71 protein-coding genes (1 of these 71 running past the window's edge) are annotated in these 82,347 nt (G+C 51.2%); 36 read left to right on the top strand and 35 right to left on the bottom strand.

Annotated features, from left to right (window positions below):
• Positions 1-273 precede the first annotated feature (273 nt).
• From ACO0K3_RS11855 to ACO0K3_RS11835, 5 genes are all read left to right on the top strand, one after another.
• Positions 274-882: a tetratricopeptide repeat protein gene (locus ACO0K3_RS11855; RefSeq protein WP_422984819.1), complete on the top strand. Its 609-nt coding sequence runs from the start codon at positions 274-276 to the stop codon at positions 880-882.
• A 105-nt stretch (positions 883-987) separates the two neighbouring features.
• Positions 988-1,212: a DUF4287 domain-containing protein gene (locus ACO0K3_RS11850; protein ID WP_422984817.1), complete on the top strand. Its 225-nt coding sequence runs from the start codon at positions 988-990 to the stop codon at positions 1,210-1,212.
• 909 nt (positions 1,213-2,121) lie between these two features.
• Entirely contained in the window at positions 2,122-2,592 is a 471-nt protein-coding gene (locus ACO0K3_RS11845; RefSeq protein WP_422984815.1) for a RidA family protein, read from the top strand.
• A 139-nt stretch (positions 2,593-2,731) separates the two neighbouring features.
• Positions 2,732-3,184, top strand: coding sequence for a GFA family protein (locus ACO0K3_RS11840; RefSeq protein WP_422984813.1), 453 nt, complete (start codon positions 2,732-2,734; stop codon positions 3,182-3,184).
• Between the two features lie 245 nt (positions 3,185-3,429).
• Positions 3,430-3,870, top strand: coding sequence for a DUF3592 domain-containing protein (locus ACO0K3_RS11835; protein WP_422984811.1), 441 nt, complete (start codon positions 3,430-3,432; stop codon positions 3,868-3,870).
• A gap of 192 nt (positions 3,871-4,062) precedes the next feature.
• Here ACO0K3_RS11835 and ACO0K3_RS11830 read toward each other — a convergent pair whose 3' ends face one another.
• The 3 genes from ACO0K3_RS11830 to ACO0K3_RS11820 form a co-directional block, all read right to left on the bottom strand.
• Positions 4,063-5,448, bottom strand: coding sequence for a M20/M25/M40 family metallo-hydrolase (locus ACO0K3_RS11830; protein ID WP_422984809.1), 1,386 nt, complete (start codon positions 5,446-5,448; stop codon positions 4,063-4,065).
• Positions 5,449-5,566: 118 nt separating this feature from the next.
• A complete protein-coding gene (locus tag ACO0K3_RS11825; protein ID WP_422984807.1) occupies positions 5,567-6,379 on the bottom strand; it encodes a substrate-binding periplasmic protein in 813 nt (270 codons plus the stop codon).
• 172 nt (positions 6,380-6,551) lie between these two features.
• Positions 6,552-7,328 (bottom strand): L-asparaginase, encoded by a 777-nt coding sequence (locus ACO0K3_RS11820; protein ID WP_422984805.1) that lies wholly within the window; start codon positions 7,326-7,328, stop codon positions 6,552-6,554.
• 223 nt (positions 7,329-7,551) lie between these two features.
• Between ACO0K3_RS11820 and ACO0K3_RS11815 the strand changes: the two genes are divergently transcribed.
• The 4 genes from ACO0K3_RS11815 (at position 7,552) to ACO0K3_RS11800 (ending at position 10,123) form a co-directional block, all read left to right on the top strand.
• Positions 7,552-8,043: an asparaginase domain-containing protein gene (locus tag ACO0K3_RS11815; protein ID WP_422984859.1), complete on the top strand. Its 492-nt coding sequence runs from the start codon at positions 7,552-7,554 to the stop codon at positions 8,041-8,043.
• Between the two features lie 81 nt (positions 8,044-8,124).
• The gene (locus ACO0K3_RS11810; RefSeq protein ID WP_422984803.1) at positions 8,125-8,658 is read left to right on the top strand and encodes a hypothetical protein; all 534 of its coding nucleotides are present in this window, start codon (positions 8,125-8,127) and stop codon (positions 8,656-8,658) included.
• A gap of 4 nt (positions 8,659-8,662) precedes the next feature.
• Positions 8,663-9,118: a GNAT family N-acetyltransferase gene (locus ACO0K3_RS11805; protein ID WP_422984801.1), complete on the top strand. Its 456-nt coding sequence runs from the start codon at positions 8,663-8,665 to the stop codon at positions 9,116-9,118.
• 120 nt (positions 9,119-9,238) lie between these two features.
• Positions 9,239-10,123, top strand: a complete 885-nt coding sequence (locus tag ACO0K3_RS11800; RefSeq protein ID WP_422984800.1) for a Dyp-type peroxidase — start codon at positions 9,239-9,241, stop codon at positions 10,121-10,123.
• Here ACO0K3_RS11800 and ACO0K3_RS11795 read toward each other — a convergent pair.
• The 7 genes from ACO0K3_RS11795 to ACO0K3_RS11765 form a co-directional block, all read right to left on the bottom strand.
• Positions 10,120-11,199, bottom strand: coding sequence for an HDOD domain-containing protein (locus tag ACO0K3_RS11795; RefSeq protein WP_422984798.1), 1,080 nt, complete (start codon positions 11,197-11,199; stop codon positions 10,120-10,122). The genes ACO0K3_RS11800 and ACO0K3_RS11795 overlap by 4 nt on opposite strands.
• A gap of 14 nt (positions 11,200-11,213) precedes the next feature.
• On the bottom strand, positions 11,214-14,183 hold the full coding sequence (locus tag ACO0K3_RS11790; RefSeq protein WP_422984796.1) for a bifunctional diguanylate cyclase/phosphodiesterase: 2,970 nt from the start codon (positions 14,181-14,183) through the stop codon (positions 11,214-11,216).
• Between the two features lie 84 nt (positions 14,184-14,267).
• Positions 14,268-15,308, bottom strand: coding sequence for an AbrB family transcriptional regulator (locus ACO0K3_RS11785; RefSeq protein WP_422984794.1), 1,041 nt, complete (start codon positions 15,306-15,308; stop codon positions 14,268-14,270).
• A gap of 231 nt (positions 15,309-15,539) precedes the next feature.
• Positions 15,540-16,610, bottom strand: coding sequence for an ABC transporter ATP-binding protein (locus ACO0K3_RS11780; RefSeq protein WP_422984792.1), 1,071 nt, complete (start codon positions 16,608-16,610; stop codon positions 15,540-15,542).
• A gap of 78 nt (positions 16,611-16,688) precedes the next feature.
• On the bottom strand, positions 16,689-18,467 hold the full coding sequence (locus ACO0K3_RS11775) for an ABC transporter permease (protein ID WP_422984790.1): 1,779 nt from the start codon (positions 18,465-18,467) through the stop codon (positions 16,689-16,691).
• A gap of 210 nt (positions 18,468-18,677) precedes the next feature.
• On the bottom strand, positions 18,678-19,778 hold the full coding sequence (locus ACO0K3_RS11770; protein WP_422959338.1) for an ABC transporter substrate-binding protein: 1,101 nt from the start codon (positions 19,776-19,778) through the stop codon (positions 18,678-18,680).
• A gap of 119 nt (positions 19,779-19,897) precedes the next feature.
• Positions 19,898-20,869 carry a Bug family tripartite tricarboxylate transporter substrate binding protein gene (locus tag ACO0K3_RS11765; RefSeq protein ID WP_422984788.1) on the bottom strand — a complete coding sequence of 324 codons (972 nt, stop codon included), beginning with the start codon at positions 20,867-20,869 and terminating at the stop codon, positions 19,898-19,900.
• A 314-nt stretch (positions 20,870-21,183) separates the two neighbouring features.
• Between ACO0K3_RS11765 and ACO0K3_RS11760 the strand changes: the two genes are divergently transcribed.
• From ACO0K3_RS11760 to ACO0K3_RS11740, 5 genes are all read left to right on the top strand, one after another.
• Entirely contained in the window at positions 21,184-21,858 is a 675-nt protein-coding gene (locus ACO0K3_RS11760) for a response regulator (protein ID WP_422955177.1), read from the top strand.
• Between the two features lie 33 nt (positions 21,859-21,891).
• A complete protein-coding gene (locus tag ACO0K3_RS11755; protein WP_422984786.1) occupies positions 21,892-22,968 on the top strand; it encodes a GNAT family N-acetyltransferase in 1,077 nt (358 codons plus the stop codon).
• A 19-nt stretch (positions 22,969-22,987) separates the two neighbouring features.
• Positions 22,988-24,445 (top strand): sensor histidine kinase, encoded by a 1,458-nt coding sequence (locus tag ACO0K3_RS11750; protein ID WP_422984784.1) that lies wholly within the window; start codon positions 22,988-22,990, stop codon positions 24,443-24,445.
• Between the two features lie 102 nt (positions 24,446-24,547).
• On the top strand, positions 24,548-24,862 hold the full coding sequence (locus tag ACO0K3_RS11745) for a metal-sensitive transcriptional regulator (protein ID WP_422984782.1): 315 nt from the start codon (positions 24,548-24,550) through the stop codon (positions 24,860-24,862).
• A gap of 298 nt (positions 24,863-25,160) precedes the next feature.
• On the top strand, positions 25,161-26,822 hold the full coding sequence (locus ACO0K3_RS11740; protein WP_422984780.1) for a M28 family peptidase: 1,662 nt from the start codon (positions 25,161-25,163) through the stop codon (positions 26,820-26,822).
• 28 nt (positions 26,823-26,850) lie between these two features.
• On the opposite strand, the gene ACO0K3_RS11735 is transcribed toward ACO0K3_RS11740, so the two are convergent.
• A complete protein-coding gene (locus ACO0K3_RS11735) occupies positions 26,851-28,413 on the bottom strand; it encodes a DUF4080 domain-containing protein (RefSeq protein ID WP_422984778.1) in 1,563 nt (520 codons plus the stop codon).
• A 260-nt stretch (positions 28,414-28,673) separates the two neighbouring features.
• Here ACO0K3_RS11735 and ACO0K3_RS11730 point away from each other — a divergent pair, with 260 nt between their 5' ends.
• Entirely contained in the window at positions 28,674-28,991 is a 318-nt protein-coding gene (locus tag ACO0K3_RS11730) for a hypothetical protein (RefSeq protein ID WP_422959329.1), read from the top strand.
• 223 nt (positions 28,992-29,214) lie between these two features.
• On the opposite strand, the gene ACO0K3_RS11725 is transcribed toward ACO0K3_RS11730, so the two are convergent.
• The gene (locus ACO0K3_RS11725) at positions 29,215-30,411 is read right to left on the bottom strand and encodes an HDOD domain-containing protein (RefSeq protein WP_422984776.1); all 1,197 of its coding nucleotides are present in this window, start codon (positions 30,409-30,411) and stop codon (positions 29,215-29,217) included.
• A gap of 151 nt (positions 30,412-30,562) precedes the next feature.
• Between ACO0K3_RS11725 and ACO0K3_RS11720 the strand changes: the two genes are divergently transcribed.
• Positions 30,563-31,546, top strand: a complete 984-nt coding sequence (locus tag ACO0K3_RS11720; protein WP_422984774.1) for an alpha/beta hydrolase — start codon at positions 30,563-30,565, stop codon at positions 31,544-31,546.
• Positions 31,547-31,561: 15 nt separating this feature from the next.
• Here the strand turns inward: ACO0K3_RS11720 and ACO0K3_RS11715 are convergent, their stop codons facing one another.
• Positions 31,562-32,863, bottom strand: a complete 1,302-nt coding sequence (locus ACO0K3_RS11715) for a GGDEF domain-containing protein (protein WP_422984772.1) — start codon at positions 32,861-32,863, stop codon at positions 31,562-31,564.
• Between the two features lie 139 nt (positions 32,864-33,002).
• Complete coding sequence (locus ACO0K3_RS11710) at positions 33,003-34,379, bottom strand: glycoside hydrolase family 18 protein (protein WP_422984770.1); 1,377 nt, start codon at positions 34,377-34,379, stop codon at positions 33,003-33,005.
• Between the two features lie 297 nt (positions 34,380-34,676).
• Between ACO0K3_RS11710 and ACO0K3_RS11705 the strand changes: the two genes are divergently transcribed.
• Positions 34,677-34,895 (top strand): SlyX family protein, encoded by a 219-nt coding sequence (locus ACO0K3_RS11705; protein WP_422984768.1) that lies wholly within the window; start codon positions 34,677-34,679, stop codon positions 34,893-34,895.
• Between the two features lie 97 nt (positions 34,896-34,992).
• On the opposite strand, the gene ACO0K3_RS11700 is transcribed toward ACO0K3_RS11705, so the two are convergent.
• The 3 genes from ACO0K3_RS11700 to ACO0K3_RS11690 form a co-directional block, all read right to left on the bottom strand.
• A complete protein-coding gene (locus tag ACO0K3_RS11700; RefSeq protein ID WP_422984857.1) occupies positions 34,993-35,868 on the bottom strand; it encodes an MBL fold metallo-hydrolase in 876 nt (291 codons plus the stop codon).
• A gap of 229 nt (positions 35,869-36,097) precedes the next feature.
• Positions 36,098-36,955 carry an HDOD domain-containing protein gene (locus ACO0K3_RS11695; RefSeq protein ID WP_422984766.1) on the bottom strand — a complete coding sequence of 286 codons (858 nt, stop codon included), beginning with the start codon at positions 36,953-36,955 and terminating at the stop codon, positions 36,098-36,100.
• 67 nt (positions 36,956-37,022) lie between these two features.
• Positions 37,023-38,708, bottom strand: coding sequence for a methyl-accepting chemotaxis protein (locus tag ACO0K3_RS11690; protein ID WP_422984764.1), 1,686 nt, complete (start codon positions 38,706-38,708; stop codon positions 37,023-37,025).
• 386 nt (positions 38,709-39,094) lie between these two features.
• On the opposite strand from ACO0K3_RS11690, the gene ACO0K3_RS11685 reads away from it, so the two are divergent.
• Complete coding sequence (locus tag ACO0K3_RS11685; protein ID WP_422984762.1) at positions 39,095-39,823, top strand: glycine-rich domain-containing protein; 729 nt, start codon at positions 39,095-39,097, stop codon at positions 39,821-39,823.
• On the opposite strand, the gene ACO0K3_RS11680 is transcribed toward ACO0K3_RS11685, so the two are convergent.
• Entirely contained in the window at positions 39,779-40,861 is a 1,083-nt protein-coding gene (locus tag ACO0K3_RS11680; protein ID WP_422984760.1) for a GlxA family transcriptional regulator, read from the bottom strand. The genes ACO0K3_RS11685 and ACO0K3_RS11680 overlap by 45 nt on opposite strands.
• Positions 40,862-41,338: 477 nt before the next feature.
• Between ACO0K3_RS11680 and ACO0K3_RS11675 the strand changes: the two genes are divergently transcribed.
• The gene (locus ACO0K3_RS11675) at positions 41,339-41,776 is read left to right on the top strand and encodes a PaaI family thioesterase (protein ID WP_422984758.1); all 438 of its coding nucleotides are present in this window, start codon (positions 41,339-41,341) and stop codon (positions 41,774-41,776) included.
• Positions 41,773-42,306: a PaaI family thioesterase gene (locus ACO0K3_RS11670; RefSeq protein WP_422984756.1), complete on the top strand. Its 534-nt coding sequence runs from the start codon at positions 41,773-41,775 to the stop codon at positions 42,304-42,306. Before ACO0K3_RS11675 ends, ACO0K3_RS11670 begins: the two co-directional genes overlap by 4 nt.
• On the opposite strand, the gene ACO0K3_RS11665 is transcribed toward ACO0K3_RS11670, so the two are convergent.
• From ACO0K3_RS11665 to ACO0K3_RS11635, 7 genes are all read right to left on the bottom strand, one after another.
• Positions 42,307-42,897 (bottom strand): hypothetical protein, encoded by a 591-nt coding sequence (locus ACO0K3_RS11665; RefSeq protein ID WP_422984754.1) that lies wholly within the window; start codon positions 42,895-42,897, stop codon positions 42,307-42,309.
• Positions 42,898-43,019: 122 nt separating this feature from the next.
• Complete coding sequence (locus tag ACO0K3_RS11660) at positions 43,020-43,586, bottom strand: DUF2867 domain-containing protein (protein ID WP_422984752.1); 567 nt, start codon at positions 43,584-43,586, stop codon at positions 43,020-43,022.
• A gap of 34 nt (positions 43,587-43,620) precedes the next feature.
• On the bottom strand, positions 43,621-44,952 hold the full coding sequence (locus tag ACO0K3_RS11655; RefSeq protein WP_422984750.1) for an ABC1 kinase family protein: 1,332 nt from the start codon (positions 44,950-44,952) through the stop codon (positions 43,621-43,623).
• A gap of 4 nt (positions 44,953-44,956) precedes the next feature.
• Positions 44,957-45,706 carry a TetR family transcriptional regulator gene (locus ACO0K3_RS11650; RefSeq protein ID WP_422984748.1) on the bottom strand — a complete coding sequence of 250 codons (750 nt, stop codon included), beginning with the start codon at positions 45,704-45,706 and terminating at the stop codon, positions 44,957-44,959.
• 818 nt (positions 45,707-46,524) lie between these two features.
• Positions 46,525-47,298 carry a ferredoxin--NADP reductase gene (locus ACO0K3_RS11645; RefSeq protein ID WP_422984746.1) on the bottom strand — a complete coding sequence of 258 codons (774 nt, stop codon included), beginning with the start codon at positions 47,296-47,298 and terminating at the stop codon, positions 46,525-46,527.
• A gap of 41 nt (positions 47,299-47,339) precedes the next feature.
• On the bottom strand, positions 47,340-47,669 hold the full coding sequence (gene fdxA, locus ACO0K3_RS11640; protein WP_422984744.1) for a ferredoxin FdxA: 330 nt from the start codon (positions 47,667-47,669) through the stop codon (positions 47,340-47,342).
• An 18-nt stretch (positions 47,670-47,687) separates the two neighbouring features.
• Entirely contained in the window at positions 47,688-50,015 is a 2,328-nt protein-coding gene (locus ACO0K3_RS11635) for a molybdopterin-dependent oxidoreductase (RefSeq protein WP_422984742.1), read from the bottom strand.
• Positions 50,016-50,109: 94 nt separating this feature from the next.
• Between ACO0K3_RS11635 and ACO0K3_RS11630 the strand changes: the two genes are divergently transcribed.
• The 11 genes from ACO0K3_RS11630 (at position 50,110) to ACO0K3_RS11580 (ending at position 60,458) form a co-directional block, all read left to right on the top strand.
• Positions 50,110-50,679: a TetR/AcrR family transcriptional regulator gene (locus ACO0K3_RS11630; RefSeq protein ID WP_422984740.1), complete on the top strand. Its 570-nt coding sequence runs from the start codon at positions 50,110-50,112 to the stop codon at positions 50,677-50,679.
• A gap of 19 nt (positions 50,680-50,698) precedes the next feature.
• Positions 50,699-51,214, top strand: coding sequence for a molybdopterin-guanine dinucleotide biosynthesis protein B (mobB, locus tag ACO0K3_RS11625; protein WP_422984738.1), 516 nt, complete (start codon positions 50,699-50,701; stop codon positions 51,212-51,214).
• Positions 51,215-51,722: 508 nt separating this feature from the next.
• Positions 51,723-52,136, top strand: coding sequence for a hypothetical protein (locus ACO0K3_RS11620; protein WP_422984736.1), 414 nt, complete (start codon positions 51,723-51,725; stop codon positions 52,134-52,136).
• Positions 52,114-53,268, top strand: a complete 1,155-nt coding sequence (locus ACO0K3_RS11615; protein WP_422984734.1) for a radical SAM protein — start codon at positions 52,114-52,116, stop codon at positions 53,266-53,268. Before ACO0K3_RS11620 ends, ACO0K3_RS11615 begins: the two co-directional genes overlap by 23 nt.
• A 420-nt stretch (positions 53,269-53,688) precedes the next feature.
• Complete coding sequence (locus tag ACO0K3_RS11610) at positions 53,689-54,765, top strand: type II secretion system F family protein (RefSeq protein WP_422984732.1); 1,077 nt, start codon at positions 53,689-53,691, stop codon at positions 54,763-54,765.
• Positions 54,766-54,771: 6 nt separating this feature from the next.
• Positions 54,772-55,473 carry a two-component system response regulator CreB gene (gene creB, locus ACO0K3_RS11605; protein WP_422984730.1) on the top strand — a complete coding sequence of 234 codons (702 nt, stop codon included), beginning with the start codon at positions 54,772-54,774 and terminating at the stop codon, positions 55,471-55,473.
• Positions 55,470-56,894: a two-component system sensor histidine kinase CreC gene (gene creC, locus ACO0K3_RS11600; protein ID WP_422984728.1), complete on the top strand. Its 1,425-nt coding sequence runs from the start codon at positions 55,470-55,472 to the stop codon at positions 56,892-56,894. The genes creB and creC overlap by 4 nt, the downstream gene beginning before the upstream one ends.
• 629 nt (positions 56,895-57,523) lie before the next feature.
• Positions 57,524-58,915, top strand: coding sequence for a cell envelope integrity protein CreD (creD, locus tag ACO0K3_RS11595; RefSeq protein WP_422984726.1), 1,392 nt, complete (start codon positions 57,524-57,526; stop codon positions 58,913-58,915).
• Between the two features lie 161 nt (positions 58,916-59,076).
• A complete protein-coding gene (locus ACO0K3_RS11590) occupies positions 59,077-59,514 on the top strand; it encodes a hypothetical protein (RefSeq protein WP_422984724.1) in 438 nt (145 codons plus the stop codon).
• Between the two features lie 4 nt (positions 59,515-59,518).
• Positions 59,519-60,070 (top strand): metal-dependent hydrolase, encoded by a 552-nt coding sequence (locus ACO0K3_RS11585; RefSeq protein WP_422984722.1) that lies wholly within the window; start codon positions 59,519-59,521, stop codon positions 60,068-60,070.
• A gap of 175 nt (positions 60,071-60,245) precedes the next feature.
• Positions 60,246-60,458: a cold-shock protein gene (locus ACO0K3_RS11580; RefSeq protein ID WP_262837176.1), complete on the top strand. Its 213-nt coding sequence runs from the start codon at positions 60,246-60,248 to the stop codon at positions 60,456-60,458.
• A 684-nt stretch (positions 60,459-61,142) separates the two neighbouring features.
• On the opposite strand, the gene ACO0K3_RS11575 is transcribed toward ACO0K3_RS11580, so the two are convergent.
• Positions 61,143-62,813: a long-chain fatty acid--CoA ligase gene (locus tag ACO0K3_RS11575; RefSeq protein WP_422984720.1), complete on the bottom strand. Its 1,671-nt coding sequence runs from the start codon at positions 62,811-62,813 to the stop codon at positions 61,143-61,145.
• A 218-nt stretch (positions 62,814-63,031) separates the two neighbouring features.
• Between ACO0K3_RS11575 and ACO0K3_RS11570 the strand changes: the two genes are divergently transcribed.
• Positions 63,032-64,402, top strand: coding sequence for a PKD domain-containing protein (locus ACO0K3_RS11570; protein ID WP_422984718.1), 1,371 nt, complete (start codon positions 63,032-63,034; stop codon positions 64,400-64,402).
• A 105-nt stretch (positions 64,403-64,507) separates the two neighbouring features.
• Here the strand turns inward: ACO0K3_RS11570 and ACO0K3_RS11565 are convergent, their stop codons facing one another.
• Positions 64,508-64,984, bottom strand: coding sequence for a DUF2721 domain-containing protein (locus tag ACO0K3_RS11565; RefSeq protein ID WP_422955428.1), 477 nt, complete (start codon positions 64,982-64,984; stop codon positions 64,508-64,510).
• A gap of 325 nt (positions 64,985-65,309) precedes the next feature.
• On the opposite strand from ACO0K3_RS11565, the gene ACO0K3_RS11560 reads away from it, so the two are divergent.
• Both ACO0K3_RS11560 and ygiD read left to right on the top strand, forming a co-directional pair.
• On the top strand, positions 65,310-67,283 hold the full coding sequence (locus ACO0K3_RS11560) for a phosphatase PAP2 family protein (RefSeq protein ID WP_422984715.1): 1,974 nt from the start codon (positions 65,310-65,312) through the stop codon (positions 67,281-67,283).
• A gap of 173 nt (positions 67,284-67,456) precedes the next feature.
• The gene (gene ygiD, locus ACO0K3_RS11555) at positions 67,457-68,233 is read left to right on the top strand and encodes a 4,5-DOPA dioxygenase extradiol (protein WP_422984713.1); all 777 of its coding nucleotides are present in this window, start codon (positions 67,457-67,459) and stop codon (positions 68,231-68,233) included.
• A gap of 175 nt (positions 68,234-68,408) precedes the next feature.
• On the opposite strand, the gene ACO0K3_RS11550 is transcribed toward ygiD, so the two are convergent.
• Positions 68,409-69,758, bottom strand: a complete 1,350-nt coding sequence (locus ACO0K3_RS11550) for an ATP-binding protein (protein ID WP_422984711.1) — start codon at positions 69,756-69,758, stop codon at positions 68,409-68,411.
• Positions 69,755-70,483 (bottom strand): response regulator, encoded by a 729-nt coding sequence (locus ACO0K3_RS11545; RefSeq protein ID WP_422984709.1) that lies wholly within the window; start codon positions 70,481-70,483, stop codon positions 69,755-69,757. Before ACO0K3_RS11545 ends, ACO0K3_RS11550 begins: the two co-directional genes overlap by 4 nt.
• A gap of 315 nt (positions 70,484-70,798) precedes the next feature.
• Between ACO0K3_RS11545 and ACO0K3_RS11540 the strand changes: the two genes are divergently transcribed.
• Positions 70,799-71,347 (top strand): Spy/CpxP family protein refolding chaperone, encoded by a 549-nt coding sequence (locus ACO0K3_RS11540; RefSeq protein ID WP_422984707.1) that lies wholly within the window; start codon positions 70,799-70,801, stop codon positions 71,345-71,347.
• 277 nt (positions 71,348-71,624) lie between these two features.
• Here ACO0K3_RS11540 and katG read toward each other — a convergent pair whose 3' ends face one another.
• The 4 genes from katG to ACO0K3_RS11520 all read right to left on the bottom strand — a co-directional run bounded on the left by katG (position 71,625) and on the right by ACO0K3_RS11520 (position 79,078).
• Complete coding sequence (gene katG, locus ACO0K3_RS11535; RefSeq protein ID WP_422984705.1) at positions 71,625-73,835, bottom strand: catalase/peroxidase HPI; 2,211 nt, start codon at positions 73,833-73,835, stop codon at positions 71,625-71,627.
• 237 nt (positions 73,836-74,072) lie between these two features.
• On the bottom strand, positions 74,073-76,301 hold the full coding sequence (locus ACO0K3_RS11530; RefSeq protein ID WP_422984703.1) for a bifunctional diguanylate cyclase/phosphodiesterase: 2,229 nt from the start codon (positions 76,299-76,301) through the stop codon (positions 74,073-74,075).
• Between the two features lie 118 nt (positions 76,302-76,419).
• Positions 76,420-77,709, bottom strand: coding sequence for an Hsp70 family protein (locus ACO0K3_RS11525; protein WP_422984701.1), 1,290 nt, complete (start codon positions 77,707-77,709; stop codon positions 76,420-76,422).
• A 58-nt stretch (positions 77,710-77,767) separates the two neighbouring features.
• Positions 77,768-79,078, bottom strand: coding sequence for a hemolysin family protein (locus ACO0K3_RS11520; RefSeq protein ID WP_422984699.1), 1,311 nt, complete (start codon positions 79,076-79,078; stop codon positions 77,768-77,770).
• A gap of 76 nt (positions 79,079-79,154) precedes the next feature.
• Between ACO0K3_RS11520 and ACO0K3_RS11515 the strand changes: the two genes are divergently transcribed.
• Positions 79,155-80,411 (top strand): TCR/Tet family MFS transporter, encoded by a 1,257-nt coding sequence (locus tag ACO0K3_RS11515; protein ID WP_422984697.1) that lies wholly within the window; start codon positions 79,155-79,157, stop codon positions 80,409-80,411.
• A 130-nt stretch (positions 80,412-80,541) separates the two neighbouring features.
• On the opposite strand, the gene ACO0K3_RS11510 is transcribed toward ACO0K3_RS11515, so the two are convergent.
• Both ACO0K3_RS11510 and ACO0K3_RS11505 read right to left on the bottom strand, forming a co-directional pair.
• Positions 80,542-81,516 carry a PEP-CTERM sorting domain-containing protein gene (locus ACO0K3_RS11510; protein WP_422984695.1) on the bottom strand — a complete coding sequence of 325 codons (975 nt, stop codon included), beginning with the start codon at positions 81,514-81,516 and terminating at the stop codon, positions 80,542-80,544.
• A gap of 465 nt (positions 81,517-81,981) precedes the next feature.
• Positions 81,982-82,347, bottom strand: the end of a protein-coding gene (locus ACO0K3_RS11505) for a dicarboxylate/amino acid:cation symporter (protein WP_422984693.1). The gene runs 945 nt beyond the window's last position; the window shows 366 of its 1,311 coding nt (coding positions 946-1,311); its start codon lies off the right edge, out of view; it ends in the stop codon at positions 81,982-81,984.

Genomic DNA, 82,347 nt, shown 5'->3' with positions numbered 1-82,347 from the left:
AATGATGTTGTTCGATTACACGCCATTGCGTATCGGCAACAGCAAGTTGAAACACAGATTTGGCCAAATCAACGGCCACGGTAGTAGCATTCATAGTGGACTCCTCGCGTTGAAATCTGATCCCCATCCCCAATGTGAACCAGTGCGCTTAATATCGCGCAAAAAGGCGGGGGAGTCCATTCCATCAATCGAGAGGACGTCACCCGGCAAGCCGGGTGCCGCCTCTCATCTCAAACGTTAGTGCTAGGTTCTAGTATCTCCGAAAACGATCAAATGAAACTTATTCAAGCCTTTGTCGAATGTCCTGAAACGAGTATTTTTCGCGTGATCGGATCTGAAGATAGCGATTACTCGAACTGGGAAGTCGAACCACTCACTCTCGATATTTTGATGGAGGAGGAAGGGTTCTATATCGTAAAAGCTAAAAATATACTTCCTGATGGTAAAGTCCAAGACTGTTACTTGGACATATCACTATTAGAACGAATCAACGATTTGGTATATTTTTTTGATGGGGCAAACCTTAGAGTTGATTATTCGTTTAATTTTAACGGTGACGTCATCTGTGCAGTACCAATCGATTGTTTTGGCGTTTATGAGTTGTTTTACTCTAAGATAAATCCCTCTGTTGGGATTGATATTCTCAAAGTTGGATTGACTAATTCCACCAGAAAGAGCGCGATTGCGGAAGATCTAGGATATATTTTCCGTGACGAAAAACAGTATGGTGACGCGGCCAAAATGTTTCAAATCTCTGTCGATGAAGGCCCATCGTCTTACTTTTTATACGGTGAACTTGCGGCCTGTTATATGGAATCGGGGCAAACGGAAAAAGGGAAAGAGTATGAACGTCTCTTCGCACAAAACAATGAGATGCACTAACATGACATTCGAGTTCGCTCCACTTCGTTCCGCCGGACGCGCAAGCGCGTGCCGCTCAATTTTGCGTTAGGCCTCAGCGGGCTTCGCCACCAATACGGAGTGACTATGGCAACTAAGAATACTGCAAACAATCCTGTGAAGGGTCCTGCGTCTTATTTCCCGTCTATCGAAGAGAAGTACGGAAAGCCGGTCGATCATTGGTTCAAGGTGCTCGATAAGATTAAGGATCAGAAACATATGGAGCAGGTTGAGCATCTCAAGACCAAGCATGAGATTGGTCACGGCCATGCCAATGCATTGGTCGCCTACCACCGTGCAAAATCGGCCTAACCCGTCGTATATGGACTCCCCCCAAAGTACAAGAAATTAATCAATAGTTCTGGCACGTGGAATAAGCCTGCAGTCGACTATCCGGCAAATGATGTGGAATCTATGTGTTCCGTGCCGACATGGAATCTGCTTGATCATTGCGCCACTCCTTACGAGCGGCAGGCATAAAGCTGCTGGAAGCGCAGTTTTAATACCTTCACATGTAGCAAGGATGTTGATCAAGATTTTATGTCTGGAATCACGACTTTTGTAATCAATGCCAAATGGACTGATGGACAGTAATTTTTTCTGCGGTGCCTGACTTCCCACGCTACTGGATCTGCGCGAAAATCCTCGCAGGTCGCTGAACTTCAAGCTTAATCGTCAAATACCTATGTCATCCGTTTTCGTTCAAATTACAAGGTTTGTTGATGAGTATCAACCGGGCCTTGTAGAGTGCATGTTGGTGGACGCGTTCGGTGAAATTCACTTGTTCATAGAAAAAACGCCGATTGTTACCGACGAAGATTTGTGGAGGACATGTATCTACCCATGTGCAGGAATGATCGGTTGCGAAATCGAAGATGAATGTACAGACGATGACGGTCGTTCATTGGTCAGATCAATATTGAGCTGCCATGACATGTGGAGTCGGTTACTGTCGAAAATAGATTGACAGTTTTGCCGTCGTAAGTGGCACAGGTGCGATTCGACGATTAACATTACGGTCGAGAGGAAATCGCCAATGACGATTTTGTTTTCTAGTCATTTGCTGTCGTCATATTTCTCGTTTTCACAGATCGCCTTCCAGGTGCAAAGAAACGCGAAACTGGTGTTGATGCATAACTTAGCAATCGACTCGGATGTAACGCGCCAATCATTTCACGGTCAGGCGTCAGGATCCGTGCTCACAAATCTCATGGAGCAATAATGTCCCGCGATACAAAATTTGTGGAGGCAGCAGCCGCACTCGGATACAGCTTCGACGGCGAAATCAAGATAGGGGGCAACTATGCTCCCTTGGTGCAAGACGGTGACCGCATCTATATCAGCGGTCAAATTCCGCGAGTTGGAAGTGATGTTATTGTCACAGGCGCTGTCGGCGCCGAGACTTCACTGACGCACGCTCAGCTCGGTGCCAAAGTCTGTGCGATGAGAGCGCTTGCGCTACTCAAGCAGTCGCTGGGCACATTGGAACGTGTGAAAGGCATTCAGCGTATTACTGTGTTCGTACAGTCAGATAAACAGTTCACTCAGCAGAGTGAAGTCGCAGACGGTGCATCTGAAGTGCTATTCAATGTTCTTGGTCCTGCTGGCGCACATACACGTACCTCAGTCGGCGTATATCAGCTACCGAAGAACGCCTCGGTCGAAATTGATTTCATTGCGACCGTTGAGTAAGCTATGTTGGCGCCGTCGCCCAAGTCATCATTCCACCGGGTCTGTCACATAAAGCCCGTGTAGGTACGACTAGCGTCGCATCATCGTACAGATGTAAAACAAGAGTGCGTTTCACGCATCTTTCACTTAGAGAAAAATCATGACAGAAAAGTTTGTCGGCCAATGTCAGTGTGCTGCAGTCAATTATCTTGTTACCGGAACATCTGCAACGCTGTTTGCCTGCCATTGCACGGATTGCCAGCGCCAGTCGGCAAGTGCATTCGGCATGGCACTCTGGGTGAAGGATGCCAAAGTTGAGGTTATAAGCGGTGAGCTAAAAGAATGGGTGAGGCAGATGCCCTCTGGCCGCAAAATGTCTTGTCGTTTTTGCGGGGTATGCGGTACACGAGTATTTCATCAGGTTCTAGGGTCTGACATTCTCAGTATTAAGCCCGGCACACTACACAATACGAAAGACTTAGTACCGTGCGGGCACATTTGGACTGACAGCAAGCAGGAATGGATTCATATTGATGACAAGGCGCTCCGGTATGAGGGAAATCCGGAAAATTTTGATGCCCTTATTGCTGCATGGCATAGCGACCATGCGTGAGCTTACTATATGGTTCAAACCGCTCGCGTCGATACGATTAGCCTCATCGTATCGGCTTGCTTGACCAATCAACGAGGCGCTTAGGTTCAATATGATCTTCCTCCAGCTACGCAAGCATGTGCACGCCACATAACAAGTAAGAACGTATATCCATATGCCTTCTACCCTCATGGAAACAATGTGGCTATTTTGCATAAATATGTTAGCGTCGGTTGTTTTCAATTTAAAACAAGTTAGGCGATCCCGTGAAAAATCCTATCTTTTGGCTGAGCCTTTTTTGTGCAATGGCATTCCTTTGGCAGCTCTTCAAGCTTTCTCGTGGGCTTAAGAGTCAGTCTTGGCCTGCTACGGTAGCTGTAATTAAAAGTGTTTCTATCGAGGGGCGCGATCAGGGGGACGGTGATATTGCCTACAACGCCAATGTCGAATATGACTATCATGTTAATGGTAAGAACTACACATCAAATCGCTTTACCTACGCCGAGTCAACGCAGCTGAGCCATGAAGAAGCATTAGCCCTTACAAGCGGCTTGGCGTCGGGGACCGAGACCAATGCTTTCTATAATCCTTCACAGCCAGCCGTAGCCGTTCTTCACAAGGGAATTAATCGTTCTAACTTAATTAAAACAGTGATTGTCGGTGCTCTGACAGTGGCTTGTTTGATGGCGAGCATCCGGTTTGTCTAGTAAGCCGCTGGATAAAGACAAATAAATAGGCGATAAATAGACTGATAAAAATAGGCGGATAAACAGGCTAATCAACCTAATAAAAAATCCATCCAGAAGCCTTGCGTAAAATAAAAAAGAGAGTTGCAAATTACTCATGCAACTCCCTCTCTAACAACAGATTTCAACAGATTCCGACAAATCCCAACAACCTCAACGCAAGGGCAGCGGATAACTGGCAACGCTGGCGTTCCCCTTTTTATCCACAGCTTGCACCGCAAAAAACACATTGTCCTTCGACACATTTTTCATTGTGTAACTGGTGACGTTGCCGACGTCTACGCTGTGTTGCCAGTTCGCTGCGGTGGTTTCGCGCCAGAGGATGCGGTAGCCTGCCAGGTCTGGTTCGGGATTGGCTTGCCAGACCAAGCTGGTGCTGTTTTCTAGTTGGGTGGTTTGTATTTTTACCTGTGCCGGTGCTGCTGGTCCGGTTGCCAGCGATGCTAAGGCGGCGGCGTTGACTCTGGCGACTTGGGCGGTGTAATTGACGTCGACATACTCGGGCAGATCGCCGATTTTGACGCCGCTTTCTACCCTTACATTTTGGTGCTGGTGATTGAAGTCTTCGTTCGGTTCTGTAAAGCGCAATGCGGCATAGCCTTGTTCGAGAAACGGAATATGATCGCCGCCGCGCAGGTAGCGGTCACGGCGGTTGATGATAGTGACTTTAAAGCCGGGTACGTAGGCTTCGCCGATGGCTTTGACGTGGCGTGCCAGCTGGCGTGACGGCGAGTCGTTCTCGCCACCGGTGCTGATCAGGGTGCGCAGGGCTTCGGGCATGTCTGCCAGCGCGGGGATGCCTTCGGCGAACAGGCGTACCTGGGTGTTATCGAGATGGCCGTCGTCCGCGCGTGAGCTGCCGATGATGTCGTTGGTGAACATGCCGGCGATATTCATCTTGCTGGCGCGGGCGGTCTTGGCGAAATGTGCCGCGCCGAATAGACCTTGTTCTTCGCCCGCAACAGCCATAAAGATCAGATTGGCGTTAAGCGGATAATTTGCCTGCGCCATGACACAGGCCATTTCCATCACGGCTGCCGTGCCGGAGGCATCATCATTAGCGCCCGGTGCAAACGAGCTGGCGTCCATGACGTCTGTGGCCCGTGAATCGTAGTGGCCGCTGACCACATAGTAGCGGTCGCTTGGTACGGCGCTTTTTAATTCGGCGACGACGTTCACGATCTCAGTTGGCTGGGTCAGGCGGCGGCCTGCGGGTTCGATATAACTGTCAAAACGGACCGCCAGTTCGGGGCGGCCTTTTACCGTGCCACAGCGCTCCAGTTCGGCTTTGATCCAGCGCCGTGCTGCGCCAATACCGCGAGTCTCAGATACGGTGTCAGACATGGTGTGGCGGGTTTCAAAACTAACGAGCTTGTTGATGTACGCATTAATCCGCGCCGGAGAAATTTCTTTGACGATCTGTTCAATTGCTGGCTGACGAGCAACGGGTGCTGGCGCATTGGTGTCAGCTTGGGCGGGCAATAAAGGGAAGGCTAGAAGGCTGGCGATAACGGTAGGACGTAAGGCAAAACGCAACATGGAAGCTCCGGAGTGAGGGACAGTAATAGACAAGGATAAAGCAGGCATACGATTGCGTGGACATGGCGTGACGATCAGGTTCACTACCGTTTAAACCAGAACCAAGGCGGCGCCTGCATTAAGGCAAATCCGATGTGCCTAAACGGATCACGTCCATTGGCGGCGTATCGTTCGGCAACCATTTTTGGTGAATTTTGGCATAGGTGCCTTCTTTTTTCAGCCAGCGCAACGCGTCTTCCCAGGCCTTGATTATGCTGGACGGTGTTTTTTTGGAGAAGGCTAAATACAATTCGAGACTATCGAGTACCAGCACTTGTTCGACCTCGTCGGGCGCATGACCGATTTCTTTCAAAATCGACGGCACCACCAAGCTTCCCTCTACCCAAAGATCAAAGCGCTTGGCTAACAGCATATTGGCGATGACATGCGGCGTGGCTGCCTGATCGATATTCAGATAACCCTTTTTTCTGGCGGTATCGGCAAAAATACTCGAGCGATACGCGCCCACCGTGTATTTGCGTAAATCGTTGCCGAGCAATCTGCGCAGTGTCGCGGCATTGCCCTTGCGGGTGTACAGCGCGGTATTGGAGATCGCGATCGGCCCTAGCATGACGACCAGTTTTTCACGTTCCTCAGAGCGGCCCATGGTGAACAGCATGACATTCGGTTCTTCGAGCACGGCTTTGTAGCCTCTTGCCCATGGCACCACCTGAATCGGCTGGTTGCTGCCTAGACGCGCCTGCAAGGCTTGCACCACATCGACGGCCATCCCCTCGGCCTTGCCCGCATTGGCATAGCTGACCGGTGGCCAGTCTTCGGTATAAATATCCAGGGTTTGTGCGTGAATGCTGGCGGACAAGCTTAGTGTGATTGCCAGCCAGCACAGCGGTAAAGTACAGGGGCGGTGTAGCGAAATGAGCGTCGTCGTCATGGTCTGGCTTACCCGATTTTTCTAAGAAAAAACGAAGACAGATCCTGATGATCTGCTCCGGCGCTGAAGGGGGTTAATATACTGCCCCTGGGTATATTTTCAATATCCTTATAAAACCTGCGGAGTAAGCCTTATTTTAATGATAAATAGGGGGAGTATATGTCAGCAGCCGCTAAGGCAATAAAGACAGATTCATTCCCGCAGGCAGCACATCGTGCCGCACGACCGGGTAGCGCGAGGTCTGGCCGGACAAAGCATTCGGCCCCCAGATGCGCTCCCATCCCGGGGGCCAGGTCAGTGGCTCACCCGCATAATCCGGTGTGCGCTGACGCACGGCAAACACCGGCAAGTGCACGGGCAAAGGCGCATCCGGCGTATCGGCGCCCAGACTGTAGGCATAATTCGGCAGCAAGGCATCACAGACTTGGGCGAACCACTGCGTATGATCTTCATCCCGTCCCAGAGCTTGTGCCAGACCAGCAGGATCGAACTTTGCCAGCGCAGCGATCAGCTCTGCGGTACTGGCACCTGGCGCATCACCCCAGCCCATCACCGGATTAAAATTGTAATCAGCTCCTGAGCCATACCAGCCCTCGCGCCACGGTCTTTGCATCCAGTGCCGCGGTCCGGTAAATAATTGCCAGCGCCAGTGCAGCCCCGACGGTTTTGGCCAGCTATACAGATACAGTTTTTGATAACCGGCGCCGTGCAGTTCGCGCACCATCGCCATCAGACGCGCATGCGGCATGCGCTCCGGCGGCTGCCGGCGGAACAGAATCGCCTCGCCATCGGCATGCTGAATCTCATCCGTCGACAAATTCAGGTCGAGGGTACGCGATTCATTACCAAAGCGCGCCGCTACCCAGCCCGTCAACAAATTGACAGCAGTCAGCACGCCGTAGCCACGATGACGATGAAAAATAACAGTACCTGGAGCGATCGGTTTCATGAGACGGCGAAGGATGAAAATTAAACGGTCAAACAAAGAATAAGGTCTTAGTCTAATCCAAATCCAAGTCGCCGACAGCAAACTTCAGAGCTACAATATGACCAATGTTTGCTGGCAGTGTTGAATGACGCAGCTGATTGTTACAACTGATCGACACCAGGCAGCGCACGAACTTTTTATCGACGTATTCTTTATTTATTCTTCATTCTTTTTAACTACCATCATGACATTACGCATCATTGCCACCGGCGGAACCTTCGACAAACATTATGATGAACTGGCCGGCAAACTCGGGTTTGCCGAAAGCCATTTGCCCGACGTGCTCAAGCGCGCACGGATCACCGTACCCGTGGCTCTGGAAGCCGACCATCTCATGGATTCGCTCGACATGGTCGACGCGGACCGCCAGCGTATTCTGAGCTCTTGCCAACAAGCGGCTGAACGCGCCATCGTGATCATTCACGGTACCGACACCATGCGCGAAACCGCTGAAGTATTAGGCGCAGCCAATCTCGACAAAGCGATTGTATTCACCGGCGCAATGATCCCTTACGAGATCGCCAATTCTGATGCCTTGTTCAATCTCGGCTTCGCCTGCGGCGTCGCACAGTTGTTGCCGGCAGGCGTGTATGTCGCCATGAACGGACAGGTATTTAACTGGAACAACGTACAGAAAAATCGCACTGCCGGTGTGTTCGTCACCAATCCTGCTTAGTCACTTACTAGTCACTGATAAATCAATGACTAAGCATTGACCAAGCATTTATCAAAATTGCCAAAGCCCGTCTGAACCGCTATGAAACTACTCCTCGCCTCTGTATTGCTGACCTGTGCTGCGCTGGCGCAGGCGGCAGAAGTACGTTTTGGTCAGCTTTATTTTTTTCAACCAGAAGACGTGCTGCAGGCCAAACAAATCAAGAACGACGAAATCGCCCGCTACTCGAACAAGGTTCAGTCTTTCATCTGGAAGGCATTAAAAAAAGCCAATCTCGACACCGCCAGCGGCTACCTCGTGATGGCAGTCCGTGACGATGGCAAAACCGCTGCCTGGCTTGATATGGAGCCAGTGCTAAGCGAGTCGGTCGAGAGCGACATATTGACCGCCGCGAAAAAAATCCAGGCCTTCTCTGTTGCCCGTGGCACCGTCGTATTCGCGATCAAGATGACGCTTGAGTCACCGAAATGGTACGACCTGCAATTTAATAAAGTCCCGCCGCAACAAACCACGCGCCAAAAGCCAGCACCGCAGGCTTGGGATGACGTAATCAAAAAAATCGGCAACACCGACAACATTGAAGACATCGTCAACGCAGCCTGGCCAGAAGAATAAATCCATGTCCAGCATTGTGAAATTGGTCGCCGCCTGCGAAGCGGATTTTGAAGACCTGCTCGCCCTGCGTATCCGCGCCATGCAGCCGAGTCTGGAACGTCTGGGTCGCTTTGACCCGCAACGTGCGCGCGAGCGCCTGCGCGCTAGCTATAGTCCGGCAGCGACCCGGCATATCATCCACGATGAGCAACGCGTCGGCTTTGTCGCATTAAAGTCCTGTGAAGGTGGGATCTTGCTCGACCATCTCTACATCGATCCCGCATTTCACGGACGCGGAATCGGCAGTCAGGTGCTACAGCAAATTTTTAGCGACATCGACCAGCAAGAGGCAATCTTGCATGTCGGTGCTTTGCGCGATAGCGAGGCAAACCAGTTCTATTGCAAGCACGGTTTTATCTTCAGTCACGAGACCGAATGGGACCTGTATTACCAGCGGCCTCCCCAATCACTTCGTACATAAATTTACGCTTGCCGTTGTCAACGCTAAATACCAGTCGCTAACTACCAATCGCCAATTACTAATCGCTAACCGCCAGCCGCTCACACCAGAAAACCACATCTATTTTTACGGAATATTTTTATGCAAAAAGGCATACTACAAGCGCTACCAGCCCATGCGTCCTACCTCACATTTCACGTCAAAGCGAACGTCGATGCCGCCGCGATACGTGAGGCATTAGCCGCTTTGACAAAACTCGTTGACGGTGAACAGATCGTTCTGGGTATCGGCGCCAATCTGGCCGATAAACTCGGTGTCGTGATCAATGGATTACGTAACTTCGATGGCGTAGAGGGTAGCCGTGTCCGACTGCCGTCGACCCCCGCCGACCTCTGGTGCTGGCTGCGCGCCCCTGAACGCGGTGCGCTGGTCCACCATGCTCGCCACATTCAGACCGCATTGCAAGACGCCTTTGAGTTACAGCATCAATTAGATGCTTTCAAATACGACACCGGACGCGATCTGACCGGCTACGAAGACGGCACAGAAAACCCCCATGACGACGCCGCTTTCGCCGCCGCCATCGTGCAAGAGCAAGGCGCAGGGCTAGACGGCAGCAGCATGGTCGCTGTGCAGCAATGGGTGCACCAGTTCGAGAAATTTGATGCCATGCCCGGCGAGGATCAGGACAATGCCATCGGCCGCCGCAAAAGCGATAACGAAGAACTAGACGACGCGCCCGAATCCGCCCACGTCAAACGCACAGCACAAGAAGATTTTGCCCCGGAAGCATTCTCACTGCGCCGCTCCATGCCCTGGACAGAACAAGGCAAAGCAGGCCTGAACTTCGTCTCATTCGGCAATTCGTTCTATGCATTTGAAGCACAATTACGCCGCATGTCCGGCGCCGAAGACGGCATCGTCGACGCCCTGTTCAAATTCAGCCACCCGGTAAGCGGCAGCTATTTCTGGTGCCCCGCGATGAAAGACGGACGGGTTGATTTGTCGTTGCTGGGCATCGCTTAAAAATCTACAGGGGTATTCGCCGCACTCCGTTTTTTTAAAGCCCGTAAACACCGTTTGGCGCTGACCGATAAACTCTCACTGATACGATCATCGTCGTCTTCTACGATGCCGGATTTTTGTAAGAGACAAATCTGGCTGAGTTCATCTGCGTCGCGTAACAGTTTTCCCAGTGAGTTCGTTTGTTGGTCAGTTGAGGTGTTGTGCTGGTCGCCGGTCTGGTCAGTGATTGCGGTGATGACCTGGTCTGGAAACCCCCAATATTGACCTATCATGCCGGACAAAATATGTGCCTCGCTGAGTAGTCTGGCATGAAACCATGCATCGTTTGGTAAGGCTTGCTGGCGACCGGAGCGGTCGGTTATGCGTAGCGCGACAATCAAACCGACGTTTTGTAGCAAGCCCGCCAGAAAAGCCGGAAAAGGATCTTTGCCGTGTTCGATAGCAAACAGACGTGCTGCGTTGGCGCATAGCTCGGACTGTTCCCAGATGACGGGGGCCAGGAGTTTGGTCAGTGTTCCGGTTTGTACCTGAATAATCGGGCGAAACGATACCTTGGCCAATAGCATGCGCAGTCCATTTTGACCTAGCAGCATGACGGCACTTTCCAGATTGTTGATCTTACTGGTTGGGTTGTAATATGAACTATTGACCTCTTGCAGCACTTCGGCGACCAGCACGACATCTTTGGCGATGGTGTCGGCGAGATATTTACTTGAAGTGTTTTCGTCACGCAGGCTTTTAAATAGCTCTGGCAATACGGCGGGCACGCGTGGAATTAAGCCTTGACCGGCAAATTTACTACGTCGCAGTTCTTGCAGTTGCTCCAGCAATTCTTCCTGCTGGAAACGGAGTTTTAGTGTGCTGAGATTTGGCGATGGCGCGGGAATGCCGGATGCAACGGGTAGCTCAGATAACAGCCATGCCAAGTAGCGCGCATGCCAGTCTGCGTCTGATGGGGCATGCGTTCGATCCTGATTTTGTTCAGAGACAATGGAATTGTCTGCCGAGGTGGTTCTGTACGGGACGGCAGCGTTGTCCTTCGCAAAGAAGCGCCTGATCCAATGTGCCAGACTCACCAAAATACGATCCTTTATTTCAAGAGTTCAGGGCGTTTCAGCAGTTTTAGGAAGCCGTCCATCGGTACGGGTTTAGAGAACAGATAGCCTTGAAATGCATAGCAGTTGTGTTCGATCAAAAAGCTGCGTTGGGCTGAGGTTTCTACGCCTTCTGCGATTACGTTCAGTCCCAGATTGGTTCCGAGTGAGATGATGGCGCGGACAATCGTTGCGTCGTTTTCGTCATCGCTTAAATCGCGTACAAACGACTGATCGATCTTGAGCTGGTTCAGCGGCAGACGTTGCAGATAGGCGAGTGAGGAATAGCCGGTGCCAAAGTCATCCATGGAGAATGAGATGCCGAGCTTTTTCAGTTCATGCATTTTTTCCGTTGTGGCATCCACGTTGTCGAGCACGGTGCTTTCGGTCAGTTCGATTTTCAGGCGAGTCGGGTCGATATCGTGCCGCGATACGATCTCGCTAAAAGTATCGACAAAATCAGCTTGCTTAAATTGCTTCGCGCTGACGTTGACGGCCAGGCTCAGGTGGCGGGTGTCTTCATTGTTTTCCCATTGTTTGAGCTGGGCGCAGGCAGTTTCCAGTACCCACAAACCGATTGGGATAATCAGGCCGGTTTCTTCTGCGAGGGGGATGAAATCTGCTGGTGAGATAAAGCCGCGGTCAGGATGGATCCAGCGCAGCAGCGCTTCTGCGCCGATCAGATTGCCGTCAGAATTCACCTGCACCTGGTAATACAATTCAAACTGATTATTTGCCAGCGCCAGACGCAGATTGGATTCGAGCATCATGCGCACGACCAGCACGGCTTGCATCGCGGGATCGAAGAAGCGCACGGCATTTCGCCCTGATGTTTTGGCCTCATACATGGCGGTGTCGGCGCGCTTGAACAAATCCTTGACCGTGATGTCGTTGCCTTGGAACAGACAGACGCCGATGCTGCTGGAGCCGTGATGTTCAAAATCCATGATCTGGTAAGGCAGGCTTAATAGCTGACGGATTTTTTCAGCGATGCGGTCGGTTTGCTGAATTGCTTCATCGCGGCTGGTACTGAGTTCTTCGAGTACGACGACAAATTCGTCGCCGCCCAGACGCGCGACTGTATCGCTTTCGCGCATGCAGGTTTGCAGGCGGCTGGCGGTTTCTACCAGCAAAATATCGCCGGCGTCATGACCGCGTGTGTCGTTCAAGGTCTTAAAGTTATCCAGATCGATGAACAGAATGGCGCTGTGCGTATCACTGCGGCTGCTGCGTGAGATCAGGTGTTGCAGCCTATCCATCAGCAGACGCCGGTTGGGTAGTTGCGTTAGCGGATCATAGAAAGCCAGATTACGGATTTCTGCTTCATAACCTTTGTGACGGCTGATATCTGTGAAAGAGCCGATATAGTTGGTGACTTCGCCCTGACTATCCGAGATCGCTGTCAGCGTGATCATCTGGGGATATATCTCGCCGTTCTTACGCTTATTCCATAGTTCGCCTTGCCAGAATTGATGTTGTTTTAGCGAGTTGAGCACAGCGTCGTAGAAATGATCGTTTTGCTGCTGAGTGTAATAGTGCTGAAGTTTTTGGTGTAATAACTCTTTACCGTCAAATCCTGTAATCAAGGTGAACGCATGATTTACGCGCAACAAATGCCATTGCGCGTCGGTGACGAAAATGCCTTCTTGTGATTCGAAGGTAAAAGCGGCGATCCTGAGGTCTCTTTCGGCATTCTTACGGTCAGTAATATCGGTCACAAAGCAATGCCATAACATGGCGCCGTCAGGCTCAGGCTCCGGCAAGCCGTCGATATACAGCCACCTCACTGAGCCATCCAGACGATGAAAGCGGAATTCACTCTGCCATGCGGATTGGGTTCTGGTGGCCTCACGAATGGCGTTTTTACCGTTCTCCATATCGCGCTGATCAACCCGTTTGAACAGGAATAATGCATCGTGTGCGACCTGTTCTTGCGAGACTTCAAAGATACTCAGTATCGCATCGCTGGCATAGGGAATGCAGGCGCTGCGGTCAGGCCGGATGCGGTATTGCATGACCAGGCCCGGTAAGCGGGACGCCACTTTATTGATGCGTTCAAACGCTTCTTTTACCTCTTGTGCAGCCTTGGCACTTTCTGCCTGCAGCGCTGTGATCAGCAGCGCCAGGATTGCCATGGTTGTCATATAGACCCAGAGTATCAGCAGATTTCCGTGTAAATCAGGACTGGTAAAAGGCCCGCGACCAGTCGAGGTTGCCCAGGCCGCAAATATGGAAGATGCCAGTGCCGTCAGCGATGCCCCGGTTACGCCAAAGCGCAAGGCTGGCCAGACGATCGCAGCGACGGCAACAAACGTCAGTTGCAACTGGTACTCTGGCATTAAAAAAATCGACCAGTTGATCGCGCATAAAATCGCGATGAAAGCCAGTGCCTCTTTTCCACGGTTGTGCAACAGGGCGAGTGATTGTAGCGATACCGAAAGCAATAGCGGTGCGATCAGCAGCGTACCTACGACATCGCCAGCCCACCAGGTCATCCATACCGGGGATATTTCCTGAATCAGGCCATATCGCCAGAGCGTGAGGCTGCCGCCGGTTGCAGAGACCATCATGCCTGCCATCGATGCCAGCGTGAACCAGACGACATCTTTACGACGGATAAAATGACGGTTGAATTTCAGGTGACGCAGGATCAGCGTGCACAGCAGGGGACCCAGGGTATTTCCCAGCGACATGGTCAGAGCGATCGGGATGCTGAAACCGGCGCTGAGCTCTAGCACGACGGAGCCAATATAGGTCGCAAATAACATGCGGTTGCCATAACGCATGAGCCCCGCAACGGCGATACCAGCTGGTAGCCACAACAGGCTGACATTGGGATTGACATAGGGGATCAATAAGCCAAGTCGTCCTGCAAAAAAATACGCAGCGATCAATAACAAAAAGCGTCCCATGAACGCATGACGCTTTTTTTGAATCGTCGGCTGGAATGCTGGAGTCTTGAGCATGAAATAAGCAAGCGTTAAGTGAGACGGCGCACACCCATTATGCGACAAACTTAGTCTAAGCCAACAAATTTCGGAATTTCATCATCACTTGCCGGCACTACGCTTCGTCCAGCGTTGTACGAATACAAACAAGGGACCGATACTCAGCACCAGAACTACCATCCGCGTGACGTGGAAGGCGGTTACGATAGGCACACCGAGTTGCAGGGTTTTTGCCGTCAGTGACATTTCTGCAATGCCACCCGGTGCGGTGGCAAGTAGGGCTGTGGCGGTATGGATTCCAGACCAGGCAGCAAGCGTCATACCGCTGAGCGCTGCCAGTAATAAAGCCAGCGCACTGCATAGGGCGACACTGGCGAGATAACGCGGTGCGGTTGTTAAAAAACTGGGATGGAAGCGGGTGCCTAGCGAAATGCCAATCAGGAGTTGCCCGGCATTGATGACCGCCTGTGGCAGCGCCGACAGATTGATCTCGGCATAGCTTAATCCGGTTGCCACCAGCAAAGGTCCGATGACCCAGGCATTCGGTAAGTCGAATTGCCGCATCAGCACCGCACCGCATATCGTTGCCGCCGTCAGTAACAACAGACCACCAAGCACTACCGTTTTAGCGCCCTGCACATAAGGATCCTGACCATGTACCTCCCACAAGCGAAAGCCGAACGGGATCACCAGAACCACGAGCATAATACGCAAACTATGTGCTGCCGCGACCTTGTCTACTTGAGCGCCGTGGCGTTCGCCCTGATTCGCCATCTCTGACGCGCCACCCATTGCCATCGCAAAAAAACTGGTGCAAGTATCGATACCGCTAAGCCGGTGCAGCAGCCATCCGCACACGATGCCAATCAGGATGGCGACCAGAACCGCGAGCAAAATGTACGCTGCAAATGAGCTGACGATGTGCACGACCTCGGGTGTGAAATACAGACCAAGCGCCGTACCGATCACCCATTGCCCGGCTGCACGTGCCGCTGGCGGGCTGCGCAAATCGGCGCCGCTCACACGACATAGTGCGGTTGCCAGCAGCGGGCCGATCATCCAGGGTAAAGGAGACTTGAGCCAGACGCAGATCAGGGCTGCGACAAGGCCTAGCAGTAGTGTTTTGCTGAAGGCGAATAGCATCACGGATCTTTAAATAACGTAGTACGTTGTTGTGGAGATTACCAGCCGGTAGTGAACCGGCGGCTGCGCACTTTTTTCTATTCTCTGGTCTGATACATCAGATATATCTGACACATTTGACACGAGCGGCAGCACCGCAGCGGATTAAGGTCAGCAGCAGCCTCAAAATCAGTCATATTTGCAGCGCTCTGATCTGCCTGATATTTCAGATATTGAGGCGGAAGCAAGAACTCAATATACCCACAACTTATCCGCATCCAGTTGCAACCAATACTCACCCTGCTCCAGCTTATACGGTGAGTAAGCGCGTAAGCTGCCCTCGCTACCGGCATGTCCGAACAGACATTCCCAGCGGTCGCCCAGATACATACAGGTAGTCAGCGGCAGCTTGATGGCGTTATCGGTTTGGGTATCGGACAGACGAACTTTTTCGAGACGGATAATTGCTGTGGCATCGTCGGCCACGTTCTTGCCGCGTAGGCTGGCCTTGAGCTGACTGCCATTGACATCGAGCGTGACGAAGTCGCCATCGCGGCTGACGATTTTGCCGCGCAGCTTGTTGTTACTACCCATGAATTCAGCGGTGAACAAGGTGTTCGGCGTTTCATACATGCTTTGCGGCGTGCCTTGCTGCTCGATGACACCGTTGTTGAGCAAGAGAATGCGGTCAGAGATGGCCATTGCCTCACCCTGATCATGCGTCACCATCAGCGCGGACAGATTCAGCCTGACGATCAGCTCGCGTAAAAAAGCACGGGCTTCTTCGCGCAGCTTGGCGTCCAGATTTGACAGCGGTTCGTCCAGCAAAATCACTGGCGGGTTGTAGACCAGCGCACGTGCAATCGCTACGCGTTGCTGCTGACCGCCGGACAACTGATGCGGGAAACGTTCGCCCAGATGCCCTAGGCCGAGTTGTGACAGCACATCCTTGACCTTGGCAGCTATGTCGCTGGAATTCATTTTACGCAGCTTCAGGCCGTAACCGACGTTGTCGGTCACGGTCTTGTGCGGCCACAATGCGTAGGATTGAAACACCAGCCCCAGATTGCGCTGCTCGGCTGGCATCTCCCAGTTTTTACTACCGTCAAAGACATTGCGCTCACCGATATGGATGGTGCCGGTCTTTGGTGATTCCAGGCCGGCGACGGCGCGCAGCAAGGTCGTTTTTCCGCTGCCGGACGGACCAAGCAAGGCAACCACTTCACCCCGCTTTAACTCCATCGATACGCCTTTGAGAATCGGGTTTGCAGTGGCGCCTGAGCCGTATTCCAGGGTCAATTCGTGTACGCTTAATTCGGACATAGTGTTCTCTCAGTAGTCTCAATATTTTTCTAAATAATTTTTTGATGGTTTGTGATGATCGGTAAAATTAGCTCACCATCAGTGACTTAACTTCACACCAAAGCGTAGTGCCAGCCCCAGTCCTATTGCGACCAGCGCAATATTGATGAAGGACAAAGCCGCTACCAGATCAACCGAACCGCCCGCCCAAAGCGATACGATCAGGGCACCAATTACTTCCGTACCTGGTGAGAGCAAATACACACCGGTTGAATATTCACGTTCAAAAATCAAGAACACCATCAGCCAGGCACCCAGCAGACCGAACTTGACCAGCGGCAGTGTCACATCACGGGTCACCTGACCGCGATTCGCACCGACGGCGCGAGCGGCTTCTTCCAGTTCCGGGCCAACTTGCAACAAGGCGGTAGAGATCAGACGCAGACCGTATGCCATCCAAACCACTGAGTAAGCAAGCCAGACCGAGAAAATAGTCGAACGTAAGGCACGTAATTGCGGAATCAGATTATCGATCAGCCAGGTCGCGACAACGTTATCAAAGTGCTGCAAACCACCTTCCAGCCACGAGGGGACGAACAAAAATACCCAGAGGAAGGAGAGGCCCGCCAGCAAGCCCGGAATCGCTCGCGGAACCAGCACGCTGTAGTCGAGAACGCGGGTAATGCCGTCAGGTTTGCGATGCATTGCCAGAGCAATCGCGGCATAACAAATTACCGCCAGACCACCACCGATGATGCCGATTAATACAGTATTCAGGATGCCGCGCATCAGGGACGGTTGTTCAAGAATATCGCGGAAATGTTGCAGCGTAATCACATCCGCAAGCTTCACACCTTCGCCCCAATACGAGACGAACGCACGCAAGACGATACCTGATAAAGGAATTACGACAGTGAAGATCAGCCAGGCTGCCAGTACCGCAAATGCCAGCCATTTCCATTTGCCGAGCGGCAGAGGTTTTTGACGTGAGCCCTTGCCTTTAATCGACACATATTTATTTGCTGATTTCAGCATCCAGCGCTGTACCATTACCAGCGGCATGGTAACGGCAACCAGACAGACAGCCGCAGCTGCCATCAGGTGGTAAGACGGTGTACCGAGCTTGTTCGTCAGTTTATACAGATATGTCGCCAGCACCAGATGACCTTCAGGGTCGCCCAAGACCAGCACCAGACCGAACACTTCAAAACCGAGGAAGAATACCAGCACGGCGGCAAACGCCAGTGCAGGCATGATCATCGGCAGGGACACATGCAGAGCCACCTGAAACGGCGAGGCGCCTGCGATACGTGCTGCCTCTTCCACATCGGAACCTAGGCTTTTCAGCGCGGCAGACGAGTACAGATAAACATGGGGTACGTGGGTCAGACCGGCAATGATCACGATGCTGATAAATGAGTAAATATTCCAGGGCTCCACACCAGTTAGCTGCTTGATCCACAAGGTATAAAAACCAACCGGGCCCATCGACACGACATAGCCAAACGCCATCACCATCGGTGACACAAAAATTGGTACCAGTAATACCGGCTCTATCCAGCTACGTCCAGGCAGATCGGTACGTATCATCAGAAAAGCCAGCAAGCCGCCTAGCGGCACGGCGATTACTGCCAGACCGGTTGCCAGGATCAGACCGTTCCAGAATGCATCACGAAAATCAGAATCATCAAAAATAAAACGGTAGGAATCCAGACCAAAGGTTTTGATCGGCGCAAAGAAGGGCGCTGATAAAAAACTCTGGAACAAAATTAAGGAGAGAGGCGTAAAAATCGCCAGCAAGGCCAGCACAACGACCACGCCGCGTGGCCAGTTGAATTGCGACCACTTACTATGGCGCGGGAGGGAGAGGGTTTGCATAATGACCTTATGGATATCAGCTGTCCTGTGAGCGGCAAAGAGACGGTACCTGCGCCGTATCATCAACTCAAAGTCGGCATCCTGTTTTGAGATTGGATACCTGAGATGAGTAAGATTAGCGCAATGGTATAAGGTATCAATGCCAAATCGATTCGCAGCAGTCCTGATGGATGAATCCCTACGGAAGACTGCTGCGAAAAAGAAACAGGATTATTTTTTACCTGCAGTGTCTTTCCACTGTTTCAGGAAAGCCAGACGTTTTGCCTGATCCAGATATTGCAGCAGCATAGGATTGACCGGCAAAGGTTTCAGGCCAATACCAATTTGTTTTGCTAGATCGGATGAAGTCGTTTCACCTTTAACATCGGCACGGATCGCATACAGTTTGGCTTCATTGGCGATGAGTGTCTGACCGCGTTTAGACAAGGTGTAATCGAGCCAGAGCTTGGCAGCATTAGCATGTTTGGAGGCTTTGCTGATGAACATGACGCGCGATAATACCAGGGTGTAATCTTTTGGTATTTGAACACCGATCGATGGATCTTTCGCCGCACGGACCAGCGCGTATGAGCCGAGAATGTTATAGCCAATCAGGTTTTCGCCAGATGAAATACGTTCCAGCATCGTGCCTGTGGATGACTGTACGCGGACGCTGGCAGCGCCGAAGGCTTTAGCCAGTTCCCAAAAATCTTTGTTCTCACGGCTATCCTGCGTAATAAACATAAAACCGACGCCGGATTTTTCGATGTCATAGGTGGTGACTTTGTTCTTGAATTTGTCCAGTTTAGAATTGATCAGTTTGGCAAATTCGGCATGCGTTTTCGGGACTTCATCGGCACTGACCAGACGCTTGTTGTACACAAAGACGGCTGGTTCAAATGTGGTGCCGTAAGCAGAGTCGTTCCAGACAGCCCATTGCGGAATACCGCTGACTTCTGGCGATTTGTATTGCAAGCCATAGCCGTCGGAGACCAGTTTGGTTTGTAAATCCATGGCGGATGACCACATTACGTCAGCGCTATTACCGCCAGCAGCCATTTCGGAAATATAGCGGTTGTAAACCTCAGTCGAATTCATGTCGTTGTACTCGACCTGAACTTCAGGATACATACTTTTGAAATCTTTAATCAGAGGTTCGACCGCTTTGGTATCCGTCGCGCTGTAGATAACGATTTTGCCTTCTTTTTTTGCCGCATCAATGATCTTGCTGTAATCCGCCGGATAACCTGCCGGTACCTGCGCAATACTGAAACCCGCTAAGCCCAGACCGATACTCGCGATGCTGGCGACAATCCATTTTTTTGACATCATGTGTCTTCTCCAATGTTGTTTTTTATAAAAACTGATGAAACAAATTAACTCGGTTCCCGTCAGATTTTTCCGTACGAAATTACCTCATACGACGCTATCTGCGGAACCGATTTACTAAATCAACGCACTAAACCAAATTCTTTCGCCTGCTGGCGATAATTGATGACGGCCTTATCAATATAATTCGTCAAGTCCTGACCTGTCATCGCAAACGGATAAAGGCCGTGTAATTTACGGTCTTCATCAAAGCCCGGCTGTGCCATGGCATGTTGAAATACATTAACCCATTTTTTGTAGTCAGCGTCGCTGACCTGCGGTCCCATGTACACACCGCGAATGATAGGCCAGGTCACGTCGTAGCCTTGCTCATGCGCTGTCGGCACGTTCGCCAGCGCACCTGGCAGGCGTGCATCAGAGAGCACAGCGAGCACCCGGATTTTGTCGCCTACCGCATGCAGACTGGCTTCTGAGGCATCACCGGATACCGCTTGAACATGTCCGGCCAGCAGCGCGGTAAAGGATTCGCCGCCGCCTTCAAATGCCACCAAGCGCAGCGATTTAGGATCTACATTCGATTGTTTGGCAATTTGCGCCATTTTTAACCAGTCCTGGCTGCCGATAGTGCCGCCGGCGCCGATGGAAACTTGTGACGGCTTATCTTTAATGGCGGCCATCAGCTCGCGCAGGTTTTTGTATGGAGAGTCGCTACGTACCGCGATCATGCCGTAGTCGGTACCGATGCCTGCTACCCAGCGTACATTGCCGGTCGTCGATTTGCCGAATTTGCCTTCTGCCAGATTCAGCAGGGAGCCGCCAGAGTAGGCGACCAGAGTATTTGCTTCGGCACTGCGCTGGGTAATGATCGAGGTCCACGCGACGGCACCGACGCCGCCGGGCATATAGCTAACTTGCAGCGCATGTGCACCCAGCGCTTTTTGTGCGAGTTTGCAGGTCTGATCCATGCCGCCGCCAGGTTTTGCCGGTACGATGCACTGCGCAGGTACCGGCACACCCGCAACTGCCTGTGCCGCCAGCAGGCCGAATAGGCAACCGGTCAGTGATACTACAAATTTTGATGCTGATAGAGGCATGTTGGCAGACGTAAGTTGGATCACACTAGTCACAGCAAAGGCAATTTTTAAGTTCGCAGCAGAGTGTACGCGTTCCAGTCTTTCAGTAAGCTTTCATCCGATATCTGTGGCAAGCGGGTGCAATGCAGCATCAACAAAGCGTATCGGAGATAAATTTCAGTGGAGTTACGGCGCAGAAGTTCTGTATCATAAAAAAGACGCAGTCGCTCTTATTCCATTTCTTGTCATTCGTGTTGTTGCCCGCGTTTTGCCGTCCGGGCATTGCATCATGTAGAACAGAAATGACTCTCTTTCACCTGTTTTTAGTATTCAACATGCGCATCCTGCTCGTCGAAGACCATGTAGAACTGTCCCGCTGGCTTGCCAAAGCACTGCGCGACGCGCATCTGACCGTCGAGTGCGCGATGAATGGCGCGGATGCGGATGCCTTATTGCACACGCAGGAATACGCCTTGGTGATACTCGATCTGACTTTGCCTAAAATGGACGGACTCGACGTACTCAAGCGTATGCGCGCGCGCGGCAGCAAAACGCCGGTGCTGATACTTACAGCACGTGGCGGTTTGCATGATCGTGTACAGGGGCTGAATCTGGGTGCCGACGATTATATGGCGAAGCCGTTTGAACTCGAAGAACTCGAGGCCCGCGTCAAAGCCTTGCTGCGTCGTTCTCAGGGGAACGAAGCCGTAACCCTGACCTGTGGTGCACTGAGTTTTGATACCGTCACCCGTTTATTCTCGTATGATGCAGCCTCGTTGTCCCTGACACCAAGAGAGCATGCGGTGCTGGAGGCGCTGATCACACGCCGTGGACAAGCCGTCTCCAAGGAAAAATTATTCGATGAAGTATTCGCTTTAGACGATGAAGCAAACCTGGATGCGATAGAAATCTATATCCATCGCCTACGAAAAAAACTAGAAGCAGTCAGTGCCGGTAGTGTGGCAATCACAACTTTACGCGGGATAGGATATTTGCTTGAAGTACGTTGAATACCTGCTCCCGGTCACCTTACTAATACTGAAATGAAATACAGCCTGATCCACGGTAAAGAACTCGACACAACGCTGATTGCTCGCTGGCATGAGCTGCGGATGGCGACCAAACAATATCAGAGTCCTTATTATCATCCTGCTTTTACCCAGATTGCTGCGGACGTCCGGGACGATACGCGGCTTGTGGTGTGTGAAGATGGTGGACAAGTGGTGGGATTTTTACCGTTTCACCGCTTAGACGCCTTGCATGCCCGCCCGCTGGGTTTATTCCTGGCGGATTATCAGGGGCCTGTTACGGCGTCTGGTGTACGGCTGCCAGCCGGGCCCTTATTGCGGGCGATGGGGGCGCGTTATATGGGCTTTGATCATATGCCGCAAACGCGCCAGGACTTTAGCTCGTATGCTTGGCAGCACAGTCGTTCGCAAGTGCTGGATCTCGACGGTGGTTTTGAGGCATACGCCGGACGACTGGCAAGCTTGCAAAACGTGAAGCAGGCCGGTGTCTTGAAAACCATTAAGCAGATGGAAAGAAAGCTTTTACGGGAGCGCGGCGAGTTACGCTTTACACTGCAAAGTTTCAGCGATCAGGATTATGAGCAGCTTTTGCAAGGTAAGTCGGCGCAATATATTCGCACCCTCGGTGAGGGGCGCGATACTTTTGCGATTCCTTGGGTCAGACAAATGCTGGATCAGATTCGTGCCCGTAGTACGGCAGATTTCGGCGGTATGTTATCGACGTTGCATGTCGGCGACGAATTAATCGCGGCACATTTTGGCATGCGTGCGGGGAAGGTGCTGCATTTTTGGTTTCCGTGGTACCGGCTTGATTATGCGGTGTATTCAGCGGGTCTGATCTTGCTGAAAGAGTGCGCCAGTCATGCGCAGGAAACAGGTTTGAGCGTGATTGATCTCGGTCGTGGCGAGCAGCCGTATAAGACGCGCTTTGCGACTAGCACTGTCGCTTTGTGTGAGGGGGCGATCAGTAATCCTGACCTGCTCCGGCAGGCGAAGCACGCTTATCTGCGTACGCGCTGGGCACTGCGTGATTCGAGCCTGGGTCAGAAGATCAAGTCTTATAAAAATAATTCCCACCACAATAAGTCCTGAACCGGGAGTATCCATTTTCATGCGCTGGCTCTTCCCGGGAAAGACCGATACCGTAGGCAGTTTGCGTGGCCAGTTTCTGCGCTGGCTACTCATACCTCTGGTCATTCTGGTCGCGCTGAATGCCTTTTCTGTTTATCGCAATGCACTGGATGCCGCTGATCTTGCCTATGACCGTTCTTTGCTCTCGTCTGCACGGGCGCTGGCTGAGCGGGTTGCTATTGTAGATGGCAAAGTCGTGGCCAATGTGCCCTATGTGGCTCTGGATAGTTTTGAGACGGATACATTAGGACGGCTTTACTACAAAGTCACCGGTGTCAATGGAGAATTCGTCTCGGGTTACGAAGATTTGCCGACGCTGCCAAAAAATGTACCGCGTTCAGATATTTATCCGGCGCTGGTGCATTTTTTTCATGCCGATTATCAGGGGCAGCCTATCCGTATTGCGGCATTGTTGCAGCCAGTATATGACGATCAGATGCGTGGTATTGCCCTGATCGAGGTTGGAGAAACGCTGGATGCACGACGCGGTTTGTCTCGTACTATTCTGATTGATACCCTGCTGAGACAGGCGGCGCTGGTGCTGGCGGTAGCGCTAATGGTCTGGGTTGCGGTGCGTTTTGTTCTACATCCGCTGATGCAGTTAAAAGAAGAAGTTGAAACTCGTGAGCCTACGGATTTATCCGACTTTGATGCAAGTCTGGTACATAAGGAGATACGGCCGCTGATTAATGCCATGAACGGTTATATGGCGCGCTTGCAAGCTCTGATCAGCGGACAAAAACGTTTTATTGCCGATGCCTCCCATCAGTTGCGCACGCCGCTGACCGTGCTGAAAACACAGGCAGAACTCGCATTACGTGAAAATGACGTGGTCGCCATGCGCCACATCGTACAAAGTATTGCCAACACCACCGATGCAACCGTGCACTTGGCAAACCGCTTGCTGAGTCTGGCCCGTACCGGTCATGGCGCGGCTGAAGCGGCGATGAGCCCGGTGGCTCTGAATCAGGTGGTGCGGCAGGTTTGTGTCGAGCTTGCCTTGCCCGCCGTAAAAAAACATATCGATTTATCGCTCGATGCCGATCAGGATATTGTTTTGCCAGGACAGGAATTGTTGCTGCATGAAATGGTGACAAACCTGCTTGATAACGCCATTCGTTACACGCCGGAACATGGACGTATTGCGATACAGGTAAGGACCGAAGTGAAGTCCCGCTCGCACTATGCCGTGCTGGAGATTGAGGACAGCGGACCGGGTATCGCCATGAGCGAGCGCGACAAGGTGTTTGAACCGTTTTACCGCGCTGCTTCGTCGAGTCAGATTAACCCGGGTGGTGCGGGATTGGGCCTGAGTATCGTGCGGGATATTGTGGCGCTTCATCAGGGGCAATTGCGTCTCGATGATGGCACGCAGGGGGCGGCGCAGGGGGTAGGTTTACGCCTGACTGTGATGATGCCTCTGTACATCGTCAGCTAAATCTTAGTTTGCTGTTCTGCTTTTAAATGCGGTACGATACTCAGTATAGTATGACTTAGATTATCTTCTTTCCGCACATCAACTAACCGCAGGAGCACTACCATGGCAGATACTCCCCCACTTAAGATCGTTCAAGGCACCGCATTAACCGAGCAACAGAAGAAAGATTTGCTGCACCGGCTGGCGCGGGTAGAGGGCCAGTTGCGTGGCATTCAGAAACTGATTGCCAAGGCCGCGGAACCGGCTGACTGCGATGGCATTGCTCAGCAAATGTCGGCCGCACGCAAGGCGCTGGATCGTTCTTTCGTCACTTTGCTCACCAGTTCCATGGTCACACATGCGGAAAAATCCGCCAGCGTTGAAGACGCGGTCGATCGCGCGAAACATTTGTCTGCATTTTTGGATAAATTCGCCTGATTTATTCTTTGTAGTCTGCTCAGGCTTGCAGGCGTGATCGCCAGGCCTGAGACAGAATAAGCCGGTCTGATTACCCTTATGCTGTGCGACATTAGATAGCGGACTATTCCGTGCATCCCGTCCTGCGAGTGTCTGGATGTTGCCAGACCGGTTCTCTCTCAGTAATGTTGCTAGTCCTCTGTCTGCAACAGCGTAATATTTCAACATCACTCATCAACACATTCGCTAGTGTTGCTCTCACGACTCACTTTCACAACTCATTCTCACGACTTATTCTCCACTATCTCACGAGGTTTTTATGAACGATTTTAAAATTTCCGTGGCAGCCCTGCGCACGGCGATTGCTGCGTTTTGCCTGACCGCATGTGCCGTGCATGCACAAACCGTGAAGGAGGCGCCGTTACGTGCTCATCTGGCGTTTCTCGCCGATGATTTGCTGGAAGGTCGCGGCACGGGGCAGCGTGGCGGTGATCTGGCAGTTCGCTACCTGGAGACGCAGGCGGCAGCGATAGGATTGCAGCCAGTGACAGGACATACCTATCGGCAGTCCGTAGTGCTGACAGGCGTGCAGACTTTACCTGCCAGTAGTCTGCGGTTTGATGTCGGCGGGAGCGGTGGGAGTAGCGGTAAGGGCGGCACGCGCATTAATACGGAATTTGGCACAGAGGCGGTGTACGGTACAGGCGGAAATCAGGCGGAGGTCAGCGTCAATGCTCCGGTCATGTTTGTCGGCTACGGTATCCGTGCCGATGACGAGCGCTGGAATGATTATAAAAATGCCGATGTCAAAGGCAAGCTGCTGATCATGATGGTCAACGATCCGCAACCGACGGTGGCCGAGCCGGAGCGTTTTGGCGGTAAGGCACTGACTTACTACGGACGCTGGACTTACAAATACGAACAGGCGTTGCGCGAGGGCGCGGCAGGTGTTCTGCTGATTCACACCAATTCGTCAGCATCGTATGGCTGGAGCGTGCCGGTAAATAGCTTCAGCCATGAGCGCTTCCATCTTGATGGAGTGGGCAATGCGCTGGAAGGCTGGCTGCACGAGAATACCGCCAAAGCCTTGTTCAGTGCGGCCGGACAAGATCTGGATGCGCTGCGTGCGAAGGCAGAGAGCCGCGACTTTCAGCCGGTTTTGCTGAATGCCACGGTACAGGCAGAGTTGAAAGTCGCAGTGCGCAAGGTTGAGCAATTCAACGTGGTGGGCATCGTGCCGGGAACCGATCCCAAGCTGAAAGAAGAGGCCGTGATCTATTCCGCCCACTGGGATCATCTGGGCAAAGTGCCCGCTGCCAGCGGTGAAAAGGCGGATCACATCTGGAACGGCGCGATCGACAACGCCTCGGGTGCCGCTTCTCTCATGGCGATGGCGCAGGCTGCAGTGGCGCATCCGGCCCGTCGCAGCCTGATATTTTTATGGCCTTGCGCGGAGGAGCAATATCTCCTTGGCAGCGCTGCCTATGTGAAAAATCCGCTCTGGCCACTGGCAAAAACCAGTGCCGACCTTAACCTCGACAGCATGAATTTCGTTGGCAAAACCCGTGATATCGGCGTCGCAGGCAGTGAGCGCAGCAGCCTCAATGCCACCGCCGCTCTCGTGGCAAAGCAGATGGGCATGCATCTGGCGCCGCAAGTGCCTGACTTGTCCGGTAGTTATTTCCGTGCCGATCATTTTAACTTTGCTCGCGCTGGGATTCCGGCATTCAATGTGGGTTCCGCCGTGTTTTCGGGCGACGGTCATTTTGAATTTGAGCAAAACGATGCAGCCTCGAATGCGATCATGCACGGTTTCACCAGGCATTATCATCAGGAGACGGATCGTTATGATCCTAAATGGGATTTATCTGGCATGGTGCAGCAGGCGCAATTTACCCTGAACCTGGGCTATGCCGTTGCCAATGCGCCGCGCATGGCAACCTGGAAGGCAGGCGACGCGTTTGGCAAGATCCGGCGTTGATTCATCTGAGCAGTTACCCTATCAACGATCAGGCCGCCAGATGCCTTGCCTGTCGTTGTGGCAGGGATTTGGCGTCGGTTTTTTTCTCTGCGCTTTTTTGCGTGCCTTTATCTACCTTGTCCAATTTGGCGGCAGACTTATCGCTGACATTTTTACGATTTGCCTGACCGGCGTAATCGCTGCCTAGAATCTGTTCAACCAAGGCATCATCCATATGGCGTTCGCTGCGTAACCATTCTCCGACCAGCGCCGCCAGGCGTTCAAGCGCGATCCGGTGAGTAGCATCGGTGCGCTGATACAGCCAGTCGGACAAATCCATAAAGTGCTCAAACGGCGTTTCGCCGAGCACGTACGGCAAGGTATGACCAAAGCGCCCTGAGTTCGCCACCAGATCCCAGTAGCGGGCAAAACGCACCAGGCGCTGCATCGTGCTGAAATCGATCGTGCTATTCGCCAGAATGGTATAAGGCGGATAAGGATCGAAGACCATGCCCCACTCTTCGGTATGACGGATAATCGGTGTGCCGCGCAGGCGTTTCAGGATACCGAACTGGATCTCATGCGGTTTGAGCGCATACAGCTTGTTAAAGCCTGCAGCGAAGCTTTCTACCGTCTCTCCGGGCAATCCGGCGATCAGGTCGACGTGTAAATGTGCTTCCGAGTTCTCGCATAGCCAGCGGATGTTATCGGCGGCTTTTTGATTATCCTGTTTACGGCTGATGCGTGCCTGTACCTCCGGGTTAAAGCTCTGGATGCCAAGTTCAAATTGCAGCGTCCCTGGCGGGAATTTTTTAATACCCTCTTTCAAGGCATCAGGCAGATGATCAGGCACGACTTCAAAATGCGCGAATACTGGATCCTCCGGATGTGCTTCCAGTTTATCGAGGAAGAATTGCATGATCTTCAGGCTAGTTTTGATGTTCAGATTGAAGGTGCGGTCAACAAACTTAAACAGCCGTGCTCCGCGGGCATGCAGATGTTCCATCTCGGCCAGGAACCGGTCAATTTCAAATGGCCAGGCAGTTTTATCCAGCGCGGATAAACAGAATTCGCATTTAAACGGACAGCCGCGTGACGCCTCGACATACAAGGTGCGGTGCTTGATGTCTTCATCGCTGTAGAGATCGTAGGGCAAGTTGATGTCGGCCATTGGCGGCTGGACACCGGCGTGGATTTTCATCAAAGGTTTCGGGCCATGTAATACCTGGCGACAAATCTCCGGGAACGTCACGTCGCCCCAGCCTGTGATGACGTAATCGGCTAATTTGACGATGTCTTGTTCCGCGGTTTCGTAGGAGACTTCTGGTCCACCGAGAATCACGACGACCTCAGGTGCAACGCGTTTCAGCAAGGCAACGACCTTGGTGATTTCTTCGATATTCCAGATATACACGCCGAAGCCGACAATGAGTTTTTCTCCGGCCTGACGGTGCGACAAGAGTTTTTCTACGATTTCGGTGGTTTTCGCACCGGTCACAAATTCCTGCAACCGGGTTTGCTCTTGTAAGGCACCCATGTTCGCGAGCAGATAACGCAGACCCAGTGAAGCGTGGGCGTAGCGGGCGTTGAGGGTGGAAAGCAATATGGTCATGAGGCAGGGCGTACAGCGATCAATAAGGGGGAAGTCCGTATTGTACGCTGCTCTATCGCGAAATCCGGGCGACATCCTATTGTTGTCAAAACGGCTCGGCCGCAGATTCGTGACTTTCATCCTCCACTTTTTGCATTTCGTCGCATTGCCATCGCAAGTGACAAACACATTGTCTACAGTGCATACATCGACAGAGCAAATACAGATTCAGACCAGGCACTATCGATCCAAATTAACCATAAATGACAGAGGTAAATCAAATGAAAACAACTTTTAAAACATCCGCGATATTGAGCTCAGCTTTAGTTGCCGGTATCTTCGCCGTCGGTGCAGCCTTCCAGCCAGTTGCCGTCAGCGCACCTGCTCCAGTAGCACAGATACAGACAGTCACTATCGTTGCTCAACGCATGAGTGCTGATCAAAAACTGGCTTTCGATACAGAAGCCGCCGGTGTGCAAACAGTCGTGATCAGTGCAAAACGTTTGACTGAAGAACAAAAAATGGCGATGGCTCAGCAAGACCAGGTATTGCACGGTATTGCCGCTAAAGCGATCCGTACTTCCCAAAATAATGGTTAAACACGGATTGCACAAGAGTCATAAGATGCAGAAAAATGTGAACGAAAGCGTTAGTACTATCGCGGTAGAGAATACAAAAACAGCCGCTATTGGCGGGACGGCACAGTAAGACGAGTTCGTATCCAAGTCAAAGCCATTTTTATCCAGATGATTTTGATTTGGACATGAACCAGGACCGTCCTGGTTACTTCTTTAACGAGACAAACCATGCCGCCCGGTTAGCTCATGCGCCTGAGGTGGCATGGTTTTTTTGTAGTGCCGACGCGGTATCGTATAACTGTACATGGTTCAGCATAGCGAAACAGTCGATGGCATCAGCCGGAAGTCCGGCGAATAGCCGCTCGTCGCTTGATTTCAATTGACCGTGATTGACCATCACGCGCATTTTTGCCAGCAGGTCGGCGCTGTGCAGCAGATGCCCTAAAGGGGTCCAGACAGGAGCTTTGCTGCCGCCCGCCTGTTGTTGCAAAGCCTGAATTACCGCTGCAGGAAATTCCCAGCGTTGTGCTATCCGGTACGACAGCGTTGCGGCGACGGACGTGAACGCATGGTAAAAACTGCTGGAGTATTTGAATTTTGCTTCATCACATTGCTGATCGAGTAAGCGGAACGCAATGATCAATCCCACGTTTTTCATCAAACCTGTCAGAAACGCCTGAAAAGGGTCGAGCCCGGTCGCGAGCTGGTAGCAGGCCAGAGCACATTTTTCAGACTGGTTCCAGAGATGCGGTGCCGCCCTGCGGGTGAAGTTGCCGGCATTCAGATTAATGATGGGACGGAACGCGACTTTTGCGATCAGCAGGCGCAAGCCATCCTCTCCCAGTACCATGACGGCTTTCTCCAGACTATTAATGCGGTCTGCCGGATTATAGAGCGCGCTGTTCACGGCGTTGATGACCTCGCCTACCAGCACCACGTCTTTGACAATATGCGAAGACAATTCGCCTGCCGACACGGTTTTATTGCGCAGGCTGCCTAATAATTGCGGGATCACGGTCGGTACGCGGGGAACTACTACCGCGTCGTTCAGATCGGATGCCAGCAAAGCGTATAAGGCTTGTAGTACTTTTTGCTCTATGTCCATGCTGCTGCCTTCGCCGGGATTGCCCATGAGCCAGGAAAAAAACAGGGGATCAACTGCGATCTGCGGACGCCATGCCTGCAATACGGGAGGGACGATTTCTGTTGCTGCGGGCTTGGTTTCCGTTGCCGCAGTTGTAACAGGTGTAATGGCTGTTACAGAAGGACTTGCCTCAAGTGTGCTTTGCGCTACGATAAGCTCTTGTGATGGGGTAGGTGGCGCGGCGGGTGTTGCTGGCGACTTTACTGCTTCCGCTGCCGGAGTTGCACGGGGAGCAGTTTTGGCTGAGGGTGTTTTGCTGAATACTTGATTGAACAACTTGGACAGGAAATTCTGCACAATATCCCTTTCAGTTAGTCATGAGACAGGCTTACCAGGTGTTGCTGAGATGTCTTGTGCAGTGTAACTTTAATTTCCGCCTTAGTCTGGTGCTATCGTGAGGCTAGTGAGGCCAATGTGTCGTTTCATTACCAATCTGAAGGGAGATACCATGTCCAGACCCGGTCAAAGCAGCAGACTGCTGATTTGCTGTACTGCATTAATCGTATGTCAGTTCGTCAGTCAGTTAAGCCAGGCGGGCGTGATCCGCGATAAACTTATGGAACGTCGCGCTCAGCAGTCGGAGATGGAGGAAGAAGAGGCCGCTACCAACGGGCCTCGCTTCAAGTTGCCGCCGGGAACACGGGTGCTCGAAGATGTCGCGTACGGCAGCGATGCCAAACAAAAAATGGATGTCTATCTCCCGGCCAGTGCAGGTGATCACAGCGCTGTCAGGTTACCGGTGATTTTTATGGTCCATGGCGGTGCCTGGGCCATCGGTAGTAAAACCCATAATAAAGTCGTCGAAAACAAAGTCGCCCGCTGGCTTCCCAAAGGCTTCATTTTTATCTCGATTAATTACCGGATGTTGCCGCAGTTATTGGCCAGAGAACAGGCCGAGGATGTTGCACGCGCTCTGGCAATGGCGCAATCCAAGGCAGCCGAATGGGGCGGCGATCCAGATCAGTTTATTATCATGGGGCATTCTGCGGGAGCGCATCTGATTTCTTTGCTGAGCACCTCGCCGGATATGGTCGCACAGTTCGGCGTACACCCCTGGTTGGGCAGTGTGTCACTGGACAGCGCTGCGTATGATATTCCGGCGATCATGGCGACCAAGCATTACGGCTTCTATGATAAAGCCTTTGGTACCGATCCTGCCTATTGGCGACGCAGCTCTCCTCTGCATGCCCTCAATACTGCCGGTGCGCCGTTTTTGGCAGTCTGCTCCAGCAAACGTCCGGATCATCCTTGCGATCAGGCCGACTATTTTGTGAAGCGTGCCAACGCCATTGGCATGCGAGCCAGTGTGTTGCCGCAGGCGCGCAGTCATGGAGATATTAATCAGCAGCTTGGTCTGGAGAATTCTTACACGCAGGCCGTCGAAGATTTCATGGCCTCATTGTCACCGGCAATCAGACGGCATCTTGAATAAAATGCCGTCCCCTGCCTATTCACAAATCTGATTACGCCCACCTGTTTTTGCCCGGTAGAGTGCTTCGTCTGCATGCAAAAACAAGGCATTTTCAGTTTTGTGCTTAGGATAAAAAGCCACCCCGCCGCTAATCGAAAAGCGCTTGATTTCGCCGGGTGCAATTTCAAATTCGATCTGATTAAAGCCTTCGCGAATGTCGTTTAAGCTGCGCATCACCGCATCATGATCGGCGTTCCAGAACAACATCACGAACTCTTCACCACCGAAGCGGCTTAGCAAGTATTTGTCTTCTAAAAACTGCCCTAAATACATGGACAGCCGCTTGATGACGACGTCACCGAAATGATGTCCCCAGGTGTCGTTAATTGTTTTAAATTTATCGATATCGAAGATGACAACAGCTAATGCCGTTTTTGCTTTGTCCGCTTCGTAGATTCTTTCTTGCGCGCGTTTTTTGTAGCCGACTTTATTCAGCAAACCGGTTGCACGGTCTCTGGAAATCAGGTTTTTATTGGTGCGGATTTTATTGATACGATTGATCAGTTGCGCAGTCGTAATTTGATTCGTCTGATGCATCATCACGACATCAAATCCGGCTTTGACACCGCGTTCAGACAGCGCGTTATCGTTGCTTGTCTGCAGCATGACAATTTCCAGACTCGGATCTGCTGCAATATTTTTTTGAATAATTTCGGCAATCGATTCAGCATTTTTATAACTCTCGCTATCGATGACCACCACATCCGGCAGTGAAAATTTTACCTGCGTATGCAAGGTTTGATAATCATCGTGCCGGATCAGGCTGATATTGTGTTCTACCAGCATTGACTCATCCAGCCATACGGAGGTGCCGTGGAACAGGATCTTGCCCTGATCGTCGCGTTTGCGCTGGGCAAAAAGATTAAACAGGTTGTCGACCAGATCTTCGCTGCTGAAGGGTTTTTCTGCATACGCCATACAATTCGTGTCGAGCAACATTTTTTGCAACAGATACCGGCTGCCTTGCTTCGCGGTCTCCAGATAAACGTATTGACGGTTATCCGGTAAAGGCTTCAGCAGATCTTGTAGGAACATATTGCGTTTATCTTTTACTGCATGCAAATCATGTAGCACATCTAAATCAACGACGAACAAATCGTCATCATTTGCGGATGCGATTGCCTTAATAAAGGGATCTATCTGACTGAAAAAAATAATGTCAAAATTATATTTGTGTGCATGCAGTTTTAAAGTGGTGCTTTCATCCTGAATGAAAAACCGTTCTGCGAGCATGAAGACGTTATTCTTGTAGAAGCTAACAGGTAGAGATGAGGTCATATTGGCGCCAGATGTATTGCAAAAGAAATCTCATTGCAGAAAGCAAAGTATTCCTCAATGCCGCTTTTACCACAAGCCTCATTTTTCGTGATTTAACAAGTCAAGTATAAATAGAAGGTAAATTGCTATTTGGCAAGACTTAATAGTGCAGACCACCAGATAAACTGATGCGACGAGGTACCGGCTGCACCAAACCTCGATGCAAACTACCTAACAGGCTGCCTTGCCGGTCATCCTGACCGAGGTGCCAGAACATGACACCCGCCATTCCTTGTTGTTTTAGATAAGCAATTTTGTAGTCCAGAGACACCGTATCGTCATAACTGACAAAAATATGTTTTTCCGGATGCCAGAGCCAGGGAACTTTCGTCTCATGACTGAAATAACGCACATAGCCCAGTGGTGCCTTCAGCATGGTCTGGATTTCTGCATAGCTTGCCATGCGAGGTTCTTTGCGCCTGGTACAACTATCGCAACCGATTAGTAAGGCCGGATCACCCTGATAATTTTCTGCGGATTCCGTGACAAATGTCTGATACAGACCATCGTTCTCCGGCGTCACCTGAAAAAATGCCCGTCCATAAAATGGCACGCCTAACACCATCTTTTTCGCCGGAATACCGGCGCGTAAATAGTGCGTCACGGCCGCATCGATCGTGCTGGCGATCGGAGACGGAAATAGTTTATCTAGACTGACCTGACTGGCTCCCGCCGCAGAAGCCAAGCTGCGTAAGGGATTGCTGATCAGCGGCTCATCTGGGTGACCAAACAAGGGAGCATTGTGATTGCTGCGTGCTTGCCAGACACCGTTCAGGTCGTAGCTCATTAAATTGAGGTAGTCGAGTTGCGCTACGATCGCAGGTAGTTGCGGATAATAGCGCGTCATATTCGCGACATCGCCTGGTCCGGCAATAGTGAGCTGATAGGGTTTTTTGGGTCTTTGCAGATTCTCTTGGGTCAATTGACGACGGATTTCTGTCAGCAGGGCGACGAACTGATCGGCATCTTGCGGGCGCGGATATTCCCAGTCAATATCGATTCCATCGAAACCGTAATGTTTCATGAACGCGACACACGAGTTCGCCAGCTTTAACCGCTGCTCTGGCGTGCTGACTGCATCGCGATAACGCGTCACGGTAGGGCTGCTGTCATTGCTATACGTCCAGCCACCCAGAGAGAACAAAATACGCAGCTTGGGGTGATGTTTTTTTAATGCCATTAGTTCGCTGAACACCTTTGCTGCCTTGTCTGTCTCTACTCCTTCAGGCAGATCACATTCGCCATTTGCATTAATATTGATAAAGGAAAAATTGATATGCGTCAGCATCGCTGCCTTGCGCGGCGTAATGTACGACACCGGGAATTCGGCAGCCTCTGGATAGTGATTAATCTGCTCTTTTTCGAGCAGGTAATAACCGATCACCACGTGCTGACGACTGCTGGTATTAGCAAAGCCTGTGAGCGGCATCAGGATTGCTGAGAGTAACAACAAATTAAATAAAAATGGATGGCGCATACGTTTCATTCTCATGACCGGCGCTGCAATCGGGTTACAGTGCATCATTAACATGGTGGTGAGAATGCGGTGTCAGCGGAGGCTGGTCAACAGATTTTTTGATTGCTTTCGAACGCTGCATACCAGTGCCAATTTCCCGTGCTTGTGATGTCGTTTCGGCCAATACCAGATGATTTTTTTCCAATGCTGGTATCTGGCATGTCACCTATCCGGCAGGATGTGTTTGTTCCATGCCGTCCATGATACAGATCGCATTTACCTTATACTGCGTGCTTTGTTACAGCAGAAAGTAAGATCATGGACGTCAAGGTAATCGATCATCGTTTAGAAGAATTAGAAATCAAAATATCGCGCCAGGAAGATGTCGTTGATACCTTAAACCAGCTCGTTTATGAGCAGCAGAAAAAAATTGCTGAGCTGGAGGCCTTATGTACGGCCCTGGTCGGGCGTATGAAAGAAATGGCGATCAATGCTAGTCAGCAGCGGATTATTGATGAAAGACCGCCGCATTATTAAAAAACTGAAGGAAATTTAATCCCAGTGAATATGGCAATTTCATTTGGTAAAAAAAAGGAACCAGCAAGGTTCCTTTTTTATTTCGTGCAACTACAGATTACTGCGCAGGTGCGTAGTTCAATGGTGTCCATGCATATGCTTTGCCTTCATTACGCACATAGCCTAAGCCAGGAAAGGACAAATGCGATGCACCAACCATATAGCCTTGCTTGGCTGCATCGGCATACGCTTTTTTACGCTCCGCCGCGGCTGATTTGCTATCAGAATCAAACTGGATAGTGACTTCAGGATGATCAAACTGAACTGCTGCCACATGCATCAGATCGCCCCAGAGCATGAGTTTTTGCCCCTTGCTTTCCACCAGATAGATGCTGTGACCAGCTGTATGGCCGTGGCTGGCAATCGCTTTGATCCCCGGCACCAGGTCGGTATTGCCTTCAAAGGCCTTAAACTTATCTGCCTTGACGTAAGGATTTAATGAGGCCATCGCTCCCTGGAAAAAGCCTTTGGACTCTGCCGGAGCCTTATCCAGATTTGCCTGACTCAGCCAGAAATCGGCATCATGCTTATCGGCGCGAACGACCGCATTCGGAAACACCAGTTTGTCGCCATCGACCAGACCGCCTACATGATCAGGGTGCATGTGGGTGATATAGATTTCATCCACTTGCTCTGGCTGATAACCCGAAGCTTTCAAATTACTGGCAAGTTTGCCTAAAGTTGGTCCGAACAGACCAGCAGCACCGGTATCGATCAATACGAGCTTAGTGCCGGTATTAATCAGGTAGCCGTTGACAGAGGTGTCCAGCGGACTTTTCTGGTGAAACTTGCTCAGGCCTTTGGCGATTTTTTCCGGTGAAGAATTGGTCAGCAGTTTATCTACCGGCAATTGCACGGTGCCATCAGACAAGGCTGTGACTTCAAAATCGCCTAGCATGACGCGGTAGTAGCCCGGCGCCGATGTTTTGACCATCGGTGCGGCGGCGTGTGCTGCCGGTGCGATGACGGCAGTAAATGCAGCGAGGGAGAACGAGGTCGTAGCGGTGATCAGCGCCAAACTACTGGCGCGCAAAAAACGGTTAGTGAGGTGAACTGTAGTCACGTTGAATCTCCGATATGCGCAAAATAGCGTGGCGTCATTATGCCGACTTTCGGAATTTGCTGCTTTGCGCGACCGGTTTTTTTGATCTTAGGGGAGATTCTTAGGTCATCAGCGAAACGGTGAGTGCTTTGACTTCTTTGTCGGATTCTTCAAGAATGTGATGAATAGTGCCGTCGCCGACCAGAAAATCAATCTCCGATGCAGCTTGCCGTATAGTCGCTTCCGAACGGATGTCCAGCGGTGATGGGACAGATGCCAGATCATTCGCCAGTACCAGCGTGTCGCCGAGGGTTTCCGGAGGCATGACACGGATGCCTGACCAGAGTGCTTCCACGGCGCTGATGATACGTTTTGGCAGCATCAGTTTTTTTAATACGGCACGACCGATAACGACTTCATCCGGCTCAGCGAGTTCGCCGTTACTGTCCGTATTTTCTTGCTCGTCGGACTCCATCAGGGCAGGCAATTGATCGGCACGTGACAGCAGATAAAACCCACTGACCTCATGCACAATACCGGCAAACATCGCGGTCTCGGCATCGGTGTTGCTGACCCTGCGCGCGAGTATATGGGCGAGTGCGGCGACATGTGCTGAATGCTCCCACAACTGATGGGCCTTTTGACGCAGAACGGGATTGTGGATCGCGCAGCTGAGTTGCTTCACTACGACCGAGGCGACAATAGAACGCAGAGTGCTGAAGCCGAGTATCGTGACTGCGGTTCTCACATTCGTCACGCCGCCACCAAAGCGCGAGTACGCAACAGAGTTGGCAATGGCGACAACGCGTGACGCTAGTAAAGGTTCGGTTAAGGTGAGCCTGGCGGCATCTTCCAGGCTGCAGTTCGGGTCATCGAGTAATTGCTGGATTTTAAGAGACGCGTTAACGTTGGTGGGAAAAATTAACTCACCTTGATTTGCTTCTACAACGATACTTTTAAGTGCTTCTGACTTTTTCATGCATGAAATTATACTCTCGCGCAGGCTGCCTCAGCGTAATGAAAACACTCAAATCAGTAGAAAGTTATCAGAAGTTCTTGTCAAATTTCAACACTTTAGTCAGCTTGCTCGTCAGCTTATGTGCCGTACTGACAACCAAAGACGGTTCTCGGTTCTCGGCGGCAACAGAGGATGCCGCCATGGGTGTTTTGCGGACAGGCTGCGCACTGTTATCCAGTTTGAATGTTGATACAGTTTTAGCCAGCGCATCGGCCTGTTCTTCCATACTCTCCGCTGCTGCTGCCGCTTGCTCGACCAGCGCTGCGTTTTGTTGCGTCATTTCATCCATCTGATTAATGGCGCGGTTGACTTCTTCAATGCCGGAACTCTGCTCCTGACCTGCGGCGGTAATCTCTGCCATGATGTCGGCCACCTGTTTGACGGAGTTGACGATATCGCCCATGGTCTTGCCAGCAGCGTCAACGAGTTTGCCACCGGCATCGACTTTTTCGACCGAGTCGCCAATCAGTGTTTTAATCTCTTTAGCGGCGCTGGCACTACGTTGTGCGAGATTGCGCACTTCAGATGCCACTACGGCAAAACCACGACCCTGCTCGCCTGCCCGCGCTGCTTCGACTGCCGCATTCAGCGCCAGAATATTGGTCTGGAAAGCAATGCCGTCGATCACGCCAATGATGTCGACAATCTTACGTGAGCTCTCTTTAATCGAACTCATGGTGCTGACGACCTGACCGACTTCCTGACCACCCTTGACCGCGAAATTCGACGCTGATACCACCAGGGTATTGGCTTGTCTGGCGTTGTCTGCGTTATGTCGTACGGTGGCGGTAATTTCTTCCATCGAACTGGCCGTTTCTTCCAATGCACCAGCTTGTGTTTCTGTACGTGAGGATAGATCCGCATTGCCGGTAGAAATTTCAGCGGATGCAATCGCAATTGCATCGGTACCGTGACGCACTTCGCTTACGATATGATGCAGGTTGTCATTCATTTCTTTGAGGGCGTTCAGCAATTCACTGATTTCATCGGAGCCGCTGGTTGTTTCGCGGAACGACAGTTCACCGGCAGCGACGCGTTTTGCAATCTCGACAGCGTCCTGCAAAGGCGTCGTAATACTGCGTGTCATCAGCATAGAAAATGCCGCACCCATCACCAGCATCACAGCACCAATACCAAACAACAGAGTGGACAGGCGCTTGCCTTTGCTATCCATGTCACCGGACAATTCTTGTGCTGCTTTGCTCTGGACATCAACGAGCTTATTGATCTCTACCAGAGCTTGCTGTTGCAAAGGATCAATCTTGGTCGCAATGACTTTGACGGCCTCTTCGCTGTTGAAATTCAGGATCATTTTATAAGCCTCTTTATTCGGCTCATCCGTTTGCTGATCCAGTTGATTGATGGTGTCGATAATTTTCTTTTCACCATCGCTGAGGCCGAGCGCGATGAGTTTGTCGCGGGCTTCCAGAAACCGGGTACGGTGGGTTTTGACGATGGCTTTTTGTTTGTCGATTTCAGCGATATCGGTTTGCAGACCGATATTGCGCAGTGCCAGTCCACCTTCGAGCAGACCACTTTTCATCGCAGCGGCGAGTGCGGTTTTGTTATTCGAATATTCGAGGCCGGCGATCATTTGACGGCGGTTACTTGCGCTAAAAATACTGTCGGTAATAAGCAACAGTATTAACATCGCGAGGATGACGCCAAAGCCAACGGCGAGACGGGTTCCTATGCGTAGATTGCGCAAATTCATGGCAGCTCCCTAATGTAAGAATGTCGCTTCATCGCACATCACGCGACGAACAGAACAACAACGTAACAGAATTTACAGCGTAGAAAATCTCGAATCAGGTACCGATTAACAAACAAGCTATGGTGCACTCGTTTTAATATTGAAACGCATTCTTATGTTACGTGAAATCTTACCGCAGCGCACCAGACTTTGTTTGTACTGGTTTTGCTTGTGGCATTATTGTGCGTGTCATTATTGCCATGCTAAAAAGCCAATGAAAAAGCCAATGAAAAAACCGATAAAAAAACAGAATAAATTGTTTATATAATTAATTATCCTGAACCTTTTCATGATCGCTTACTTGCACTCATCCATCTCCATCAACTACTTCTGACAGCATATAACGTATGGTTTTTATTATTGGTTTATCGATTGTTTTGTCCATTGCGCTTTTTTATGTCTGGTTAAGATCGCGTGCGGCTGCCAGAGCTGACTATATCCGCACGTATATGTTTCCCACCGGATTGCTGGAGCGCCTGGTCAAGCTGCGGCCAGAGTTATCGCTGAAAGACCGGCAACTGGTAGCGCGTGCCTTGCGGCAGTATTTTCTGGTGTATCTGAAGAGCGGTTATCGGCATGTGTCCATGCCCTCGCAAGTCGTGGATGATCTATGGCATGAATTTATTCTGTACACCAAGCATTACGAACAGTTTTGCAATAAAGCCTTTGGCCGTTATATGCATCACACACCGGCAGCGGTATTGGGTGCCAGCCAGCGCAATAATGATGGCCTGCGCCGGACCTGGTGGTTTGCCTGTCTTGAAGAGAACATCAACCCACGTCGCGCGACGCGTCTGCCTTTGTTGTTTGCACTCGATGGCAAATGGAATATCGCCGATGGCTTTCGCTATGAACCTGATTGCAGCGCTTTGCGTAAAAACGGTGACGGCACCGTGTATTGCGGCGGAGATTTTTCTGACATTGGCGCGGGCGGTAGTTCGGGCAACCCAGATAGTAGTGACAGCCCCTATAGCTTTAGCGACAGCAATGATTTTGGTGGCAGCGCTGACAGTGGCGGTGACAGCGGTTCTTCAGGTTGTAGTGGCGGCTGTAGTGGTGGTTGCGGCGGCGACTGATTTTTGTGGTTTGAATTGCTCGCGGTAGGCCGCGGGTGACAGGCTGGTATGTCGCTTGAACAGACGCCGGAACGAGCTCAGATCGGTATAGCCGGTGCGCTCGGCAACTTCGTCCAATGTCAGTGTGGTGGTTTCCATTAAACGCTTGGCCAGATCAATTTTCAGTAACTGCGCATAACTCGCCGGTGTCGTACCGAGCGCCTGATGAAAATGCCGTATCACCGTGCGTTCACTGACCGCCAGATAATCGGCCAGCGCTGGCAAACGGAACGCCAGATGCCGATGTTGCCGCAACCATTTTTGCGCCCGGATTACCAGATCGTCGGCGTGTGACTGACTCTCTTGCTGGGTCATGCCGGACAAGTTCATATACGGTGTCTGGGTCGCCCGGTTCGCATCAATCAGCATGGTTTTTGCGACGCTGGCGGTGACTTCCGGACCGGCAAAGCGGCGCACGATATCGAGTGCCAGATTCATATACGCACTCGCGGCACCGCTGGTCACGATGTCACGGTATTCATCCAGCACCTCACCCAGACGCAACTCCACCTGCGGATAGCGTGCTTTAAACACCCGCTCCAGCCACCAGGCGGTGGTCGCGTGGCCATGATCCAGCAGACCGGCTTCGGCAAAAACAAAACTCGCGCTGCAATTACTGACCAGCAAACTGCCTTGCGCATGTTTTTCCCTGAGCAACGGAAAATAAGGACGCAACTCATCCAGCGTACGCCACAGATCCTGCATGCCGTTTCCAAGAAAAATACCCGGCAGCATCAACACATCCGCCTGAATATCGTTGGCGATATTGTTGGTGATATTGCTGCTGAAATCGCCATCTACCTGCAGCACCACGCCGGTCGGTGTCTTTACCGCCGCTCCGTCGGCAGAATGGATAGACCAGCTAAACAAAGGCTGACGTTGCTCCTTTGCCTGACCCTGCGCGATCCAGATCGCATTCGCAATCGCGAACACATCCAGCGGTGCAGTCACTGGCGAAGCCATACATTGCGGGTAAATCCAGACGGCGATATGAGTCATTGTGTGTGTATTTAAAATGGATTTAGCGTTTGTTCTGGTTGGTAATATCAGCAATAAGGCTTACGCAAAAAACCAAGACCTCTCATCACAGAGACGCCGAAACACAGAGGCGCAGAGAAAAACGAAAGGGCAGGAGTAACTGGTTTCATCGAATAGCAAAACGCAAAACGAATCCGCAAGCAGGGTGCGCCTGTTGGCACGAAAAACCTCGGCAAGCCGCATCCAGCTTGCGGATTCAATGTAGGGAACTTCTGACAACCCTTCAGTCCATCTTTCATTGAACGGCTTGCTCCTGCTTTTCTCGGCGCCTCTGTGTTTCGGCGTCTCTGTGATGAGAGGTCTTGGTTTTTTGCGTAAATCTTGAGAAGGTAATTGAATGCATGTCAGTATTTGCACTAATTGCGTCAATACTGACACTATGCGAGCCTTTCCGCAATATCTACAATGACTCCCAACCACATTATCGCCAGGAACCCCATGGATACAGCGCACACCAAACGCAGCCTTACACCTGAAGGCTTAAATCAATTCGGTAGCCAGTTCTTGCCCGGACATCTGGGCATACGCATCACCGCGCTGGAAGGCAACACCGTCAGCGCCGAACTGACTGTCACGCCGCAATTGCTGGCGCCGAACGGTTTCCTGCATGCAGGCAGTGTGGTAACGCTGGCTGACACCGCTTGCGGTTATGGATGTATCAGTAACCTGCCGGAAGGCGCCAGCAGCTTTACCACGATTGAGCTTAAATCCAATCATCTCGGCACTGCCCGCGAAGGCCTGGTCGAAGTCAAAGCCCATGCGGTTCATCTGGGACGCACGACCCAGGTCTGGGATGCCACCGTCAGTCACAAGGGCAAAACCATCGCCTTGTTCCGCTGCACGCAAATGGTCTTATTTCCGAAGGAAGCAAAATGAGCGACGCCCACACCACAGTCTTGGAACAATGGCTGGCAAAAGAAGCAGAAGTCCGCGCACGGATGCAAGAGCCCGGCGTGATTCCGCTGGAAAAAATGAAAGAGCTAAGCGGCCTGGAATTTTTACAAGGTATTCTGAGAGGCGATTTTCCGGTGGCGCACATCGGCAAGACGCTGGATTTTTTCCCGGTTGAAGGCGAGGCTGGCCGCATCGTGTTTCAGGGTACACCGGGACGTCAGCATTACAATCCGCTAGGCAGCGTGCACGGCGGCTATTTCTGTACCCTGCTCGATTCCGCTGTGGGCTGCGCGGTGCAGTCGATGTTGCCAAAAGGCGTGGGCTATACAACGCTGGAAATCAAGGTCAACCTGATCCGTGCATTAACCGATAAAACCGGACCCGTGCGCGCCGAAGGCAAAGTGATCCAGGTCGGCCGTCAGGTCGGTACTGCCGAAGGCCGCATCGTGGACGCTAGCGGCAAAATCTATGCGCATGCGACCACTACTTGTTTAATTTTTCCTTTGCCATAATTAGAATAGCAGCAGTAATTGTGCGCCAACTAACTGAGTTGTTACGCTTGATGCGAAACTTTCTACAATACTTGCATCTGGTTTGAACGGGAATGGAGCACCAACTTTGAAGCTGCCAGTCCACACCACTCTTTTCTCCTCATTATCGAAAAGAGAAACCTGATACAGCATTGATCCCTGGCAAGCAAGTGCACTGCAGTCTTCCATATAACCTGTTGGCAGGATGCGCATCGTGGTTAATGCTGTCTCACCTGGAGAAACTATTTTGACCTTATATTTCTCTAATTTTTTAGTAAATTCTTGTTCCATCGTGGGTGTCATGATGGCCATCAGATCTTTACTTTTTTGAGTAAATTTAACTTTATCGCCTGTACCCATCTGATTTTGACTATTACCACTAGTTCCTCGAACAGTAGTGACGGAGCTAAGTTGAAAATTAACTGGGGCTTGCAAGACGATATTAGTCTCTGTCAAAATTTTCTCGTAGTTAGCTGCTTTTTTTGTCTGCAAAGTAGCACTTGTGCAGGCACTCAATATTGCTATTCCAAAAAAAATCAGTACGCTTTTTAGAATAAATTGATATTTTTTCATAGTCATTTTTGGTTTAAAAAAGAAGCTATTGTAGACATTGCATAGGGAATAGCAAATATGCTTTTCAGCGTTACTCGCACTCGACTTGTGGTTTTTAGAGGTTCCTCAAAGCCGTTTGCTCGTTAACTGTTCCGCAGCGGCCAGCCAAAACCTGCCGCACGACGCAAATAAGAACTCACAATCAGGCGATGGAAAGGAGCAATCAAGCGTAGATAAGCTCGCCCTAGATTGTTGTGACAATGAACCACAGTTGAGATCGTTAAATAGCGTACTGACTCGGGACGATTTGGCTGAGATTGCAGCATCACAGACAATCTGAAATCCAGATGTTTGTCGTTCTCGCCTAAGACGATTTCACCGGCACTTTTTTCTATGATCCTGAAAATCTGAATATGCTGACCATCTCTGGCACTGGCACTGGCACCGGCAGCTTCTAGCTGGCGTGAGGTCTTTAACCCAAAACCTGCCACCAGCACATCGCGCAATCCCATTAACGACTTGACCCAGGGCGCTTGCTGGGCAAAGATAAATCGTGCCAGCAGTTCCGGATCGTCGATGGCGTTTGCCGGCAGGCGCACAGCGTATGCATCGGCCAGATCCGGCTTGTCGTACACATGGGTGATGCGCGAGTGCTCTGGCAAATCGCTGGCGATGGCATAGTGGTAAGCATATTGATAGACGCGACGCATGAGTACTCCCTTGATAACGGTGATGGTGATCTAATCAGTGCAACTCAGGATTCAACCAGGGATTACGGGTATCAACGACGGCGCCGATTTTTTTCAGCATATGCATCATGCCCATGTAGGCGCGATCAAAATATGGCATGTCCTCGTGATAGCTCAGCGCGAGTTTGACCAGGATTTTTCCATGACCAGTATCTGGTGCCGGGTAGGATGTTTTATACCGGAAGTCGAAACGCTGCATCGTAAAAGGCTGTAGCTGCCATTCAACCAACGCCGTCGCGGCGGTTATTAATTGCGTTTCAAAATCCTCCAGGCTCAGATCAGCTCGTATCAGTCCGAGTTCGATATACGCAAGCCGCACGGGAGCAAACGAGCTTCTGTTCTGATCCAATAATCCGCGCCAGGCTTTCGCCATTGAGGTACAAAAACTCTCAGAGATCGATTTAGTACAACCAAAATCCAGCACACCCAATTGTCCATCCGCCATGAACAAAAAATTACCGGGATGCGGGTCGGCATGCAGACGACCAAGTTCGCAGACGCTGTGCCAGAACCAGTCGAAGAGCAATTGCCCGAAATGATCGCGCGTAGCCTGATCCGGATTGGTCGCCAGCCATTCATCGAGATGCAATCCATCTAGCTGCTGCATGCTCAATATGCGCTGACTGGAATGACTTGCGACCGGCACCGGAATCACGATGCCCGGCAAGCGCACGTGTTTTCCGAACCAGCGCAGTTGCGCGGCTTCATGCTCGTAATCGAGTTCTTCGGCGAGCTTATGTTCGAGTTCGCTCATGATGCGATCTACCAGTTCTTTACGCGGAATCAGATCAGAGCCAAGTGACATGGTATGCAGCAAGCCGCGCAGCATACGGACATCGCTGCCGATCGACGCGGCGATGCCGGGATATTGAATTTTGACTGCGAGTTGTGTACCGTCGGCCAGACTCGCGTGATGGACCTGTCCCAGACTAGCCGCCGCAAACGAGGTCGCATCAAATTGAGCAAACACATGCTCAGGTGCTTGTCCGAATTCGCGGCTGAAGACTTTATGCACCAGTGCCCGGTTTAGCGGCGTCACTTGATAACAGCCTTTGGCTAATTCACGCCGGATGCCAGCCGGAAGAAAATCTGCCTCCATGCTCAGCAATTGCGAGATCTTGAGCGCGGTGCCTTTCAATTGATTGAGCGCGCGAAATAAGATGCGCCCTAGCTCGGCTTCATGCTCATCTTGAGCCGTGATTTTGGCCTCGTCACTGCGCGTGAGCTGACGTGCTTTGTGGCCGACATGGCTGATGCCGACCTGGGCAAGTGCCAGTCCGCTGACTGCGCTGCGACCGAGTTTGCTGGAAGGAGGATTTTTGCTCATCAAATCAGATCCGTGTTTTGACACCTGCTTCAGTGCTGAAGCCGTGTTTAGCAAGTTTGAGCATAGTCAACAAACCTGAGCCGTTTTGCATCACACGCGACAATTGATTCCGGATTAAGAAGCTGGCCAGTTCCGACAGTTTATTCACCACGCCGCTCTTCAGCGCCAGCACCAGTACTGCCAGCGTCAGATCCACCAGCTGGGTGGTATCAGAAAATTCTTCGGACTCATCCTTGAGCCAATAGGCGATCACGGCAAACAGATAGTCCGCGAACAAACCACCTAACAAGTTTTTAAAATCGCACGCAGCGATCTCACCGCTCTGCTCCGCCGCATCGATAAAAGCTACGATCTGCGTCTTCAGGGCTTGTTGTCCCGGCATCTGATCCCGCATCATCAGGAGCGGCGATTTGCCGACAACCGTGCGCGTGATCTCGACAAATTCACGATCCGCCAGCAAGAGTTCGAGCAAGGCATCAACCAGTCTTTGCAAGCGTTCTTGCAAACTAAATTGCGCCAGACCCGGCGTCTCCAGCGTGACTTCCATCACGATGTCGATGCATAACTCGTAATAGGCGAGCAAAAGTTTTTCCTTGGTTGGAAAATACTTATAAATCGTCGTATCACCGATCCCCGCCGCCCGCGCAATCTGCTTCATGGTCGTCGCCTCATAACCATGCTCCGTCATCAGATCGACCGCAGTACGAATCACAAGGCGCCGGGTTTGCTCTTGCTGGGATTTGGATGTTTTCATTTTGGGTACTTGCTATCGTTTAGGTGGTCAATTATTGATACTCAATGTATATCAAGTATTTTAAAAGTGCAAGTAAACATCGATTTAACGATAGCAAGTATGCATAAATAAGATTGCAGGATGTATCAACAGCATTGATCAGCGGAATTGATAAATAAGATTGATCAGCAGAATGCCTAGTTTTTATGCGGCTCTGCAGCCAATATGCCGCCAGGAGGCGCATGGATAGTGCGGATTCAATTGCGGGGGAGCTCTAAAAAATCCTAGATTGAAAAATACATTTAATTAAATCAATCACTCCGCATGATGAAACGCGAGAAAAAGAGTTTCTTTATAAATTTCCTCATGCGGAGTCATTGATTGATGGCGTGTACGATTCCTGCCACCATTAAGGCTTGGTTTTGCGACGGTAAGGTGAATCTGATCGTGGAGTCTGGGGTCTTTAGAATTACCCAAAAAGTATATAGTGACCTGATTGGTTATTAGCCGGATCAATTTTGACTGTAGTCAAAAAATTTAGTCAGGACCGAGTATTTTCAGTAAGTCAGCCACTTTTTTCATTCAAAAGAAGTCTTTCTTTTGCGATTTAAAAGAATCACCGATTTCGTAAAAGAGCCAAGAAGTTTTATCATGGTTAAGCCACTCTACTGTGTGCCTTCGCTGATAAGTAATCTGAGTCAAACTGAAAGAAGATGGCGCAACCCTGTTCTAAATGGTCGCGCCAACTTTTTTTAGTTTGTTTAAGTCCGTTCACATTATTTTTATTGCTTAGGAAAATTCTTTTGCGATACACCGATCCTTACAATAGAACTTCAACCTCAAGAGTCAACAAACGCCCGCTCCACTACGTAGTCACCCGGTGTAGTAGTGTTTCCCTCATAAAAACCTTTGGCGTCGAGGATTACGCGCATATCCTTGTTCAGGCCCGGGCTTCCACAAATCATGATGCGATCATGGGCCGGGTCTAAATCGGGTAGTCCGAGATCGCGTGTCAATTTCCCGTTGACCATCAAAGTAGTGATGCGGCCTTGGTTTGCGAAGTCCTCGCGTGTGACCGTAGGGTAATAAAGCATTTGGTTTGTAACATACTCGCCAAGAGCCTCGTGCTTGGGCAATACTTTGGTGAGATAGTCGTGGTAGCAAAGTTCCGCCACCTGCCGTACGCCATGTACCAGAATTACTTTTTCAAACCGCTCATACGTGTCGGGATCGCGCGCGACGCTTAAGAATGGTGCCAAGCCAGTGCCACTGCCCAATAGGTACAGACGTTTACCGGGAAGTAGATAGTCGATGAGCAGCGTACCGGTAGGCTTGCGTCCGACAACGATTTTGTCGCCGGGCTGGATGTGCTGCAGTCGCGACGTGAGTGAGCCATCTGGGACCTTGATGCTCAGGAATTCCAGTTGCTCTTCGTAATTGGCGCTGACAATGCTGTAGGCTCGAAGTAGAGGTTTATCCTCCACGCGTAAACCAATCATCGTAAAGTGGCCGTTAGAAAAACGCAGACCGGGGTCGCGTGTGGTGGTGAAGCTGAATAAGCGATCGGTCCAGTGGTGGACGGTCAGGACGGTTTCTTCTAAAAAGGCACTCATGGATTTTTCCGGGAAATAGGTCGTGGTGTAAGGGTGTGCGTTTAGCGTTGAAGTTCAGACAGTTTTCCAGTCCGTTCTTTCCAGTCCTCTGCATCGGGCAGTGCGGCTTTTCGCATGGTGATAGATTTCCATCCAGGGAGCCGATAAAGTTCCGCGTTGAGGGCTATCATGTGCAGCTGTTCGACGGGCAGGTCTTCTTCTGCGTAGATCGCATTGACTGGGCACTCAGGGACGCACACGGCGCAGTCAATGCACGCGTCAGGGTCGATTGCGAGAAAGTTCGGGCCTTCAATAAAGCAATCTACGGGGCAGACATCTACACAGTCGGTGTATTTGCAGCGGATGCAGCTTTCGGTCACAACATGGGTCATTTTTTTCTCAATTCGGTGTTAGGCTGGGGTGAGACGTTCAAGATGTACCGGCACGTATTTGTGCCAAGGGGTACCGGCAAAGGGGTCACGGTCCTCGGTGTTGGTGAGCTCATTCAACGAAACACCTCGACGGTCGAGCGACCCGTCAGCTTGGTGGTAGTCGAGGCCATGACCGTTGGGCAACGAGACATGTCCAGGCTGCAATTCGTCGGTCAGCTCGATAGGCGCTTGCGCAGCACCGCGTTGCGTACGCAGTTGAATCCAATCGCCCTCCGAACAGCCCAGCGCTTCCGCATCCTTCGGATGGATACGCAGCGTTCCAAAGCCACCCTTTTTCATCCATTCGGGGTTACGGATGGATGTATTGCTAGTATCCGGTCGACGTTCCCCAGCAGAGAGGATGAACGGGTATTCGGGGCGGTGGGGTGGAAGCTTGCCGTCAATTGTTGCCAACTCGTCCAACATCTCCTTAATGTTCAAGTTAATTTTATGGTCGGGCAACTTCACGGCGTCCCAGCTATCGCTGTACTGGCTAACGCCAAAGATGACGCCGGATGGGCTATTCAATATCGCGTCAAAAAGTCGATTTCCGCCCAATAGCTTGGGACCGCCAAACCCAGCGCCCTTTGCGGCTGCCGGCTGTGCCCGTACATAAAGTTGGCTGATTCCCCAGAGGGATGCTGCTGGAGCTAAGTTGACTGGTAAGCTTGGCCCCAGCGTGCGATACAGCACGACAGGGGCATATCGCGCCACCTTCTTATCACGCGTAGATTTCCATGCGAATGCTAGCCCGTACGTCGTTAGTCCGCCCCTTGCTGCGGAGCGTAAAAAGCGGTAGTTGGATTCGTCTAACTCTCCCATTGCTTCTAACAGACGTGCGTGAATTTCAGCTTCTGGAAGGGTGCCTGGGCGGAGACTAAGATGCGGGTGGCGCAACTGAAATCCATTGCGAGGAAACTCCAAATTAAAAAACGTGGCCTCGGCCTTTTCAAACTGACTGCTGGCGGGTAGCACATAGTCGGCCTGCCGCGCGGTTTCTGTCATGGCCACATCTATCACCACACTGCACTCTAGGGCTCGAAGCGATTGGCGCATGCGCTGGCTATCTGCCAAAGAATGAACAGGATTCGCACTTTCAATAAACATCGCCCTAAAGCGCTTGGGGTTTTGCGTCAGTATTTCATCCGGAATCACGTTACACGGAATCAATCCCATGATCACCTTGGAATTGGTAACGGGGCTGTGAGTCCATTTGCGCGGCGCTGCGGGCTTGCCAGAGCTCGATTTTTTTGATGCGCTACGGCTTGAGTTAGAGAGATTGAGCAGGGGAACAAACGCGTTGTTGGCACCCGCCTTGGCGTAATTACCCGTCAGCAGCCAGACAAGCCGATTCAGATAGCTGTTCAAGGTAGAATGCAAATTCATTTGCACGCCAAGGTCTTCAATCATAGACACGCTTTTGGCACTGGCAATTCGCCGTGCGGCAGATCGAAGCAGTGTCTCATCTACCCCGCACACAGCGGCGTAATGTGGGATGTCGATTTTCTTCATTGCCGCTTCTACGACGTCATAGCCAGTGGTGTGCTCTGCAAGCCAGGCAGATGCCACCAGATGCTCCTGAACCAGAATGGCGGACAGTGCAGTTAAGCACCATGCATCAGTGCCAGGCTTGACGGCCAAATGATAGTCTGCCATCTCTGCTGTTTCGGTGCGTCGTGGGTCGATCACGATCATTGCGCGTTTCGGATCGTTTTGAATCTCGCGCAGTATTACGCGGGTTCGGGCAAATCCGTGGGACTGCCACGGATTTTTTCCTAAAAAAACCGCTACTTCACAGTGTTCAAAGTCGCCATGTACTGGCGCACCTGTCATCTTTCCCTGCACCCAGCCTTCGCCCGTCTTTTCCTGTGCCAATGCATTGGATCGGTATTGAATCCCTAATGCTTTGATCGTGCTATCAGCGTACGTTCCACCGAGATGATTACCCTGGCTACCGCCGCCGTAATACAAAATGCTTTCGCCACCGTATTTTTTTTTGATTGCAGTGAACTTTTCTGCTATCTCGCGGATGGCTGTTTCCCAATCGATATTCTCATAGCTACCGTCTGGCCTGCGACGTTTGGGTGAATCGATGCGATCTGCACCATTCTGATAGAAGTCCATGCGTTGCGACTTTTCGCACATGTACCCCTGTGAAATAGGATTGGATTTGTCACCCTTAATTTTGGTGATTCGTCCATCTTCGGTCTTTATATCAAGACCGCAGTTAAGCGAACAAATAATACATGCGGTCTTTTTCCAGGAGTTTGTTTCCTTGCCATCCATGATGTGTTCTTCCTCATTCATTTTTATAATCGGGGGACTTGATCTATTAGATAATGATTGTTATCCTAAGGCGCAATCCGAAAATGTGTCAAGCCAATTTTTAGAAAAGAGTTTTATGAGATACACCAGCAAGTACAAAGAAGAAGCCCGCGCAAAACTAGTGGAGGCAGGTGGCCGCCACGCCAAACAACATGGCTTTACCAGCAGTGGGATGGCGGATCTAGCCGCAGCGGCTGGTGTGACAACAGGCTCTTTGTATAAACATTTCAGCGGTAAGTCAGACTTGTTCGCTGCAATGATTACCGCTGAACTCAAGCGCACGGCGGACTTATATGATGCCGTTGATCCCTCCGATACCGAGCAGGTATCGCGAGCGTTAGCGGGCTATTTAAGTTTCAATCATGTACAACATCCAGAAGCGGGATGTCCATTGCCTTCATTGACTCCCGAAGTGGGACGCGCAGACGATACAGTGAAAGAAGCTTTCGAAAAGGGTGTTCAATCCATCCATGCCAACGTGACAGCCCTGACAGGCAATCCAGATGCTGCCTGGACAGTGATGGCACAAAATGTAGGTGCTGTCATGTTGGCTCGCGGTATGTGTTCCGAAGCAGTGCAACGGGAACTTTTGAGCGCAGTTCGTGAGGCCGGGGAAAAACTTTTCGACAGCGACACGTCTTTATAAGCGACCAGGAAGGGATGCAATGCGAGTATTTGGAATTGCCGGTCATTCCGGTATGGGTAAGACGACGTTGCTGGAGCGCCTCCTTCCAGAGCTACAAGCGCGAGGCTTGGCGGTATCACTGATCAAGCATAGCCATAAGGATCTTGATATTGACCATCCTGGTAAAGACTCGTTCCGGCTACGCGAGGCAGGTTGCGCAGAGGTTTTGCTAATTGGTCGGCGTCGTTGGGCTCTGATGCACGAATTGCGTGAAGACGAAGAACCGTCTCTATCGTATTTACTAAGCAGGTTGCAAGGGTGTGATCTGGTATTGATCGAAGGATTCAAACAAGGGGATTTCCCAAAGTTGGAAGTTTGGCGCGCGGCAGTTGGCAAGCTCCCACTTTGGCCCGATTTGCCCGGTGTTGCGGCAATTGCAACGGACAGAAATACATCCATACTTGGCATCTCTTCGCTGGAATTATCCGATATCTCCGGTATCGCTGATTTCATTTGTCAGCACGCCGCCGATATGGCTGACGTCCTATCCGTTTAGGAAGCATATTTTCGAGAGCCATTGTCCTAGGCTTAGTGGTGCATATGCAGTTTTCTGTTGCTGAAATTATCAAAAGGAATCCAACATGTACGCTGAAAACGCATCAATTTTACGTCACACCGATCAAAACCATGTTGCCATCATCGAAATCAATAATCCGCCGATCAATTTGGTTGATCGCAAATTAGTCGTCGATTTGAGGGCATTGGTAGAGACGCTATCCAATGATGCCAACACACAATACGTGAGTTCGCTTTACCCATCGGCTTTGTCGATATCAAGGTCTGTGCCGTTGATGAAGTTTGGTCCGGCCTCAAACTTGTTCTGCGTAAAGAATTACGTTGAGCATCGGTATCTCAAGGCCGGAAAGTTGAAAAAAAGCTATCCAATCCTCCGGTGTCATTTGGTTAATTAATTTGCATTGTCATTTTTATCATCTAATGTGAAGCACGTCAGCGGGCATTTGTGCACGCTGGTGTTCCAGAAATTTTTTCACGAGGAGATTGTGATGACAAACGACATATCGAACCAAAAATTACGCGGTTCGGAAAAACTATTAAGTGCCTGGAAAAACCGGACACTGACTGAGGACTCGGTACGCGAAATTGCCCGTGCTCTCGACGAATCGCCTGCCCATGTGCTGGGTGCCCGCGTCGTCGGTGGCAGCAGCGCAACCGGTGTGCAATTGTCGCTCAGCTATGCAGGTGACGATACACCACGCTGCGGCAACGATATTTTGTTCTGGCTGAAATGGCATCGCCTGCACGGTGGTGAGGTTCATCCACCAAAAATCATTATCGACGGTACACCTTTCCCGGATCTGGTCAGGATGGAGTTGAACTTTGGCGATGTCACTCCGGGTTTGCCAGAGATACAGGATATCGGGGCAAAACTTGGCCATGGCGGCAGCTTTGGTGGCTGATGGCATGACGGCGACCGACACACATCTCGATGCGCGTTTCGATGCAGAATCCGGCGGCCAATTGTTCGAAAGTCCGACCGGCATTGCGCCGGTATTGCAGGTGCATCCGACCCGCCGCTGTAATCTGGCATGCGCGCATTGCTACACCTTGTCTGCGCCAACGGTGAGTGAGCAACTCGATTGGGATATGTTGTCGGCATGTGTGCAAGATGCGGCGCTACTGGGTTACCGGCAGCTCGCCGTGTCCGGCGGTGAGCCGCTTTTATACAAGCGATTACCAGATTTGCTGAAGCAGGCACGTGCACTCGGCATGCTGACCAGCATCACCACAAACGGCATGCTTGCGACACCGCAACGCTGGTCGCAGATCAGCGATCATCTGGACATAGTTGCCATATCGATTGATGGCACCGAGGCTGAACATGACCTGATGCGCGGGCAGCAAGGTGCCTTCGCCAAAACATTGTCACATCTGGCCGTAATACGTTCGTCCGGCATACCGTTTGGCCTGATCTTTACGCTGACGCAGCACAACGTCGACAGCCTTGAGTTCGTGGTACAGCTCGCCGCACAGCAAGGCGCCCGCAGTGTTCAGGTGCATCCGCTGACCTTGTATGGACGTGCGGCAGCAAGCTTAAGCGATGCCAGACCGGATGGACTCGAATTACTGGTCGCTATTGCCGAGGCACAAAGAATAGGACAACAACTCGGCGTTGCAGTCCATGTCGATGCTATCAGCCTGCAACAACTCAGTGCTTATCATCGTCATCTGGTCCCCGCTTATCCGCTGGTGAACATCACCGACGCCGCACCTATACTGATTGTCCAAGCGGACGGTGCGGTGCTGCCATTGACGCATGACGTTGACCGGCAACTGTGGCTGGGGTCTTTGCACAAAAAGAATTTAAGCGGACTGGCGCAGGACTGGATGCAACACGGCGGCGCAGATCGGCTGGTGCAGGCCTGCGAACAGACCTGGAATGAACTGAACCAGCATGACTATGCTGACCATGCTGAACCTACCACTGAGATCCAGCATGCTGCCGTCTACTGGTATGACGAAGTTGCTGCACGCACGCGTACACGCAGCAACGACAAGCTATTTATGCTGCGTGAAATACAGCTAGCATAAAACTGATTGCTGAAGATGTTCAGTTGGGATTGATGCACAAACTAAGACCGCTCACCACAGAGGTACCGAAACATCGATACATCGATACATCGAGATACAGAGGAAAAGCGGGAACAAGCGGTTTCATACAATATCAATGTCAAGAACACTTAAAAACGAATCCGCAAGCAGAATGCGTCTGTTGGCACGAAAAACCTTCGGAAGCCGCATCCAGTCTGCGGGTTCAATATGGGGAACTTCTAAAAACCCTGTAATCGATATTCCAATGAGTCGCTTACTTCTGCTCTTCCGTGGTGCTTCGGTGTCTCTGTGTTGAGAGCGCTTAATTTTTGCGCATGGCTCGTCTGCGCTCAATTTTTGCAATGAATCGACTCTAAAAATCTGTCAGAGCAGAGCAGCATTCAACTAGAATGGTTGCCCATGCCATCCCATCACTTTTCTCCTCTCAGCTACAGCATCCGTGCTGGATTATTTACGCATCTCGCGGCGCTGGAAAAGGCCGGTTTGCCCGCTGCCCGGGCTTTTACTTTGATCAGGTTGCCGTCGAGTGCGCAAGCTCGTGTAGAGGCGGCCCGCAAGTTGCTGGTGCGGGGGAAAGACATAGCGACTGCGGGTCAACAGTCAGGTTTGTTCAGCGATCTGGAGGCGCAATTGCTACGCGCCGCCATCAGCGCCGGTAGTCCTGCGACAATGTACCGACGACTGGCAGAAACCTACACCGAAAAAGACCGGCTACAAAAAGCCGTGAAAGCCCGCATGAGGATGCCGCTGCTGGTACTCGGCCTGACCTTACTGGTGCAGCCTTTACCGGGTCTCGTCGCAGGTACGATCAGCAAGGCATCCTACCTATGGAGCGTGTTGCGCCCGTTTCTGCTGCTTGCCCTCGGCCTCACAGGCTATCGCTTTTTACTCCACTGGTCAGGCGGCAACTCTGGCTCTGCGTTGCGTCATAGCGTAGAAAAAAGTCTGATCACCTTTCCAGTGTTTGGTGCGATGCATGTCAGGCGCAATGCCAGAGATTTCTTTGAAAGTCTGGGCTTGATGCTTGAAGCCGGCCTGCCCGTATTCGATGCATTGCCCCAAGCCTGCAATACCATCAGCAATCAGCTTATACGCACTGATTTTTCTCAAGTCCTACCCCGCCTGCAACAAGGCATGACGCTCGCAGACGCCCTCGCTGCTTGCCACTACCTGGGAAATACCCAGGCGACAGAATTGATACAGACCGGTGAAAGCAGTGGCACTTTGTCCGAGATGATGTTACGCCATGCGAACAGCGAAACAGCCGCACTGTCGGCGTTTCAACAGCAACTAGCCGACTGGTTACCGAAAATATTCTACGGCGCGGTCATGTTGTGGATGGCGTACAGCCTAATCGCCGGGCATGCGTTTATGCCCTCTGTACCTAAAGAGCTAGCTGAGTGCAATCGGCAAACTTGCATGCCCGATGATTTTGCTACATCCGCGATAGTTTATTTTCGCGTTTTACTAAACTGAAGATCCATGTCCAGAACTATTCTTATTGTCGAAGACGAAAAAGCGATTGCCGATACTCTCGCCTATGCCTTAGCTACCGATGGCTTTACACCGCATCACGTGACGCTGGCTCAGGCTGCGCTGGATTTTTTGCATTCACCCGATGTGCAGACACCAGCATTGATCGTGCTCGATGTTGGGTTGCCGGATATGAATGGTTTTGAGTTATGTCGCCGTCTGCGTCAGTTCTCGAATACACCGGTGATTTTTTTGACAGCGCGCAATGACGAAATTGACCGTATCGTTGGTCTGGAAATTGGTGCTGATGATTATGTAAGTAAGCCATTTTCACCCAGAGAACTGGTCGCACGCATCCGTGCCGTATTACGCAGGCTGGAGGCGGGCCAGAGTGCTGCAGCAAATGTAGCGAATGAGAAAAAATCAAGCTTCGAACTGCGTGCCGACGAAGCGCGTATTGCGTATTACGGCCAGATATTGGCTCTGACACGTTACGAATATTTGCTGCTAAAAACCTTCATAGACCGGCCACAGCAATTATTCTCGCGCGCGCAATTGATGGATCTGGTCTGGACTGATGCTAGTGATACGCTGGAGCGTACCGTCGATGCGCACATCAAATCGCTACGTGCCAAATTGCGTCTGATTAATGAGCAGGACGACCCCATACAGACCCATCGTGGCATGGGATATAGTTTGTCGCTCTCATGAAAATCGGACTACGTATACTGCTAGGTTATTTCCTGGTTGTTGGCCTGGCTGCCTGGTTTGTGCTAAATGTCTTTGTCGAAGAAGTGAAGCCCGGTGTCCGCGCCACACTTGAGGACACCCTGGTCGATACAGCTCAGTTATTGGCGCAATTGGTGGCCGAAGATGTTAAGGCTGGCGACTTACAGCATGCGGCTCTGATCGGCAGACTACAAAACTATGTGCATCGTAGCGTTGATGTCAAAATCAGCGGAGTACAAAAAGCGAATCTCGACTATCGTATCTACATCACAGACCTACACGGTATCGTCGTTTTTGATTCGGAAAACAAAGATGTGGGCAAAGATTATTCTCGCTGGAACGATGTCTACCTGACGCTGCAAGGCAAATACGGAGCACGTAGCACACGTAGCGATCCCCTCGATGACAGCTCCACCGTCATGCATGTTGCTGCCCCTATCCTTGACGACGGCCGAATCATCGGAGCGCTGACCGTCGCTAAACCTATCTCCACCATCACTCCTTTTATCGAACGTAGCCAGCGAAAAATTCTACGTCGCAGTGGCTGGCTACTGCTTGGTTCTTTGTTGATCGGACTGGGATTTTCTTTTTGGCTCAGTCATTCTTTACGTCAATTGCAGCGTTATGCAAGTAGTGTAGAGAAAGACGAAAAAGTGATGCTACCAAAGCTTGGCAACAACGAGATCGGTACGCTTGGCCGCGCGCTAGAATCGATGCGTCACAAGCTAGAGGGCAAGCAATATGTTGAACAGCTAATGCATACGCTGGCGCACGAACTAAAAAGCCCGATTGCTGCAATACAGGGATCGGCAGAACTGTTAACAGAGGACATGTCCGCCGCCGACCGCCAGCATTTTTTGAGTAATATCATCGAACAAAATCAGCGACAGAAACAATTGATCGATAAGCTTTTAGCCCTGATCAAAATCGAGAAACAACAAGTGTTAGACAGTATTGTCACCATTGATTTAAACCAGTTATTGGAGCAGGTCAAGGCCGACGCAATCAGCCGTCTGACAGAAAAATCACTGCAATTAAAACTGAGTTTGAGCGAGCCAGCGATACAGGTGCAAGGTGATACCCTGCTATTGAGGCAGGCGGTCGGCAACCTGATTGAGAATGCCATCGCATTTTCACCCGCGGGCAGCATGATTGTCCTCATGGTCAGCAGACAAAACAGGACAGGTCAAATCACCGTACTAGATCATGGGGTGGGTATACCGGATTACGCGATGGAGAGAATCTTTGACCGGTTTTATTCGCTGGAAAGACCAGATGCTGCGAAGAGCACGGGCCTGGGTTTGCCATTTGTGCGCGAGGTTGCGTTATTGCATGGCGGGAGTGTGGCGGTATCGAACCGGGATGACGGCGGGGTTTGCGCTATGTTGAGTTTGCCGGATTAAATTACTTGGTTTACTTTTAGCTCATCGACTAAATGAGCTTTAATGAGTGGCGGAGTTTTGCGTAAAAGAATAACTACAGGTGGAATCTGGTTGGCTAAAGATCTTCATGCATTCGTCATAAAGTGCCATAGCTTTCTTTGTATTGAAGACGCCAGTTTTTTTGCTTTTATAGAATAGCTTATGGACGTCTGCCTATCTTTTTCAGACGGACTTATTGCACCCAACAGTGTAGACGATGGTTTGTTCGTTATTGTCTTGACGGATTGCGTTTCAACCAAGAAGCCTTGTTCGGACAAACTGTTGGCAAATGCTCGCATACTTGCTTCAGTGGATGAACTGAGGGAGTATTCCGAAGTCATCTCCCCCTTTTTTAGTGCAGCTTGCAAGATCTCATCCAAGGCCGGTGTGATCTCAGCCTGCGCTTAAAAAATAGAACTCACGCTAAATAGGAGAGCGCTTGTCAGTATTTTTTCATGTTTGATTTTGCCTCTGCTGTAGTCGTATTCGATCAAAATTAAGTTAATTGTTAATTATGAAATAAACACTTCATACAAAAAACTTCACACAAAACGCATCAACAGCGCACACAAGTTTTTTACAGTGGCGATTCCTACAATCCGGAGTTGCATATGCAAAAGACTTTATTTTTTAAGACGATGATGATCGGCATTCTTATGTTGCTGATTGGTGTGCCGTTGATGATGATTCAATCGACTATCTCCGAGCGCATGCGGTTTCGTGATGATGCTGTGCGTAGTATTGCGGCGGATTCCGTTAGTGAGCAGACTCTGCTGGGACCGGTACTAGTGTTGCCTTATTCCGAGACCTATGAAGAAGAGGAGCTGGTTGATCAGCTGACTAAGAAAACCGTCACGCGTAAATACACCTTGCAGCACCGGCATTATGTGTATCCGAACGAACTCAACGTGAATGGGACGATCGATACTGATCATCGTTATCGCGGTATTCATAAGGTACTGACTTACAGCGGCCAGCACAGTATTCACGGCGATTTTGTATTGCCTGTAATCGATCAGCTGATCAAAGACAAGCCAGCTTCGCAGTTGAATGTAGGAACGCCATTCATTGCGATGGGACTCAGTGATACGCGTGGATTACGAAATTTTCCGCGTATTCAATGGGGTGGAAAATCTTATGAATTTAAACAGGAGAGTAAGTTACGTTCTTTACAAACAGGTCTGCACGCACCACTCGAACCGATGGATTTAAAAGCCGCCAATACAGTCAAATTTAGCCTGGAATTATCGGTTGACGGCATAGAGCGTTTGCACTTCGTACCGATTGCTAAAAACAACCAAATTACGCTGGCGTCAAAATGGCCGCATCCGCAATTCGGCGGACGTTTTTTGCCCTCCCCCAAGGATCGTAAGATTGATCAGAACGGTTTCTCCGCAACCTGGGCTATTTCTGCTTTGTCGAGCGGAGCACAGCAGCAGATGACACGTCGCGAATCAGGTGCGACAACAACACCGGCGACTGATGAGGCTATGGCTGCTGTGCAAGCAGTGCCAGGGTTAGATAGTTTTAGTGTCACTTTTATTGAGCCGATCAATGTGTATTCTCAAGCGGACCGGGCGATTAAATATGGCATGTTGTTTGTCGCCTTAACCTTCGCTGCATTTTTCCTGTTCGAGGTTCTGAAGCAATTGCCCATACATCCGATTCAATATCTGCTTGTGGGTTTGGCGCTGTCTTTGTTCTTCTTGTTACTGGTCAGTGTGTCCGAACATATTCGTTTTATCTTTGCCTATCTGATGGCAAGTGGTGCGTGTATTTTTCTAGTGGGTTTTTACCTCAGCTATGTTTTACAAAGCTGGAAACGTGGCATGGGATTCGGTTGTGCACTGACCCTGTTATACGGCGCTTTGTTTGGTTTGCTGAGCTCTGAAAGTAATGCACTTGTGATGGGCAGTATTTTGCTGTTCGCTTTGTTGTCCGCCATCATGGTTATTACGCGCAAAGTAGATTGGTATCAATTGGGGAAAAGCGCGGCGGTCTGATTTACCTCGCCGTATACCGTATATCAACGGTATAGCGATGGAATGTCGATGAAATATTGACTTAATTACTTAACTCGTAGCGTCTATGAGCCTCGTAGCCTGTTTTCACGCCAGCAGGCCCATAGATGCTGCGGTACCCATCTAGTATTTTTTAAAATCTTATGAAAACCTGGCTTATTTCGTCATTCCGGCACGCTGCGTGGGCACCGTTCACCGTCTTCGTTTTTTATGCTGTCGCTGCCAAAACATTTAATGCTTACATACGTTTCCCCTGGCTAGACATGCCGACGCATTTTGCTGGTGGTATTGCGATGGCGTATTTTTATCTGATCGTGATTCGACACGCTCAGTTGCTGACTGGTGCGATACCGCTTGTGATTCAAGGATTGCTGTCTGTTGGTTTGACGGCGGTAACCGCAATTCTCTGGGAGTTTTTAGAATATCTGTCGGATATTGCGTTCGGTACGATGATGAATCTTGGTGTTGCAGATACGTTGTCAGATCTCTTTTTTGGTTTGTCCGGTGCTTGCCTGCTTGTCGTTGCCTTGTCCTTTTTTATCTACGGTGAAACAGGCATTCGGTCTGACCGGGAGAACTAAAATCATGCCAACCATCTTGACGCATACGGCAGTGCCGCTGGCATTGGGTATCGGCTTAGGGAGCAAAAAAATTAGCCGGAGCCTGTTAGTTGCCGGGATAGCCGGTGCGATTTTGCCCGATTTCGACGTTGTGGGTTTTCGCTTGTATATTGCGTATGGAGACCTGTTCGGGCATCGCGGTTTCACGCATTCCATGTTATTTGCCTTGTGCATCGCTTTAATTGCGACGACCCTTGCTCGGACTCTGCACAGCGGACGCCGGAGCACATTGTGTTTTGTCGGTATTTGCACACTGTCACATGGCTTGCTCGATATGCTCACGAATGGGGGACTGGGTGTCGCTTTGTGGTCGCCGTTTTTGAATGATCGATTATTTTCAGCCTGGCGCGTGATCGAGGTATCACCAATCGGGCTCCGCCGTATCATGAGCGGTCGCGGTGTTGAGGTGATTTATTCAGAATTGCGCTGGGTGTGGTTACCTGCTTCGCTTATTTGTCTGTGCCTGATATTTTATCGCCGGATAAATAAAATGACGTCTGAAAATATAATTAGGTGATTAAGAAGTAAACGTGTATATTCCGTCTCGTACTTGCATCAAGTTGTCATATTGTTGGTCCCAATTCTGCATGGCTGTTCCTCTAGTCGTTCTGTTTTATTTCCTCCGGTTTCATCTCTTGGTTTCAAGTGCCTCTCAGGCAAGCTAGCCTATATTTAAAATAAAAGGAAATAACATGAGCACGCAAACAGGCATAGTCAAATGGTTCAATGATGCTAAGGGCTTCGGCTTTATCACACCAGATGCAGGTGGTCCGGATTTATTCGCCCACTTTCAAGACATCCAGTCTTCCGGCTTTAAGAGTCTGTCCGAAAATCAACGCGTTTCCTACGAAGCTGCTGTTGGTCCTAAAGGCGACAAAGCTGGCAATATTCAAATTCTTTCTTAATTAATGGCAGCGGCGATCACTGGTCGCCGGGCAGCAGATTAAGTAGTCGTCTTGCCGTGATCATTTTTAATCAGTAATACCGGCCGCTGGCACTATGCAGATAGCATGGGCTGGCGGTGAAAAAAGATTGTCACAGCAGGACAAAGATTTCACGAGTTAGAACAAGATCGTAAGCTTGATTTCTAATGCGCAGAGGAATTCTTACCGGCTAGTAGCACCACGCAGATAGCATGGGTTATTGGGAAATGGTTTAGTTCTTCAGTGAGTTGTCACCGCAGCGAAAATTCGTGCTGGCATGAGGTCAGCGCTGATTTTCAAACGTGCATCAATTCTAACCGGCCGTGCCAGTGAATTATCAGTGGCACCGGAAAATGGTTTAGTTGATTTGTGAAATAAAAACATTCGTTCTACCGTCAACATATTCGCAAGGATATGGATAAGCAGTAAAAAGCGACTCAATCCGTTAATGGCACCGCGCAGATAGCACGGGTTGTTGACCTAGCCAGTGGCACCACGCAGATAGCATGGGTTGCTGGTGAGTCGTTGCAATGAATGGTAAGCCCGCTTTTGGCGGGCTTTTTGCGTTTTTAGACTGAATACAATTGAAGCGAAATGACGCAAGAAGTGAATTAAAAAAAAGCAAAGCAAAAACCAAAGCAAAAACCAAGCAGCGAATTGCTAAGGCTATTTTGCGGCTTCTTTTTCTTGCAGCGAGCGCCACATGACTTTGCCGGTACCTGACTTGGGCAGACTGTCGACAAATTCTACAAACTTCGGCACCTTATATGCCGCCATTTTTTCATGCGCCCAGGTCATGATGTCCTCGGCGCTGACGTCGACACCGGGTTTTTTGACGACGACTGCTTTGACGGTTTCACCCCGATAGGCGTCGCGGGCGGCGATGATGCAGCACTCTTGTATCGCTGGGTGCTGATACATCATGGATTCAACTTCGGCTGGCCAGACTTTAAAGCCGCTGGCATTGATCATGCGTTTGAGCCGGTCGGTAAAAAAGAAGAAACCTTCTTCATCCATATATCCTAAATCACCGCTGCGGAAGAAGCGCTTGCCATCAAGGTCGGCAAACGATTCTTTGGTTTTTTGCGGGTCATTCCAATATCCCTGAAAGACATGCGGGCCGTTGATCCAGATTTCACCGGTCTCACCCTGTTTTACTTCTTGCAGCGTCGTCGGATCGACGATCCGTGAGTCCGTGTTGAAGTGTGGAATTCCCAGGCACTGTTGTTTCATGCGTTGCGGTGGATTCAGGTGGGATGGTGCCATCGTCTCTGACAAACCATAACCTTCCATATAGGTTTGACCCGATAGCTCCAGCAGCTTTTGTGCGATAGCCGCTGGCATTGCTGCACCGCCGCCTGAGACCCGGTTCATACCGGAAATATCGTATTCGGCGAGTCGCGGATTCGACAGGAAGTCGATCATCATCGACGGCACCAGCGTCCAGTTGGTCACCTTGTAGCGCGTGATGAGTTGGCCTGCAACATCGCGATCCCAGCGCGGCAGTATGACCAGCGCACCGCCGCAAAATATCATGCTGTTCATTACTGATTGCATACCGGTAACGTGAAAGAACGGTAGCACGGCGAGTGCAACATGGGTCGGTACGATAGAGCCAGACCAGACCGGACTGGCCGCAATATTAAACATCACCGAGCGATGCGTGTGGATGCAACCTTTTGGCTTGCCGGTCGTGCCTGAGGTGTAGGGCATACACGCCAGATCGTCGGGTGTCGCCAGATGCGGGCCAACTTGATGCTCTGCCCGGCTGCCTTGCGCAATCGCGTCTTTCCATGTGGTGACACCTGTTTGCACTGCTACATCACGCGGCGCGCGGACAAAGTCCGGTACCGTCAATGTGGTGTCTGTGGTCAGATGGTCGGAGTAAGTGGCGACGATCGCATGTTTTAACCCCGTACTGCCAACCAGAGGTTGCAGGCGGGAGAAAATTTCTTGTGACGCAATCGCGACTTTCGCACCGCTATCGTCGATGTAATGAGCGAGTTCATCGGTCATCAGCATAGGATTGACTGGCACCACCATCGCATCGGCGCGCATGATCGCGTAATACGCGATGATGAACTGAGGTGAGTTCTGCATATCGAGCAAGACGCGGTCGCCGCGTTGCACGCCACAGGTTTTTTGCAGATAGCCCGCCAGAGCCAGCACTTCTGCATGTAACTGAGCATACGTCAGTACACTGTCATAAAAAATAATCGCAAGTTTGTCTGGATAGCGCAGGGCAGCAATGTGCAGATTGGTATAGACGCTGGTTTCCGGTGCGATCAGATGATATGGCAGACCAGGTGGCCAGTGCGCATAGTGCTTGGTGTTCATGTCTTGTCTCCGTTGGGATGTTGCTTTTAGAGTGCTGCCCCTAAGTCCCATTTTGGCACGAGCGTTCGTAAATTACAACGACGTATTGATATCGCTCCGGATGGCTGGCCGGAATGTAAAAAATCTTGGCCTGGCCGACACCGGGTTTAACTACGGATCGATTAAAGTTACAATGAAATAGCTAACAAGCAGCAATCTTTTCAGACGGAGTCTATGTGGTGTCAGTTTTTTTCCGAATTTTCGCGCTCATTTTATTGATCAGTGTCGCTGCATGTGGCGGCGGCTCCTCCGGTTCTGGCGGCGGCGCGGGCAGTTCGCCGATTGCGATTGCATTTGCCGGCCCTGCTTCTGTGAGTACCGGCGATCCCCTGACTTTTACTGCCAGCGTCAGCAGCAGTGCGGCGGCGATCAGCTCGGTGACCTGGCGTATAGAAGCCCTGACACTGGATGCCGCAGCCTTAGCCGCCTCATCCAATACCGATTGCAAAGTCGCGACCAAAAGTACTACTGGCAGTGACTGGAGCTGCGTCGTCAGCCTGACCCCGCCCGCTAAACTGACCGCAGATTACACTTACAAACTCACCGTCACGGTGGTGGATGCAAAAAATAATTCAACGTCCAGCAGCACGAACCTGGTCGTATTGAAAGAAGCCTCAGTCACGCTCAATCCGGCTGTCAAGGTTGCAGCAAATTCAGAAGTAACCTCGGGCAGTAAGGCAACACTCAGCTGCAGCGGCAGTGGTGGCACAACAAATACCGGGGTGTATGCGTATCAATGGGTGATCAGCGATGCGGCGAATCTGACTCTGAAAATCACGTCGGCAAGCAGCGCCGTAACCGACTTCACGGCACCTATCGTGACGACGCCAACGGTGGTCAAGTTTGAATGCCGCGTTACCGATGATAAGCCGAGAACCGGTACCGCCATTCAGACAGTTACGATTAATCCCGTCATCAAGCCGACCATCGTGCCGATTTCGTATAGCGGTGGCGTAGCGCAAGCAGGTGCTGCCGTATCACTGGATGGCAGTAAAACTATGCGGTTTGATGTGAATGGTAATCAGGTCACGACTGGCGCGATTTATTATTTATGGACGCAAAAATCAGGGCCTGCAGTCAGCATTGTCAACGCGAACAGTGCGATTGCTACCGTTGCTTTACCTAGTGATATCGTGACCAAGACTACCTTCCTGTTCACCCTGAACGTATCGAACGCTCCTATCGACGCCAGTGGCAATTCGACTGAGCCGGTACAACAGGTGGATGTTGTGTATTTTGTTGACAGTCTGCCGCCATTGTCGATTACTTCGTATGTACCGACCCAGACCGTGGCGTCCGGAAATAATGTCACGTTGACTGCGGCTACACCATCTGCTGCGACGGGGCATACGGTGTATTACAGCTGGACCCAGATCTCAGGACCTAGCGTCGTATTAGCGAGCGCAAGTTCTAGCAATGCGGGTTTTATTGCCCCGACGGTGACCTCGAAGACCTTATTAGTATTCCGCGTCAGTGCGAGTTATCAGCCAATTACGGCGGCAAACCCTGGCTCAGTGTCTACGGATGTGTTGGTACAGGTGACGCCGTAATATACGGACTCCGACAGTGACACGACGCGGACACTGAGAATGACAATCATGCGTCACCTGAACACTGTTTTACCTAATTGAATTGTTTTTAATTCTGAACCGAACTTAGTTTTTCCTCAGCGAATCGGGATGGTTTTTTAATCCCAGTTCGCGTTGTCTGGACAAGGTTCTGGTGGCCACAAAAATTTCGCGCAGAAAATAGACAAAGCTGCCGATCAACGCAAGAATGCCGCCGACAAACAGAGCGGCAATCAGCTTATCCAGACGCAGATCCGTCGCATCTCCCATAAACAAGGTCGCAATGACCAGACAGATCAGCAGGCCGCACGCGGTACTCAGCGTGATCGCACGGTTGATCAGGTGAGAACGTTCATAAAGCTCATTCAATTCTTCGCGTAGCCCCGGTTTGTCGATGGCGCTGGCATCGGCTTGAAAGACATCCTCCAGCCGGCGCGAGCGGTCGATAATCCGTGCCAGACGATTCGTCAACACAGTGAGATTGGTACCGACACCAGTGAGTAAAAATACCGGCGCAATCGCGAGCTGAATAATATGGCTGACATCGCCTAGTTGTAAGTTGATCACAGTGATTCCGTGTAGTGGTAAAGACGGTTGAAGACGATGCGCAATTTTAGCAGCCTTGAGTTTGCATCGTGCTTTTGCTGAGCCAGAAGGCAAAAAATGCTGACATTGCGTGAATAAGGTGTCTAACGCGAACAGGCACAAACAGTACAAACATTACGAATAGTACGACAGCACTAATACCACTATTAGCGAACGACATTCGTCGAATACCCAGTAAGCCCGTCATGAGTCTGTAACATCGTACAACTAAGATACCTCTTCCCTAAGACCTGTTGACCAATAGCAACTAATGGCAACTAATAGCAACCAAAGAGGTATTCTTATGCAAGACAGATTCACGACCCGACAACTCCCGCCGGTATCTCTGACGTCTCTGGTATTGGCGATCAGCACCGCACTGGCGCTGGCTGGCTGCGGTGGCGGTACAAATCAGGCGGAAGTCCCGTTGACGGTTCCAGCCGCGCCGCTTGATCAGGGTTTTGTGGATACGGCACCCGTCGCTGCATCGGTACCGGCTTTTGTTGATAATGTTGCGAGCAATCAGCGTGGCGATGCGCGTTATGCGACGCTCAGCACCAATGCCGGGGTGCGCGTACTGGCCGGTTTTAAAGATATCTGGCAACCCCTGACCGAGATCGTCGATGCTGGTGTCACGGCTCCTGCGGTCGGAAGTTTTCCTGCTGTAGTGCCTTCAGTCTGGACGGGTTTGCCAAATGACGGTACTGCGGGCGGCACGATACTTAATACGTCCGTCCATAATGCGAATATCCAATACGTTGTCGCAGCAACGCTTGCGCGCACTCCGGCGCAAGAGACCGCGGCCTATCTGGATGACCGTCGTGGCAAGGGATATAGCGTGACTGATGGCATGGGACCGCTGACAAGCGCCTGGCGCACAGTCGCACAGCAGACCACCAGTATTACCGCAATCGCAGCAGATGCCACCAGCGTGTTGTATAACGACAGCGGTAACAACACGGGTGTTGGCGGCAGTGCCAACGCGACATTTGGTAACGTGGTCGACTTCGTCAATTTGATGAGTACCAATGGCTCAACCGAACCAGCCAAGCGTTTTTATAAATACGCCCGCCCTTATCGCTGGAGTAACAGTGTTGTCGTTGTCCCCGCTCTGGTGCCGGCAAAAAGCGCAACGCCTGCCACGGACGGCGGTTTTACCAGTGGTCATGCGGCGGAAGCCACACGCGATACCGTCGCAATGGCATACGCCGTACCTGAGCGTTTTCAGGAAATTCTGACCCGTGGTCTGGAGCTAGGTGAAAACCGCATTCTGGCAGGCATGCACTCACCGCTGGATGTTATTAGCGGCCGCATACAGGGGCAGGCTGTCGTTGCTTCCAACTTGTTTGATTCTGCCAATGCAGCAAAAAAAGGTGCGGCAGTCGCGCAGGCACATAGCGCTCTGATCGCACAGACCGGCACTAGCGCCGATACGTTTAATGCTTTTGCGCATTCCGCTAGCCTGGACAATGATCGCTTCGCCGATTATGCGACTAACAAGGCAAATTATCTGCGTCGCATGACCTATGGTTTTGCACCGATTGGTGCTACTACGGCACCTGCTGTTGTGCCGAAAGGCGCGGAGGTCTTGCTGGAAACCCGCCTGCCTTATCTGAGCGATGCGCAGCGTCGTGTGGTGCTGAAAACAACCGCGATTGCATCGGGCTATCCGGTGATGGACGATGCAGAGGGTTGGGGGCGACTGAATTTATTTGCGGCGGCTGATGGCTACGGCACGTTCACCGGCAATGTGGTGGTACTGATGGATGCGAGCCAGGGTGGCTTCAGTGCAGCAGATAGCTGGCGCAACGATATTTCCGGCACGGGCAAATTGATCAAGCAAGGTAGCGGCGTTTTAAAACTGACAGGTAATAATAGCTGGACCGGTGGAACAGAATTAACCGCTGGTGTGCTGCAGGCTGATGCGGCGTCGGCCTTAGGTAAGGGCGACGTGTATGTCAGTGGCGGTACGCTGATCAGCAACGCGGCGGCTGCGGTAACCATTGTCGGCAAATACACGCAACTGAGCGGTTCAAGTCTGGAGCTGAATGTAGGTAGTGCCCAGCAAGGCAGACTGACGGCTACCGGCCTGGTCACGATTGCTGGTGGCGCGTTGCATATCAAATTCCAAAGCGGGTATAAGCCAGCGGCGGGCGATACGTTGACGATCATTACTGCCGCAAGTTTTAAAGGCAAATTCACCAGTGTCGTCGTGGACGGTTTTACGGCAACACCGGTTTATACCGACACCGGAATGCAAGTACGTCTGGGAATTTAACAAGATCTGCAAACTCATTTCGCCACATCATTGCATCGCGGCGAAATGAGTGCTGATTTGCGCAAGCTCAACTAACAGCGAAGCGCTTGTCGCATCTTTGGGCTGTGATGCACACATTTGCGCAAAATCCGACATACTCCTGATTATCTGCACTCTCTCAGGGGAAATACATCATGGCTGAAACCATCCGCATGCCCGCCATCTTCTTTGGTCACGGCAGTCCAATGAATGCGCTGGAAGATAATCGCTACACCAAGGCCTGGCGCGGCTTTGCCGAGCGCTTCCCGCGACCGCAAGCGATTCTGGCGATCTCGGCGCACTGGACCACTTATGGCATCGGCGTGACGGCGATGGCGGCGCCACCGACGATCCATGATTTTGGCGGGTTCCCGCAAGCTTTGTTTGACATGCAGTACCCGGCACCCGGAGATCCTGCACTGGCAGCCAAAATTGCGGATCATCTGGCGCCTCTGCCCGTGCAGCTTGATCAGCAATGGGGACTTGATCACGGCACCTGGTCGGTGCTGATCAAGGCGTATCCGGCTGCCGATATTCCGGTGCTGCAACTGAGTCTGGATATGAATCAGCCTGCGGCCTTTCATTTTGAACTGGGTAAAAAACTCGCGGCTTTACGCGAACAAGGCGTCATGCTGATCGGCAGCGGCAATGTCGTGCACAATCTGCGTCGCATGGATCCGCGTTCAAGCGGATATGATTGGGCAATACGGTTTAACGACGCGATGCGTCAGGCGATGCTGGACGGGGATTTTGATCAGATCGTGAATTATCAGACACTGGGTCAGGATGCGAGCTTGTCGGTGCCTACATCGGAACATTTTTTACCGCTGCTGTATGTGCTGGGCGCTAAATCTGCCGATGACAAACTTGAGATCGCAACCGAGGGGATGGAGCTCGGCGCGATCAGCATGATGTCGGTTCTGGTGTCCTGAGTCGGCGAGATACTTAGTAAAAACAGGATACTCCCCTGTTTGCATGGTAAATAATGCCTTAATCCGCACTGTTTATAAGCTAATACTATAAATACTAGATGGGAGTATTTAGTATTTCTTACCTATAGCATCGCGCTGTAAGTTGCGTTTGCAGAATGGCTAAATTGCGTAATTGTTATAGCGCTGGCTTCGCCGGTAGTATCAGTTGCACTTCCAGCCCGCCCTCGCGCAGATTTTTCAGTTGCACACTGCCGCCATGTTGCTGGGCGATATTTTGTGCAATCGTCAGACCAAGACCGGTACCGCCGGTATCACGTGAGCGCGACGTCTCGGTGCGATAAAACGGCTCAAACACTTTTTCTAACTGATCCTCGGGAATGCCGTTGCCTCCGTCGCGTATCAGTACGTGCATGAGTTTTTTACCGGCCTCATTGCTGGTCTCTAAACTCACTTTGGCGAACTGACCGTATTTCACGGCATTGTCGATCAGGTTGGTCAGACAGCGGCGCAGAGCTTGTGGTCGCGCCATGACGGTAATGCCGGATTTGCCGAAAAAGCTCACGTCCTGTCCCGCATCTGCGGCGTCGCTACAGACGCTGTCGAGCAGTGAGTCAAGATCCATCGGACGCAGCGCTTCATTGCTGTCCATGCTGCGCGCCAGATCCAGTCCTTCTTTGACCATGGTTTGCATGGCCGATAAATCGCCGATCAGCTTATCGCGCAATTCGGTGTCGCCGACTTTTTCCAGACGCAGACGCAAGCGGGTCAGCGGGGTTTGCAAATCGTGCGTGATCGCCGCCAGCATATGTGTGCGCTGCTGAATGTGCTGGCGTATCCGCGATTGCATCGAATTAAAGGCTCTGGTCGCCTGCAAAATTTCAGTCGTGCCATCTTCAGGCAAAGCAGGACGGTTGATGTCGTTACCCAGATCGGTGGCGGCCTGCGCCAGCTGTTTTAAAGGCCGGATCGTCATCCGCGATACCAGATAGGCCAGCACGGCAATACTCAGCAGGAACAGCAGCAAGTACAACACGAAATCCGGTCGTAACGGCGGCAAAGGACCACGTGGCGGCAATACTGTCAGGCGCAGAGCGGTACCATCATGCAGGGTAATGCCGAGTTCTTCACAGGGCCCGCGTGTGGTGCGCGCTTCCGCTGGCAGATTGGTGCATCCTTCTGAATTTGGCGGCAAAGACAGCACGCGAAAAGTCTTGCCCAGCCGTTCACTCAATGCCGCTGCATAGGCCGAACGCGGCGCTTCGGTCGAACTCGTTATTGGTAAATTTGTCACGCGCAAACCTAGCCGCGGTGCCGTCGTCAGGAATGCTTCACGGCTGGCTTCGGGCAAGGCATCCATCGCCAGCACCAATTGTTCGGCACGTTCTACCGCACGTGAATCGCGAAACTGCTCGATGGTCTTTTGCCGCTCACCGAACGCCAGCCACCAGGTCAATACCGTGGAGCTGACGACACCGAGCAGGAGTATGCCGAAAATGCGGCTAGACATCGATTTCATGATCTTCATGCGCCGTGTTCCGCAGTGACGGTGACGGATAAGACATAGCCGCCGTTACGCACGGTTTTAATGATCTGTGGAGAACGTGCATCCTCGCGCAGCTTCTGGCGCAGACGGCTGATCTGAATATCGATCGAGCGGTCAAACGGATCGGCATCGCGGCCATGCGTCATGTTCAGCAACTGATCGCGGTTCAGAATCCGGTTCGGATGATCAAGGAAAATAGTCAGCATACGGAATTCAGCCCCCGACAGAGCGATCACCATATCGTCAGGACTAATCAGATGGCGTGCGGTCAAGTCGAGTGTCCAGTCGGCAAATTTCAGTCGCTGAATCTGCTCACCGTTACTGCCTAGCGTCGCAGACTGGGTACGGCGCAATACGCTACGTATGCGTGCCAGTAATTCGCGTGGCTCAAAAGGTTTTGGCAGATAGTCGTCGGCCCCCATTTCCAGACCCAGAATCCGGTCCAGCGGCTCGCTGCGGGCGGTCAGCATGATCACCGGCATACTTGATTTGGCGCGCAGGTTGCGGCACAGAGTCAGTCCGTCGTCGCCAGGCAGATTCAGGTCGAGTACTACCAGATCGATCTGATTACTATCCAGCGTAGCCCACATGGCATTGCCATCGGCTGCCATCATGGTGCTGTAACCATGTCCGTCCAGATAATCCGCCAGCAGGCTGCGAATGTCGCGATCGTCATCAACGATCAAAATTTTGCTTGAAGTATCCATGGTTCTCATTATGACCGTCTGAAGTTAGCGTAGAAATGGATTTTGTATCGACTTGTTATGATAAACCCTTGTGGAAACAATGCGAAACACGCGGGTCGCATATTCACCGGAGTTGTTACAGTGCGATACAAAGCAGCTAGGTACCGACACTTGCCGGTTACATCATTGATCCAACATACGTTCCATGTGCAGGGCACATAAAGTTTGCGATGAACACCAGAGCGCGTTATTGCTAAAAAAGCTCACCCTATTCACTGGCAAACTTTGACACCAATGCATCGATACCCATGCATCCAATTACCACGTGAGGAAATAATGAAAACAATGAAAAAACCACTGATGCTCGCTTTGACGGCGATCTCCCTGAGTATGACCAGCGCTGTATTTGCACAGTCTGCCCCATCTGCACCGCCGCCGCCACCTATGCATGATAAAGGTGGCATGGATCACGCCAAGTGGGGCGAAAAAATGCAAGAGCGTATGGCCAAGCATCAGGCAGAACTGCATGACAAGCTGAAACTCAGCGCAGCGCAAGAACCTGCCTGGAAAACGTTTATCGACGCGGTCAAACCACCGGCAGGCACGCCGCCAATGCGTCCAGATCCGAAAGAGATGGACAAGTTAAGCACACCAGAGCGCATGGAAAAAATGCTGGGCATGATGAAGGATCGTCAGACCAAAGCCGAAGCGCATCTGGCAGCGTTGAAAACTTTTTACGGCGTACTGACTCCGGAACAGAAAAAAACTTTCGACGAAAGCCATCGTCACATGCATCACCGCATGGGCGGCGAGATGGAACATGGTATGCGTCGTCCTATGGGACATGACGGCAAACCGGATCAGCCGATGATGGACAAAAAATAAGCAAGGATCGCTGGTAAGCATGCCAGCAAACCTTGTCAGCAAAGATTGTCAGCGCTAGTGTTGAATGTCACTCATCATCGTCATTCATCAACGCTACTCATCAACTGCTACTAGCTGCTGAATAAAAAACTCCACCAGACTGCCGCATGCGGTGTTTTGGTGGAGTTTTTATTTGGTCGGAAGAACTTTGCCTGACCGGATGGGCGAGCTGTCCAGCTTCTCTCCGGCACACCACAACATCATGTCAACGGATGCCAGAGAAAAGCTGATGCAGTCTTTAAGCCAGATCGAAACGATCCAGATTCATTACCTTGGTCCAGGCGGCTGCAAAGTCATTGACGAATTTCTGCTGAGAATCGCTTGATGCATACACTTCTGCCAAAGACCTTAGCTGTGAGTTAGAACCAAAGACCAGATCTACCACGGTGCCAGTCCACTTGATGTCGGCCGTACCAGCGCTTGTCCGGTCGCGGCCTTCCAGTACGCCGGCCGATGTGGCGGACTTTTGCCACTTCGTGCCCATGTCGAGCAGATTCACGAAAAAGTCATTGGTCAGAGTCTCAGGTCGCTTGGTGAATACGCCGTGTTTGGCATGTCCGACATTCGCATCCAGAACGCGCAAACCGCCGATCAGCACGGTCAGCTCAGGAGCAGTCAGTCGCATCAATTGGGCTTTGTCTACCAGCAGCTCAGCCGCATGCGCTTCAAGACCTTTACGGATGTAATTGCGGAAGCCATCTGCAATCGGTTCCAGTACCGCGAACGACTCGACATCGGTCTGATCCTGTGAGGCATCCGTACGACCTGGAGTGAACGATACTTTTACATCATGCCCCGCCTTTTTAGCCGCAGCTTCTACCGCAGCAGATCCGCCCAGCACGATCAGATCGGCGAGAGAGATTTTCTTGCCTCCGGATTGTGCTGTATTGAAGTCGTTCTGGATTGCTTCGAGTTTCGCCAGTACCGTTGCCAGTTCTACCGGTTGATTGGCTTCCCAATCCTTTTGCGGTGCCAGGCGAATACGTGCACCGTTTGCACCACCGCGTTTATCACTGCCTCGGAAGGTGGAGGCGGATGCCCATGCGGTATTCACCAATTGAGAGATCGACAGACCAGAGGCTAGCAGCGTCGCTTTCAGCGCACTTACATCCTGTTCATCGACCAGTTTGTGATCCACTGCCGGAACCGGATCTTGCCAGATCAGTTCTTCTTTTGGTACCAGTGGGCCGAGATAACGGGTAATCGGTCCCATATCGCGATGTGTCAGCTTGAACCAGGCACGGGCAAATGCATCCGCGAATTCGGCCGGGTTTTGCATGAAACGGCGTGAGATTTTTTCGTAAGCCGGATCCATGCGCATCGCCATATCCGCTGTGGACATCATCGGTGCATGACGGATAGCTGGATCATGGGCATCGGGCACGGTGCCAGCACCAGTGTCACCTTTGGGCTTCCATTGATGTGCGCCGGCAGGGCTCTTGGTCAACTCCCATTCATAGCCGAACAGCGTTTCAAAATAGCCGTTGTCCCACTTGATCGGATTTGGTGTCCAGGCACCTTCCAGGCCGCTGGTGATGGTGTGCACACCTTTGCCACTACCAAAACTGTTTTTCCAGCCCAGGCCTTGTTCTTCAATGTCCGCACCTTCTGGTTCTGCGCCGACATATTTACCCGGGTCAGCCGCGCCGTGGGTTTTACCAAAGGTATGACCACCGGCAGTGAGCGCGACGGTTTCTTCGTCGTTCATCGCCATGCGGGCAAAGGTGTCACGGATGTCGCGGGCTGAACCGAGCGGGTCTGGGTTACCGTTCGGACCTTCAGGGTTCACGTAAATCAAACCCATCTGCACAGCGGCGAGTGGGTTTTCCAGATCGCGATCGCCGGTATAGCGCTGGTCTCCCAGCCATTTACCTTCAGGTCCCCAGTAGATATCTTCTTCCGGTTCCCAGATATCCGGACGGCCACCAGCAAAGCCAAAAGTCTTGAAGCCCATCGATTCCAATGCCACGTTACCTGTCAGGACGAACAGATCTGCCCATGACAGATTGCGACCGTATTTTTGCTTGATCGGCCAAAGCAAGCGACGCGCCTTGTCCAGATTGCCGTTATCAGGCCAGCTGTTCAACGGTGCGAAGCGCTGTGAGCCGGAGCCTGCGCCACCGCGACCATCGGCGATACGGTAAGTACCCGCGGCATGCCACGCCATACGGATGAAGAAAGGACCATAGTGACCATAGTCGGCTGGCCACCAGTCCTGTGAATCTGTCATCAGCGCGGTCAGGTCTTTAACAACGGCGTGCAGATCAAGTTTTTTAAAGGCTTCAGTGTAATTAAACTCTTCGCCCATAGGATCGGATTTGGCGGAGTGCTGGTGCAGGATATTAAGTTTGAGTTGATTCGGCCACCAATCCGCATTGGCTGGCGCACCTCTGGCGACGGTATTTTTAGCGGCACCACCTGAGAACGGGCATTTTGCTTCGTTTGACATGCGTATCTCCTTAAATTGATTAAAAATTTATTACCAAACTGATTCTAGGGGTCGATTGATGATAGATCAATTCAATTTAAATTATGAAGTCAATTGGTATTTGCTATGACTCTTATGATTCAAGACAGTTATTGTCAAACCGGAGCCATCCCATGCGTTCATGCCATGCAGCATAGTCTTATTTGTTTCATCTGATGCAGATAAAGCGGGACAGGCCTGCTGACGTGAGTACCGGGCTTACCGCCAGTTGCTGAGCCAGTCTTTTAACTGATCCTCGACCATTGGTCGTGCAATGAAAAATCCCTGCCCCTCATGGCAACCCATGGTGCGCAAGACATCCCAGTGGTGTTCGGTTTCTATGCCCTCGGCGATGACATGCAGGTTCAGTTTTTTTCCTAATTGCGTTATCAGTTCGGCGATTCTTGGTCCTTCCGGCGTATCGATCTGATTGACAAATGCCCGGTCGATTTTGAGGCGATCGACTGGTAATTTATCGAGATAACTCAGCGAAGAAAAACCGGTGCCAAAATCATCAATTGCAATTTGTACGCCGATTTTTTTGAGTTTGGTGAGAGACTCTTCAAATACATTGACGCCCGCCATCGTGACGGATTCGGTGATTTCCAGTTCCAGGCTGTGCGGACTAAGGCCGCTGTCACGTAAGGCGGTTTCTACGACGGAAATAAAATCCGGCTGACGAAACTGAATCACCGAGACATTCACACCAATTTTATCCGGCGCAGTACCGGCGCGTTGCAGGCGCACCATGGTAAAACAAGCCGTCCGCAGCACCCAGGCACCCAGGCTGATGATCAGGCCGGAATGCTCTGCCAGCGGGATAAAATCGCCAGGCGGAATCATGTGTCCTTCATCGGTACGCCAGCGTATCAGCGCTTCCAGTCCCGTTATTTTGCGGGTGTGCAGATCGACTTGTGGCTGATACATCAGGAACAAACGTTCGGCATCAAAGGCTTTGTGCAAATGCTGCATCAGGCGCGCGCGCTCCCGGATTTCCACGCCCATTTCGCGGGTAAAAATAGTATAGCTGCCGCGTTGATGACCCTTGGTGCGTTTGAGCGCAATACTTGCGTCTTTTAAGACGTCAGCACCGTCACTCTCATAACCTTGCAGAGCGACCATGCCGATCGACATGGATACCGCATGCGCGGTGTCTTCGATGATGAAGGGCTCGGCAAATACCTGTTTCAGCTTATCCGGATGTAATACGCTTTCCAGCCCCAGCAGACCAAATACATCGCCGGAGATCCGCGCCAGAAAGTTTGTATCACCGAGATCCGTGCGCAGGCGATCGGCAACGGCTTTCAATAACAGGTCACCATAATGATGACCGAGTACATCATTGATTTCAGCAAAATCGTCAATATCAATCAGCGCAACCAGGGCGCGATTTGATTGCGCCTGATGCAGTGCCAAGTCAATCTGTTCTATGAATTTTAGCCGGTTCGGCAGCATCAGTAGCTGATCGCGATAGGCATGTACTTTGAGCTGACTGACCAGGCTCAGATTATCCAGGCAGACACCGAGATTCGAGCAAAACACTTCTAGCAATTGCTGATCGATTTCGGACAGTGCATAAGGTAAATCGATATACGCCGCTAAGGGGCGATTACCCTGACCGGAAAAGAACAAGGTCATATCGTGTTCACCAAACAGAGGTACACGATGTGTCAGCACATATTGCAGGGATTCCCGGATTTTTTTATCGCCAATCGCATCGATAGAGCAATTCATCAAGCCGCTGTAATGACCCGCCGAAGCGATCACACTAAAACGTGGGTTATTGCCTGTGTGATCAAGCTCATCGGCTTGCGCGCACAACAGCCCCTCGGGCGGCACACCACACAGAGCGGCGATCTGCGTAATCACCCCTGCTGCGAATGCCTGTATCCCGTGTTCTACCGTGAATGAGGCACTGGACGTAATAATCTGATGCAGTCCACGACGGCTTGCATCGATGGTGCGTATCTGTTCATACGAACGGATCGCGGCGGTCAGTGCCGTGAGTAACTTTTTGCGCGTCAGCTCGCTTTTGGTTTTGTAGTCGTTGATATCGTAATCGCGGATGGCCTCTTCTTCGGGCGCATAGCCGGGCTGACCAGTGCGTAAGATGATGCGGGTATCGCGCCATTTCAATTCATCCCGGATAAAGCTGACAAGCTCCAGACCGGCATGTTCGGTTTCCATCACGACGTCGAGCAGCACGACGGCGATATCACTGTGCTGGGCGAAGACGTCGCGGGTTTGTTTTTTGGAATAGGTGTGGATAAATTCCAGCGGGCGATTCAGAATTTTGGTATCGAGCAGGGCGAACTTGGTGGTGTGATGCACATCCTCATCATCGTCAACGATGGCGATTTTCCAGGTGCGCAAATTCGGTGGGGAAACCTCATGGTGGTCTTCCAGGATGACCAACTCGTCATCCGGATCACCTGGCATCGTAGACATGTTTCCCCCGCTGAAAGGATTAGGAAATGATGTTTTAAAAGATTATTTGAATGACATGTAAATCAGTAATTCCTAGTATATCCGATAAGCCCGGCCTGCCCATCACAAAAGTCGGTTGTCATGCATAGCGGCGATATGCATCCAGACCAAGTCCCGCGCCAATGCTACCGAACAAGTCTCCTTCGACCTTTTTAGCATCCGGCACGATCGCGCTGATGCGATCACGCAGACCACGCACGCCACTCGATCCCCCGGTAAAAAACACGGTATCGACCTCATCAGGACTGACATCCGCCAGAGACAGCACCTGACTGACAGTGCTGCCAATTTGCCCGGTCAGATGCTGGATCGATTGTTGAAAACCTGCCTGATCAAGACTCAGGATGCAAGGCTCCGTGGGCCGCACCTTGCCACGCAGGCGTTCCAGTGCCAGCTCTATCGTGGCATTGCCGGACAATTGTATTTTGGCTTCTTCAGCCTGGATTGCCAGCCAGTGACCGTCACGTTGTTCGATCAGATGCAATAAGCGTTCAAAGCGCAGTCGGGTTTCTGCTTCCCCGATATCGCGGTAAACATCTTGCAATTCGCGCCAGACTTTTTGGGTGTAAGTCAGATTGATTGTGTGCCAGGTGGCGAGGTTGAAGTAATAACTCGATGGAATATCACTGCTGCTCGCCAGTCGCCCGCCCAGACCCAGCAACGGCATGATGTGAGCCAGGCTTAGGTATTTATCAAAATCAGTACCGCCGATATGTACACCGCCATTTCCCAGAATATCGTCGTAGCGGTCGATGCGGTGTGCACGTTCCGGTGCCAGCCTGACCAGAGAAAAGTCTGACGTACCACCGCCGATATCGGCGATTAAGACCAGTTCTTCTTTACTGATACGTGATTCATAGTCAAATGCGGCGGCGATAGGTTCGTACTGAAACTGGATTTCTTTGAAACCCGCCGCGAGGGCAATTTCTTCTAGCGTATCTTGGGCGAGCTGATCGGCGACCTGATTATCGTCAATGAAGTGTACGGGGCGACCCATCACGGCGCGCTCAAAGTGCTGGCCTGCCGAGCGCTCAGCCCGGTGTTTTAATTCAGTGATGAATTGACTTAACAACTGGCGAAACGGCAGCGAACGACCCAGCACCTCGGTCTGACCTTCCATCAAGCTGGTGCCGAGCAAGCTCTTCATTGAGCGCATCAGGCGTCCTTCGTAGCCAGCCAGATAAGTCGTTAATGCCGCACGGCCATAGCTGACTTCGTCTTCATCGGCGTTAAAAAATACGACAGATGGCAAAGTGAGTTTTTCATCTTCGAGTGCCAGCAAGCTTGGGGTGTGCTCAGGCTGACCTGGCTTATGCCAGGCTACGGTTGAATTTGAGGTACCGAAATCTACTCCACAAGCATGCGACATGAAACTTCCTGATGAAAAACGCGGGGAGCGATTATAGTGTATTTAAACCCAGAGGGAATTATTCTGATGCCTTGCCTGCATCATCGATTCTGACTACCAGCAACTGATCGATGCGATAGTGATCAATATCCACCACTTCAAACTTGTAATGACCCAGCATGACGCAATCCGTGCGTTTGGGGATCTTCTTGAGCATGGTCATCATGAAGCCAGCAATAGTCTCATAGCTACCCTGTTCCGGTAAAGCATCGATTTCCAGCGCTCGGCAGACATCTTCAATGGTCGTCGCGCCGTCGATCAGCCAGGAGTTTGCATCCCGCTGCACGATCTGGTCCTCCATGAACGGATGAACCAGATTTCCCATCAGGGTACTGAGCACGTCATTCAGGGTAATGACGCCGACAACCAGAGCGTATTCATTCAGGATAACGGCGAAATCTTCCCGGGTACCTTTAAACTGCTCGAGCATATCGGACAGCGTCAGTGAGTCCGGCACCACCAGCGCGGTACGCAATGACAGTTCCTGGACTTTAGAAAATGCTTGATTGGTCAGAACCCGCTTTAAGATATCTTTGGATTCGACATAGCCGACCACATTATCGATTTGTCCGTCGCACACCAGAAACTTAGTGTGCGGATGTTCGGCGATTTTTTGACGGATGACGATGTCGCTGTCCTGCAAACTGAAATACACGATGCTGTCGCGTTGCGTCATTGCTGACGGAACCGTGCGGCTCTCCAGCTCAAATACATTACCGATCATATGATGCTCGCGCTCCTGCAATATTCCGGCTTCGGCCCCGGCATCGAACATCGCATAAATTTCATCAGACGTAATTTGCTCGTCTCGCGTGGTCGATACATTACACAATTTGAAAATCAGGTTCGATAAACCGTTGAATATCCAGACCAGCGGCTTGAACAGGCGCACGCACCACAACATCGGTCCAACGACGGTCATTGCGACGGTTTCTGGCGCGGTCATTGCGAGTTTTTTCGGCATCAGATCGGCGAACAGGATGAATAGCGAGGTCACAAACACAAACGAGGTCATAAAACTCGCTGTGTCTACCCAGCTTGCATTCCCAAACACCGAGTGGAACACACTGGAAAAATACGGAGTCAATGCCTGCTCACCCAAAATACCGCCAAGAATCGCGACGCCATTCAGACCGATCTGGACAACCGTAAAGAAGTGACCGGGCTGGGTTTGCAGCTCTAAGACCCTTGCTGCGCGGGCCTCTCCTTCGGATTCAAGCACTTGCAATTTAACTTTGCGTGCCGCCGCCAGAGAAATTTCTGACATAGAAAAAAAGGCGCTGATCGCGACCAGAAGGGCGATAATTAAAAAGTGGTCGAACAAAGCCATACATACTCCGTTACAAAATACATTGTTTGAATCATATACTATTGAGCTTCACCAAATTGCCTGAAAGTCTGATTGCATGACTGCGAATTCCCCACCAACAAGCGCTGCAACACCCCCGGCACCACCGGCTTTACCCACCAATATCCGTTTCGTACTGATTACCGTGTTTCTAGATATTCTCGGTATCGGACTAATAATTCCGGTATTGCCGAGACTGGTTGGGGCGTACTTGCCGCAAGCCGACATGCAGGCGTACTGGTACGGCGCAATCGTCGCGATCTATGGCGTGATGCAGTTTTTTTGCGCACCGGTGATTGGCGCCCTGAGTGATCGGTTTGGCCGGCGTCCGGTGTTGCTGGTTTGTGTGTTCGGTCTGGGAATGAATTTTCTCATGATGACTGCAGTTACCTCGATTTACTGGCTGCTGCTGGTCCGCGCGATCGGTGGTGTCACCGCAGGCAATATTTCGGTTGCCAGTGCATATATCGCCGATGTGTCCGCGCCAAGTGAGCGCAGCAAATCGCTGGGGAAAATCGGTGCGATGTTTGGACTGGGATTTATTTGCGGTCCGGTGTTAGGCGGGGTATTGGGAGAGGCGAATATCCGCTACCCGTTCTATCTGGCCGCAGCCATCTCCATGGCGAATGTGATCTATGGATATTTTTCGTTACCAGAATCCCTGTCGATGCAGAATCGCAAGAATTTTTCTCTGACATCGGCGAACCCGTTTGCCGGTTTATCGGGGCTGGGTCATCTGCGCGGTGTCGGCGCTCTGGTCTGGGTGTATGCGTTCACGATGTTTGCCCAATTTACTTTGCAGACGACCTGGGTACTGTCGACCGAATTGCGCTTTGGCTGGACCCCGATGCAAAACGGATTTTCTTTATTTTGTGTTGGGATATCGAGTGTGGTGATGCAAGGGGTATTTTTAGGCCGCTACATCAAACGCGTTGGTGATGCGAATGCGATTCTGATTGGTCTGGCGTCCTCAGCAACGGCATTAACTTTGTACGGACTGGCGAATCAGGGCTGGATGATGTACGGCCTCATCTTGTGCAATGTACTGGCGTTTGCGACGGGACCGGCGTTACAGGCGATGTTCTCCCGCGCGGTGGATGCACGTTCGCAAGGTGTCGCAATGGGATCGCTGACGGCACTGGCGAGTATCATGAGTGTGGCAGCTACGCTGGCGGGGACGTCGTTGCTGGGTCAGGTGAGTCACCAGCCCAAGGGGAGTCTACTGCTCGGTGCGCCATTCTTTATGGCGGCGACGGTCCAAATGATTGCATTGATTCTGGCATTGCGGCATTTGTATAAACCCGCTACTACCTGAATATTTCCCTGACTTTGCTATAGCATTGTCAAATCAAAAAAAGCCTGATGGATACGTATCTGTCAGGCTTTTTTGTTGAATGCGCTATTGCCAAGCCGGGATTGACCTGGAAATGATTAACGACATGTTTTTAGCTAAAAAATGGGGAGAGCCTGTCAGATCCTTTTCGGCGACGCGATACAGCAATCAGTGAGCACAGACCTAGTAAGGACAACGTTAGAGAAGCAGGCTCAGGCACCTTGTTGGTAATTTCCAACGGCTGGTCCGATGGACTGGCCGCAGTCAAACCGGTCATATCACCGATCGTCGTCGTAAAAGTATGCGTCGCATCAATGCTCGCGCCGAACTTGGCCCATAAGCCAAGATAAGAATCAATGAAGTAATAGCGGCCAGTTTGAAGATTAAAATTGAGATTGTTACTCAAAGGGCTGCCAAGCACGTCGCCAGAATCAAAGGACGCTTCCAGCTGATACCCTGCGCCAGTCAAAAATGCTTGGTCTGAGAAGTTTTGAAATTCCGCAGACGGTGTCACGTCAAAACTCGTAGTTAAGAGGGAGAAGACGCGTACCGTACCCGTAACGAAGCTGGCAGCGGTATCACCCGAGGTATCGAACAAGGATTTGCCAATCAAATCTGTGGCAGTAAAATTAATTGCAGCATTGAGCGTGCGATTGCTGCTACCCAGGCCGTCCCAGCTATAGCTTTGCAAGGCTTCTGAATGTGAAGAGACACGTGCATATGGTAGTGAAGTAAAGGCACCTTGCTTGATGGTCAGCACGCCTAGCGCGCCCGAGGCATCGACATAGGAACGGGTTTGATCCAGCCCAGAACTTGCCAACGTACTGGTTGTGAGGTTCGATGCGACCAGGCCGCCATAATTACCGTCGTAGGTTTCTTCTACTTTGGTAGAGGAAAAATCACCGCTGGCTTCGCATTTATCTGGCACCGTCGAGCCTAATACCCGGCTGGCGGCGCTTCTGCAATCGCGTACAAAAGAGAAGGTATGCGCTGCATTTGAGACAGTGATGGCGAACGCAGGTGCGCTGCTAAACATAAGAATGCCTGCGACTGCACAAAACAAACGGGAAACGATAGGTTGAGCCATGTTAGTACTCCTGTTTTGAGTCAAAGTGGGATATCTGAGACCGATGCACTGATCAAGCCTTGAGCGATTCACTGACTGAATACCGACTGAAATTCGCCTTTGAATTGAGGTATCAGGCGTAAAGCAAAAATGGTGCCAAAAATATAACTATCCTATGAGAAGGACATATTGGCTTTACTACAGGAAGGGAATTTTGAAGAGGCGTAAGAAATACCGACAGTTCAACAGGGCGGTGCCTGTCTTAAACCCGGATTTCTATCAGATCGCGATTACTTTATACGTCGTCACAATGCAGACGGCATGCCGTGTTGAGGGAAGTACTAACATCGCGCTGTAAGCGAGTGTGGGTGTGGGTGTGGGTGTGAGTGTGAGGGTCACAGCAGCAATTGTGTATCGGACCAAGCAGATCAACCAGCCGAACCAGTTCATCAAATACACATTTGCCGCTGTTTCAATGGTCAATCGCTAGTGACCCGACGTCAGGCGAACATTCAGGTCGTCGCGTTCTTCCATATTCTCGACTTCACCGTTCAGACGCTGATGAAGTTTCAGCTCATCGACATCATTCCCCCATTTGCCGACGACGATCGTTGCAACACCATTACCAACCAGATTCGTCAGCGCACGTGCCTCTGACATAAAGCGGTCAATACCGAGGATCAAGGCCAGACCCGCAACCGGAATACCGCCGACGGCTGATAAGGTTGCTGCCAGTACGATAAAACCGCTACCGGTAATTCCCGCAGCACCTTTTGACGTCAGCAACAAGACGGCCAGCAAGGTCACCTGTTGCATAAGGCTCATCGGCGTATCAGTAGCTTGCGCAATGAA

Source organism: Undibacterium sp. Rencai35W (assembly GCF_049340185.1).
In the GTDB taxonomy this organism is placed as follows: Bacteria; Pseudomonadota; Gammaproteobacteria; order Burkholderiales; family Burkholderiaceae_D; genus Undibacterium.
This window is presented reverse-complemented; position numbering and strand designations above follow the sequence as displayed.

What these genes read in the sequence shown, in the direction of transcription:
- ACO0K3_RS11680 (WP_422984760.1), bottom strand. Translation starts at nt 40,861, where the DNA reads ATGACTCATATCGCCGTCTGGATTTACCCGCAATGTATGGCTTCGCCA.
- ACO0K3_RS11785 (WP_422984794.1), bottom strand. Translation starts at nt 15,308, where the DNA reads ATGCTATTCGCCTTCAGCAAAACACTACTGCTAGGCCTTGTCGCAGCC.
- ACO0K3_RS11520 (WP_422984699.1), bottom strand. Translation starts at nt 79,078, where the DNA reads ATGGCTTTGTTCGACCACTTTTTAATTATCGCCCTTCTGGTCGCGATC.
- ACO0K3_RS11645 (WP_422984746.1), bottom strand. Translation starts at nt 47,298, where the DNA reads ATGAGTGCCTTTTTAGAAGAAACCGTCCTGACCGTCCACCACTGGACC.
- ACO0K3_RS11540 (WP_422984707.1), top strand. Translation starts at nt 70,799, where the DNA reads ATGAAAACAATGAAAAAACCACTGATGCTCGCTTTGACGGCGATCTCC.
- ACO0K3_RS11710 (WP_422984770.1), bottom strand. Translation starts at nt 34,379, where the DNA reads ATGCGCCATCCATTTTTATTTAATTTGTTGTTACTCTCAGCAATCCTG.
- ACO0K3_RS11770 (WP_422959338.1), bottom strand. Translation starts at nt 19,778, where the DNA reads ATGATGTCAAAAAAATGGATTGTCGCCAGCATCGCGAGTATCGGTCTG.
- ACO0K3_RS11830 (WP_422984809.1), bottom strand. Translation starts at nt 5,448, where the DNA reads ATGTTGCGTTTTGCCTTACGTCCTACCGTTATCGCCAGCCTTCTAGCC.
- ACO0K3_RS11715 (WP_422984772.1), bottom strand. Translation starts at nt 32,863, where the DNA reads ATGACCTCATCTCTACCTGTTAGCTTCTACAAGAATAACGTCTTCATG.
- ACO0K3_RS11670 (WP_422984756.1), top strand. Translation starts at nt 41,773, where the DNA reads ATGAGCGACGCCCACACCACAGTCTTGGAACAATGGCTGGCAAAAGAA.
- ACO0K3_RS11560 (WP_422984715.1), top strand. Translation starts at nt 65,310, where the DNA reads ATGCAAGACAGATTCACGACCCGACAACTCCCGCCGGTATCTCTGACG.
- ACO0K3_RS11740 (WP_422984780.1), top strand. Translation starts at nt 25,161, where the DNA reads ATGAACGATTTTAAAATTTCCGTGGCAGCCCTGCGCACGGCGATTGCT.
- ACO0K3_RS11730 (WP_422959329.1), top strand. Translation starts at nt 28,674, where the DNA reads ATGAAAACAACTTTTAAAACATCCGCGATATTGAGCTCAGCTTTAGTT.
- ACO0K3_RS11790 (WP_422984796.1), bottom strand. Translation starts at nt 14,183, where the DNA reads ATGCTCAAGACTCCAGCATTCCAGCCGACGATTCAAAAAAAGCGTCAT.
- ACO0K3_RS11805 (WP_422984801.1), top strand. Translation starts at nt 8,663, where the DNA reads ATGTCCAGCATTGTGAAATTGGTCGCCGCCTGCGAAGCGGATTTTGAA.
- ACO0K3_RS11575 (WP_422984720.1), bottom strand. Translation starts at nt 62,813, where the DNA reads ATGAACACCAAGCACTATGCGCACTGGCCACCTGGTCTGCCATATCAT.
- ACO0K3_RS11580 (WP_262837176.1), top strand. Translation starts at nt 60,246, where the DNA reads ATGAGCACGCAAACAGGCATAGTCAAATGGTTCAATGATGCTAAGGGC.
- ACO0K3_RS11655 (WP_422984750.1), bottom strand. Translation starts at nt 44,952, where the DNA reads ATGAGCAAAAATCCTCCTTCCAGCAAACTCGGTCGCAGCGCAGTCAGC.
- ACO0K3_RS11720 (WP_422984774.1), top strand. Translation starts at nt 30,563, where the DNA reads ATGTCCAGACCCGGTCAAAGCAGCAGACTGCTGATTTGCTGTACTGCA.
- ACO0K3_RS11525 (WP_422984701.1), bottom strand. Translation starts at nt 77,709, where the DNA reads ATGTCGCATGCTTGTGGAGTAGATTTCGGTACCTCAAATTCAACCGTA.
- ACO0K3_RS11780 (WP_422984792.1), bottom strand. Translation starts at nt 16,610, where the DNA reads ATGTCCGAATTAAGCGTACACGAATTGACCCTGGAATACGGCTCAGGC.
- ACO0K3_RS11695 (WP_422984766.1), bottom strand. Translation starts at nt 36,955, where the DNA reads ATGAAAAAGTCAGAAGCACTTAAAAGTATCGTTGTAGAAGCAAATCAA.
- creC (WP_422984728.1), top strand. Translation starts at nt 55,470, where the DNA reads ATGAAAATCGGACTACGTATACTGCTAGGTTATTTCCTGGTTGTTGGC.
- ACO0K3_RS11665 (WP_422984754.1), bottom strand. Translation starts at nt 42,897, where the DNA reads ATGAAAAAATATCAATTTATTCTAAAAAGCGTACTGATTTTTTTTGGA.
- ACO0K3_RS11840 (WP_422984813.1), top strand. Translation starts at nt 2,732, where the DNA reads ATGACAGAAAAGTTTGTCGGCCAATGTCAGTGTGCTGCAGTCAATTAT.
- ACO0K3_RS11685 (WP_422984762.1), top strand. Translation starts at nt 39,095, where the DNA reads ATGGTTTTTATTATTGGTTTATCGATTGTTTTGTCCATTGCGCTTTTT.
- ACO0K3_RS11850 (WP_422984817.1), top strand. Translation starts at nt 988, where the DNA reads ATGGCAACTAAGAATACTGCAAACAATCCTGTGAAGGGTCCTGCGTCT.
- ACO0K3_RS11775 (WP_422984790.1), bottom strand. Translation starts at nt 18,467, where the DNA reads ATGCAAACCCTCTCCCTCCCGCGCCATAGTAAGTGGTCGCAATTCAAC.
- ACO0K3_RS11635 (WP_422984742.1), bottom strand. Translation starts at nt 50,015, where the DNA reads ATGAATGAGGAAGAACACATCATGGATGGCAAGGAAACAAACTCCTGG.
- ACO0K3_RS11650 (WP_422984748.1), bottom strand. Translation starts at nt 45,706, where the DNA reads ATGAAAACATCCAAATCCCAGCAAGAGCAAACCCGGCGCCTTGTGATT.
- ACO0K3_RS11815 (WP_422984859.1), top strand. Translation starts at nt 7,552, where the DNA reads ATGACATTACGCATCATTGCCACCGGCGGAACCTTCGACAAACATTAT.
- ACO0K3_RS11585 (WP_422984722.1), top strand. Translation starts at nt 59,519, where the DNA reads ATGCCAACCATCTTGACGCATACGGCAGTGCCGCTGGCATTGGGTATC.
- ACO0K3_RS11660 (WP_422984752.1), bottom strand. Translation starts at nt 43,586, where the DNA reads ATGCGTCGCGTCTATCAATATGCTTACCACTATGCCATCGCCAGCGAT.
- ACO0K3_RS11755 (WP_422984786.1), top strand. Translation starts at nt 21,892, where the DNA reads ATGAAATACAGCCTGATCCACGGTAAAGAACTCGACACAACGCTGATT.
- katG (WP_422984705.1), bottom strand. Translation starts at nt 73,835, where the DNA reads ATGTCAAACGAAGCAAAATGCCCGTTCTCAGGTGGTGCCGCTAAAAAT.
- ACO0K3_RS11690 (WP_422984764.1), bottom strand. Translation starts at nt 38,708, where the DNA reads ATGAATTTGCGCAATCTACGCATAGGAACCCGTCTCGCCGTTGGCTTT.
- ACO0K3_RS11855 (WP_422984819.1), top strand. Translation starts at nt 274, where the DNA reads ATGAAACTTATTCAAGCCTTTGTCGAATGTCCTGAAACGAGTATTTTT.
- ACO0K3_RS11530 (WP_422984703.1), bottom strand. Translation starts at nt 76,301, where the DNA reads ATGTCTACGATGCCAGGTGATCCGGATGACGAGTTGGTCATCCTGGAA.
- ACO0K3_RS11675 (WP_422984758.1), top strand. Translation starts at nt 41,339, where the DNA reads ATGGATACAGCGCACACCAAACGCAGCCTTACACCTGAAGGCTTAAAT.
- ACO0K3_RS11510 (WP_422984695.1), bottom strand. Translation starts at nt 81,516, where the DNA reads ATGGCTCAACCTATCGTTTCCCGTTTGTTTTGTGCAGTCGCAGGCATT.
- ACO0K3_RS11610 (WP_422984732.1), top strand. Translation starts at nt 53,689, where the DNA reads ATGCCATCCCATCACTTTTCTCCTCTCAGCTACAGCATCCGTGCTGGA.
- ACO0K3_RS11845 (WP_422984815.1), top strand. Translation starts at nt 2,122, where the DNA reads ATGTCCCGCGATACAAAATTTGTGGAGGCAGCAGCCGCACTCGGATAC.
- fdxA (WP_422984744.1), bottom strand. Translation starts at nt 47,669, where the DNA reads ATGACCCATGTTGTGACCGAAAGCTGCATCCGCTGCAAATACACCGAC.
- ACO0K3_RS11745 (WP_422984782.1), top strand. Translation starts at nt 24,548, where the DNA reads ATGGCAGATACTCCCCCACTTAAGATCGTTCAAGGCACCGCATTAACC.
- ACO0K3_RS11550 (WP_422984711.1), bottom strand. Translation starts at nt 69,758, where the DNA reads ATGAAGATCATGAAATCGATGTCTAGCCGCATTTTCGGCATACTCCTG.
- mobB (WP_422984738.1), top strand. Translation starts at nt 50,699, where the DNA reads ATGCGAGTATTTGGAATTGCCGGTCATTCCGGTATGGGTAAGACGACG.
- ACO0K3_RS11590 (WP_422984724.1), top strand. Translation starts at nt 59,077, where the DNA reads ATGAAAACCTGGCTTATTTCGTCATTCCGGCACGCTGCGTGGGCACCG.
- ACO0K3_RS11820 (WP_422984805.1), bottom strand. Translation starts at nt 7,328, where the DNA reads ATGAAACCGATCGCTCCAGGTACTGTTATTTTTCATCGTCATCGTGGC.
- ACO0K3_RS11515 (WP_422984697.1), top strand. Translation starts at nt 79,155, where the DNA reads ATGACTGCGAATTCCCCACCAACAAGCGCTGCAACACCCCCGGCACCA.
- ACO0K3_RS11620 (WP_422984736.1), top strand. Translation starts at nt 51,723, where the DNA reads ATGACAAACGACATATCGAACCAAAAATTACGCGGTTCGGAAAAACTA.
- creB (WP_422984730.1), top strand. Translation starts at nt 54,772, where the DNA reads ATGTCCAGAACTATTCTTATTGTCGAAGACGAAAAAGCGATTGCCGAT.
- ygiD (WP_422984713.1), top strand. Translation starts at nt 67,457, where the DNA reads ATGGCTGAAACCATCCGCATGCCCGCCATCTTCTTTGGTCACGGCAGT.
- ACO0K3_RS11615 (WP_422984734.1), top strand. Translation starts at nt 52,114, where the DNA reads ATGGCGGCAGCTTTGGTGGCTGATGGCATGACGGCGACCGACACACAT.
- ACO0K3_RS11735 (WP_422984778.1), bottom strand. Translation starts at nt 28,413, where the DNA reads ATGACCATATTGCTTTCCACCCTCAACGCCCGCTACGCCCACGCTTCA.
- ACO0K3_RS11760 (WP_422955177.1), top strand. Translation starts at nt 21,184, where the DNA reads ATGCGCATCCTGCTCGTCGAAGACCATGTAGAACTGTCCCGCTGGCTT.
- ACO0K3_RS11700 (WP_422984857.1), bottom strand. Translation starts at nt 35,868, where the DNA reads ATGGTCAAAACATCGGCGCCGGGCTACTACCGCGTCATGCTAGGCGAT.
- creD (WP_422984726.1), top strand. Translation starts at nt 57,524, where the DNA reads ATGCAAAAGACTTTATTTTTTAAGACGATGATGATCGGCATTCTTATG.
- ACO0K3_RS11810 (WP_422984803.1), top strand. Translation starts at nt 8,125, where the DNA reads ATGAAACTACTCCTCGCCTCTGTATTGCTGACCTGTGCTGCGCTGGCG.
- ACO0K3_RS11825 (WP_422984807.1), bottom strand. Translation starts at nt 6,379, where the DNA reads ATGACGACGACGCTCATTTCGCTACACCGCCCCTGTACTTTACCGCTG.
- ACO0K3_RS11705 (WP_422984768.1), top strand. Translation starts at nt 34,677, where the DNA reads ATGGACGTCAAGGTAATCGATCATCGTTTAGAAGAATTAGAAATCAAA.
- ACO0K3_RS11545 (WP_422984709.1), bottom strand. Translation starts at nt 70,483, where the DNA reads ATGGATACTTCAAGCAAAATTTTGATCGTTGATGACGATCGCGACATT.
- ACO0K3_RS11765 (WP_422984788.1), bottom strand. Translation starts at nt 20,869, where the DNA reads ATGCCTCTATCAGCATCAAAATTTGTAGTATCACTGACCGGTTGCCTA.
- ACO0K3_RS11800 (WP_422984800.1), top strand. Translation starts at nt 9,239, where the DNA reads ATGCAAAAAGGCATACTACAAGCGCTACCAGCCCATGCGTCCTACCTC.
- ACO0K3_RS11630 (WP_422984740.1), top strand. Translation starts at nt 50,110, where the DNA reads ATGAGATACACCAGCAAGTACAAAGAAGAAGCCCGCGCAAAACTAGTG.
- ACO0K3_RS11750 (WP_422984784.1), top strand. Translation starts at nt 22,988, where the DNA reads ATGCGCTGGCTCTTCCCGGGAAAGACCGATACCGTAGGCAGTTTGCGT.